Origin of the sequence: Paenibacillus durus, assembly GCF_000756615.1 — a bacterium.
GTDB classification, from domain to species: Bacteria; Bacillota; Bacilli; order Paenibacillales; family Paenibacillaceae; genus Paenibacillus_AQ; species Paenibacillus_AQ durus.
Genome location: NZ_CP009288.1, coordinates 1,384,113 through 1,499,455, shown reverse-complemented (window position 1 = coordinate 1,499,455; position 115,343 = coordinate 1,384,113). Strand labels below are relative to the sequence as shown.

Genomic DNA, 115,343 nt, shown 5'->3' with positions numbered 1-115,343 from the left:
CTGTATTTCAATCCACGCACCCGCGTGGGGTGCGACTTTTGGCGGTCCCAAGTCAACCGCTCATCCAAATATTTCAATCCACGCACCCGCGTGGGGTGCGACTAAGGGGGAGGCTATGGACAAGCTGAACAAAGGAATTTCAATCCACGCACCCGCGTGGGGTGCGACCAGGGACGGCACAAGCGGTCTGACCAAAAAGGCATTTCAATCCACGCACCCGCGTGGGGTGCGACAGGAGCCAATACCACGGACACCGTGGTACTGCTCGATTTCAATCCACGCACCCGCGTGGGGTGCGACTAAATTGTTCTTCATGTGTTACACCTCCTTGGTAAATTTCAATCCACGCACCCGCGTGGGGTGCGACATGTTGAGAATGGATGATCTAATCCAAGAGGTAAAGATTTCAATCCACGCACCCGCGTGGGGTGCGACGTGGAAATTGACACCAAAGCGGTTTACTTATTTGACGATTTCAATCCACGCACCCGCGTGGGGTGCGACGGCAAAAGGATATGGACCGAGTATTGTTAAGTAATTTCAATCCACGCACCCGCGTGGGGTGCGACGTAGTCAGATGCTTCACTTGTTGCCTCCTTTGGAGTATTTCAATCCACGCACCCGCGTGGGGTGCGACGTCATTCTACCAGTAGAGCAGTCACACAAACGAATTTCAATCCACGCACCCGCGTGGGGTGCGACGACGAGAACAGGCCGCCATGCCGGGCAGCCTGAAATTTCAATCCACGCACCCGCGTGGGGTGCGACAGGTGAAAAACTTGCCAGTGTCGCAGGAGTATATATTTCAATCCACGCACCCGCGTGGGGTGCGACATAACGGCGACTTCGTCTTCTTCGAACTTGTTAAAATTTCAATCCACGCACCCGCGTGGGGTGCGACCAAACTACCGGGGAAAAAGGAGAACGTATCACGATTTCAATCCACGCACCCGCGTGGGGTGCGACTCGGCTTAAAGGTCACGGCTTTCTGTACATGCACATTTCAATCCACGCACCCGCGTGGGGTGCGACAATACTGGCCGGACAAGCAATGGGGGGATTAACCGATTTCAATCCACGCACCCGCGTGGGGTGCGACTATATAAACACCGGAATCTGTAACATCGGTTACTGTATTTCAATCCACGCACCCGCGTGGGGTGCGACTGTCCACTTTGCTGACTGCTATGCTGCGTCTGGTGGATTTCAATCCACGCACCCGCGTGGGGTGCGACTTGTTAATTGGGTGTATTCTCCATCAGCGATCCGATTTCAATCCACGCACCCGCGTGGGGTGCGACTTGATGCCTACACTGCCTAAGCGTTCAGACGTGTAGATTTCAATCCACGCACCCGCGTGGGGTGCGACAAATAGTGGAGGGCGATAGGGAGGGAAGATAGAAATTTCAATCCACGCACCCGCGTGGGGTGCGACGGCGAAAATGATTAAGATTGATCTGAGAAAGACATCAGTTCCTTCTATTTCCGCCAAAAACGTTGCAAAAGAAGTATAAATCCAGAATTGACTTTTTTCAACAAACCGATTTTTTTCTGCTTTTCGACAAAATTTGAGGTGCGAAGGACCTGGGGAAATCATGGGAGCTTGGCATTCGCACCTTAAATGATCAGTGGGCTTTCCATGTCATATGAGCTTTTTGCGCCGATGTGTTCGACTTTGGTTTTGTACTTGTCTCCCAGGTTATAGAAACGCAGACTGTCTGTCTCTTCGTCGATCAGTTCTTCCAGTTCAAACTTTAGCCGGCGGAACTGCGTCGTATCCACAATACATTCGAATACGGAGTTTTGGACCCTCTGACCGTAATCCAGACACTTCTTGGCGACTTGCGACAGACGTCTTCTGCCCTCCGCGCTTTTTGTACTTACATCATACGTAATCAAGACCAGCACCTGAAAACACCTACTTCCACAAAAATGGAGGATACTCATCCAGATCTCCCCGAATGTATCTCGCCAGCAACAGCGCTTGTGAATAAGGCACAAGTCCCCAGGAGATTTTTTCGTTTAGATAAGGATGAATGATTTTCTCCTGCTTTCGCTCCTGCCAACCCTTAATCACTTGCTTCCTGGTGTCATCGTCCATAATGACCGCGCCGTTCTCTTTCCGATAAAAGCCCTTCGAATTGATAAGCTTTTTATTGATCAAGGATAGAACAAACCGATCCGCATACACGCCTCTCAGTTCCTCCATCATATCCAGCGCAAGCGATGCCCGCCCCGGGCGGTCCCTGTGGAGAAAACCAACGTAAGCATCAAGACCTACACTCTCCAGCGCCGACCTTACATCATTCGATAGCAGAGTATACGCAAAGGACAGCAGTGCGTTGACATTGTCCAGCGGAGGTCGCTTATTTCGGCCATGGAAGAAGAAATCCTCTTTCTGCTGCAGAATCAAATCATCGAACACGGAATTATATTGAACCGCCGCAGAACCCTCCACTCCTCGCAAAATATCCAGATCTTCCACGCTATGAACCAGATTCATGCTTTCGGAAAGAGCTGCCGACACCTTCTTGATCCGGGGAATATCCAGCCGCAGTGCATAATCCCGCGTGGCACGCTCCAGTATCCATTTGGCGTTATAGATTTTGCCGAGAATAAAATTTCTCGCCACCAGCGCACTTCGGCGCTCAGCGTCGGATATCCGGTACTGCTCCTTGCGGAGCACCACATTGCCTCTGCTCTCACCGGTCACTCTGGCCAAGAAACGCCCGTTTCGGGTCATAAAGGTCAGGCCGATACTGCGCTCAGCGCATGAACCCATCAATGCCGGACTTACCCCCGCGTACCCAAATGTGCAGACAGCTTCCAGATTGTGCAGAGGATAGCGCCCCAGGATATTCTCTTCCCGCCGGATGACAATATTCTCACCGTCCAGTGACAGATAAGTGTCCGGTGTCGTCACAAATAACGTATTCAGCAGTTTTTTCATTCGCTCAACCTGCTTTCAATATAGCTGGCAACGGACCGCTTCTTCAACATCTCCGGCAGGCACACGTTATGCAGGGAGCAGCTTTGACAGTGCGGCCCTGCCTTTGCCTTCGGTGTGTGCTTTTTCGTAAAATAATGATGCATTTCCTGCAAAACCGCCTTGACTTGCTCACGGTCTGACAGAGTAACGGGCACTTCGACCCGGTGCTTGGTTTCATTATAGTAGAGATAGCCGAGTGAAAGATCGCAGGCCAGCATTTCCTCTAGACACATCAGTTGGGCAATCAACTGGGAGCGGTCCGAATCATTCTTCTTGGGCTTGCCCCGTTTATATTCGACCGGATACGGAAAATACAGGCCTTCCTCCCCCGAAAGCGGTATTCCCGCCGGATCTCGTACAAACTCCACCACGTCGCATATCCCTGTAATGCCCAGCGTCCCGGAATGCACGGGCAATGCGCGAACGATCAGTTTGTTCCCTCTTTTTTCACGAAGAAGAGGTTGATCCGCAATTCGATGAACGTATGTACCTTCCAGCGTGCGGACATTCTCTTCCCATTGTTGTTCAACATGTATCAACGCCCACTGTCTGCGGCAGAAGTTGAAATGCTGAATCCCAGAGAGCAGTAAATAATCGTCTTCGTTATAATCCGGCATATTCCCGCACTTCCAGTCCATCCAGCGGCAGAAGGGTGCAGGTGTAATCATTCTCAAAGGATTTGGGCTGAGCAGCGCCTTCATTTAAATGAACTTGAAGAGAACGATGCACCTTGGCAGAAGAATATTGCCCCAGGCCGGACTTATGCTCCCACCAGTAGACTTTATGTACTTCCATGCTGCCGTCAGGACGCGCCGAGGAAGTATCATTTTCAAACAGGGTAACCAGCGCCTCGCGTATCTTCTCTGCATCCTCATAGGTGAACCCGGTTTTCCCGGCCAGCTGCGTATTAATGCTTCCGTAAAAAACATATACACCAAAGTCCACTCTGTGCTTCATTCCCATCGTATCTGGGCTTTTCTTGTTCGGATTATCTTTGGGGGTGGTCGCATTGACGCTCTTGGTGATCTGCATGCTGGTAATATCAATCGGGTCGATGCTCACCGCCGTATGAATCGAAACCGGTCCGCGAACCCCGATGGATACGCCGCTGCCGGAGCCTTCCGCCCCGCCAAAAGCGAACACTTGACCGAAGCTGCGCACATCCAGCCATGCGTTGCAGGCAGCTTGGGCGTACAGGTCATTATTCGCTTTTTTTCCCTTGGCGAATTCCTGCACCTCCGCGTTGGCTTCTACCCGTTCTTTAATGCTGCGACAGGCATCCCCTCGTCTTTCATCGGATTGCACGAGAATCGACTCCCCCATGTCCTGGAGACGATTACGGATTTTCCGCTTGATGCAAACATCGGATACCTCGCCGTATCCATCATAGTTCTGCCGGGGACGATTGCCGTTCAGCGGGTCTCCGTTCGGGTTAGCATTATGAACCGAAAATACAACGGCAAAATCAATTTTATGATCAAGCGTGCTCATTATTCATTCTCTCCTTGTCCATCGTTATTGGCGTTCTCGTCGGTCCGGGCAGTCTGTCCGGCTTCGGCCTCCCTCTGCTCCCTGCTCTTGTACAATTCATTACGCTGGCTGTAAAATCCAAGCAAATATCGTCCACTAAGCCGATCATCATTGTAATCCTCCAGTTTCAGACGGGAGCCCACTTCATCCAGCATTCTATTGCAGTAATTGATAATGACATCCTTCGTGCCCATTTTGGCCTGGTAAGGCTGGATATTCGACTGAATAATCTCCCATGTCCGCCCCGGATGCTGCGCGAAGACGTTCATATATCTCACCGCGTTCGTGGCCCGCTTCTCCTCCTTGCCGAGAGCACGCCGCTCAAGCACATCAGCGATTGCCAGCAATCGTCCAAATAAATAACTGCGGTCCTCGTTCTCTGCATTTAGGCTCACAGTAAAGCCCTCCTTCTCATACGTTTTCTTCACCAGCGCGCAGGCAATGCTAAGCGTCTTCTCCCATTCCCAAGGCTCCATGCCAACCGGATTGGAGGCCCGGTTCACCGCACTGCGAACAATATCCAGCGGAACGGAACGCTTGTCCACGATACAGGGCAGCATCCGTTCAAGCAGCACTTTGACCACTTTATCGCTCGCCTGCGGGCCGTAAGCGGCGAAGGCGATATCCCGCGTAGCTGGCGCGCCGGTGAACGAAAGTGTCTCCTTCTGTTCGTTCTTACGATAACGGTGCAGCCAGCGGCACGTAGCATGCCAATAATCCAGACGATCAAAAAATAGCTTCTTGTTTAAATTCCGGTAGTACACAATGGATAATCGTCCCGGCGTCGCCGCATCCAGTACCATGATGACAACCTCAGAGTTATAGTCGTCGCTATTATAACGATAGCCGTGAATCGCGCGCCGAAACTGTCCGGCAAATTCACGATGCGCGGCGTCGCCCGCTGTATCGTCTTCTTCCTCTTCGCCGTAAAAGTCCAGCCCGTCTTCCCAAGGAGGAGACATATCCGGGTTATCCACTCCCCACACCAGAAACACTCTCCCGTCGATAGTGACGCCCTGGCGGTCAATCAGCCATTTCAAGGCATTATGCCCTTTTTGAGAGACTTCGTAGCTGACCGCCGCCGCTTCCCTTCCGCTACGGAACCGTCCGCGATAGGTAAAGCCTAGCGAATCGTTGGCTGAGATCAGCTTCGTTTTGTCACCGGAATTGCGGATACGTGAAGTATGCTTGTCCGCATACGGCAAATATTCCCCAGTTACATAGCACAGCTCCTGTTCAGCCAGTTCCATCTCGTTATAGCGGATAAAGGCTTCCTGCACAGACCGGTCTCGCCACAACCGATCTTCCGGATCACCGGGGACATGAACGGCAAACCGGATGAAGGCGGCGCTTTGATCGGAGGCGATGACCTTGAAAATTGCTTTTTTCTCTCCGTATCTCTGCTCCATAGCCGGTGTCCATTTCGCTGCCAGCTGTCCCTTCTCGTCAAGCCAAAGCACCTCCCGTTGCACCAAATCCGCAATCAAGGTTCCTCTGTTTAAATAGGTGTATACGCTTTGCACTTTGGGATGAGCTGCGGGAGATTCGCACCAGGCTAACAATTGCTTCATATAGTCCGCATGCGGTGTTCCTTTGACTTCCCCGTAATAACGGGTATAGTCGCCGGCTACATAAACCAGCTTATCGAACAGCGGGTACGGCACCGGCGCGCTGGTACGACTTGCAGATGCCTCCGTACAAGGAATAATTGTGCTTGCTTCCTCTTTTTCCACAACCCTGGCCTGAAGCAGATTGCCCTCCATATCCAGCCGCACCTCGATATGTGAACTTTGTGTGGTGTGCGAGACAGGGATGAGCGCGTACTCCCGACCGTTCTTCTTTCTCTCAAACTGCCCGGTCAAATGCGCGTTATTCTCGTATGTCTTGTATAAATCGGCGAGCCAGGTCATCCCCTCTCCTCCCCTTGGAAATAATCGGCATACAGTTCATCGACAGACTGGATATCTGCTAGCCCGAACGATTTGATGTGTCCCTCCCCGGTCTTACGGAGCAGCGTACACTCTTCAGGCCGGATGTACCGGATGATGCCATGCTCTATCTTCGGACGCCATAGCCGGGTTTCCCGTTCCTTCCGCCCCGTTTCATCAGGATAGTTGATGCCATGAACCATAATGCCGAAGTCAATCTCCGCGATCTCATCATAGAAGCCGGTTCCCTTGCCATATTCGCAAGGCTCTACATAACCCTGACATTCCCGCGCACCCAGAAAAATATCCCGCCGGCCTCCCGCCTGTACCGCCCGCTTCGCGATGTTATGATGCTTGTGCTCGTTGCGGTCCTGAATCAAATCTTCACGGTGAGGGTTAAACTCAAAGTGTGCCCTGACTTGATATCGCGGTTCTTTGAGATACGTATAATAAGAAAGCGTATTGCCTCCTCCGTACTCAATAGGACGGATGCCTTTCGATTCCGTCTGTATCGGATTCATAACCCGCACCTCGTCGATAATCCAAATAAGCGTAGGCTTCCAATATATGGATTCTACTATCCCCTTCAACGCTTGATAGGTCGGAATTTGATAGCTAAACTTCTCCCCGCCAATCTTGGTCAGCGGGTCCGTAAACAATCCGTATTTTCCGTAAACCTCGAACTCGATCTGGTTTCTCATGTATTCACCGCCTTCTTGTGAAATAAAGTTCTTGTGTATTTATTGAAAAAGCAAGAATAGCGTGTTGGCATGACAGATTAGGGGAGCTGCGGCTGTTCTATCTTTGATTTGAAAGGACAGCCGCATCAAAAGAGTTATTAGGAAAACCACCCGGTTTCCCGCCGGATAATAGCAGTTACTCAATTATTTTTTTAAGATTCTTTTCTACTTGTTGCCTTAATACGGATGCATAGAATTTGCTTATGCCTGTTGAACAACGGGAACCTTCTGAGTTCTGCAAGCCGATTCATGATGCCAGGCTGGTCAATCACTACGTTACGTCTAATTTCCACCAGACTAGCGGTGTCCGGTAATAACCCCCGGCTTTCCTCAACAGATTTAAAGCTGATCTTAATCGTTTCACGGTTACTCGTTCTACTCACACGATACTCCTCCCTTTGTCCAAATTGTCTTGCCAACATTAGGTTTCTTGCTTTATTGTTCTGCCTTCTTTGGTTAGGGTGTTATAACATCTTCACCTCCTTATAAAAATCTTCTAGTGTATTATCTTTTACAATAAGAGAACCCGTTATAAAAAATTCTCTTAACTGGGATTATATACTATTTTGGAAACTATTTCAATTAATAAAGATTCTGTTGGCTCCTGCACTTTGATATGTTAAACTCAGGCTGTCGCTATAGAAGCGTGGATTGAAATTTGTGCATTATTTTGTTTCAGTGAAGAGGGACCCGATTAATGAGCGGGTCTTTTCTTATGCCATAGCCAAGTCCCACTCCCCGTCCCCTTCTGTCCCTACGCCAAATCGCTCCGAGTAAGCCGTGTCATGCAGTGCCAGAACATTACCATTCAGCAGTGGAAACAGTTCCCCGCTCTTATCGAGCTTAACAAGATCATGCTTATAAACATTGACCACATACTGCTGCGCCTTCCGAAGCAAATCGCCAAGCTCCCGAATATCCAGTTCCCCGTTCAGATTGGCAATCAACTCTCTCGCCTCTGCATTGTACGGGACAATAATTGAAGTTGCCGCATTGTCAATAACCTCGAAGTATTGCTCCGCTGTCGCCAAGGCTTGCATGCTCCCAAGTCCAAGCTTGTCACTATAGCGGTTCTCGTAAGCACCATAATAGTCCTTGTTGGAACCCAGCAGACTAAACAGCTTCTTCCCTCCGAGCTTAGGAACGGGATAATCCAGTTCATCCTTAATTCGATGATAATAGTATTTAAAATAAGCCTTCGTCGCGGATGGGGATAATAAATCATTTTCATAAAGTTCCGGCTTTCTCCGAAAGTCGTCCAGTACTTTACGTGTCATTTCCGCTCCTATCTTGATTTCTTGCAAATGGTTTAAGTTCTCGTCCGCAGATTGGATGATGTATACCTGACGCAGCGGATCTTTCCCGTGGCGGTTGCATCTGCCCGCTGCCTGCGCAATCGAGTCCAGCCCGGAGAGCGAGCGGATCACGCAATCAAAGCTGATGTTCACTCCGGCCTCAATAAGCTGGGTACTGACACATATCACCCGTTCGTTCGCTTCAGGATCAAGCGCCCCAATCACCTGCGCCAGCCTGTCCTTCCGATGCGCCGCGCACATGTTCGTGCTTAAATGGAACAGCCGCACCTTCCCTTCTTCAACCCATTCGGCCTGTTCCAGCTCAGCGAACAGCTTCCGCACGGCGGTCTTCGTATTGAGAATGACCAGTACGCTGTTCACCTCATTCATTCTCTCGCGAACAAAGGAAGCCAAAGTTTCCGCTCCCCATCCCGAAGCGCCACACTCGGCAGTATAATCGACTAACTCCACCCTTTTAAAATGACGGCCCACATCACTCAAATTCTTGATCATCTCCGACTGCTCGGACAAATGCAGCTTATGTCTGACATCATCAAGTGCCGGTTGCGTCGCCGTGCATAGCACAATACTGGATTTCCCAAAGGTGTGGAGAAAGTTGAGAGCCGCATTGAACAGCGAAAGGCAGCGGTAAGGAACGGCCTGTACTTCATCAAAGATCAGCACCGTATTCGACAGTTGATGCAATCTCCGTGCATTGCGGGTCCCCTTGGCGTAAAAGGTGTTCAGAAACTGTACCATGGTTGTAAAAATAATCGGTCGATCCCAGTGGTCCCTGGCAAGCTTCAGCTTTTCTTTTTCCAACTCATAATCATCGCTGTCAGGATCAAGTTCATCCGCAACATTGGAATGATGCTCCAGAACCATATCATCATTCTGAAGGATTTCTCGTATTTCTCTCGCATTCTGCTCAATGATCGTCGTAAACGGCACAATATAAATAATCCGTTCCTTGCCCGTCTCAAGGGCATGTCGTAGCGCATAACGTAAGCTGGACAGCGTCTTCCCCCCTCCTGTCGGAATAGAGAGCGTGTAAATGCCTGATGGTAAAAGCGCAAACTCTTCACATTGCCGGGACATTTCCCGCCTTAAACAATTAATTGGATGATCCGCATCCTTCGCCTCGTCCAATACGGCAATCTTCGCCAACAGGCGATTATAACTTTCCAGAAAAAAAGGATGATGATCCTTGATCCAATCTGTATGCTCATCCGCTTCAAAATCCCGGGTATTCGTCCGATCGGCGTCTATGAGGCAACTAAAAATGTACTTGATGAGTAAAGCAAGCGTAATGCGCGGCAACTTCGATTCTCGCATGGTGGTCAAGGCATGCTCCAGCTCCACAATAGCCTGCTCGAAATAGCGGTCAAGCTCATCGGCTGGCACTTGCTCGTAAAAGGCGGCGACGGCCCGATCATACTCATCAAGCTCCTTCTGCTCAACCCGTTTCAGATAAGGCGAATCCAATTGCGGACTGAGGAAATCCCGCAAACCTTGATGGTGGGAAATAATACAGTTCCCGATCCATTCCGCCGCCAGGTTGTCAATTAAAGCTCCCTCGCCCTTGTGATAGCGCTGATGCAGCAGCCTGCCACCCGCCGTTGAATGATCGACTGAGCCTTTCCGGGGAGCGGCCTGCGGGTGATAGACTGCATTCACAAGATACATGTTGAACTCGTTCGTATTTTTTCCAATATCATGCAGCATTCCCGCTAACCCGGCCAGATGGGACACCCCTATCTTCGCGCCATAGTGCTCGCAGCCGACTTGCACTTCCTTCTGATGCTCCCCCACCGTCTGAATTTTTTTATCCTTTTGGCGGATATGGGCAATATATTCCATAGTCCCTCCTTGTTTCAACAAAATATCCAATATAACCCTACAATTCACAGATATACTTCTCCAGAACTAGTTCTAATTCCTCTTTTTATGTAAAAATCCAACAAAAAAAATACTCCAGTAGGCACTGGAGTAAAGCATTTAGTAGAAAATCTTATTTGTCAACGTAGGGAATCGTACTGATCGAAATAAGTAGTATGACAATACCACTGCTTTCGGTTGTTAAGGTCGATTTGAACCCCTTATATGAAAATAGAATTAATAAATTTTTAAAAAAAGCTATAAAGCCCCAAGGAGGGATAGTATTAATCCACGCTCCCGCATGGGGAGCGACCGAGCTTTTCAAGCAAATTATATCTGTCCATGATGATTTCAATCCACGCTCCCGCATGGGGAGCGACGGGATCACGCAGCCGACCGTTAAGCAGTCGGTTGACATTTCAATCCACGCTCCCGCATGGGGAGCGACGTTTATCCGAAATCACACGTTTATGTGCGCGGCACATTTCAATCCACGCTCCCGCATGGGGAGCGACCATTTCTTTTCTTTCATGACAGGTAGGGTTCTAGATTTCAATCCACGCTCCCGCATGGGGAGCGACGTTCGTGCTTCGATCACGATTGCACAGGCTATGCTTATTTCAATCCACGCTCCCGCATGGGGAGCGACGCATTCCAGCGCCATTACACCGAACACAACTCATCATTTCAATCCACGCTCCCGCATGGGGAGCGACCCTTCAGGGTTTGGATTTCGACGGTTTCGGTGTCATTTCAATCCACGCTCCCGCATGGGGAGCGACTACGTTAAACGGCTAAGTATTCGTTGATGTCACCATTTCAATCCACGCTCCCGCATGGGGAGCGACCCATGACGACTTTTCCGCGACCGGACTCTTGCCGTTATTTCAATCCACGCTCCCGCATGGGGAGCGACCGACCACACATCCAGAGGTACGCCGCTCTGCCTATTTCAATCCACGCTCCCGCATGGGGAGCGACCAAATACACCAAATTCCCGTTACGTTACGAATATCGAGATTTCAATCCACGCTCCCGCATGGGGAGCGACATTGGGATATACCTAGTCGCCAGCAAGTACACCGATTTCAATCCACGCTCCCGCATGGGGAGCGACGCAGCGCTCCTTTATTTTTCTGATCGCCACAATATTTCAATCCACGCTCCCGCATGGGGAGCGACGATAATGAGGCAGGGATTGAATCCTGAGAGATGGCGATTTCAATCCACGCTCCCGCATGGGGAGCGACGGTCATTAGTACCGACTCTTCTGTTGGATTACTGAGATTTCAATCCACGCTCCCGCATGGGGAGCGACAAGGTCCGGGTCGTAATAGACACCTATGCCAGACGATTTCAATCCACGCTCCCGCATGGGGAGCGACTTACGTCTACGTAAATCATGGACAATGACTGCGAGATTTCAATCCACGCTCCCGCATGGGGAGCGACAGTTTGACGAAGCCGTAGCTGCGGCTACTTTAGTATTTCAATCCACGCTCCCGCATGGGGAGCGACTTCCTTCATACTATTTTCACCTCTTCTTTTTTAGATTTCAATCCACGCTCCCGCATGGGGAGCGACCGCACAAGCCGATTCCCGCCTGGCCAACATCCGATTTCAATCCACGCTCCCGCATGGGGAGCGACCCTACTATGGGGTGGAGGGTATTCCCGCAACATGATTTCAATCCACGCTCCCGCATGGGGAGCGACCCAAAGGAGATATAGGATATGACACCAGAACGGATAATTTCAATCCACGCTCCCGCATGGGGAGCGACTCTAAATTTCGTAAGAGATATAAGCCTGAAAATTTATTTCAATCCACGCTCCCGCATGGGGAGCGACCGCTGACAAGGACGTATACCAGTACCAAGGGCAAATTTCAATCCACGCTCCCGCATGGGGAGCGACGTACGGCCAGATTGTTGGTGTCCTCGGTTTCGCTCATATTTCAATCCACGCTCCCGCATGGGGAGCGACCCTGACAATCCAAATGCACGACAGTATGCAGATATATTTCAATCCACGCTCCCGCATGGGGAGCGACCTTATCTGTCGGAGGAATTGGCTGCGGCTATTGAAATTTCAATCCACGCTCCCGCATGGGGAGCGACTATTCAAAAGATCCAGATGCTTCTCTATATTACATTTCAATCCACGCTCCCGCATGGGGAGCGACAACAGTCATATTTTAGGCCCCTCCAGATTATCAGTATTTCAATCCACGCTCCCGCATGGGGAGCGACGGAAGAGGGAGGTATTTGGTCTTGGATTGATAGGATTTCAATCCACGCTCCCGCATGGGGAGCGACAGGGAGGCAAGCCCTACAAGGTCGGAGCCAAATTCCATTTCAATCCACGCTCCCGCATGGGGAGCGACACATGCTCAAAGATATATCTGATGATTACTACATTAATTTCAATCCACGCTCCCGCATGGGGAGCGACGACCAGTTACATAGTCATTGTCTCGTACATAGCGATTTCAATCCACGCTCCCGCATGGGGAGCGACCGCTCGATCTTCTTATAATTTGCTTGCTCCCGGAATTTCAATCCACGCTCCCGCATGGGGAGCGACTGCTTTAGTTTATAGTTTGATACTTTGGAATCGCATATTTCAATCCACGCTCCCGCATGGGGAGCGACGCTGCTGTTGGATTTGTTAGCGGCATGCCTGCTATTTCAATCCACGCTCCCGCATGGGGAGCGACACATACGATACGCAGCGAGAAACAGCCGGAGTGCTGATTTCAATCCACGCTCCCGCATGGGGAGCGACCTGTGGATAAAATCAAATACCTCCAAGTCGGTATATTTCAATCCACGCTCCCGCATGGGGAGCGACCTTTCTACAATCAATCCTTGATAGATTAGCTCAAGATTTCAATCCACGCTCCCGCATGGGGAGCGACGCGAGTTCGATCATGATTTTCGGCACGATGATGCCATTTCAATCCACGCTCCCGCATGGGGAGCGACTTATCGTAGTCCGGCGCTTTCTTCGTATGGTCGCGATTTCAATCCACGCTCCCGCATGGGGAGCGACGCGGATTTCTTGGTCACATATGCGGACGGTCATAAAATTTCAATCCACGCTCCCGCATGGGGAGCGACTGCACCCGCTGCGCCCCCTTGCTGCGCAAGGGATTGCAAACGTTTTAGTGCGAATCCCTTGAAAATCACCGTTTAAAACGGGGCTCCTTCTATAAAATAACGCGAAAACCCTTGTCCCGCAAGAGGTGCGAATCTCCCGGGGTTTTTATGGGAGCTTGGGGTTCGCACCAAACATTAGAATACACGGTAATATGTCCGTTTTGAAATGGTCTAAAGAGATAGGTCACCGTTGAACAACCATTATGGAATTGATGCATAATACCAATATGGAACAGAAAAATCTCCAGATTTATGAAGGTTTCATATGCGCTTGGAATGCGAACTCAACCGGACAATTTTTCATCTCCCTGCAACCTTTTCGCCGTATTGGGCATCTATGAAGATAAGAGGTGAATAATGATGAACAGACACACATTCAGGCACAATGCCAAAAAAATGACCATAGCATGCGGGATTTTGGCAGCGTCGGTATTATTCGGAGCGTCGGCCTTCGCTTTTTCCGACCTGAAGGGAGATCCGGCTGAGGCCAAGATCAACGCATTGCATGAAGCCGGAGTGATTAACGGGGTGACCAGTCAACTCTTTGCTCCCAAGTCCAAAATGACATACGGCCAGGCTGTCCAGCTTATTGTTAGCGGGCTTGCGCTTGAACAAAATCCGGCGGCGGAAGGAGCGTCTAAGGCAAGCGATTATTTTACCAAGGTGGATGATAAGTCCTGGTATGCTACTTCATTCCTGATCGCCGTGCAGAATGGCCTGCCGCTGGATAAAGCGGTCAATCCGAATGCGGCGGTTTCCCGCGCCAATTTTGCTCAGCTGCTGGATGCAGCCTTGAAGGCCAAGGGCGATTTTCCCGTGACGGAGATGTATTTCAATATCGCTGACGGCGGCAAACTGAGCGCGGAGGCAGGCGCCAGTCTCCAGACGCTCCTCAACATGCGCATTATTTCGCTGGGAACGGAGGGGAAATTCCGTCCGAATGATCCTATTACCCGCTCGGAGGCAGCCGCCTGGGTGCATGATGCGAGAGCCTACGTTCAGCGCATGCTGGGAACGATTGATGATGGAGACGATTCCGCAAGTACGGGCCAACCCGCAGACATCAAAGTGGAAAAAGTGGCGGATGGCGTGAATAAAGTGTCGGTTACCGTCGGCAATTTGCCCAATCCGGGGTACGGCCTGACGATTGCGAAAATCGAGTTTGGCGAGGGGAAAAAGGCCGTCATTTATTATGAAGTCACCAAGCCGGGACCAGGGATGTATCCGCAGGTAATATCCAAAGCGACAGCCGTCGCTTATCTGCCGGAAGGCTATGCGGCTAGCGCCAAGCCAATGCCCGGATCGTATACGCCGCCGGAGCCGGACGCTCCGCAGTTCTGAGGCTCGTACCAAGCTCGCGGGAAGGTAGTGGCGGCATCGTCCCTTCCGGGCCGGGATTTTCCCTGCCGGAACCTCAAAAAACCTCCAGACGTTGTTCCCGGCCCAACCTTCTTTCAGGTTGGACCGGGAACGTTTGGAGGTTTTTTATTCGCGCGGCGGGCGCATGGTCAGGCTGACCCGGCCCTTCTTCAGATCGACGCTGAGAACCCAGACGGTCACATTGTCGCCGACGGACACGACGTCCATCGGATGCTTGACGAAGCTTGAACTAAGCTGGGAAATATGCACCAGCCCGTCATTCTTGATGCCGATATCGACGAAGGCGCCGAAGTCGATGACATTGCGCACCGTACCCTGCAGCTCCATACCCGGCGCCAAATCCTCAATCTTCAGCACATCGGTGCGGAAGATCGGCGGCGGCAGCTCCTCGCGGGGGTCGCGCCCGGGACGCTGAAGGCTCTCCAGAATGTCGCGCAGCGTCGGCACGCCGACGTCCAGCCTGGCCGCCAGCTCCTCGGGATTCTGGGCGGCAAGGACCGGCGCCAGCTCCTTGCTGCCGATCTGCGACAGCGCAAGTCCCAGCTCCTTGAACAATCGGCTGACTACGTCATACGACTCGGGATGAATCGGTGTGTGATCGAGCGTATTCTCGCCTTCCGGAATGCGCAGGAAGCCGATGCACTGCTCATATGACTTCGCGCCGAGACGCGGAACCTTTTGCAGCTGTTTGCGATTCTTGAAGCTGCCGTTCTCTTCACGGTATTTGACGATGTTCTTGGCGATGGTTGAGTTGATTCCCGCCACGTAGGAGAGCAGCGACGGAGATGCGGTATTCACATCGACGCCGACATGGTTAACTGCCGATTCCACCACCGCTTTGAGGCTCTCGTCCAGATGCCTCTGCGACACATCATGCTGATACTGCCCGACGCCGATCGCCTTCGGCTCGATCTTGACCAGCTCCGCGAGCGGGTCCTGCACGCGGCGGGCAATCGATGCGGCGCTGCGCTCGGCCACATCGAGGTCCGGGAACTCCTCCTGCGCCAGCTTGGAGGCGGAGTACACGCTGGCCCCGGCCTCATTGACAATGAGGTAGGCCAGCCCGGGATCGCCGATCTCAGCGATGGTCTCGGCGGTGAACTGCTCCGTCTCCCGCGAGCCGGTGCCGTTGCCGATGACGATGAGCTGGATGCCGTACTTGGCAATCAGCTCCTTGAACTTCTCCGCCGCCTCGCGTTTCTTGTTATGCGGCGGCGTCGGGTAAGTTACCGCCACCTCCAGCAGCTTGCCGGTCTCGTCGACGACCGCCAGCTTGCAGCCGGTGCGGTACGCGGGGTCGACGCCGAGCACCCGGCGTCCTTTGACCGGCGGCTGCAGCAGCAGGCTCCGCAGGTTGCCGGAGAAGATCGAGATGGCCTGATTCTCGCCTTTCTCCGTCATTTCTCCGCGCACCTCGCGCTCCACCGAAGGAGCGATCAGCCGCTTGTAGGCATCCTCGGCCACGGCTTCCAGTAGCTCCTTAACCGGCGATGGGCCTTTGATTAGCTTGCGCGTGATATGCGCATGGATACAGGCCGCATCCACCTCGATGCCAACCTTCAGCACATTCTCCCGCTCCCCGCGGTTAATGGCGAGAATGCGGTGCGGCGGCATTTTGTGGACCGGCTCGCGGTAGCTGTAATAATTCTCGTAGACGGATTCCTGCTCCTTGTCCTTCGCCTCGGAGACAAGAATGCCCTGTGAAGCCGTATACTGGCGCACCCAGGAACGGACCGCCGCATCGTCGGCTATGGACTCGGCAATAATATCCTGTGCTCCTTGCAGGGCCTGTTCCACCGACTCCACGCCTTTGGCCGGATCGGCATATTTGCCGGCCTCCGCTTCCGGGTTCCCGCCGCGCCGCTGCTCCATGATCCAGTCGGCCAGCGGCTCAAGCCCTTTTTCCTTGGCGACGCTCGCCCGGGTCTTGCGCTTCTGGCGGTACGGACGGTACAAATCTTCCACTTCCTGAAGCTTGACCGCTCCAACTATTTGCCCACGCAGCTCATCCGTAAGCTTGCCCTGCTCCTCGATAATGCGGATGACTTCACGTTTGCGCTCGCCAAGGGAACGCAAATAGCTCAGCCGTTCTTCAATATCACGCAGCGAGTTCTCGTCCAGCTCTCCGGTCATCTCCTTGCGATACCGGGCGATGAACGGAATCGTATTGCCCTCGTCCAGCAGCCCAGCCGCCTGTCCGACCTGTCTCTCGGACAAACCGAGCTCCTTGGCGATCTGGCCGATCATCATCTGCCGCTCACGGCGCGCTGCTTCATCCGAAACGTTATTCATATCCTGTTCGATCAATACGTCTCCCTCTTTTCTTACATCCGATACGTCAAATAGTATCATATTTGCCCGAAGGCGTTCCAGCCGGAGAATTTCTTGAATAGCCCGAATAATAGCTCCGGTGCAGAAGCCCAAAAAGGGCTCACCGCAGATTTGCGATGAGCCCTTTTTACATTTTTATGAAATGGCTGTGCCTGTCCTGTTTAAAAATCAATTAGACCCAGACTGATCTGCAGCGAGTCATCCACCTTTTTCATCGTTTCATCGTCAAGATGGGTGATCTTATCCGTCAAGCGCTGCTTGTCGATCGTCCGAACCTGTTCCAGCAAAATGACGGAATCCCGGTCAAAGCCGTGGGATGACGCGTCAATTTCCACATGAGTTGGCAGCTTGGCCTTCTGGATCTGTGCGGTAATTGCCGCAACAATTACCGTTGGACTAAAGCGATTGCCAATATCGTTCTGAATGACGAGAACAGGCCTTACTCCGCCCTGCTCGGAACCAACTACCGGCGAAAGATCGGCAAAGAAAACATCGCCGCGTTTTACGATCAATATCTACACCCCGCTTACTAAGCGGCCAAGAGTACTGTCTGCATCTTCCTCGGCAAGGAACGCTTCACATGCCATGGTCAAGTTGATCTTAGCCATTTCCATGTATCCGCGCTGCATGGACTCCCTTATGGAACGCTTCCTCCGTTCGCTGAGATACAGCTTCATGGCTTGCCGGATCAATTCACTGCGATTGGAATTCTCCATTTGGACAATTCCGTCAACCTCCTGCAAGAGATGATCGGGCAAGCTGATCATGATTCTTTTGGTGTTTTGCAAATTGGCCAACTTCTCTTCCACCCCCACAAACCTTCTGCCCTTGTATATCCAGTGTAGCATTATGCAAGGAATTTTATACAAGGAATATATGCCGTCAGTATATCAAGTATGCTGCATCCCATTATAAACTAGAAACGGCGGTTCGTATAGACCATAAGTCATAGCATCGTCTACGATTGAATATTCCTTGACCATCCTCCGCTTAGCTTACAGGATTGGGGCTTGGGGTTTGAATTAAGGCATTTACCAGACGGGGAGCCGAGCCTTCGCGAATATAAACGCGCGGCACCCGATGGGCCAGCATGCAGGTCACCTCGTAGTGAATCGTTCCAAGAAGGAGTGCCAGCTCGTCTGCCGTAATGGAGACGCCAGCCTGGCGGCCGATGAGTACAACCTCTTCGCCGGCTTTGATTTGTTCCGCCTCATTGGCGAAAGATTTGAGCGATACCATACACTGGTCCATGCAGATGGTTCCGACGACAGGAACGCGGCGGCCGCGTATTAGCACCTCTGCCTTACCGCTCAGCATGCGGGAATATCCGTCCGCGTACCCGATGGGTAGCGTGGCGATATATTCGCCGCTGACTGCGCGGTAGCGGGTTCCGTAGCTGACGCCCCAGCTCTCCGGCAGGCTTTTTACATAGACGGCTTTCGTCTTCAGCGTCATGACCGGGTGCAGCTCGACCTGCTGTCTGTTCACCTCAGTTGACGGGTAGAATCCGTATATGCTGACGCCCACACGCACCATGTTCGGAGATAAATGAGGGGTGTCAATGGCCGTAGCGCTGTTGCCCGTATGTATGATCGGGATATGAATCTGTCTTTCCCGAAGCGCTTCCGTCACGCCCATGAATCGTCGGTACTGCTCCAGTGTATAGCTTTTGTCTGCTTCATCCGCTTTGGCAAAATGTGTGAACATCCCCTCCAATTCGATCTGCCGGACACGCTGCGCCTTGTCGATGAACAGCGGAGCATCATCCGGAAGAAGCCCGAGCCGGCCCATGCCGCTGTCAATCTTGATATGCACCTTCAACTTCCGGCTGTCATTGAAAGGAAGTTTAGATGCCGCTTCCAGCACTTCCGGGGTAAAAAGCGTCACGGTCACATCGTTCTCCCAGGCGGCGGCAATAGCTTCCGGCGGCGTATAGCCAAGCACTAGAATCGGCAGGACAATTCCCGCCTGGCGCAGCTCGATCGCCTCATCCAGAAAAGCCACGCTTACATAGTCCGCACCCAGTCGTTCCAGTTCACGCGTCACTTCCACGGCCCCGTGGCCGTATGCATTGCCTTTGACGCATACCATAAACTTCACTCCCGCCGGCAAATGCCGCCGAAAGCTTTCGTAATTGGCACGCAAGGCATCCAAATCAATCTCGGCCACAGTCGGTCGATAACTTTCTTGCACTTCCAGTCACCTTCTCGTTTGTGATAAGCGTCATCCTGCCGAACATTCACATGAAACACTTTCTTATTCGTTATGGTAATGCTAACGGAAGGCACTGTCAATGTAAGCGAGGGTTTGACGTTCACCAGGCGAAGGGGAAGCGTGCAGCCAGCAAATGAAAGCATAACGGATACCGCATTGTAGAGGAAATCATCCCACAGTTAGCAGTATCCGCCTACAACTTTTTATTTACCCGTTTGATCCTGCATAGAAGCGGCTATTTCCATCATTTCACTACGAGGAAGGTTCGCGCTTGTAATCCGGAACTCCACTCCATCGCCCGACATCCAAGTCAAGGTCAGCTGTTCATCCCCGGTCAGCAGTCCCGCCGTAAAACCAAGATCGACGAGTGTTCCCGGCGCGAGCGACACGGCTTGATCCAGCGGGCGCGATTCCATGATCGTATACTGGTAAGTTCCGTCATACCGCAGAAGGACGGCGTGATTGTCACTGTTCTCGACTTTATTGGAATCCTTGAACGTCACGCCTTCCGGAGTATAACCCGGCTCGATAATGCCGAAATCGCCGAGGTCCGCGTTCGCCTGGGCCTGCGTTCCCTCTTGGGTTTGGGCGGCAGGCAGCGGATTGCCGTTCTCGTCGACCTGTGCCACCGTATTTTCCGACGTTCCCCCCGAAGCCATATTCTTCTGCATATCAAAAGAATCTGCGGAAAACTCCGGATTGAAAGCGAACTTGTTGAACTTCACGTCCACCACAACCTTGGCTTCCGAATCGGATACCTGTACCTGCTTGGGCGCATAGGTCTTTTTGTCTAGCCAGATCTTCTGACGCACCAAGGCGCTGCTCTGATAATTAGCGGCTACTTCGAATACATAGCTGTCTTTGTCATCCACGAACTGGCGGTTGTTGTCGGCGACGATGCCTTTCACCAGCGTCTGATACAGGTAGACCTGCCCTTGGTTGTCCGGCCAGTCGCTTTGGAAGCGGAAGCTCTTGCCGAGGCTCGGTGTCAGCACGAACACGCCTTCATCGTTGCGAAGGACGATCTGCGTAATGTTCTTCTGCACATTGGCCAGACTGATGCGATAGTAGGAAGGGTTTTTATACCATACCTCAACCTTGTATTCCTGAGGCTGCTCGCCGGTATAGAGGGTCATTGTGCCCTCCCCCTGATAGGCTCCCGTCTTGCTCTCCAGCTTGTCGGCAACGTTGTTCAAATCCTTAACCACAGATGCGGAGTCCTTCTTCCCGCAGCCTGTCATGATCAGGGTAACGCTCATAATGATCGCGAGTACCCATGCAATCCGGCGCATGACATCATCCCCTTAACCTGTTTTGAATGCAGTGATTAGTACATGTCTATGAGGGACCCCACCGCAATATGCAGACGGGCTTGACAAGCGGGGGCTTGGGAGGAGCGGAACAATTGCAACTGTATGTTTTTTAAACTCATGCTTATGTATGGGGAGCGAGTTCGCCGTTAACTCTGAGAAACGATAGATGCCGGTTCAATATGTACAAATATTGCAAAATCCTTTACCCGCATCTAGACATCGCCGTTTTAGACAGAAAATAGGCCGCCGCTAAAGTAACCTATTGCTGGAAGTGAATCGGGCAACGGCCGTTTTTTTCGTGTATACGATCCCGCATGCGCTATGAATCCGCTTCCAACTTTTTCGTGCAACTGGAGGCAGCAGCTCTTGTATCGCAATAGCCTGGATCGTTCATAAACGCTCTTACTCTTCCCCGCCTATTATCTCTATCTCCATATCAAACTCTGCTTCCATCCACTTTAGTACCCGTTCGCGGTTGCGTTCATCCACAAACTGATAGTAGCGTTCAAGTTCCTCAGGGTTGCTGCCAAGCGTATCTTTAAAGCGGCGAAAAACCCCGCGTCCCCCTCTAAGGGACGTTATCAACCGCTCTCTCAGTCGTTCGTCCGATACAATATCTACAAAATCCTCCATATCCCGGTACCCGTCGCTGGAAAACCGTTCTGGTAATCGGAACCAGATTTCGCCGAACCCCTCATCAATCTCCTCTTCCAATTCCTCGTCCTCCGGATCAGAAAATTCATTATTGATGAAGACAACCTCCTTGCTCTCCAGATTAAAAAAAGTATCGATCCCCTCATGCTGCATATCGTAGCTGTCGACAATTTCCCTTAGTTGCGCTTCAGTTAGAGTTAGTTTATCCATTCTGTGAATCTCCTTTCACATTCCCGTATAGGGAGGGACCGCCCAAGTTTGGCGGAATGCCGAGTATATCGATATTTCAATCCACGCTCCCGCACGGGGAGCGACAGGCTGCGGTGGAGTCGATCAGCTGGACATGAGTATTTCAATCCACGCTCCCGCACGGGGAGCGACCATACCAATGTCTGTTAATTTGGATATTTTCAAGATTTCAATCCACGCTCCCGCACGGGGAGCGACCTAGCGTCCTTACGCTGCTATCCAAGCTATGCAAATTTCAATCCACGCTCCCGCACGGGGAGCGACGGAAATGAATTTTGCTTGGAGGGAATACGAACATATTTCAATCCACGCTCCCGCACGGGGAGCGACAGGTATGCCTCAGAACCCTTGCGCCGCACGGGTTTGAAGCCCAAAAAGTGCGAACCTCTGTAAAAACAGTCCACTTCATGACCCTTCAACTACAAAATATCGCAAAAACCCTTGTCCCGCAAGGGGTGCGAACCTCCCAGGGTTTTCATGTGCGCTTCAGGTTCGCACTTTTTGATTAGCGAGATACAATCGAGAAGAGCTGACAAGAAAAGCCTGTTTATTGTCTTTGTGCTCTCCCCCCTTGGCTTCTAGCCTATCCAGCTTATCCTTAGAAAGCGGAATACTTGAGGTGGATTATTAGCTCCATTTTTTTCAAAATAAATATTATCAGCAGTCCTGTCTTTCGCGCTCAAATTATCGGAACCGGGAGACTGCTGCATGACGCCGAGCCGCTTATACGGCAACAGCTTTTTATGCGGTCGCTAAAAGAATATGCCATGCTTAATGAGGAAAGACGGGAGATTTTGCAGACATTATCGCAGGAGGACGAGCAATGCTGTATAACAAGGGATTCCTAGACGAGAAGCTGAATCGCCACCTAAAAGCCATGGTAGGGTTCCGGAACATAGCTGTTCACGACTACCAGGCTGTCCAGATCGAGATTGTCAAAACGATTATCGACAAACACCTAACCGACTTTACGGACTTTACAAAAAAATTGAAAGAATACATGAGCCGTTGAGATTTTAATATCATTATCTCAGTGATGGCAGCAGCAATTCCCTTAAGGCAAGGACCATCATGCCGCTCCGGAAGTAAAAAGCTAAACCGTTCCCAGAGCGGCAAAATCGTCATCCACTTAGAGCTCGGACAATTTTTTCAAATGCTTCTCCGATATTTCAACTACTTTATCCACGCGGCGCTTGTATTTCTCAACATCTCCCAGGTGGTCAGTCGTCATCCACACCTTTACGATTTCGAGGGCGATAGCCGAGCCGATAATTTTTCCGCCGATGCATAGTACGTTGGTGTTGGAGTGAGACCGCGCCAATTCCGCACAGAACGGGTCCTGACAAACCGCCGCGTACACCCCATAGATTTTATTAGCAATCATAGCGCTTCCATAGCCTACACCATCAATAAAAATCCCGCGGTCCACCTTCCCTTCCGCCACTGCCAAAGCCGCAGGATAAATATAATCGGGCAAATCGCAAGCTTCCTCACTATGCGTTCCGAAATCCACTACCTCATGCCCTTGGCTGGTTAGTAAAGCCTTTACTTCTTCTTTTAAGGAAAAACCCGCATGATCGCCCGCAACCGCAATTTTCATCGTTAGACGCCCCCAATTCAATGATTTTCCAATTTGATATACAATTCCAGCACTTCTATCTTATCGCTTCGGAACTTCGATTTCCAGTTATTTTCATACTCGCCGGCCTATGAATAATGTTCTTTGTAAAAAAAAGGATGCGACGTTTTGATAGATTAGCCGAGCAAAAATAATGCTCCCACATAGGGAGCGACTTGTTGCCTATCGTTGAATCAGTGCCCAATGCAAAATATCAATCCAGGCTCTCGTATGGGGAGCGACGAGATTGGATTTACTTGGAAGTCCTTACGCACTCATTTCAATCCACGCTCTCGCATGGAGAGCGACATGAAGCCGAATATGCCTACAGTGCCTACACCTTTTATTTCAATCCACGCTCTCGCAAGGAGAGCGACAATCGGAGCCTTCAGTACCGATTTTTCCAATACTATTTCAATCCACGCTCTCGCATGGAGAGCGACTGTTAGTGATAGTTCAATCCCTACCCTGTTCAAAATTTCAATCCACGCTCTCGCATGGAGAGCGACAATGTCGAAGGCGATAGTACTGCTCTCGTCGTGGAATTTCAATCCACGCTCTCGCATGGAGAGCGACCCTTATCATCCCACACGCTGACCTTATTATCCTCATTTCAATCCACGCTCTCGCATGGAGAGCGACACTCGATGGCTGCTGCGCAACCTCCAGAAACTGGTCATTTCAATCCATGCTCTCGCATGGAGAGCGACATCACCGTCCCCGAGTAGTGCAAATATACGCATCACATTTCAATCCACGCTCTCGCATGGAGAGCGACTGCTGCGGTATTTGGGGAGGAGCCGGAGCAGGGCATTTCAATCCACGCTCTCGCATGGAGAGCGACCTCGACTGTCCAGGCGGCCCACGCTTGGTGTCACATTTCAATCCACGCTCTCGCATGGAGAGCGACCTCAAGCTCGACAACTCGGACTACTCAATCTAAATTTCAATCCACGCTCTCGCATGGAGAGCGACCGGGCAGAGTCTCCGCTGCTCGCCAGCTGGGCATTATTTCAATCCACGCTCTCGCATGGAGAGCGACTATCAGCTACCAAGGATACCGGGCCTACATTGATCGATTTCAATCCACGCTCTCGCATGGAGAGCGACCGAGCATATCATCCCTGTCCTCCCTACCGCTCGGCTATTTCAATCCACGCTCTCGCATGGAGAGCGACGTAACGCCCAGCCACTCTTTGGTGGTTTCTGTGAATTTCAATCCACGCTCTCGCATGGAGAGCGACCCCAATGCGCCGACACTGGGGCGTGATTACCGGTATTTCAATCCACGCTCTCGCATGGAGAGCGACCATCGAGCCCGTGAATATCGACTTGCTTTCTTTGCAAATTTCAATCCACGCTCTCGCATGGAGAGCGACTATTTGCAACAAGCCGATTCACTTATTGCATGACAGATTTCAATCCACGCTCTCGCATGGAGAGCGACCTGGATATGTGTGGCAAGCAGCCCGCAAAAAGCAATATTTCAATCCACGCTCTCGCATGGAGAGCGACGTTAACGGGAGTGATAGAAACTGTATGTCTACGCTTGATTTCAATCCACGCTCTCGCATGGAGAGCGACCTTTATAGGATAGAAACCCCGAGTCATATAAATATATTTCAATCCACGCTCTCGCATGGAGAGCGACTTTAGCCGTAGATAAGGGCTTCCCGGTTTTTGAGTATTTCAATCCACGCTCTCGCATGGAGAGCGACCTGATCTTCAGGCTCATCAATAATCACTTCATCATATTTCAATCCACGCTCTCGCATGGAGAGCGACAAACAGGCTAATCTTGATGCCGCTCTACAGGTGGCATTTCAATCCACGCTCTCGCATGGAGAGCGACGGACATGCATTTGCAGTCCATGCTGTTCCGGGAACCATTTCAATCCACGCTCTCGCATGGAGAGCGACAACAGGTGCGCCTGTAGGAGTTATTGCTGGTGTGATATTTCAATCCACGCTCTCGCATGGAGAGCGACGCGATATGTCAAATGGCAACCCGGCGTGCCGCCAATTTCAATCCACGCTCTCGCATGGAGAGCGACGAATATAAGATGCTAGGCAGGCCACCTGATCGCAATTTCAATCCACGCTCTCGCATGGAGAGCGACGTAAATATTTAACTCATATGCTTTATTATTTGAGATTTCAATCCACGCTCTCGCATGGAGAGCGACTTGCTAGCAGCCGGTAACCGTCGTCGTGGTGATGTCGATTTCAATCCACGCTCTCGCATGGAGAGCGACTAATTTTCGGCATTAGTATAATCGGACCGTCTTGATTTCAATCCACGCTCTCGCATGGAGAGCGACTCGCGAATAATCTGAGCCACGTTCTCACCTTCCGATTTCAATCCACGCTCTCGCATGGAGAGCGACTCGCCCCCGTCATGCCCCCTTGCTACACAAGGGATTGCAAACGCTTTAGTGCGAACCTCTTAAAAATGACCGTTTAAAAGGGGGCTCCTACTATAAAATAACGCGAAAACCCTTGTCCCGCAAGAGGTGCGAATCTCCCGGGGTTTTTATGTGAGCTTGGGGTTCGCACTAAACATTAGAATACAGACCCAGGGCGACAGTATGTTTAGGTTACTGTTTTGCCCGGGACCTTTCCGCTTTTTCTATGGCTTCAATCAGGCTGAGGTCTGGATTGGTTTTCCTATAATAAATCGCTAGTTCAGCGGTCCCGCCAGCATGTTTCCATTCCCAATAGTCGAGAGTATCCACATTTTCGAGATAAAAATGAGAAAGTGCCTCAATCGGATTCGCACTGTACATTGATTCAAAAGATGACTGTGGTATTGGTTCATGTAAAAGGTATTCATTTTTCAATTCATATAAGAGCTTAAAGACACTGAAATGATTAACATTAACAATTTTATCTACAAATTGATTGCATCTGGCTGGCGAATTTAATATGATTTGCATGTCGTTTTTTAAATCTCCATCCTTAAAGCGGATATGCAGCATCTGAACAAGTTTTTGAAATGTAAGGTTTGGAGCATAGGGAGCCGATTCTAGAATATATGTCCAAGGTCGATAATCTCCCATTCTAAATACCTTAATAGCGTCCGTAACATGACAACCAATTGTTTGCCATTTACGTCCAAGGGAATCAGTGAGATGATAGTAATGGATTGCTTCCGGCGAGTCGCCCAATTCCGGCCAAACCAAATCTTTTTTGATAATTTCAACTATAGCTTGATAATTAAGCTTGCGGGGGCGACGTTTGGACATATGCATCCTCCACCGAATTTTTAAAAGATATCTATCTGCAAAAAGCAAGCTAACTGCAAATAGATTTACTTTATATAATTGCACCTTTAAAGTTCAATTCTCGCATCCACAATATACCACATGCACGCCTGAAGTGCAACACTTTGATTCGGAGGACGAAATGGAATATAAGAAATATACACTCCATTGCAAATTGGACGAGATTTTAAAAGAACACGGTAATATGTCTGTTTTGAAATTATCAAAAGAGATTGGTCACCGCAGAACTACGATTATGGAATTGATGCATAACAGCAACATGGAGAAGAAAAAAATCTCTGCAGTGCTGATTATGAAGTTATGTTTATACTTCGACATCAGCCCCAATGAATTGTTTGAGGTTCGCCGAAAAGAGTAAGCTCTCCCTTAGGCTAATAAAAAGCACCGAAACTCTGATGTAAAAGCGGAGCTTTCGGTGCTTTTTCGTTGTTGAGCTTTAAATGCACAACCTGCTTTGTGACTGGTTAGTTTGAAGTCAAATTTCAATGGTAGGATGTGGTTTTTAAGTGGCGTAAACTTTGGCTCCTGCACTGGGAGCGACAACATATCGATGTGAGGCAATCTTATTTCCGAGGCATTTCAATCCACGCTCCCTTAATAGGGAGCGACCCATAACGCGGATGACGATGTCAGCCAGTTCGGACGATGTCAATCCACGCTCTCCCATGGAGAGCGACCTTGACCTGAGTGCATACATTAACCGTGCTTTGACAATTTCAATCCACGCTCTCGCATGGAGAGCGACAGCCATATATTGTGGAGTAGGCTCCGATGCAATCATTTCAATCCACGCTCTCGCATGGAGAGCGACTGCTGCATATGCTGCTTCCCGGATTTACCCGCGAATTTCAATCCACGCTCCCGCATGGGGAGCGACGATTTATTTAATGGTAATCGCAATCTTGGTATTGGAATTTCAATCCACGCTCCCGCACGGGGAGCGACAGCGGCGCCCTTCCCGGGCGTCGTTTTTTACTGTCCGATTTCAATCCACGCTCCCGCACGGGAAGCGACAGCTACAAAGCAGTAAGAGCAAATCAGGGTTTCCCAATTTCAATCCACGCTCCCGCGCGGGGAGCGACTCTACGCGCTCTCGAACGATGTAATGACAGACATAATTTCAATCCACGCTCCCGCACGGGGAGCGACCCCTGGCGCAGCTGGTAGGCGTAGTCGTCGTAGACATTTCAATCCACGCTCCCGCACGGAGAGCGACGTGCCGCATGATTGGCTTGGGCAGCAGTTTATCGTCATTTCAATCCACGCTCCCGCACGGAGAGCGACTTCGGGCCCATACCGGGGCGCCCATTGTTTTGAGATTTCAATCCACGCTCCCGCACGGGGAGCGACGGGTCTGAGCAGTCAGGGACGATGCCGGACCGAAATTTCAATCCACGCTCCCGCACGGAGAGCGACGCTGCACGCTGAACGGTGGTATAGTTCAGAATCAGAATTTCAATCCACGCTCCCGCACGGAGAGCGACATTTGTCGCTCTGGACGAGGATGGTAACGTCCTGGTAATTTCAATCCACGCTCCCGCACGGAGAGCGACGGAGCAATGGGGCTGGATCAGCCCTGAGGATGCGGCATTTCAATCCACGCTCCCGCACGGAGAGCGACCTCCCACCCAAATCATCGGATGATGAAGACCAAGACATTTCAATCCACGCTCCCGCACGGAGAGCGACAGGCACACCCTGATTACGAATAAACTCTAACGCCTATTTCAATCCACGCTCCCGCACGGAGAGCGACAGCGCTGGACGTGGAATTGCACGAGGTTATCCGGCATTTCAATCCACGCTCCCGCACGGAGAGCGACCAGCTTCGTGCAGACATTGATTATTATTTGTCTATTTCAATCCACGCTCCCGCACGGAGAGCGACCGTCTTGGCTAATAAACTTGTCCAGGTGCAAATGAAATTTCAATCCACGCTCCCGCACGGAGAGCGACATTTCCGAATTCTTTTTCCATTCCCGGAAGATACGATTTCAATCCACGCTCCCGCACGGAGAGCGACCGGCAGTGCTGACGTTAAGATTGACAGCGTGTCCGTCGATTTCAATCCACGCTCCCGCACGGAGAGCGACAGCAGCGGGTACAGACAAAACTCGCCAAGCAGACAAAATTTCAATCCACGCTCCCGCACGGAGAGCGACTGCACCGCTGTAACCCCTTGCTGCGCAAGGGATTGCAAACGCTTTAGTGCGAACCCCTTAAATGAACGCTTAAAAAGGGGCCGCCTATTTATAAAATAACGCGAAAACCCTTGCCCCGCAAGAGGTGCGAATCTCCCGGGGTTTTTATGTGCGCTTGGGGTTCGCACCTGAGAAGGCTCAGCCACTTGGAACGGATGATCCTGAACAAGAAAAAGCAGCAACAAGACAAGCCTTCACGGTTCGATTGAAAATAATGTGATTGAAATCACTAGCCATCTGTCCGATTCTTATACAATCTAATTAGTTCTGCGAATACGAAATCCGGCTGTAGGGCCTGATTAATCCGAAGCAAGGAGAGTGACTTCAAATGGAGAAGAAAGAACTTATTCAATTTCAGGAATACCAGACGGACCGATTCACAAAGCGCGTTGTATTTAAAGAAGACAAGCATACGGTTTTTGTCTTGAACTTTGGACCGGGGCAGCAATTGCCCGTTCATAAGCATCCCGGAGCCAGCGTGTACATTCTTCTTCTTGAAGGCAGCGGAATAATAACAGCCGATGGACGAGAAATCTCCGTATCGCAAGGAGATGTGGTTCAGATATCGGGAGATGAAGATTTCTCTTACCGAAGCGGCGAAGGCTCCAATTCGAGTTTGTATGTAACGTTGATCAACATCCCGGGCGAGCAATACGCACAGAACATCTGATCATCCGGTCCGGCAGCTTGCAGGCTGTATGCATGGCACCGACCGTTTACTTGATAAAAGCCTCCTGATGCGGAACAGCGAAAGGACTGTCCCCCGGTCATGTTCATGACTTACGGGACAGCCCTTGAAACGCCGGAACCGGCAATAAGATCGATTGAGATTCGTATAAAGACGCCTCATTGCCAGACCGATTATTCGCTCAAGATTACTTTATCGGCTTCAGTTTAATCCCCAGTTGATCTTGGTAGGGTTCCAACTGTCGGATCAGTTCTTTAAGATGCTCGGCCTCTTGAGCCGTAAACGCGCGATCGCTGCCGTCCGGCTTTACCTCTATCTTTTGAATTTCGTCGATAATTCCATTCACTTTGGCAAGATCCTGATTACTGAGGTTCTTCTCCCCGTGGGCCAACGCCTTTTTCCAGAACGCAGCGCTGTCCGCCTGCTGCCCGGTTTCCTTCACACCCCCATTCCCGGTCCCCTCTGCGTTCAGCTTCTCAAAATAAGGCTCCAGCTCCGCGATCAGCTTCTTATAGGCTTCCTGATCTCCGGAGCTTAGCTGCTCAGGATGCAGCACTCCCTTGTCATCGGCCATCTTCAGGTTATAATCGCCCAATTGTTTAAGCAGAGACATCAGCTTTGCGAACTCCTGCGGTTCAAAGCTCTGCTTTGCCGCTTGCAGCTTCTCCTCCAGATGGTCATACTGCTGCTGGGTGCCGCCGAATGGCTCCAGCCGCTCCTGCGAGCCGTATACGGAGTCAGCCAGATAATGGTACCCGGCATACGCTCCAGTAGGAACGAGCAGCACGGCGGCCAGAATGCCTGCCGCAATCCATTTTTTCATTCTTCTTCCCTCCGGTTTCAGTGATTTGTGATTTAATATTCTGTCCTTCAGTTCCGTAGGAGCCGTCCAGCCCCTGCTTTCTTCCCGCAATGCCTCTCGCAGCTCTTGCTCAAGCTTCATGCAAATCCTCCACCTTTCCCCTAAGCAAAATCTCGCTGCTCCGCTTGCTGCGCAGCTTCTTTAAAGCGGCGTGAATACGGGATTTTACCGTTCCAAGAGGGATGCCCAGCGCATCCGCAATTTCCTCCTGGGAGTACTCATTCAAATAGTGCAGAATCACGACCTGCTTCAGCTTGAACGGAAGGCGTTCCACGCTTGTAATCAGGGGACGGTACGATATTTTATCAACCACTTCCCCCGAAAAATCGTAAGCCGCGATGATGCTCTGCTGCGCTTTTTTAATCAGGCGGATATGATTCCACCTCTTTCTCCGGTATGCCCGGATCTGCCGCATAGCCACCCCCATCAGCCACGAACGGAAAGGCCGGGCCGCATCATACTGCCCAAGAGACCGGTAGGCCTGAATATAAATCTCCTGGACGACATCATCCGTATCGGATGACTCGCCAATGAGGAAACGGACGGTTCGATACACCTCGGTTATTGTTCTTTCATACAGCTCGCTGTACGCTTCACGGCTGCCGGCAAGCACAAGCGCTGCGAGCTCCGAATCTTGTTTTGGATGATTCATCCGCCATTCCCCCTTCGGTCTTACACTCTATATTGGAGAGTACCGGATATTTCGTTCGCTTTTTTTAGAAATTTAGACTGGAAAAGCTCCCGTTTATCCTCCCCTCGGGGACGTATTCAGAGTAACAAACGGGAAAAGCTCCATCTTATTTCTGAGAAAAGGGCCTATTCTAAGGAATTGCTTCTATTAAGAGGGAGAAAATCCCTTTTATTCGCGTAGATACGCGGTTTTGGCTCTGATAAGCTCCGCTTTTTCCCGCTCAGCTCTCTAGTTAGCCCACAATCCAAGCACTTCTCCTCACAGGAGTAACGATACATTAAAACCAACGCAAATAAGCCCTCAGCTTGCGGACTTCCCGCTTAACGCTTGAGGGCCAATCGGTATCCCAGGTTTATAATAAAATTGTAGAAGAGATGCGTCCTGGAAACCCGCATCCGTCTGATAAAGGATGGCAGCGAATAGAAACGGCGGCGGAAATCGAGATAGCCCTTAAGCAGCTCTTCCGAAGTCATATTCCGGGGATGGAATACGACGTCCGTCTTGCCGTTGTACAGACTCCAGTCTTCATTCAGCAGCCGCTGCTCCTGCTTCATTCCAGCATACACGGGTGTCCGGGGCAGGGGCGTAAGCAGGCTGACAGTAACCCCGTCGATCCCCAGTTCCTCGCAGGCCGCGAGCGTATCCCGGAAGGTTGCCGGAGTATCCTCGTCAAAGCCGAATACAATGCCCGCCTGAATCATGATCTTGTGCTTGTGCAGCTTTTGGGTGATTTCACGGTACGAATCGACCCGGTTGATCCCTTTGTTGACGCCCCGCAGTGCGGATGGCGAGAAGGACTCCAGCCCAACGAACAGATACAGACAGCCCGCTTCTCCCGCCCGTTTCAGCAGTTCATCGTCATTGCAATCGGCGAGGGTCACCTGTGCGGCCCATTTTTTGCCCAAGGGCTTTAGACTCTCCATCAGTTCGATGGCATGGGCTTTATCCGCAAAGAAATTATCATCCCAGAACACGAAAAACTTCGATTTCATCAGCGAAATTTCGCGGATCACTTCCGGGATTGGACGGACACGGAAACGGTCGTGATAAATTTGCTTCAGATTGCAGTATGCGCAGCGGTAAGGGCACCCTCGTGTCGCGAACACCGCGCCCTTCATCAGTCTGCTTCTATTTAAGAGATCCCATCTCGGCAGCGGGATGCTCTTCAAATTCGGAATACCCTCCGAGCGGTAGACAGCCCGTTCTTTTCCTTTATGAAAATCCTCCAGAAACTCCGGCCAGGTCTCCTCCGCTTCACCGATCAGGATACTGTCGCAGTGCCCGGAAGCCTCCTCTGGCAGCAGCGTAACATGCGGTCCGCCCATGACCACCTTGGCCCCTTGTGCCCGGAACTTCTCCGCAATTTGGTAGCAGTGGTAGGCGTTCGGCGTATTCACGGTAATAGCTACCAGATCAAACGTGCGGCGGAAGGGGATTTTTTGCCGGTACTCATCTACAAGCGTGATCTGATACTTGCTCTCATCAATGAACCCCGCCAAATACGGCATCGTGATCTGGACGAAGTTGTTGAACTGCTTCCTTCTGAACCGGTTGATCTTTTCGTTCTCCGGCTGAATCAGCAGAATCTTTTTTCTCATGCGTCACCTTCCATAAAAGTCCATTTGGATAATTATAACATGGAAGAATAGCACAACAATGCGGGGAACGATACTTCATGAGGTCCAGGCTCAGCAGGCTGCCGCCAAGAACGGAAAGCCAGCAAGGCCGCATCCGAACGCGGAGAGGCTTTTACTTGTCGCAAGCTAAAACCATCCAGTTACCCATCGTCCTTTGACAAGCTTCTGGATAGTGTTAAAACGGCGAGAGTAAAATAACTCCGTCAAAGGAGGTAAAGACCATGCTGCAAAAAAGATTGACAACTGTTCTTCTCGCTTCTCTCCTGACTGTTAATGCTCCGCCCCAAATCTTTGCAATGGAATCAGTTAATGGCCCCCAAGAGAACGTTCAGGCACAGTGCGATGTCCTGAGAGACGCGTTTATCTGGTCTTTATTCGACCCAATCGGCAAAGTCCTTGCTGGGTACGATGACGACAGACAGTTCATGGTCGACAAATTGGTTGAGATCAAAAGATTGGAACAAGGCCAATATTACTGGGAGGCTACTTTAAAAGTAACGACCTTTGAAGGCGCACATAATCCTCCCTATCACAGCTACACTGTTACATTTACAAATCTGTTCTCAAAACAACCTAAAGTGGTGAATGTTCAGCGAACGGAAAGAACCACGTACCTGCAATAGGCATATTATGTGTTAGTTCCAAAGGGAGGTGGTGATAACCATGAGTATTCAAATGGGAGGTCCTCAACAAAAAGTACTGTATCAAGCAGACAGCAATCCAATTCAGAACTTAAAATCCGTTAGAAGCCATTTGCACAATATATGCAGACAACATACGAATCAATATGTCAGGATTGAAACAATCGACGGTCAGGTGGTCACGGGGAGAATCATGAGTTGTGAGAGAGGTTTCTTGCATTTGGCAGTTCCAAGGCATGGGGGAAATCGTGCTTTCTATAATCCGTATGATGAAGCGATTCTGACCCTTGTTCTTTACGAGCTGCTTGTGATCACTTTATTGTACACATAACATGAAGTAAGAGCCTACACGGTGAAGTAGGCTCTTACTTTTTAAGCGTGGTCATCTTAGAATGTCTTCAGAACAATCACCAACAGAATGAAAAGCACTAAGACAACAGTAGTAGAGGTGAACCCTGCATAACCGCTCATCGCTATCCCTCCTTCAATTTTCTACACTAATATATGCCCTATCTATATAAGTGCAAGTGCTTTCGCCTATTGGTTCTGTACTTTTGCCAGGCATAAAAAAACACACCCCCTAGAATTTCATCGAATTAACCAGGGGGTTATCCGATGTCCATTCTAAAGGGTGCACTTTCTAATGAAGTCAGGCTTGTTCTGCATTCATTATTAGCTGTATCGGGAGATTAGTTCATATAACCGGCTCGACACCTCATGTACGCCGCGGCGCAGATCATTACCGGTAAAGGTCACGCGGATAAAGCTCTCATCCGTGCCCATGGCTTCTGACAAGAAACCGCCAAGTCCGCGAGCTCTGCGGTCAATCTGGATGTACAGCTCCAAATTGTCGCCCCGTGGAAAGAACATCACTTCAAGTTCATCCAGCGCACCGCGAAACTCGCGGGTCGGCACATACTCGAACTCCTGTACAAAAGGCAAGCCGGCGCCAAGACGGGGAGCATACTCATTGGAAACTTCACGCAGCCTGAAGCCCAGCTCATCCAGCGCGCCGAACACCACCTGCATGTTATCGCTCGGCAGTACCTCTAGATAATCATGGTCGCTTGGATCAAGCGCCATCTTGATATCCAGCCCAGTCATCAGCCATACCGGTGTATGGCGGTACGATACAGGCGTACGCTCAGGAACGGTAATTTCAAACGGAATTTCCCGAACCTCCCCTGCCTGCAGCAAAAATCCCTCGGTAATGAGGATGCGTGCGATTTCAGTTTCGTGCGTTACCTTTTTATCATTTTCTTCTTTTTCATACTGAGTCTTCACATAAATATAAATCTTGTCAATTTGCTGCTCCACCTGGCCCCCGCGAATGGATACTACTCCGCGCAGCGTACCGCCAGCCACTACCCGCGCCTCCTCCAGCCGAGTGTCAACTTTAGCCGACCCGATGCCGACGCTTGCCAATACCTTTTTGAACATAGACATGTACCGGTTCCACCTCCGCAATATTGAATCCTTGTAATACGTTCATGCTATGCATTACGCAGCATCCGGTTAATTCGTTTCAGCTATATCAAATTGATTATTGAATTAAATACACAACCATGCTAAGATACAACTAAACATAACTAGTTATAACTAAACATAACAAAACATAACAAATCTGCTTTTTACATAAAGGGGGATAGTCCAAAGGATGGCATAACTTTAAGCTGCATACGAGTGATTTAACTAAAACTATGAATTTATAGGGAGTGGAAAAGAATGCTTCATAAACAAAAAAAACTAATTAGTACTTTTGTAATATCACTATTAATGCTCTGCTTTTTTGCAAGTACCGCTCTTGCTGCTGACCCTACTGTAACCTTTTATGATGCCAACCTATGCACAATTAGCGGAGAAACAGCAACGCCCGGTGTATCATTAATTAACAATACGAGTGTACCTTCCGGGTTACAACATATTGAACTTCAATTTAACCATAATGTCGCCGCTAATTTATCTACCAATCAGAATTACATACATCTAAAAAATACAACCACCCAAACCATGGAATCGATAAGTGTATATAGATTGGGAGACGGCTCACCCTTTAGTATTGAAAAACGGAACCTCTTTTTTGATGCAAATCTGGTAAGTGGCAACAGTTATCAAATCATCATTGACCCAGGCTTGGTAGCCTACAATGGCTATACATTAGGTTCCACTCAAACCGTTGATTTTACCGTTCAGTAACAAGTTTATATTTCTTGAAATCGCCCCTTCCGCCAAATCGGCGGAGGGGCGGCTCTTTTTCCGCAAGCAAAAGTCTTCTTAAGGTACCGAGTCATTATCTGAGCCTCATCTTTTACCCCAAGTATCCTTTAACGGTACGACACGGTTAAATACAAGCCGATCACCGGTACTACACTTCTTATCGACGCAAAAATAACCGTGACGGAAGAATTGGAATTTCTGTTCCGGGCGGGCATGTTCAATGGAAGGCTCCATTAAGACGTCCTTTATGGTAACTAACGAGTCAGGGTTGATCATCGTTGTCCAATCCCCGCTGCCCTCCTTCGGAATATCTTGATCAAGCAGCAGCTTCTCATAAAGATTAACATCAACCTTAACCGCATGTTCCGCAGATACCCAATGAATCGTCCCCTTCACCTTACGCCCGGTAAACCCCGTGCCGCTCTTCGTAAACGGGTCGTAAGTGCAGCGCAGTTCCGTAATTTCACCCGTATCGCCGTCTTTGATCACTTCTTCGCATCTAATAAAATACGCCCCCTTCAGCCTCACCTCTCCATTCGGACTAAGCCGATGGAAGCCCTTGGATGGCTGCTCCATAAAATCGTCCCGCTCGATATAAATCGTTTTGGAAAAAGGAACCTCTCTTTTCCCCAGCGCCTCGTTTTCGCTGTTGTTCTCAATCGTTAATCGTTCCGCCTCATCCTCAGGGTAGTTGCTAATGACGACCTTCAAAGGGTGCAAGACACCCATGACGCTAACCGTTTTTGCTTTTAAATCCTGCCTGACGCAATGATCCAAGAGCGAAATATCTACCGTGCTTTGGGTTCGGATGCTGCCGATCTCCTCAATAAAGCGGCGTATGCTTTCCGGCGTGAAGCCTCTTCTTCTTAAGCCTCGAATCGTCGGAAGCCTGGGATCATTCCAGCCGTCGACGAAGCCTCCTTCTACCAGCTGCCTCAAAAATCGTTTGCTTGTGACTACACCCGTTAAGTTCAGCCGGCCGAACTCCCTTTGCCGCGGAGGCTCAGGGGTACCAAGCTCCTTTAAGACCCATTCATACAAGGGACGGTGGTCTTTGAATTCAATTGAGCATAGGGAATAGGTGATGCCCTCAATCGCATCTTGGATAGGATGAGCAAAATCGTACATCGGATAGATGCACCATTCATTTCCAGTCCTGTAATGCTCAGCATAGATAATTCGGTAAATCACAGGATCACGCAGATTCAAATTGGGCGAGTCCATATCAATTTTCGCGCGAACGACCTTTGAAGAAGCGGGGAAGTTGCCGTTTTTCATTTTTGCAAAAAGCTCCAGATTTTCCTCTACGGACCGGTTTCGGTAAGGGCTGTTCTTGCCAGGCTCCGTCAAAGTCCCTCGATACTCCGTCACTTCGCTCGGTGTCAAGTCACAGACGTAGGCCTTCCCGCGTTTGATCAATGTAACTGCGGCGTTATAGATTTCGTCCGAGTAGTCTGAGCCATAATAAATATGTTTTCCCGGATCATAGCCGAGCCACTTGATATCCTCGATAATCGCATTGACATACTGAGTGTCCTCCTTAAGGGGATTCGTATCGTCAAAGCGTAAATTGAACGTTCCGTTAAACCTTTGGGCTGTTGTAAAATTCGTGTTTATGGCGTAGGCGTTTCCGATATGAAGATAACCATTGGGTTCGGGAGGAAATCGCGTGCACATGTCCCTGCCAAATGGACTCTTCTCAAGCTCCTCACTAATCAGCCTTAATAAAAAATTCTCGGTGTAATGCTCCTTGAGGCTACTCAATGTCGACTCCTCCTAATGAACTTGTTAAGTGATCATCCGATACAAAAAAAACTTCACCTCCAAGACTTCATGTCTTGGGGACGAAGTTGTCGCGGTGCCACCCCAGGTTCATTAATATGTCGCCATATTAACCTCTTTAAGTACGGCATTGCAGGCAATGCTTATACTCTAGCTCAATAACGGGAGCTCCCGTCACGCCATCCCCTTTAAAGATTCCGGCATGCTGCTCAGAGGCTTGGTTCGGGAAATCGCTCTTGGCTCCTTTTCACCTGCCGGAGCTCTCTGTGCAAGAACGTGATTTCCGTACTCTTCTCATCATCGCGTTTTCATTTATCGATAGGATATCAATTATTACCATTTGTGTAAACCCTTATTCTTTACGTCCGTAAGATAACTAACTTACTCAAAATAAATAACCGATATGATATAGTAAGAATAATTCTTACATAATAGTTTAAATAAGAAAGGAGAGGTGTTTGTGAGACTCGCAAGGTATTTCTTCATCAGCTTTACGTTTTTGATCCTTATTACAGCTCTTCCTTGGTATGTACGGGCTCAAATAAGCGATGCGGATGCCGATCTGGTGTCTATTTATCAAGGGACCGGCTCATTATCCCCTGCCTTTTCTCCATCCGTGACGGAATATTGGGTAAGAATGCACAGCTCTGGAACTGGTTATTATACAGCGGCAATTCCTGCAAATTCCGGAGCTGCGATGGAGTATTCGATGAATGGAGGTTCTTGGACTGGACTCCCTTCCAATACATCGACCGGGTATCTCCCGACAAACCGGGGAGATAATACGTTTCAATTCAAGGTAACTTCGGCGGATTTAACGGCAACCAAAACGTATACAATTCATGTATATTATCCACTGACCAATGACGCGGATTTGATTGATTTACATTCAGATGATGCAACGTTAAGCCCGGGTTTTCAATCCTCGGTAATGAATTACACAGCACACGTACCTTATACAACGAGCAGCATTTCGTTCACCGGGGTGCTGGATGATCCCGCAGCCTCTTTGACAATCAACGGAACAGCGGCGACCGATGGTGCTGCATCCAGTTCAATTCCTTTAAATGTCGGAAGCAATACGATAGTGATCGTGACCGCATCCTATGATCTTACGGCGAATAAGACGTATACGATAACGGTGACACGAGCCGCACCCAGCACGAATGCCGGCTTGAGCAATCTCAGCGTTCCCGGAAACATGTTAAGTCCGGCTTTTGCAACAGGTACGAACGCTTATACATTGGCAAGTGTGGCTTATGCTGCCGATTCATTAACGGTAATTCCAACGGCAGCCGATCCGGCATCAACGGTAAAGGTTCGGGTTAATGGAGGCAGCTACATGACGGTGACGAATGGACACGGAATAGATGTGCCGCTGACTCCAGGCAGCAATCTCATCACCATAGAAGTGACAGCGGAAGATCCGGGCTACATCAAGCGGTATACGATTTCGGTTACACGGCTGCAGGATAGTACGATCAACCCGGCATCGGGCACTTTTGACAAATATTCGTCCAATACTGCGGAAGGGCACTATCAAGACGTCGTGACGACCCTTACCTTGAACGGCAATACATTGTCGGCCATAAAGCTTGACGACACGATCCTGGAACCTTCCAGCTACACATTATCCGCAAATACAGTAACCATTCATAAGGAATACTTGGCTACATTAAAAACGGGCAATCATGTAATTACTTTTGTGATGAATAAGGGAACGAACGCTCTGTTTACCCTATTTGTGAAGGATACAACTCCACCGGCCCTGAACTCCGCTGTTGCCGGTGACGGACATGTACAACTTGCCTGGAGTCCTGTAGATGGCTCTACGGGATACAAAATCTACCAAAGCTTAACATCCGGCACTTATGGTCCCGAAGCCGCTACCGTTACCGGGTCAACTTACGATTTTGATGTAACAGGCTTGACCAATGGCACTACGAGCTACTTTGTCATTAAAGCGACCAATCCGGGAGGGGACAGCGCGGCTTCCAATGAAGTGAGCGCAACGCCGAGAACCGTTCCGGCCGCTCCAACGGACGTAAGCGCGATTGCGGGAAACAGCCAAGCTACCGTTTCTTTTACTGCTCCATCGAACAATGGCGGAAGCCCGATCATCGGATACGAAGTTATCGCTTCGCCGGGCAATATCATTGCCGAAGGAACAAGCAGCCCAATTACCGTTACGGGCTTATCGAACGGCACTGCTTATACGTTTACGGTAAAAGCGGTCAACAGCGCAGGGAAAAGCGCCGGATCAGCCGTTTCCAACGTGATTATTCCAGGACCATCATCAAATGCCGGAGATGGGAACGGTAACGATAGCGGGACCCGCGGCAACGAGGATAACGATACACCGGCAAATCCCGTTACAACAGGGACTGCTAGTGCAGTTGTGAATATCCTGGTCAATGGAGAAGCCAAAAATTGGGGATTAGCAACAACAACCCGGGTTAACAATCAATCGGTTACCACGATTTCACTAGACCCGGCCAAATTTATGGAGCTTTTTGAAGCGGCAAGTCCGGGTACAATAATTACGTTTCCATTCAGTCCGGGATCGGATGTCGTCATCGGTGAGTTCAACGGTCAGATGATCAAAACTCTGGAGCAAAATCAGGCGGTAGTGAAAATCCAAACCGATCAGGCGACCTATACGCTGCCTGCCCAGCAAATCAATATAGAATCTATCTCTAAACAGTTGGGACAATCGGCACTACTACAGGATTTGGTCGTTCAAATTGAAATCGCGGCTCCTTCGGCAGACATGCTGCAAACGATCGAAAATGCGGCATTCAAAGGCAATTTCAAGCTTGTTGCTCCTCCGCTTAACTTTACAGTACGTGCGGCATATCATGATAGCAGCTTGGAAGTGTCCCGGTTCAACGCATATGTAGAACGCACAATAGCGATTTCCGATAGCGTTCCCAATAGCATTGACGCCAACCAGGTCACAACCGGCATTGTGGTGGAACCGGATGGATCAGTTTACTCAATGCCAACCAAGCTTGCCGTTATGGATGGGAAATATTATGCGAAAATCAAGAGCTTGTCGGGTAGCACGTACGCTATCATTTCACATCCGGTCGAATTTCAAGATGCCGCCAGCCACTGGGCGAAATCTGCAATCAATGATTTGGGCTCGCGCATGATCATTAACGGGTTCGACAATGGGAGGTATGCCCCCAATCAAGACATTACACGTGCAGAGTTTGCGGCCATCCTTGTTCGAGGACTAGGAGTGAAGCTCGTGAATGGAGGAACCGCATTCCCGGATGTAAAAGCTTCCGATTGGTATAGCGATGCCATTCAAACTGCATACGCCAACCAATTGCTTAGCGGTTTTGAAGATGGCAGCTTTCATCCAACGGACAAAGTCACAAGGGAACAGGCAATGACGATGATATCAAAAGCAATGACACTGACCGGTTTGAAAACCAAGCTCCTTACCCAGGAGATAAATGCAGCGCTTGCTCCATTTAAAGATGCAGCGAATGCTTCCAATTGGGCCAAGGAGAGTATTGCCGACTGTCTGCAATCGGGAATGGTTACAGGCAGAAATGAGATGGAGCTCGCTCCAAAAGCATTCATTACGAGAGCCGAAGTTGCAGTTATTATTCAGAGGTTCCTTCAGAAGTCCGAACTCATTTAGGAAGGCGTTCTTTCGCGGCTGAATTGTATCCTCTAGATAGAGAATAGTGCTGAATGTCTTCGGACTAAACCTAAGGGAGTCGGATGTGTCCGGCTCCCTTTTTCATTTGATTTTGTGAAAATATCCTATTTGAGATACGGTTAACCGTGCTGCCTTTAATGGCAAGTTTTCACTCAATAGTAGAAAACGTTTCTTGCTATCTTTCCAACTTGAACTTGAATCCAGTTACTCACTCTCACTAGTCTCCAATTGATGATGACTTTCATTCACCCGCACTTCATATTTGTCTCCCCATTCTTTCATTAAGAGAATGATGGGCTCCAGCGTTCTCCCAAACTCCGTTAACGAATACTCCACCTTGGGCGGCACCTGACTATACGTCTTTCTTGCAATAATCCCTTCGCGTTCTAGGTCTCTCAACTGAAGGGTCAGGGTATGATGAGTAACTTGGGGGTAGATCTTGCGAAGCTCATTGAATCGCTTGGTCCCGCTCAACAAATAATAAATAATAACTCCCTTCCATTTGCCGCCGATGACACCCATGGTTGTTTCCACTGGACACTTTCTTTCTGAAGGATTTGTCATTACGAAGCACCCCTTCTAGGTATCTTTATTGATACTTAATATGATATATTTGCGTACTTTTTGTATATTACTTATTAAACTATAATGAGGTGGCTGAGAGCAAATCATAAAAAAAGGATGATGAATATGAGTAAAAAGCCAGAAATGATGCGGGCGGTAGGTTATTATAAGTTTCTTTCAATCGAGCATCCTGAAAGTCTGTTAGATATAGAAGTGCCTAAACCCGCCCCGCATGGCCGCGATATCCTCGTTGAAGTAAAAGCCATTTCCGCCAACCCAGCCGATCCCATCGTACGTGCATACGATCAAGCTGGTGAGGGTCCCTATATACTCGGTTGGGATGTGGCCGGCGTTATCGAGCAAGTCGGCCCTGAATGTACGCTTTTCCAGCCGGGTGATGAAGTCTTTTATGCGGGAAGCCTTATTCGGCCAGGATGCAATAGCGAGTTTCACTTGGTGGATGAACGGATCGTTGGACGAAAGCCGTCAACACTAGATTTTGCAAATGCCGCATCGCTGCCGTTAACAACGATCACGGCTTGGGAGAGTCTTTTTGATCGGCTAGGCATTTCTCAAGCTCCGGAATCCAACAAGAACAAATCGATCTTGATCATCGGTGCCGCAGGGGGCGTTGGATCCATCGCGCTGCAGCTTGCCCGTCTGGCGGGACTCACCGTAATCGGAACGGCGTCCAGACCAGAATCGATTCAATGGGTTGAAGAGCTGGGCGCCCAGTATGTGATCAATCATTACGAGGAATTCCTTCCTCAATTGCAGAAACTCGGCTTCGACCATGTCGACTATATCTTTTGCTTGAACCATACGGATCAGCATTGGCACAACATGACGCAGGTTATCGCTCCACAAGGAAAGATCTGTCTCATCGTGGAGAACGAAGCGCCTGTTGCACTAAACTTATTGAAGAGCAAGAGCGTTACGGTTGTTTGGGAGACCATGTTTACACGGTCCACTTTCAATACAGAGGACATCTTAGAACAGCATCGTCTGCTGAATCTACTGGCCGAACTTGTAGACGCAGGGAAAATCCGCACCGCTGTTACCGAGAGACTTTCTCCGATTAATGCCGCTAACTTGAAACTTGCCCATGCAAAAATCGAGTCGGGAAAAACCATCGGGAAGATTGTATTGGAGCATTTTAGTTGAGCGGGTTGAAAATAATAATGGTGTAACGGCAAGTTCAAACATTACAAAAAAATGGCTCCCTTATCATTAAAAAGCTGATGCAAGAGGAAACTGTTCAACGTCTGGCGGCCAGACTCAGGCCGTAGTGGTCTCTACAAATTCGTCCAAACAGCTCTCTTGCCTTCTGTCCTTTAGAATTCAGGCGCTGTCTCTTGACCGGAAGCGATTTTCTCTATTTCCTCAGAGAGCGGCTTTTCTTTCATGACCAGCGCCAGGATGAAGGAGACAAGCATGAAGGGAATGACCCACATGAAGGTATGGCCAAAAGCGCGGGCTATCGCATCCGGCGCGACACTTGATCCTCGCTCGTGTGTCAAGATTGCGGCAAATATGGCTGCTCCGAAAGCCCCGCCCAAACTCTTGAAAAAGTTCAACGCACCGGTTGCGGCACCGATATTCTTGTAGGGTACGGCATTTTGCCCAGCAAGCAAGGCCACTTGGATCATGGCGCCTTGTCCAAGGCCCGCAATGAACATAGCGATAATAATGACCCAATCCGAGGTATGAACCGTAATCCCGCCAAGTAACCACAGCCCGCCAATAATGAGTACAGCTCCAAAGGCAGGCCAGTACTTATAGCGTCCGGTTTTGGCTATGAGTACTCCAGACATTGCGGAAGTAATCATGATGCCGATCATCAAGCAGCGCTGTCGTGGAGACAGCTGCGAAAATCCCTCCCAGCCAATCGATACTGCTATTGTTGCTGCCTTTGGGAAGCTGCATGCGCATGACAATCAGTAGCTGGGCAATGACGCCAATCGGCAGGTTGATGAAAAATACCCAGCGCCATGAAGTGTAATCCGAAATAAATCCCCCAAGAAAAGGCCCGGCGATTAGCGCAATAGCTGGTACCAAACCGGTTAATCCCTGATAGCGTGAACGCTCACGGGGCGGAACCAAATCCCCGATGATGACGATCGGAGCACCGATGAGCATGATCACAATGTAGCTCTTCGTAAGTGTGATAAGGGTTTTAGTATTGTGTACGACCCTTCTTACAAGAAGTAAACCTAGCAATTAACACAATCGTTTTATTCTGCTGATATAGCTACTATCAAGTACTATTTCTTTTTCTAATCGGGTGGAAACTTTATCTGTTGACATTTTATGGAGGATACTGTATAAATTCAAAGCCAATACGAAAGACAGAAAAGGAGGATCTGCATGCACAGAGTGATCAAAATCAGATTTACGCTCTTTTACGGTGAAGCGCCTGAAGCAAAATGTTACGGGTACATGGAGTTGAATCAGGATGGCAATATGATCGCGCTCTACAATAGGTACGGTGAGGAAATAGACATGTATGGCGGACATGAATATGTTAGGGTACGGACACTTGGCAAATTTGATGACGAAGACCGTGATAATTTTTATTCCTTGTTAGAAAGTGATGGTGTAGGATAATTTGCACGATAGGCTGACGATTCCGGTGCCAAGGCACTACGAAAAGTCAGCCTTTTTGATTTTATTTTACCTTGTAGAGTTGACCGGCACGTTATCATAATCCCCAAATCTCATCTTGTCAAGAAATAATGTGCGAATGAGCAACATAGTGGGGGAGCCCCCCTTATGTTCTCGAAATATGAATGAATTTCCGAGTATGATGAGCAATTTCGCTTTTTCCAATTCAGCCCGCTTCACGTAAAATTTCCTTCAGGCGATGTGGGTATAAGGGATATACAAAATGGACAGAACGCAATGAGCATTCGGGGAGGAAAGAAGATGAATGAACGGGTTCAAGATGTAAGCGGAATAAAGAGAGGGGTGATGTTATCCGCTCTACTCATCGGTGCCTTTGTTGCGTTTCTTAACGAAAATTTACTAACCAATGCGCTTCCTGGACTGATGCGGGAATTCGGGCGTGCGGCTGCGACCATCCAATGGCTATCGACGGGTTATATGCTCGTGATCGGCGTACTGGTGCCGGTGACCGCATTATTGCAGCAATGGTTCACGACTCGCCAGATGTTTCTGTCTGCGATGGCGTTATTTTTGGCTGGTACCTGCTTGTGCGCAGTATCCCCGGGATTCGGAATCTTGCTGATGGGCAGGGTTGTTCAAGCTGGCGGGACGGGATTACTCATTCCGTTGATGATGAATACGATTCTCGCCCTCTATCCTCCCGAACGCAGGGGTGCGGCCATGGGTCTCATGGGGCTGGTCATCATGGTCGCCCCTGTCATCGGGCCGGCTTTGTCGGGTTTGGTCATCGATACCCTTAACTGGCGATGGCTATTCTACCTGGTGATTCCTGTCGCACTATTTTCGATTGTTTATGCATTCATGTACTTGAAGAATGTGACAGAACGGACCAAGCCAAGGGTCGACCTTCTATCCATTGTGATGTCAACCGTCGGCTTCGGTTGCGTCACCTACGGCTTCAGCCAAACAAATGTCTGGACCCAGCCTGAGGGTTACGGATCGATTGTCATAGGCAGCCTCTTCTTGATCTTACTTGTATGGCGACAGCTCACGATCCAAGAGCCATTGATCGATCTTTCCGTATTCCGGTACCCCACTTTTTCTCTGGTTGCGGTATTGGTTGTCATCCTGATGATGGTTCTATTCGCTACAACGACATTGCTGCCAATCTATATGCAGGATGTGATGCAGTTGACCGCATTCGCGACAGGCTTACTTCTGGTGCCGGGCTGCCTTTTGAACGGGATGATGATGCCGGTGACGGGGAAATTACTCGATAAATTCGGGCCGAGATTCGTCATTGTACCTGGACTGTTCTTGATCGCCCTATCGTTGTGGCTGTTTACCGGCATCGACAGCTATACAACGCGAGGTTCCGTTCTGTTGAGTCATGTCCTCTTATTCTTAGGCATGTCATTCGTCGTCATGCCGGCCCAGACGACAGGACTGAATCAACTCCCGAGTCACTTGGTCCCCTATGGCACAGCCATATACAACACACTCCAACAGATTGCAGGGGGAATTGGCATCGCATTGTTCGTCGGCATCATGTCGTCTGGAGCCAATCGTTATCTTCACCATGCGCTCGATCCCACTGCGATGCATGAGAAGACACAAAGCATGGTTTCCGGTCTACAAACGGTTTTTTGGATTGAATTTATTCTTGCAATACTTATTTTGGTGCTGGGTTGGTTTATAAAAAAGTCACCTGAACATAATTGATTCATTACTAGGCACAGAAGTTATACCGTTAATAAAAATCTACCTTTGCATTAACCTGCTTATGAAGAGATTATCCAATATTAATTCTTGCCTAACCCTGTTTACCATTACTTGTGGTACGGTTCTCCGCGCTGTCTATAACGGCAAGTTTAAGGGCCATCCTTTGCTGGGTGGCCCCTTCTTTGATCTCACATTGTTCAACTATCGTTCCCAGTAATTTGAATGTTCACCTATCGGAATGAATCAAGGCACTTTTTATGGATGTTTTTAGTTCATCCAACTTTTCTTGAGGGATCTTCTTTCTTATACGCAGGACTGTATCTTGGCCAGTTATGAAATGCTTATTGCGACGTTACTGCGCAAAAATCTCGAACTTCGTGCCGGCATCCCCGGCGAAAACAATGGATCCTCCCGCGGGCAGCGCGACCTGATCCTTGCTTCCGATGACACTGAAGTAGATGCATGTTCCCTTTGCATTATAAACGGCGAAGGAGGCGTTCGAGGACATGCTCACCTTAACGGTCTTGCCCCCGTCTTTGTCGCTTATCTTATACCATTTGGCGTAGCCGCTCGACGGAATAGTAACGATTGACTTCTTAGCGACGCTGATAGGCTTCACGGCGTCCTCGTTCACTAAGATCCTTCCACCAAAATTCAGGTACTCAACGCCGTCCTGTTTAAAGAACATATACCCTGAGAGATCCCGCCCGCTCATTCCCGGAATTTGCAATTCGGAGACTGCTGTATTCGGGCCCGTTATTCGCTTATCCAACACGTACCCCGGCAATTGTTTCGACACATTCAATTGGGTGGGCGGCAACACCAAATAAACGAGCGACGTATACTTCTCATTCAGCCGATAATACTTCTTGCCGTCGCGCTGAATCCATGCTTCTTTGGTCTCTGCCGGAAGATCTTGGGGCTGGAGCTTCTCGGCGTTGTACACTGATATAGACATTTGCCCAAGACCCGGCAATGAAGCGTATTGACGTATCCATAAGTAGGTGCGGCCGTTCTCTTCCGTCACGAAGCTAATCATCGTATTCCCATCCGCACTCCGGAACGTGCCGTCCGCCGAATACCCGAAGATCTGGGCTGGATTATCGGGCGACTGCTCCGAAGTGATGGACATGACGCCTTCTTCGGTAATATCGATTTTTATGCTTGTACTGGTCGCGCCATAGATTCCCGAATACTGCAGCACGGACTCCGGCATATCAGCCTTTACCGGCGCGCCGTATGACTTCTCAGGCTTGAATTCGGCAATTGTCCCTTTCTCCTTCAGCGCCTGAAGCAGGATTTCGTTCGCCAGAAGCCGGTCGATCGTACTGCTCCCGCCGGAAGTGACAACAGCTGCCGCCATGTCCTGTTCGGGAAGCACAACGAGCGATGAGTGATAGAGAAGCGTGTCCCCGCCTTTGGTCAGCGCCTTCATCCCGTATTCGCTGAAGGGATACAGATTGACGTTGTCCCAGCCGAGACCGTATCCGTAATCGAATGAGCTGTCCTCATCGTCAGGCCACAAAGGCGTCTTGTACTCGTCTTGCGCCATGGCCGCAGCCGATTTACCGGACAAAACTTCTTCCGCTTCCCCCGTGAAAATTTGCGAGAATCGAGCCATGTCTTCCGCCGTGGAATATATGCCTCCCGCTCCGATCACGTTGCTTGTCTCGTTGGGGAGTTGTCCTGTGTAGGTAGGATAATAGAGTCCCGCCATCTTCGCTGTGTTCGGAGAATCGAGCGGCGTCTTCGTATTGGCCATACCCAGAGGTTCCGTAATATATCTATGGATATAAGATGTAAAGTCCATGCCGCTGACTCGCTCGATTAGAATCTGGGCTAGCGTAAATCCGTCATTGCAGTAAACCGAATAAGCGCCCGGGTCCGCCTTTAAGGTCTGACCGGCCAATTGCTTGAGCAGTGTGTCGTGGGCGTAAGTATCGTTATCTTCGAATAAAAAGGCGTTCGTCAGCGATGATCCGTTCAGTCCTGAAGAATGATTCAGTAGCATGCGCGGCGTAATCTGCTTGTAACGTTCATCCTTCATCGTAAACTCGGAGATATACTGGACGACTGGCGTATCGAGATCGATTTTCCCTTGGTCGACCAACTGCATGACGGCAACCGTGGTAAACATTTTACTCGTCGAGCCGATCCCGTACATCGTGTCTTTCGTGAGCGGCTTCTGTCCCTGCTCATCATTCTTGCCGGATTGGCCGGATACGACGATGTTGCCATGATCGATAATGGCGTACTGCACGCTGTTCGTACCGTAAGCTTTCGTGAGGAGGTCGGCTTTCTCCTGTGCAGCTTTCCGGGTTGCTTCGTAGGGAATCACAGCCTCGTTCGAAGGCGTGTCCATTGCTGCCGTTAGCACGGTTAACGGTACAGAGCTTGACTCGATTACCTCAGATGTATTCAGTGCCGCTTCTATGTTCTGCATCTCTGCCAGTGCTGTGTTGTCGTCCCAGGAGCTTAGCAGCAGACACAAAGCTAGCAGAGCTCCCATTATCCATCGGCTTTTCATCATTTGAACTCTCCTTCCGAGATTGCTTTATTTATCGAAAATTGAAAATGACTACGAGTATGGCGATTACCGGAACGACTATCGCCGTGGCGGCTATGATCTTACCGAGCGGATTAGCCATATTGATCGTCCATAAGAATCCGTATCTATCCGGAACGAACAACGCCGGGTCTTCGGGGTTCGTGTAAATGCTGCCGAGCCACTTCCAGTGCATTTCCTCCAGCGACGGAACGTCCCTTAGCTGATCCAAACCTTTGATTCGCAGGTAAAGCATGACGCCGATCAGCGTCAAGAAGAACACCGCTATGAACGAGATGTTGTAGCGCAAGAACAGATTGAGATTCCAGCCGTACAGCATTACGGCCTGCAACAACCCCAAGTTTGCAATCCCCAGCAGCGAAATGCCCCAAGCCGTAACCGAATGGATTTTCTTGAGCTTCAGCTGTTTCTGTAACGAACCTTCCCGGTCCTGGGGATCCAGCGATGTCCTGGAACGGCTGATCATCAGATTATAGCCGGCGAATAACGCGATCATCAGCGCTTGCACGATGTTCATCATGAACACGGTCCGTACGGATTTGTGAATGTAATGATCCGGAAAGCCGTCCGGCCCCATATGCGTCGCGATCTGCTGCGGAATCGCGTTCCATCTCGCAACGGCAAAGAAGATGCATATCGCCATCACGGTGATGTGCGCCGAATACCACCAAGAGCCCAGCACCGAACCATGTGTCCGGCCGGCCGCGAGGCTTGCTGCGCGCTTCGTCTGCACGGCAACCTGCCAGCCTCTGGCCGCCTTCAAGCGCTGCACGGACATCCGGCTGATCCGGATGGCGAAGACCGACACAATCATTAAAAGCAAGATGCCTGCCGCCCAATACAGGATACTCCGACTCGTCGTTTGACTGCGCGTCATTAAAAAGCAAGCTACTCCGATGACGATCGCAAAACCGCCGGTGAGCCAAACGTAATTCCGGCGAATGCCTCGGACGGCCGTATCCTGCAGGGCCTCCGCCGGCAGCGTGATGCCGAACAGCAGGGTCCGCAAGCCGATATAGGCCTGTATACTGATCATCAACGCGATAAACAAATAAAAGCTGGATATTAAGATTGTCTCCAGTACAGTCAACGTTGTTCCCCTCCGCGATTCGTAATTGTATCCCGGTACACCGACCTGCTCTCCTGCGCGAATGCCTCTTCCGACATGCCTCGTACCGCAGCTGCCGCCGCAAGAGACCGCAGCTGCTGCCGGAGCTTCTCTTCGAAGGCCTCCGTCACGCCGGGCATCCCGTCGGGCTGAACGATAACGCCCTTTTTCCGGTGTACTTGAAGAAAGCCCTCTTGCTTGAGCAAATTGTAGGACTTGTTGACGGTATGGAGATTGATCCCCAAGTCCTCCGCCAAGCGTCGGACCGACGGAAGCGGGTCCCCCGGCTGCAAGGCACCGGAGGCGATCCCTTCGACGATTTGGTTAACCAGTTGTGCGTAAATCGGGGTTTCCGATTGCAGATCGAGCTCTATGAACATGAATATCTCTCCTTATGGCTGCTGCGCGTCTTCAGGAAGCGAGGGGGCTGATTATGCCATGCAGAAGCAAGTCGGCCGCCATATGCGCGACGATCGCGTATTCTAAGCCTTGCCGCCGGAATAGGTAGCCGCACCAAATGCCGTACAACGCGTTCGGCACGATCGTGGCCGCGACGACGGCAGGCGTCAGTCCCCCGAATATCGCGCTCGCCTGAGGCAGATGCGCCATTCCGAACAGAACGGCCGCAAGCACGTTTGCCGTCATGTATACGAGCGAGGGAATCGGAGCACTTTTGAGGCGGATCAGCTTTGCGAGCAGCCACGTGAACAGCGACATCGCGAACAATCGAAGCACTTTTTCCTAGAAGATCCCTCCGGAGAAAATCGCCAGCATCCCTTTCCACCAAGTTTGATGGGGAGTATCCACGTGCGGCAGATGGGATTGAACCAAGGCGATCAGAGGGATAATCAACAGCGTGATGACGAACGCACCCGCAATACCGATCAGAAACCATTTCCGCGATGCTGCGGGACGGCCGACGCCGTAGATCCAATAACGGAGTAACGGCGCATCCAATCCGACGCGGCTCGCAAGCGCCAACCCGCCCCATGCGGCGAAGAAGCCAAGGATGCCGTTCTGGAAAACCTGAGCCGACGTTAGCACGATCACATACTGCTGATGCGACATCGCCGGATTCTCGGCCTTCGGAAGCACTTCGAGCGAATAGGGCATCAGCAGCGCGCCGGCAATGGCGCAGGCAATCATTAACCATGCGCGATTTTGACATGTCGAAACCGTTCCATATCAAACCAACCTCCTCGTTTGTTTGTTATATTACATATATAACACATATGATAATACCACGCAATATCCAGTTGAAAATTCTTCCATCTTGCTTAGTATGGTTATTAATGTTCTTAAAGGTTTGAACTAAAGTGTCATATGAGTTTGCGTAGGCTATAGCATTAAACAAACCTGCCCTTAGCTTAATGAAAACGGCAGCTGATTTTCTGATCAGCTGCCGTGGTATCCTTATTAAACTATCCTGCCCACTAGCTTAAAACCGGATCAAACCATTTTGAAACATTCAGGAGGTTCTCGTTTGGAAGCTAGACAGGATCAGCCGCAAAATGTCCGACTTGCTCCAAATCGTCGAACACCTGAACCGCAATAACGTCAAGTTCCGCAGCTACCTGAGAAGGACTTCGACACTGAGACGGCCTCGGGTAAGCTGAACATCCAAATGCTCGGGGTAATCGCTGAATTCCAGCGAAACGCCAGAGTAGAGAACGTCAAGTTGGGCATGAAGCAGAGCTCGTAAGGAAAATCTTCAGGATGTACGGGAGCGGACAAGGCTTGCGAAGCATCGCTGGGGAAAAAGTCGTCCGAAGATACTACTTTTGTAGTAACTTCCGAAACAAGGGAAGCCGCGTCTGTAACTCCAACTCGGTCAGAGCGGACTTCGCCGAAAGATACGTCATCGAACGAATCGCGGCGGTAGTACAGACGCCAAAACTGTTAGACGACATTGTCGTGAGCCTCAACAAATCTCGAAGCAAAAGCGTTGCTCCGCTTCAAAAAGAGCTCGCCGCAATCGAACGCGAGTTGAAAACTCTGGATATGCAGAAGCAAAGGTACTTTGCCCTTTACGAAAGCGACACGATCGGTCGTCGCAACCCCCTTCACCATCGTGATCTAGGGGCGTCTTCTCTTCTCCTCAAGCGAAAGTACCGACAGAAACGTATACGCTGCCGGCATCGACACTTCTGACACTTTTCTTTCCCGGCCTTGGGGAGCCTCCCCCGGTTCACGGTGCCCGTTTACTTCCGTGGGTTGTGACGAGGATGTTTCACTCAAAAAACGATAGCCCTATGTACCTTTCCAGCGCTTCCTTAGCTTAAAACCTACACACATGTATACAATTCCATGTCCCGCAAGGAATTCCGCGAAACAACTTGCCCTTATTTAGGGTACGATTCACCGTATCACAAGGTAAACTATCCTGCTCCCTAGTTCAATGCCAATCGCCATTCTAGTATTTTCTTTTCCTGCAGCACAGCCAGCAGGTGATTACACCGCTTGCTCCCAACCGGCAACCAGAATCTCAAGCTTCCGCCGTTTTCCGGCCATCTTTCCCCTCCGGCCACAGCAAGCGCCTAAGAAGCATTCCCGCCGCGCCAATCAGCGCGATCACGAGGCCGAATCCGGCGAAGATCCGCCTCGGCCCCGCCAGATCGACCAATGCGCCGCCCAGCAGCGGAGCGGCAATCATCACGGTGCTCAGCACCATGTTCTGAATGCCGAATACCCTGCCTGTCATATGGGGCGGCGTTTCTTTTTGCAGGCAGTAATTGAAGGCGATCATGAACATCCCGTTTCCGGCGCCCATCAGCAGACCCAGCAGCAGCACTGGAAGGGGGGAAACGCCGGGCGGCAGCAGGCCCAGCCCACCGATGGCTGCGCCGATCAGCGCATAGCCTCCGCCCAGTCTTATGCCGTAGCCTGTACCGCGCTCCACCTTATTTATGGCGGCGATCGTCAGTACCGCTCCCGCCCCCGCCGCCGACACCAGCCAGCCGAGCAAATATTCCTTATCCGGGGCAAGATTGCGGAACAGACTGGCGAACTGAAAATCAACCATCTGGATCGACAGGGCGCCCAGCAGGCCGAACAGCATCGTATTGCGCAGCAGCCTACTGCGGAAAATAAAGCTCCAGCCTTCCTTCCACATTGTCCGTGCCGAGAACGGCTTCCCGCTGGCAGCCTGATCCCCGGCGTTCATGGCAGCTTGTTCCCCTGCTTTTTCCTTTACATCCGTGTTTGCACCTATGCTCCCATTGACATCAGCATTCTTTATGGACAGCAGCAGCACATATGAAAACAGCCGCATGCAGGCATTCAGCGCTATGCACCAGGCGGGCGAAAGGGCTGCCAGAGCCAGTCCGCCCAGCAGGGGACCGGCGATTTTGGAGCCCTGCGTGACGAAGCCGTTAAGGGAAGCGGCTTGCAGCAGCTGGTCCTCCCGGACAATGCTCCGGGTGAGCGACTGCTGGGCCGGTACATTCAGCGCGGAGACGGCCGACCGCAGCGCAAGCAGCGGCAGCAGCCACAGCACGCCGGGAGCGAGCAGCACCGCTGCGGTCAGCACGGCGGTAAGCAGGTCGCACAGGCGCATCAGCTTCAGCTTGTTCAGACGGTCGGCGGCCAATCCCGCAACGGAGCCCAGCACAATGCCCGGCAGCGCCAGACTGACGGGAATCAGCGCCAGCATCAGCGGTCCGGCCTGCCAGCGGTAGCCGACCAGCACCTGGATTGCCAGGCTGTCGAACCAGTTTCCAAATTCTGCCGAAGCATAAGCGGTATATACACGCATGTAGATTTTGTTACTCAGCAGGCCGCGGCGTAAGCGCGCCTTCTGTTCAGTCAAAGGGGCTTCCATTCTCACTCTTGTATTCCTCCATCCGGCTCTATCGTCCTTTCATTACGCCGAGTATATCGCCGGATTGTCAGAGAAATATCAGAGAGTGGGCCGATCCACCTGCGTGATTGCACAGCATTGCAGCCCGCACTTTCAGCCTTGGCGCTCCCTCTTCAGACAGTCATTCAGCGCCGCTTCGATCCGGTCCATGAGTCCGGGCAGTCCGCAGCGCGCCTGCTCTTCCGCGAATAACGCCTCGTATTTGCGCCGCACCCCTTCCTCGCCTTTGAACGCAAACTGCCGACAAAAATGAGCAATATGGTAAAGTCCAAACAACCGTATAGGCACGAATCCGGATAGCTCCAGCACGCCAAGCCCCTCGTCCAGCAGCACTTCGCCCGTCCGTCTTTCATTCTTCCTCAGCATCCAGAGCCCTTTTATGATGTTATAGCATCCGATTTCCCGCAAAAAAGGCTTCGTCTTAAGCAGGCCTTCAATCGCTTCCGCCATTCGTTGCAATATGATCGTCTACCGTGCGTTCCACCGGATATTCGAGCGGCCATACGCTGTTCAGAAGCTGCTCCCTGCTGAACGCCCGCCCCCGGTTGCGGTACAGGAACCGCAGCAGGGCGAACTCTTTGGCGAACAATTCAACCGTGATTCCCCCGGCGGATACCGTATGTCCATTTTCACTAAATTCCAGAACCATGCCGATCCTCCCACTCCCTTGCGGGACTCTTCACGCTATTATAACAGGCCCTTTCCAGGGGACTCCAGCAAGAAGAAACGGCTGCGCTGTCCTAAGGACGCAAGTAACTTATATTTTGAACAAAAAGATGGCTCCTGACGAATTCAGGAGCCACCTTTTGACTGCATGACGTTATTCATTTCGGCTGCCCACATTGAAGCACAGTCCAAATCTGGCAGTGAGAAGGAGACATATTAGCGCAGCGTCTTCAGCGCGCCGCTCCAGCCGACCACTTGATCCAGCATGCCGTTTACGTTCGTGAGGTGAAGATCGGCCGGCTTGAATACCTGCCCGTTCTCGAAATCAGTGAAGAGGGATAACGCCGGATGAATACGAACATCCGCTACGGACAGTTCACCCAGAATGCCGCGCAGATGCTCAGCTGCACGGGCGCCGCCTACAGCGCCGTAGCTTACAATCCCCGCCGCTTTATTGTTCCATGCCTCGCGTGCATAATCGAGGGCGTTCTTGAGCGCGCCTGTAATGCTGTGATTGTACTCCTGAACAATAAAGACGAAGCCGTCCAACGAAGCCAGCTTTTCATTCCAGGCCGCCGCCTGCGCGGCAGCATCGGCTTCTCCAAGCAACGGAAGTTTGTAATCGGCGATATCCACAATTTCATAATTGGCGTCGCCGCGCTGGTCGGCGATATGCTTTATCCATTCGCCTACTTGCGGACTTAAGCGGCCTTGACGCGTACTTCCGAGAATAATTCCAATATTTAATTTAGACATGTGAGTTCCTCCTCAGGAAATGAATGTATTTTTAAACTCTCAATTAAAGATTCAACAACGCATCCAGCGAATATTCACCTGCACCCGCCAAAGCCATAAGGATGGCAACCGCGATCAAGACAGCGTTATATTCATATCCGTTGGCCGTTACCCATAGTCCATTCTTGGCATGCACTTTAACGATGGCGCCGAGCATGGTCAGCGTAATGAACAAGGCGGCAACCGGAGTAAATAGTCCGACAGCAAGCAGAGTGCCTCCGATCAGTTCCAGCAGCCCCGCCAGCACAGCCATGAACACACCCGGCTTAATGCCGATTGAATCCATCCAGCCCCCGGTCCCTTTCGGGCCATAACCGCCGAACCAGCCAAACAGCTTTTGAGCGCCATGCCCGATGAACAACAGCCCCACTACCAAACGAACCACCAATAATCCCAATGCTAACATCACAATCATCTCCTATTGTTTTGGATTTAATAATCTTTATTTAAAGATATTTGACAAAAATCGATGGACACGCTTATCTTTTAGGGTAAAGCGGATAACTCACTTTTGATGGAACCTTGATGATAATCAGGCGCAGCGCGTCTTGATCCGATGAATTCGTGATTTCCAGCTCCGTATCGGCTTCCACCGCTTTGATGATGAAATCTTTGTGCCGGAAGGGTACGGGCTCTTTCGATGCTCCCGGCTCTGCCAATGCTCCCTCCCCGCGAATGACTAAAGCCGTTAAAGTATAACCGGCAGGTACTTTTTGCACATACCTTGCACCACCGCTTATTTCAACATCCCACATTTCGCTGTCTGTGACCAATTGAACGGGAGCGCCGGGACCAATAACTGTCTTTACGGTAATTCCGTCTGTGCTCGTTTCTTGCGGAAAATCTTTATGCGCATACTGCCGGTAAGTCGGCTTTCTCCGAATCGCTTCCGTCAATTCCGGCTCGAACCAGATTTGAAAAAGCTCCGAACCCGCACTCAGTCTTTCTTGATGGCTTACGCCCGAGCCTGTCTGCATGACCTGCGCCCCGCCCGCGCCGACTGTGCTGTCAGTTCCCAAAGTATCCCCGTGAAAGGCATTGCCCTCTACCACATAAGTCAAAATTTCAAAGCCTTGATGGGGGTGCAGACCGATTCCGGCTTCGGTGCTTGAAGTGGCCCATGCCCAGTAAAATAAAGGGCCCACCCGTTTGATAACCGATCCTTCGCCCGAAAAACCAATCGGCTTTTGTTCCTTTATTTTCCCGCCGTCAAACTCGCCTCTTCCCTGCGTAGCGGGTGTATATACCATCGTTTGCATAATGAACAACCTCCCTAATTGGATTTTAAACTTTAGCAGCTACCGGTTTAACTCTCTTTCGCCTGTTTCCCCAACTTCTTAAGCAGTACAATCGCTTCCTGCTGCTCATCTTGGGAGACAGCTTTCATTAATGAGTGGATTTTAGCAGCATGTTCGGGAAAGATCCGATTAAATAATTCATTTCCAGCCTCAGTAATTTCAGCATAGATCACTCTCCGGTCTTCATTGGATGGCACACGTCTTAACAGATTTTTCTTCTCCAGCTTGTCGATATTGTAGGTTATGCTTCCGCTTGTAATTAATATCTTCTCTCCAATTTGCTGCATCGGAATTTTCCCCTTCGTGTACAAAACCTCGAGAATCATAAACTCAGAAGGCGACAATCCGTACTCCCTTACATCCTTTACCGCCTGATCCGTAATCGCTTTGTTCGCCTTGGAAAGAACAACAAGCAGCTTGAGAGAAGTCGCTTGAGCATCGTCTAATTGCATGGGCATTGACTCACCTCCCATATATATCTTTGACTTAAGTATCTTCATGTATAATATCTTTATTTAAAATGTCTTTGATTTAAGATAAATATACAGCGTAAATCCGTTATTGTCAACAACAAAAAAATCATAACGCGTGTCTGCATTTCAACTCGGCTATCTTAGCTTCGCAGCTTACTCCAAATCCTTGTTCATGCCCCCGAAAAAAAGCAGCCAGGCGGGAAGTCCCTCCTGACTGCTCTTGAGCGCCTGAACCTGCGGCCTTGCCACCTTACTTACTAACCGGCCATATTGTTGATGGAATCCTGCTCGGAGAAGACCGAAATGTGATCGACTTTACCGGTAGACTTCGGAATCACGAATTTCAACTGATACTGCGCGCCCGCATTGTAAATATAGATGCTGTCGTTCCCGCTGGTCTTCACGTCATTCGGCTTGCCAAGCGTGTCCTCAATCTGCTCCAGCGTCAGCTGCTGTAAATCGGCGGCGCTGGACCGGACATCAAAAATCAGGCTGCCCTTGTTGAATCCGATCACCGCATGCTTGGCGCTGTAGGTGGCGTAGATGCCTTTGCCCGCCCCCTCTTCCTTGTCCGGCTCGCCCCAGGCTTGCTTCACATCGTCGATGAGACCTGTATGCGCGGCGAACGGAATGTCCGGCGCTTTGCCCTGCTTGGCTAGCTCAAGCAGTTCTTTGAGCTGAGCCGCCGTATTCTGCCCCATGCCGCCGCCGGGGGCAGGCGATGCAGCGGCCGAAGGCGCGGCGGAACCGCCCGGACTGCCCGATGCGGCAGCATCACTGGCCGCCGGAGAAGCTGCGGAAGTCGCCGGGACTAACGATGCGGCAGCCGAAGGCGGCACAGACGGAGAAGCGGTCGCAGATGGAGACGGGGATGATTCTCCGCCACCTCCGGAACTGCATGCGGCAAGAGTCAACATTCCCGTGAGCATAACGCCTGCCGTCATCATTTTTATATACTTGTTCATATGTGTCATCTCCCTGCTGATTGGACAGTCTTGGATCTATTCCTCTCCTTAACAGACGGCACACATACGGAAAGGTTGCAGTAAGGGAACCCCACCAAACCTCGGGAGACCTAATTTGCATTTGATCCGCCCATCAGCACCGGCACTTATTTTAAATGCCTCGCGGCCATCTCCAAAATGATTTCTTTTAAAGCCGTTCGAAACTCCGCCGTATCCATGCCTAGATAATCCTTGCCGATTTCGGTATATGTCAGCAGCTCCTGCTTGCTCAGATACTCGGCCGGATTAAGATCCAGTTCTTTCAAATAACTCGTCAGCGCCGTAAAAATGATAAATTCCTCTCGGTTCATATCCGTATTACCTCCATCTCAAAATTAGAATTGCCAGCGGCATAAAGGAAAAATCACCATGAATGTAGAATGATGTAGAATTAATAAACACAGTTTATTCTTAAAATTCAGGAGGAATTTGAAATGGCGAATCTATTTAGCGGACTGCTAGGCAATTATTCCGAGGTTTCCATTCCCGAGCTGAACAGCCAGTACGGGATGTACCTCATGCCGGATGAAAAGATCCAGATGGGATTTCGTCTTGTGCGGGATACGTTTATCATTACGGACGAACGGCTGATTTTTATCGACCACCAAGGCGTGACCGGCAAAAAGACCCGAGTTGCTTCCATCTCCCTCGAATCGATTTACGAAGTTACGATGGAAACGGGCGGCACCGGCTTCGATGACAGCGAAATCACCATCCACTATATTCAGTCACCGTATTTCAAGACCAATAACCCGCAAATCGGGTTGTACAAATTCGAGTTCGGCAAAAAATTCAACGTCCAGCCGATCTACGTCGCGCTGCTCACGCTGGCGCATCAGAACCATAAGCGTCTGAACGCATAAATCCGGATTTTTCCTCGAAAAAGAAGTGCTGCTGAACGCCGTCCCTGATGGGGCGGCTTTTACACTGTGTCAGGCTCCGGTTCCCATAACCTTTCCACCTTCACCAGCTTCTGGCCCGCAAACTCCAACTTATAAATATCCGGCTTGGTCGTTGACAATAAGAAATCGAATCCGTACGCTTCATCGTAATAGTGCATGATGATTGACATGATGTTACCGTGAGTTCCAATTGCAATTTTGCTTCCCGCATGTTCCCGCAGCAGCCGCTCAATAACCGGTATGGCGCGTTCTTCGGCTTCCTTGTTGCTTTCTCCCTCTTCAAGCTTATAATCTTCGTCTTCAAAAGAACGGCGGATCGCAGCAAGCAATTCTTCATCCCCAAATTCCCTGCCTATAGTTCTTTCCCGCAGCCCTTCATATAAAATAATCTCCTTGCCAGCAAGTTCCGCCAAAGGCTGCATGGTTAGAACCGCCCGCGCGTAGGGGCTGGATACAAAATGCGCAATGTCCTCGTTCTTCAAAATCTCCTTCACTCTGCGCGCATCGGATGCTCCTTGCAGCGAAAGGCCGCGGTGTCGCTCCTGTCCGTGAACATACGGTGAAACGGCATGTCTGATCATGTACAGACTCGTATTCATCCTCTTGAACTCCCCTTTGTTATTCATCGCTTTTTCCAAAGTATTCCGTTTACTACATTCGTCGGTGCGGCCTGATTTCCTGCGAATAGCCTGCTTGCCCATTCCTTCGCTTTCGGACTATCTCCTTCACTATTCAGACACTCACCCTTCCCCCATGAACCGGAAAATCTCCCGCTAATTCTCCCATAACAGCACCTGCCATCCGATAAAGCGGAATTTCTCCAGCTAATTTTGCCGTTTTGGCCCAAAGAAGTGAAATTAGAGTAAATAAGACGGAGAAATTCCCGTTAATCTCTCAAAACAGCTGTAAAACAAGAAATAAGGCGGAGCAATTCCCGTTCGTCGGATAACTATATCTTTGGTCCCCACCGTAAGGGCATCTCCCTCTACCCGCTCCTGTCAAAACGGAGGTGAAATGTAAATTGAAAACGATGTGAAATGTAAAGCGAAAATTAAATGTGAAAAAATGGATTTACACCTTGAAAAAAAGATGATACCATTCAAGTAGACTAATAGTTTACTTTTAGAACTGGAGGTTTAACACTGTTGGACCGTACAAAGCGCAAAGAGGCTATTGCAAGCCTGCATCAAGAGAATATTCTCCGTGCGGCGGAGGAACTATTCGCGGAAAAAGGCTTTGCGGCGACGACGATGGATGATATCGCCAAGAGCGCCGAATACAGCAAACGCACAGTATACATTCAGTTTCCAAGCAAGGAGGAGATTCATGGCCGGATCGTACTGAAGGGATTTATGCAGCTTAAGGAGCATATCCTGCATAGTCTAGATGGCCAGGGGGATTTTTTTTCCAAATATCACGCTCTATGCGACAGTCTGATTACGTTCTATGAGTCCTCTCCCTACCTTTTCGCCGGCATTGTCGATTTCCAGACCCAACCGATGGACAGCCGGGATTTGCCAGAGGTGAAGAGAGATATTTTCAATGTCGGGGAAGAGATTAACGCTATTCTAGAGGTTATAATCCGTCAGGGAATCGCGGAAGGAGCCGTTAACCCGGACTCGCGGATCAAGGAAACCATTCTGATCTATTGGAGCAGCCTGTCCTCGCTCATAATGGTGGCGCACCGCAAAAGCAGCTATATCTCCGAAACGATGGGCGCAACAACGATTGGGCTGCTGGAATACGGCTGCAATCTGCTGCTGCGCATGATCGCAAAGGAGGTTCAAGATGCCGACGAAACGGCTGCTGGCCATTAAAGGCGGCCCCAGGCCGGACGGATTAACGTCGAAGATGCTGCAAATTGCCGTACAGGCGGCTGCGAAAGCGGGCTGGGACACAGACATCTGCGATTTATATAAGATGGACATATCCGCCTGCAAAGGCTGTCCGGATTGCCGGGCAAACGGAGTATGCCCTCCCAGCGGCGAGCTTGCCGATTTATGGGTAAAGCTGGCTTTCAGCGACCTCGTTATTCTGTCCGCGCCTACGTATTACGCCAATGTGCCGGGCCAAGTCAAGCTCCTATTCGACAGGCTGGCAAGCAAGGCGATGGACCGCAGCGGCGCTGGGCTTGCTCCGAAACCGACGCTGTCCAACAGCCAGCAGTACCTGCTGATGACCGCGTGCAATACGCCGTTTCCGCTGAACCAGCTGCTGGGCCAAAGCTCGTCCTGTCTCGCCGCCATGAGCGAGTTCTTCCGTATTTCGGGCATGACCTGCAGGGGCAAGATCGTCTGTCCGGGCGCCAAGAAGCTGACGGAAGTTCCAGCCAGGCTGGCTTCGCGAATCGAAAGCTTTTTCTAATACCATACAGTCATTTCATTCAGGGAGGTTAAGTTGTGAAGAAGAAACTACTGATAGTAGCTGCTCTTATTTTGCTCGTGGGGGCCGGCTGGGGGCTTACTTATCTGTATCAGGTCAACAGCTATCAAGACAAGATTAAGAATCTCACCATATCCAATATCCCCTTCTCTACTCTCGCCGATGGCACCTACGTGGGAGAATACGATGTGCGCTTTATCGACGCCAAAGTTCAGGTTAGCGTGCAGAACGGTAAAGTGACCAAGATCGACCTGCTGAAGCATAAGAACGGGCATGGCGTTCCCGCCGAAGTCATTCTTAAAGAAATCGTTGATAAACAAACGCTTGATGTGGATGCCGTCAGCGGTGCGAGTAATTCCAGCAAGGTCTTGAAAAAGGCGGTGGAGATAGCGCTGGTTCAAGGCGAGAAATAATCCTTTCAACATACCTTCCGCCAAGCAGACCTGCCGGGCTCCGAACAACACGAAGCTGCCTTCAGCCTAATAACGGCGAGGCAGCTTCTTGTATTAACAGCAGCTCATTTTATCCCTTCTTCTCCAGCTCCCCAATCCGCCGGCGGAGCCGCTTAATCTCCTCCAGCAGCGCCATGTTCTCGTCGTCGCTCTCCGGTGTTTCCGCCTGAATGAGCTGCGTCAGCCGCAGCTTCAGCACGCCAAGCTCATCTTCTGCGGCCCGTTCCCGTTCCGTCATTGTGTGTTCCCGGTCTTTGGACAGATACTCCTCATAGGTGCCGGGGAACTGCCTCGGGAAGCGTCCGCGCTCAAGCACGATCAGCCGGTTCGCGATACTCGACAGCAAATACCGGTCATGCGTGACGAGCAGCAGCGCGCCGGGATAAGATTTTAGAGCTTCCTCTATAACTTCTCTAGTATCGATATCGAGGTAATTGGTCGGTTCGTCCAGCACCAGCAGATTCGCCCTGCCGAAGTAGAGCCGCAGGAAGGCGACGCGGCATTTCTCGCCGAGGCTTAAGCTGCCGATAAGCTTGAAGGCATCGTCCCGCGTAAATAAAAAGCAGCCCAAAATCGTCCTTGCTTCCGTCACCGTCATTTCCGGAAGCTGAAGCAGACTGTCCAAAATGGTAGAGGAGAGATCGAGCTGCTCCAGCTCCTGGGCAAAATATCCGACCGTTGTCTGCGGATGCAGAGCGACCGTCCCGCCAGTTGGCGCATAAATTCCCGCCAGCAGCTTCAGCAGCGTCGACTTGCCGGACCCGTTCGGCCCGATCACGCCGATCCGGTCGCACCGGCGGACCGAAAGGCTGAAGTTCTCAAGCAGTGGACTCCCGCCCGGGTACGCAAACTCCGCGTGCTCCGTCCTAAGCAAGGTCCCGGCTGAGAATTCCCCTCCCGTAAGCCGCATGTTCAGCTTGGCGCTCTCCCGGGGCTCCGCCGTGCGGTCCCGGTTCAGCCGATCCAGCGCTGATTCCTTTGCATGCAGCCGAGAGACGTTCTTCTTCGATTTCGACCGCAGGAAATCGTTCTGCCCGGCGGCGCGGTGCGCCTGCTGGAACCATTCCGCGTAACGCCGGATGGCTTCCTCCAGCTTCTTCTTTTCCAGCTCCTGTCTTCTGTACCGCGCCTCCAGCTCCCTGGCTTCCACAGCCTTCTGCTCGCGGTACTGCGTGTACCCTCCGGGATATCGTCTGCAGCCGTCCGGCCTAAGCTCCAGCACGGAAGTCGCCGTGCGATCGATAAATCGACGGTCGTGCGAGACGTACAGCACAGTGCCGGAATAGCCGGACACCCACTCCTCCAGCCATTCCATCGTGTCGGCGTCAAGATGGTTGGTCGGCTCATCCAGCAGCAGCAATCGCGGCTGCCGGGCAAGCAGCCGGGCGAGCTGCGCCCGCGTCTTCTGCCCGCCGCTCAAAGACCGGTAAGGCAGATCCCATACCTCCTGCGGAAGATTCAGCTGCCGCAGCGCTTTTTCCGCCTTCGCCTCCCAGCCGTAGCCGTCCAGCCGAAGATAGTGCTCATAGGCTTCGCCGTATTCGTCCAGTACGGTCTTATCCGCTCTGCCGCCGCTTTGGAGTCTGCTGCCCAGACGTTCCAGCCGGACCTTAAGCTGCGCCGCCTCGGCGTTCCCGTCCAGCACCAGCCGGCGGGCGGTCATTCCTTCCCCTGGGTCAAGCTGCTGATCCAGCAGCCCCCATTCTTTGACGGGCAGGCCGCGGAATACCGCCCCCGACTCAAAAGTCACAGCTCCCAGCAGCCCCTTCAGCAGCGTCGTCTTGCCCGCTCCATTGCGTCCGAAGAGCGCCATCCGCTCTCCCTCGGCCAGTTCAAACGATATATTCCGGAACAAGGTGTTCCCGTTCCATTCCTTGGATATCTCTTTCACATGCAATACCGGCATTGTCCATCCCTCCGAATTCATACCAAAATAAAAACCGCAGCTGCCGCTGCGGTCAAAAATATCGTATGAAAGGAAGACGGATGGCACGGTTCGCTATAGCCGATGGCAGGCCTCCCGCAAAGCGGCGACCAGCCATGAACAAGTTCATTGCCGGGCGGAATGCAGCCATTAACAGAGTTAATCACGGCAGATCCCATTTAAGCCCGGGTCAGGGTTTACCCGTATAATCCATACATCCGGGCTATCCCTGGCAAGCTGTTCTTTGGCCTTTTTGAACGAAACGTTTACCGATCCTTGGATCTTCCCGAAGACATACGTATCCCTGACCGTCCGCCCAATGATGGGCGCACTGCGGCTTGTGCATATCGCTAATCACAAGTTGGCTGGTCTTATAAGGAGACGTATTATTTCTTCATCGTAGGGAAGATCCTCCATCAATTGTCCGAATTTGAAATCTAAAGCTATTATAGGGCAGCGAAGACCCGGCTGGCAAGACCGGGGGGCTTCGGGCAGGAGAGCTTACAGCTCCAGGTCTTTAAGGACGGCCCGCTTCTCCGCCGCTTCAAAAATCGTCTCGATCAACCGCAGTACACGGTGGACCTCCTCGTTCTTGACCAAAGGCTCGCTCTTGCCTTCAATCACCGAGACAAAGTTATCATAGAAGCTCTGCTTCGTGCTCTGAGCCTTCTCGATCGGCAGGCGCAGCGTAGATTCCTCCGAGGGCGGAGCCATCGTCTTCGTAAGCCCTTGTCCCGCCTGAATCGGCTTCGGCTCGACCTTGGCGACATCCGGATTGTTCACCACAATCTCCCCGCTGAGATCCCAATCGCGGATAATAGCGGTTCCTTCCGTGCCCTTTACGTACCACCGGGGCAGCTTAATGAAGTTGGTCGTTCCGACCTCGATCACAGCGGTCAGGCCGTCTTTGAACCGGATAAAGCTGGTAAATCCGTCATCCACCTCGGTGCCGAGAATCGTGCTTAATTCGGCGGTGACGCTGTCGATCTTGCTGCCGGTGAGCAGCAGGAGCTGATCAAGCAAATGGACGCCCCAATCCAGCAGCATGCCGCCGCCATACGCCTTGAGCTGGCGCCAGTCGCCGGGAATACCGTTGGCCCCCTGCACGCGGGACTCCAGATGGAACACCTCACCGATCTTTTTCTTCTCGATCAGGTCCTGGATAATAAGGAAATCTTCGTCCCAGCGGCGGTTCTGGTGCACCATAAAGACGCGGTCGGTTTCTTTTGCCACTTCCAAAATATCACTAAGGTCCGCGCTGTCTACGGTTACCGGCTTCTCGCAGATCACATGCTTGCCGGCCGTAAGCGCCCGGATCGCAATATCCTTATGTACATCGTTGGGCGTCGCAATCAACACAACATCTACCGTTTCATCGGATAACACCGCTTCCAGACTGTCATAAGTCTTAAAGCCCTTGGCTGCACCGAGTTCCAGCCGATAGTCGACCACATCATACACACCGGTTACCGCCAGCCGCTCGCACGGTTCGATCAACTGCACATGATAGCTGCCCATTCCCCCGAAACCGACGATGACAAGGCTATATTTGTTCTGTTCCATAGTTTATCCTTCCCTTTCCGCGTGTGCTGCTGCAAATAGCCGCAGGTTCGATTTTCATCCCCCTACATTCTACACCGTTTTCATTCATACAGGAATAGCGCTCGTCAGCAAAAAATTACGGATAGCGTTTAGTCTTCCCGTCCTTTTACATTATAATGAACGATACCGGATTACATAGTGGAAGGGCGCAGGCGCAAATGAAAACTATATTATTTGTCACCGATCTATATTACCCCGCCAAAGGACGAAATTATTATGAAGAGGATTTGTTTCTGACTTCACAGCTTAGAGAATCCTTCGCGCTCACGATCTGTCACCCGCAGGACATCCATGCTTTTGAGAAGCATTATGATCTCATCGTGATTCGAAACGCCGGACCCGTTGCAAATTTCAAGGACGAGTATCTGGCTTTTCGGGAAAGAGCTGCTGCGAACCGATACAAAACCTATAATTCATTTGACGGCAAGGGCGATATGAACGGAAAAGACTATCTATTGGAGCTTACGAAGGCGGGATATCCCGTCATACCGACCATAGATGATGTGAAGTGGATAGAGAAACTGCCGGATGCCGGGACTTATATTTCCAAACCGAAGGACGGAGCCGACTCCATCGGTCTAGAGCGTATATCCTCAAATGAGCTGACATCCAAACTTAGTGCCGGTGAAGACCGGAATATCCTGATTCAGCCGTTCATCGATTTCGAATATGAAGTATCTTTTTATTTCATCGATCATGAGTTTCAATACGCGCTGTATGCGCCGGACAAGCAGAAGAGATGGATGCTAACGGAGTATGTCCCGACTGCAGAGGATTTGAAATTCGCGAATCGGTTCATCGAGTGGAATAACCTGGCTTGGGGAATCCAGCGCGTGGATGCGTGTCGGACGAAACAAGGAGAGCTTCTGCTGGTCGAACTTGAAGATTTGAATCCCTATCTCTCCCTGCTGGAATTACAACCGGACATTCGTCAAAAGTTCGTTGAAAATTTCAAGCACTCGCTGCAAAAAGCTCTTCAGGCCTGATTCTCTATTGCCCAAGGATCGTCATACACAACTTCCGTTCCGGCAGCGAAATCGTGAATCGCCCTCCGGTCCTTTCGGACAACTATCATCACAATGCTGATCAAAATGGCAATCCCGTAAGTATAGCTGTACAGCAGCGAGCACAGCCCGTTCCGTATAATCATCGTTCCAATTCCGGGAGAAGTTCCGTCCAGCTTTTGGATGCGGATTTTGCATATTCTTTTGCCGATCGTGCGGCCATTCCAGAGCACCGGCACCAACACAGTATAGCCAATGGTCAGAATGTTTCTTACAACATCCCGCTCCGATACACTCCCTCTCTCTCCTCCCGTTATGAGAAAGTAGATAATCGCTGCCGGAAGCGCCAAAATGAGACCGTCCAACAATAGGGCACCAAGTCTAATCCAAAAGCCTGCGTTCCTTTGGTTCAATCTAAAACTCCTTTCTAAATGCGTAAATAGAATCAATTTTCTGGAAATAATAGTAGCACAGAACCATCCTTGGCGGCAGTTACACATGTTACGAATCACCTGAAAAAAAGCCGGTCCGTCATTCGGGCCAGCTTTTTTAAATCAGCTTATGGAAGTGTATGCTTATAAAATCGTAACAGTGCTGCTCGACCCGGTCCACTTGATCTGAACGCCGAACAACAGCGGAACGCTGCTCAGCGGGATCATTAGGGTCCCGTTCTCATTGCGCGACGCCAGAATGGCAACCTTCGCCCCGTTCACAGTGGCGTAGTCAGCCAGCGGCTTATGCGATGCTGCGCGGCTGCCCATCGTGATCGTCAGCGCTCCTTCGGAATCCAGCCCCAGCTTTGCTCCGAGCACGGATGCGGTCTCTCTCAGCGGAACATACACGCGGGAATTCTCCAGGATGAAGGGCTGGCTCAGCTTCGTTGCCCCGCCGTTAACAACTATGGTTCCGGCAAATGTATTCGTCCCCAGAACATAACCGTATTTCCGCGCAATGCTTTCCATGTCAAGCGCCGAGGAGGTGATGACCACCGTCGTATTTTTCATGACCCGAGGGAACAGCCAATGGATGTCATCGTTATGCATCCTGATGCATCCGGCGCTTACATACTTGCCGATTGAAGACTCTCTGTTGTTGCCGTGAATCGCGTAAGTCGTTCCCCTTGTGCCTAAGGCATCCAGCCCAAGCCAGCGGTCGCCGAGCGGATTGGCGGGATCGCCGCCGGGAATATGATCTTTGTAGTAAGGCCGGTTTTTGATTTTATTGACAATCTTGAAGCTGCCTTCCGGAGTCAGACTCTGCTCCCTGCCGGTAGCCACCGGGAATACCTTAACCAGCTTGCCGCCGTCGAAGAAGGCCAGCTTGTTGACCTTTTTGTTAATCACGAGCATTTGTGTGCCAGCCGCATCCGCCTCTCCCGCAAAAATGCCGGTACACAGCAGAATAAGCGCAAGCATCAGACTGAGCGTTGTCCGCCAGCCCCTTCCCCTATGAACCTCTCCCATGTTATTTTTCATTCATGTTCCCCTCCAGCCTATGACTGCTAAATTTGCATCTCTTTATTTTATTAACGGATTCCGGAGGAAAATGTTTCCACCTTCGCGCAAAAAAAATTCCGGCCTCCTCACCGGAGACCGGATTGCCCGTTATCTATGCGTCAGCCCTTGATAATTCTCAGCATGCGGCCCGTACCTTTTTGAAACTCGTAAGGGACCTGTACTTCCTCGGCCGTGCAGCCTTCTTCCCGAATTTGCTTCAGCAGATCGTCCATCTGCGCGTACCGTTCACCCGACAGACCGACCAGCGGATAAATGCGAAGTTCGTTTCGGGTCACACGCAACAGCTCACGCAGCGACTTCAGATGAAAGTCATAATCAAGCCGGTCGCCGTACATGAACAAAAAATGCGCGGACAGCGTCAGATCGAACCGGCCGTCTTCAAACGGCAGTACCGGCAGTACTGCCGGAACATAACGGTCAGGGTAACGCTTAAGGTCGGCGATACATTCCTCTAGAGCTCGGCTTCTATGGGCCCTTAGCTCCTCGGCAGAGGAGAAATAGTCCCATTTGAATCCAGCCTGCGCTTTTTCCAATTGGTTCATCACATGCTTGATATCCTCCAGCCCTTTCTCCTCAAGGGGGAGTGGCGGGAAATAATAGGCAATATCAGCCGACACTGCCTCTGCTCCAAGGACATTCGCCCGCGCCGTGAACGCGCATGCGCCTCCCGGACAATCCAGAACGGTCCGTCCTTTCAGTTCCTCTTCGGACAGGCCGAACATCGCCATATACTCCTCAAAGGTTCTTCCGATAAACACAATGCGGCTTAAATCCAGTCTGTTCTCTTCTAGGCTCAATCTCATCTCTTCCTTTCTCAGCTCGTCTCGTCTATAGCGGCTTACGGCCGCTTCCTCAACTTTACCATATGAGGGCTACAATGGCAGCCGGATTCTTACTAATTCTGCGAAATATTCAGCCCAATTTTCAAAATATTGTCATTGACATCATAGGCCGCTTCGCCGCATTGGAAACGGACGGAATTACAAACGTTCTTCTGGAAGATGAATGAATAATTTACATGTAGCCAAAGCATAATAATTTTCGGTTATCAATTAATTCCACAAGGAGGATACAACATTGAATACGAACCTTTCCAATCAAATCAATCAAGGTGAGCAGCTTGTTCAACGGCTGATCAACGAAACACAGCAATCCAGCCAAATGTATCAACAACTTCTGCAGCAAGAAGAACAAAACGCAAGACAGCTCGAGGAACTGGCCAACCGTGAGCGTAGAGCGGCTCAAACGATTCAGACCGTTCTGCAAGGCCACCAAACAGCCATTCAGCAATTGCAGCAAATCTCCCAAGTATTCCGTCAAGTGGAGCAGCAACCGGCTCAAATCGGCACATTTGGTTCGGCATACAACCAACCTGGGTTCCAAAACCCTGCGACCCGCTCTTTCGGTTCTCCAATAGGATCTTCTTCGATCGGATCTGCGCCTATCGGGACATCATTCACCGGATCTGCGCCTATCGGATCGTCGTTCACCGGGGCATCTTCCTTTGGCACTGGCATTCAAGCACCGGGACAATTCTCCGCCAACCAAAACCGGAACTTCCAGTAATAGAATCGCGGCCGGCCTGAAGACCCGGCATCTGACAGGGACTGTCCTCTCGGCTACAAGGCCGGGGCGGTCCCTGTTTTTTTCACTTTATCAGCTTATCCGACTGACCGCCCCCTGCCGCAGCCCTGGCAATTAGGTTTGGTAACTTCTTCATCCCCCGGTATAATGGGTAGCGTATACAATCATTTCCGATTAGACCGACTGGCGAGAGAGGAGACAGCGCTAATGACAACCGAGATTCGGATAGAACAAATCGGCGCAATAGACGAAGGATTGGAACGGGAGCTGGCCAGGCTGCTGACCGGGGTGGTAGAAGACGGAGCATCCGTCGGTTTTTTGCCGCCGCTTTCCGAAGCGGAAGCTGTAGAGTATTGGCGGGGCGTACCCGGTGAGGGCGTTATATTATGGGCCGCTTGGGATGAAGGCGGAATTGCCGGAAGCGTGCAGCTCCATCTAGCCCTGAAACCGAACGGACTGCACCGCGCGGAGATTGCCAAGCTGATGGTACATCCGGAGCGCCGCCGCCGGGGCATTGCCCGCCTATTGATGGAAACGGCCGAAGCGTACGCGTCAGCGGAGGGCCGAACGCTGCTTGTGCTTGATACCCGCGCAGGCGATCCGTCCAACCTGCTGTATCAATCGCTCAGGTATGTGGAAGCCGGCAGAATTCCGGATTATGCCCGGTCGGCAGATGGGGAACTGCATGAGACGATGTTTTATTACAAGAAGCTCTGAATGGGCGATTACCATGCTGTACCAAGACATATTACCGCTGTCTTTAGGCTGTAACAACGATTGCTTTAATTTTGAAACATGTTACAATCTAAGGTACAATTACGGTTGATTAGCAACTATATTTAGGAAGGTGTGATACCATGTCCATTCAACAACTCCACTCCGCCGAGGAACTGGAGCAGTATATTGCAAAGTCCGGAAAGAAGCTGCTGTTCAAGCATAGCACTACCTGTCCGATCAGCGCAAAAGCGTATGAAGAGTTCCAGTCCTATCTGAAAGACAATGATACCGACGCCGCCGTCGTGCTCGTGATCGAGGACCGTCCGGTGTCTAACAAAATCGCCGAAGATTTCGGCATCAAGCATGAGTCTCCGCAAATCTTCCTGCTTGAGGATGGCGCTGTGCGCTGGAATACCTCCCACTGGAAAATTACGCAATCGAGCATTAAAGAAGCTGTAAGCCAATGAGTTCCCAAGTGATCGTCTACTCCACCGAGGGCTGCGGCGATTGCAGCCGGGTGAAACAAATGCTTCAGGGTGAGGGCGTCCCGTTCGAGGTCAGGGATATTATGGCAAGCGAGGCTTATCAGCAGGAAGTGGAACGTCTCGGCTTCATGGGCATTCCGGTTACCGTAGCGGGCGGCAGAGCGGTCAAAGGCTTTAACCACGGCGAACTGAAGGAACTGATTGCCGAGGCAGGATTGAAGAAATAAGTTTGAGCGTTCTTCCAAATAATCAAGAGGCTGTCCCAAAAGAGGATATTCCTAGAGACAAGAGCGCCTTCTCTATTCAGAATGGGAAAGAAAAGTTAAGAAGCTGGCAGGTCTTTCGGTTATCGAAAGGCTTGCCGGCTTTCGTTGTAGGAATTAGGACAATTTCTCCAGCATTAGGTTGGGGAACGAGATCGGGTTGAGTGTGACTGTAGTTCAGCATTCTTGCAAAACAGCTAAAATGCAGCTTTTTTTAATCCAAAGCGTTTATTCACCGGGAAATCCTGCAATTATACAGGGATTTGAGGCTGTTCTGACTGAATTTGAAGCGGAACGGGAAAAAGAGTGTATTTTTGCAGGCACGTTATAGAACAGGTCTTCTCAGGCGACCCAAAGATGCACTATTTCAGGTTTTTGCACTGTCCCGCTTCAACTCGGGTGGGAATGCATCGGGATGTTCTCCGTCCATCATTTCGTAAGCGATTTCCCCGGGTCAGCCTAAATAAAAGGGCGCCCCAGCAGCCATTTCTATGGCTTATGGAACGCCCCTTCGTTTGCCGTCTTTAGGGATGGTTTCGCCCTTTATTTTGAAGAGTCCCAAATGGATTTCAAGCCATATACGCGCAAAGAGATGATTTCAATGCTTCCCTCTTGAACGTACAGCTCCAGCTCCTGATGCTCCGGGTCCGGAAAAACCTGGTCCGTCAGCGCAACACGCCCGTCGCCCGCGAACACTTCAACAGAGGAATGGTCGGCAAATATCCGAAGCTTGATCATATCGCCGGAGGGCTTCAGGTCCGCTCCGTGCTCGCAGGAGAAATCAGGATGAAAGTCCGATATACCGGCATTTCTGCGGTCAATGAACAGATAGCTGCGGCTCGCATCATAACCGATAACCGTTCCCTCCGCGCTGGAGCTATGAATCCGAAAGCCGAACAAGGGCGCGCCCGTAAGCTTGATTTCCGCTTCAATTTCCAGCACACTTCCATGAATATCTTGCAAAACATTACCGTCCCCGGCATTGATCACCGCAGGTTCAATCCGAAATTCCTTTTCTCTCAGCGCCTCAAGCTCCTGTACTGGCATCTGGCGCAGACGAACGCCGTCTTCGCTCGCCGCAAGCCCAAGCTCCCTTGGCAGCGTCATCGCGCCTCTCCACGTGTCCGTCGGCAGCAGATTAGCGTACTTCCAGTTGTTCATCCAGCCGATTAACAGCCTTCTCCCATCCTGCGGAGGAACGTCAGACCAGGTTACCCCGGCATAATTGTCTCTGCCGTGATCCATCCACAGCACGGTATCCGGCTGGTTGTCGTTCACAAAGGAGACGCCGTCGTATTCACCAACAAAATACTGAGTACGGGAACCTTCCGCCAGTTCATCATTCGGTCCAATGCTGACGATAAGCACCCACTTGGATTCACCGCCGCCACCATCGACCGGGAGTCTGAACAGATCAGGACATTCCCAAACCCCGTCATGCGAGCCTTCCGACGCGCCGAATTCGCTGCCGAAGGACCAATGAATCAGATCAGGCGAATGGTAGAACAAAATGCGCTGCCCTACGGCGAGCACCATCGCCCACCGTTCACGTTCACCGTCCCAGAACACTTTCGGATCGCGGTAATCCACATGCCGCTCATCCTCCAGAACCGGATTGCCTTCATACACCGTCCAGGTTCTTCCCTTGTCCGTGCTGTAAGCGAGGCTCTGACTCTGGCGCGGCACTCCGCTTGGAGTCTGCGTATCATGATGAGTGAATACCGCCACCAGGCCGGAGCCTCCATTAAAAAAGCCTGTGGTATCATGCCAGTCCACAACCGCGCTTCCCGAGAAGATCGCCCCGTTATGATCGGGCAAGAGCGCAATAGGGAGCTCTTCCCAGTAGACCAGGTCCTTGCTTACCGCATGACCCCAGTGCATGGGGCCCCACACCGCGCTATGGGGATGATGCTGATAGAACAGATGATATTCTCCCTCATACCATACCAATCCGTTGGGATCATTCAGCCAATTCGCCTCCGGCGAATAATGAAATTGCGGGCGGAACGTTTCACTGTATGATTTTGTAGACACTCCTGCATCTCCTTTTTCTCTGTATTAATGGGTTGGATAAGCCGGGCCCATCTCCCATACGTCCATATCGATTTGTTCCGCCGGGCCGTCGGCCCACAGCAGCAGGCCCAGGGCATCCAGCCGCGACGGATAAGCTCTGGTGGTCAGGCTCTTCAGCCCGCCTGCGTAGCATTCAATCAGCGAGCGGTCGACAAAAATATGCAGCCGTAAGGTTTCCTCACCAATCGGAAGATCGCCTCCCTGAATTCCCCGTGTCCGCTCCCTCTCGTCCAGCGTCGTGTTTGTCCGGTCAACCTCAAGCCGCTGCTCCGGGCGGTTAAACCGGATGATCGTCTCTTCCGCTCCGTCCGGCGAGCGGCGAAGCGAAATGCCGACCTGTTCTGCCTGGCAGGAATTAAAGCTCAGTATAATTTCCAGCATGTCTCCGCTGACCCCGGCCAATTGCCGGTTGATCTCCTCCAGACTGCTCCCGGCCGCAGATAACAGCCGTCTTCCCCGGAGCAGCGCGGTTTCCTCAACCGGCTCTACGCCAAGCCGCCCGTCAGTCCGCAGATACAGTGATACCGGCATTCCCGCGCCGTGCGCCCAGCCGCAATCATAATCGATTTCCGGCGTCCGTTCGCCTTGGGCAATCGTAAATACGAGCGAGCGTCCGGTCCGCGGATCAACCATGCCGCTGGGTCCCGTGAAATGAAAATCGCCGACGTCAATCAATCCCGGCTCCTCATGATCCGGATGAAATCTGCAGGTTTCAGGGTCCCAAGCTCCAATCCAGTAGTTGACCTCAACCTTAGCGCCTTCTCCCCAGGGACTGATGAGCAGGACATGCTTGCCCGAGCCGGCTCCTTCTTTCCCTTCAAGCGGGAGCGGAAGCAGGACCGGAAGCTCCCAGGCTTTCCCGAGATATGGATATTTGTCATAGTCGCTAATATACAGAGGTCCCCGGTATTCCCAGTCCAGCATATCGGAGGAGGTATACACCAGAGCCGTCCCGCCCTCCTCCTGCCCGCCCGCCCCCGTTCCGACAAGCATATAATAGATTCCGTCTTCTTTCCAGACAAAAGGATCGCGGAATTCTCCGAACAAGCCCGTTCCCCGCTCCTGTCTAACAATTGGGATGGGATGCTTGATCCAGCTTGTCAAATCGATATCGCCGTCTTCGGAAAATGAGCTTCTCGCAAGGCCGATCGACTGATTGGGCGTCTCCCCGTTATTTCCAATGGTATAGAACAGCACGGGCAGCCCCACAGGATCATATGAGGCGCTTCCCGACCAGATTCCGTCCGGGTCAAGCCCGGCCTCAGGACTGAGCGCAGTCGGCAAGTCCCGCCAGTGAACGAGATCGGGGCTAACCGCATGACCCCAGTGAATATAATGGTAGAACGGGCCCTGGGGATTTTGCTGGTAGAACAAGTGATACTGGCCCCCAAAATAAAGCGGCGCGTGGGGCTCATTCATCCAGTGTCCGGGCGGATTCATATGATACTGCGGCCGGTGGCGGTCAGCGGCGAAATACTGCCTGGGAATTTCCATAGCCTTGCGGTCGATAGGCGGAATAACGCCGCCATGGCCCCGGAGATCCTGCTCATACCGCTGATGAATTTCGGCTTCCGTCAGCGCCCGGTCATAAATGGCCAACTCGTCCATCCAGCCGTCAAAGTTGTTCATAATGAAAGCTTCGGCCAAAATCACTCCGTCATTGTTGCGCCCGATGAGCAAATCGGCGCTGCTGGGTGTGATCTTTAAGGGTTGACCGGCAGCGGTCTCCGCCGTTAGCCGCCCGTTGAGATACAGCGATACCCGCCCTTCGCTCCCCGCGAAGACAGCGCTCACAAAAGACCACCTGTGCAGTGGAAGCGACTCGGAAGACCATGTCTCCAGCCATTCGCCGTCCGCTCCCGCTTGAAACGACCAGGCCCCGTGCTTGAACAGGCCCAAAATATAGCCTTCCTTCCTCTCCCGGTTATGCTGGTTCACAATGGCTGAAAGCCGGTTCTCTGCCCCGTAATCATACGTCCTCGGAGCAACCCACGCCGTTATGGTAAGATTCTCCGAAGGCTGAGCGGCTAGAGGGGCAGGACGGTGGATGAACGTGGAGTAACCGTCAAAAGACAAGGCTTTCCCCTTTACCCCCGCAGCCCAGACCGGATCTCTCGGAGCCTGGAAACGTCCCTTGCTGAGTGCGAATTGTATCGTATCGACTTTACCGGATACGGAGTCTGTCGCTTGATTTCCGCGGCCTTCGTCAAAAGTCCAGTACGCGATCGGCTCGTTCAACATGTTCTCTCCATTCTTTCCGCGTTATTAGCAGGAGACAAGCCAGAGCGTTCTGACGTTCCGGCTTGCCCTAAGGTGCGGATTGCTGTAATAAACTGTTATTTCTGAGCTTTCAAATAGCGATCGTAGCCGTCCTGATAGACCTTCATCAGATCCTCGATGCCCATTTTTTTCAGATCGGCGGTGTATTTATCCCAGCCTTCATCCACGCCGCCGTCCATCAGCCACTGGGCGCGCATTTTGTTCGTGTAGGTCTGGATTTCCGGTTTCAGGCGGTCAATCGTCTGCAATTCTTGATCCGTGAAGAAAATAAGCGGGAAATGCTCTTTTTCCATTTGCGGCACGAAAATATTCTTGATGTCATCCATCCGCTGTTTCGCGCGCGGTTCCGGAGCGACTATCTTCTCGAAATCTTCTCCTGTAATAACGCCCGCTCCTCCCAAAGAGACCGTCCGCCGGAATTCGCCCGGGTTCTCGATATCTTTCTTCTGAACGAGCAGTCCATTCGCGTCTTTCTCAAACCATGTGCCGATCGGTCCCCAATGGACTTCCGCCGCCGTGACCGGTTCGTACAGCTTGTCGAGCCATTCGGCGGTCACTTCCGGATTCTTGTTCGCTTCCGTAATGACACTGCCGCTTCTATTGATTGCCGAACCGTTATTCCATTTCACTACCAGGTCTTTAAATGGCGGCACGATCGGATAGTGATCATCCCGCTCCCCGCCGACAACGTCGGTGCGGTCCCACCAAAGGAAGGAGCCCAGCGTTTCATCTTGCGTCTTGCCTTTTGCCAAATACTGCGCATCGTTATGAGTGAAGGCTTCGATATCGACAAGACCTTCTTCAAACCAGGTGTGAAAATATTTTACCGCCTCTTTGTATCCCGGCTGCAGAGCGGCGTAGTATACCTTTCCGTCCTTGACGTTCAGATGCTCGGAGTAAGTGTTATTCCCCGGCTGATAAGTTTTGTCGGGTTCGCCGAACGCGCCGAACAGATAGCCGATATCCCCGGTCCAATAGGCGTTGATGAAGGAGAGCGGAATTTCGTCTTTCTTGCCGTTCTTGTTCGGGTCTTTATCTTTAAACGCTTTCAATACATTGTGGTATTCCTCCAAAGTCTTCGGCATTTCAAGGCCCAGATTCTTCAACCAGTCCGAGTTAACATACAGAAAGTCCGGATTGGCGCCGATATCCTCCTGCCCGCTGCCCAGCTCCTCGCCTACCGGGAGAGAGTAAATGTTGCCGTCAGGAGCCGTAACGAGCGCCTTGATGTCCGGCCGCTTATCAAAGAGCGCTTTCAGGTTAGGCATATGCTTGTCGATCAGATCGTTAAGCGGAATAATGGTGCCGTCCTGGCCGTAATGCAGCAGTTCAGTGTCCGTAAAGGCGGCTCCGTAGAACATATCTGGCAAATCGCCGCTTGCCAGCAGCAGGTTTTTCTTCTGGTCATAATCCGTATCGACGATGGTGGTCCATTCCACATGGACATTCGTCTCCGACTCCATCCGCTTCGCCATTTCAAAATCGTTGAAATCGCTCGGCGCCAGCGCCGGACGCTTCGCCACCGCCTTCAGCGTCAGCTTCTCCTTAAGCGGGAAACCTGTGGTGTCACCGCTGCTTGCATCACCCGATGCGGCACTCGATGCCGCCGGAGTATTGTTTGAAGCGTTGTTGCCGCTGCATGCCGTAAGTACGGTGGAAGCACACAATACCGCCACGATTAACATGGACATTTTTCTATTCATTGCAAATCAAACCTCCCTTATGATGACTTGCCCTATGCAGACGCTTGCCACCCTTACAATGTCCTGGCCCCACCTCCTTTCAGCGCGTTGGCATGACAGCCTCCGGCTTCATCTCATCCCTTGACTGAACCGATCATGACGCCTTTGACAAAATAGCGTTGGAGCAGCGGATACAGCGTGAGCAATGGGAGCGCCGCTACGATAATGACTCCGAATTTAATCAGCTCGGTCACCTTCTGCTGGGCTACGAGCGTCGTAATGTCCGTCAGCATATCCCCGGAAGGCTGGTTCTGGATCAGGATGTTCCTCAAAATGAGCTGCAGCGGATACAGCGACGAATCGTTCACATAAATCAGGGCGTCAAAGAAACCGTTCCACTGGCGGACCACAGCGAGCAGCACAAGCACGGCGATGATCGGTTTCGACAACGGCACGACAACGCTCCAGATGTAGCGCAGATTGGTGCACCCGTCGATGGCAGCCGCCTCCCGGAGTTCATCGGGCAAGCTCTGGAAGAACGTCCGTGCGATAATGATGGCGAACGCGTCCACCGCTCCAGGAAGCACAACCGCCCAAATGGTATTGATCATGTGAAGATTTTTGACAAGCAGATAGGTCGGGATAATTCCGCCGTTAAAAAAGAGGGTGACGACAAAAATCATCATGAAGACGTTCCGGCCGTAAAGATCTTTGCGCGACAGCGGATAAGCCGCCATAACGGTCAGAACCGAACTGATGACAGCCGCGAGTGCGGCGTATAACAAGGAGTTCCGGTAACCGATCCAAATGGTGTTATCGCTGAAAATCCGCCGGTAGCCGTCAAAGGTAATCTCCTTGGGCCACAGCCATACGTTGCCCACATAAATCTGGTTCGGGTCGCTTATAGAAGCGATTACGATAAAATAAAGCGGATATAGAATCATCAGCGTAAATCCGCCCAGTACGATGAAATTCACCACATCGAAAGCAATATCGCTTTTCAGCTTGCGTTTCATTGTAAACATACTCTATCTCCCCCTTTCTAAAACAATCCGTTCCCGCTTATTTTTTTGGCTGCCCGGTTTACGATAAGCAGGAGCACCAGATTGATGGCCGCGTTAAACAGCCCGATTGCCGCCGAGAAGCTGTACTGCGCGCGCTGGATGCCGATTTTGTACACATAGGTGGAGATGATCTCCGACGCGTCGATATTGAGGTCGGTTTGCAGCAGAAAGGCCTTCTCAAATCCTACGTTCATCAAGTTGCCTACGGCCAGAATAAACAGCACGGTAATGGTGGGAAGAATCCCGGTCAGGTCGATATGACGGATGCGCTGCCATTTGTTCGCCCCGTCTACTACGGCGGCTTCATGAAGATGGGGGTCGATACCGGCCAGTGCGGCCAAATAAATAATGGTGGCGAACCCGGTCTCCTGCCAAACCGTACTCATGATATAAATCGGGCGGAACCAGCCGGCTTCGGACATGAACAGCACCGGCTCCCCGCCGAACGCTCCGATGATATGATTGATCAGCCCGCTGTTCGGCGACAGAAACACAATGATCATGCCGGCAAGCACAACGGTGGAGATGAAATAAGGGGCATAGATTACAGTTTGAACGAACTTCTTCAACTTCTCCCGGGCCAATTGATTCAGCAGAATGGCGATGATCACGGGAATGGGAAAGGAAATCAGCAGGTTCAAGAGGCTAAGCAGAATCGTGTTCTTGATGATCGTCCAGAAGTTATACGATTCAAAAAACTCCCGGAAATACTGAAATCCCACCCAGGGGCTCCCCCAAATTCCGGCGCGCGGCGTAAAGTCTTTAAAAGCGATCTGCACGCCGTACATCGGGACATACCGAAAAATAATGAAGTAGGCTACAGGCAGAATAAGCAGCAAATACAGTTCCCAATTCTTTCGGGCAGCTTTCAGTTTTCTCATATTGACTCCCCCTGGCAATTCGATGGTACGCAGGCAGCGGCGCGTGAGGAACTTGCCGCTGCCCGCAAGCTTACTGCACCGGCACGTTCACGTCGTCCACGTTGATATGGCCCCAGCCGCCCGTTGCGTTATCTACAATCTTGATATAGCATGCCGTACCGATATAATCGGAAGCATCCCAATAGACGCGGTTGTAGGATTCCTGGTCAAGACCGGTGGCTTTGAACAACTCCTTGCCGTCCGAGGAACGGACCAGTGCGATATAGAGGTCATAATAGTTGTTGCCGCCCCCGACTAGCAGATTGATCTGTCCATTACCGCCGAGCGTAAAGGTCTGGGATTTCAAAACTCCCGTCTGGGCATCATTTCCATCCTTTACGCCCCAAAGATGGTTGCCGCCGCTTTGGTTAAACGGTCCGCCCCAGCCCCAATTGTCGTCCGACGTGACGTCCTGGCTGGAGAACGCATCGCCGGATACAACCGTCCAGCCGGTCAACTGATTGTCGAACTCGTGGTTCGTCAGTTCGCCATGCGCCGGTTCCGCCGTGACGGTAACCGCTGTCGTTGCGGTATAATTGCCCACCCGGGTCTTCGCGGTGATTGTGGCATTGCCGGCGGTCTTCGCCGTGATCTTCCCGTTCACCACGGTCGCGACTGCCGGATTGCTGGATGTCCAGATAACATCCTTGTTCGTGGCGTTCGCGGGGCTGACGGTGGCAAGCACAAGCTGGCTGTCGCCCTGGATAATGGTCTTGCTCGCAGGCAGCGTGACTCCCGTTGGATTCACGGCGCCGTATGCCGAGTTCATCGCCCAAATCCTCAATGATTTCACGACGACGGTATTCGAATTGGCATTGGCCCAGAGCCGGATTCCTTTGGCGTCGGCGCGGGTCGGATATGCACGGGTTGTAAGCGACTTCAATCCATTCAAGTACGATTCCACCATGGAGCGGTCAACGAAGATGCGCAGCTTGATGTTCTCCGATCCAATATCTACGACTCCTCCCTGGTACCACTTCTCCACATCGGGATTCAGACTGGATTTGGTCCGGTTCACAAAGAATTCCTTCGAGCTCTTCTTGTAATACACAATCGTCTCTTCTTCCGCGCCGGGCGAGCGGCGGAGGCTGAAGCCCACTTCGTTGGCGCTTCCCGGATCGATTTCCGCTTCGATCTCGTACATATCCGAGTTGATGGCGGAGAGCTCTGTGTTCGCCGCGGAGAAGCCCGTGTCGGTAGTAATATTGACTAGCTGCGTGCCGCGAAGCGACTCCAGTTCCGCAATCGGCTCTTCTCCGAGTCTGCCGTCCGGACGGAGGTAGACATTCAGCGGCAGCCCGAAATTATGCGCATAGCCCGCGTTATAGTCCATGGTCGCCGTTCTTCGCCCCTGGGCGATGGAATAAATAACGGTGCGGCCATCCGGTGTCAAGCCGGCTGCCGGTCCGGTGAAATGCTCCCCGACGTCAAGCAGCTGCGGCGCCGGATCATCCGGAACGAATTTGGCCGTGGCCGGGTTCCATGTACCGATCCAGTAATAGGTGTATCGGGACTGATATTCGCCTCGCGCCATTTTCGCCGGGTTGATCATGAATATATATTTGCCGCTGCTGCCAAGCGGCCGCAGATTCGGAAGCTCCCACACGCGCCCCGTCTCCGGATAGGCGCCGTAATCGCCGACATATAGGTCTCCTCTGAACGTCCAGCCGCTCTCCAGCGTCGGATCGGTCGTAGAATAGACCAGCGCCGTGCCGCCGATATCGTTCCCGGAACCGTCTTTCTTGCCGGAGGTTACAAGCATGAACCATGTGTCCCCGTCCTTGAAGACAAACGGATCGCGGAACTCGCCCATAATGCCTTCGCCGGGCTGCTGGTCGACGACAACTGTCGGGCTTTTGATCCAATGGTTCAGATCATTATCCTGATCCACCCCGAAATTGCTGCGGGCGATATTGATCCGCTGGTTAGGCGTTCGGCGGTCGTCGCCCGCCGTATAGAAGATTACGGGAATATTATTTCCGTCAAGCACTGAACCGCCGGCCCATGCCCCGTCGGGATCGACGGCGTTTTTCTCCGGAATCACGGCGTCTTTAGCATCGCGCCAATGCACCATATCGCTGCTGACCAAGTGCCCCCAGCGGATGTGGTTCCAGAACGGCCCGCGCGGGTTGCTCTGGTAAAATACGTGGTATTGCCCATTGAAGTAAATCGGTCCGCCCGGTTCATTCTGCCAGCCTGACGGCGGCTCCGCATGATATTGCGGCCTTTGAACGTCATCCTGATAGATGCTGCGGTCCATCCGGTTATTCGCCGTCGGCAGATTGCCGCCAAGCGCGCTGCTGTATGCGTTATACGCGCTCTGCACATCGGCCGCGCTGAGCGCCTGATTGTAAATTTTCACTTCATCGATAAGTCCGCTAAAGGCATTCAGATTGAAGCCGTACAGCCAGAATCCCTGATTATTTTTGCCGATAAAGAGATCCGTATCGCTTGGAACGATGGCTTCGCCGGGAGTGAAATCCGCCGTGGTTACCAGACTTCCGTTAAGGTAAAGCGCAGCCTTACCCGTTGAGCTCTCGTAAGTCGCGACAACGTAGGACCACTCATCAAGCGGCAGCTCACTGTCAGTCTTGATTTCTCGCCAGTTGCTGCCCGTGCCGAACTGAAAGCCCCAGGTGCCATGACGGCAATTGCCGAGAATAAAGCCTTCTTTCGCTTCCCGGTTATGCTGGTTCACAATCGCGGACAAGCGTCCCTCGTCTCCATGCTCGAAATTTCGCGGCGCCACCCAAGCTCCTACCGTGATCGCTTTGCTTGGTGTCGGGATATTGTTCGCGGTCCGTGTAACCCAGGTGGAATACCCGTCGAATAGAAGCGCCCCGCCGCTGATGCCGTCGCTCCGCCAGAGCGGGTCCTGAGCCGCTTGATATACTCCGGTGTTCAGATGATACGATACCGGGTCCGCTATGCCCGACACCGTCTCCATTGTCGTCTTGCCGGAAGCTTCGTTCAATTTCCAATAGCCAACCAGCCCGCCGGCGTACTGCGAATTGTAGACATGGAAGTCGTCTGCGCCGATATGCCCGAAGCCGCCTGTCGCCTGATCGACGATGCGGATATAGACATCCTGACCGATGTAGGCGGAAGCATCCCAGAACACCCGCTGAAACGCTTCGGAATTCCGTCCGGTTTCCTTGAACAGGATTTGACCATCGGATGCCTTGACCAGCGCGACGTAGAGGTTGGCGATGTCCCTTCCTCCGTTTATGAGAAAATCAATCCCGCCATTGCCTCCCAGCGTGAACGTTTCGGATTTAATGGACCCGGTCTGGGCGTCGCCGCCGTCTTTAAATCCCCACAGATGGTAACTGCCCTCCTGATTGAATTTTCCTCCTGGGCTATAATTATTCTCATGGACCAGGCTGCTTGGGGCGAACGCGTCGCCGCTGACATTAATCCAGCCCCTAATTTCGCCAGGGTTCAGATCCGACTGCTCGAAATCGTGATTATACAGAGCCGGCTCAACATGATCGTTCAAAGAGGCGCTTGGGGGAACGTTGATGTCATCGATATTGAGGTGCCCCGCTGCCGAGTTATCGACAAGCTTGATGTACACAACCTTTCCCACATAAGCCGAAGCATCCCAGCTTTGTAGGGAATAGGTGTCTGTATTGTTGCCCGTGGCCTTTAACAGCTCTGTATTGGTAGCGCTATCAACCAAGGCCGCATAAAGATTGTTGATGTCGCTGTCCCCTCCGACAAGGAAGTCGATGTGCCCGTCGCCCGCCAAGGTGAACGTTTCGGATTTGAGTACGCCCACTTTCGCATTGTCGCCGTGTCCGCCCCAAATATGCCAAAAATTATGCTGGTTGAATTTCTGCCGGTTCCAATAATCGGTGTCGCTCGTCACATCGCCCGAGCTGAACGCATCCCCGCTCTCAATCGTCCAGCCTGAAAGCGTCCCCGTCTCAAACCCGGGATTTGTGATCGAATTCGAATAGGCTTTGGCGGCAGGTGTATGAACCGGGATCAAATAAAGAAATGCAAGAATGGCAAGCAGACGGCACATGGACTGGCGCCTCGGTTTGGAGTGCATGAATCCTTTTTCCCCCTTCGTTTTGTGTTTGTCCTCTTCACCCATTATTCTTTTTACCTTGTTGATGTTCTGACGGGCCGTCATCTCCTTCTCAGCTATTACATCATCTATGAGGTTAATCATTTGCTGCCTTCATTTTTGTTTTTGAAACGTTTCCAATTTTTGCTGGAAGAAACGGCCTTACCGGCCTTACCCAGCCTGTGCTCCCGCAACCGGCAATGCAGATCCTCGCTTTCATGCGTTCGTTTCCAATAATACTTTTGTTCGATTTTTAAAATTCAGGTCGTCTCTCCCGCTCTATAGGTTACAGGGATACGGAAGACTTCACGGTCCAAGCTTTTCCCTTCCACTTTCTTAAGCAGCAGCCTTACTGCCGTTCTCGCCATCTCTTCCACAGGCTGACGGATCGTGGATAGCAGAGGATGGAAAAAGGGATGGTCCTGGATGCCATCGTAGCCGATTACCTTCACATCCTCCGGAACGCGAATCCCAGCCTGCTTGGCTTTCTCGATATATTTGGCCGCAGTCATATCCGTGATGGCGAATACGCCGTCAATATCTTGATGCTGCCGCAGGAACGTGCTGTAATATTTATCCTCATCCCGAAGCGGATCGGGTTCTTCGTATACGGCGTAGGGAACGCCAAGGGCCTCCGCTTCATGCACGAAGCCTTCCCTTCGAAGTACGGTCTCGCTGTATACGGAAGGCACATTGCCAAGGAATGCGGGCTTCTTCACACCGGCCTTGACCAGCTCTCTGAGCGCGATTCTTCCTCCCTCGAAATTGTCTGAGGTCACGCAGGTAATCTGCTTGTTGAAATGCCGGTCGATGCTGATGATCGGGATATCCGTGCTTACGATGTTCTCAATATCGTTGTAGGTAATCCCGACAATTCCCGCCACCTTGTTCTGCTTCAGCATATCGAAGTAATACAATTCCTTCTCGGGCTTGCCCCCGCTGTTGCACAGCATCAGCTTGAATCCGCCCTGGTCGAGCTCATCTTCAATATAGTAGGCAAGCTCGGAAAAAAACGGATGCCAAATACTTGGCAGCATCAGGGCTACCATCTTGGACTTCTGCATCTTAAAATTCCGCGCGACCTCATCCGGCACATAATTCAATTGCTTGATAGCCGCCATGACTTTGTCCCGGGTTGCCGGCTTTACCGCCGGGGCGTTGTTAATGACTCTGGAGACCGTACCGACGGCGACACCTGCCAAATTCGCGACATCTTTAATACTAGCCATGAGCTTCCTCCACTAAAAACATCTTTGATAGCGCTATCATAACACTAAATTGGAAACGTTTCAATATCGAATATGAAGCGTTTTTATATTTTTTCATTAAATATCCTCATGAGTTTTTTTTCAATTTTATTGACAGGTCGGCAGTTCAGGTTTATATTTTAGTTAAGCGTTTACGTTATCTGTAAAAAGTCATTAAACTTGATAGAAAGCGCTTAACTACAGCTGTTAGCCGTATTGGGGGGAACCCGCATGAATCCCACAATTAAAGATGTCGCTAAAATGGCGAACGTTTCCATCGCTACGGTTTCCCGTGTGCTGAACAATTTGGGCGGATATTCCGACAAAACGAAACAAAGGGTTAATGAGGCCATTCGAGAGCTCGGCTACCAGCCTAACGCGATTGCACGCGGCTTAATCAATAAGCGTACGCAGACGCTCGGTGTCCTGTTTCCCAATGTGTCAAGCTCGTTTTCCTCGGATATTCTTCAGGGGGTTGAGGATTTCGCCCACAGCCGAAATTACAGTGTTCTGGTCTGCAACACGGACGGCGAGGAAAAGCGAACGATGAAATACTTGCAGCTTCTGCGGGAAAAGCAGGTTGACGGCATTATTTTTTCCAGCAGCATGCTGAAGGATGAGTACTATGAGACTATCAAAAGCATGAAGATTCCGGTCGTTCTCATCTCTTCGCAGAGCAACTATCCGGCAATTCCTTATGTGACGATCAATGATCGTTTGGCCGCCTGCGATGCGGTGGAGTATCTCATTAACAGAGGGCATCGCAAGATTGCCATGATCGCCGGCACCGAAAACGATGTATTAACCGGGGCTCCTCGCATGGACGGTTATTTGAGAGCGCTTCGGAAACATCGGATCCCTATCGATGAACGGTATCTCGTACACGGTGATTTCAGATTTGAAAGCGGATGCAAAGCTTTGGAAACTTTGCTGCGAACCGCCCCCGATATCACCGCCATATTCGCGGCCAGCGACGAAATGGCGATTGGCGTTCTATCCGCCGCTTCGAGGCACGGGCTTAAGGTTCCCGATGATCTTTCCGTCATTGGATTTGACGGCCTTCAACTGTCTAACATGGTAGTTCCTCCATTGACAACGGTTAGCCAACCGCTTCAAGAGATGGGCAAAATCGCCGCCGAAACACTGATCCGTAGTATCGAAACAGGCGAAACGGCGGAAGGAATCATTGTCTCTCATTCGATTGTAGAAAGACAGACGGTAAGAACGCTTACCTAAGTCTTTTTATCAATATAACGTAAACGTTTAACTGGAAATGCAAACGTTTGCCTTTCGTGGATTGTGACATTAGAAGTGGAACAGCCGGGATTGCGCAGGTTAGAAGGTTAAACGTTTACGTCACCGCACTCTACAATAAAATTTCAGTTTAGGGGGATTTGACATGAAAAAAGGAATTACAACCGTACTTGCAGGTATGCTCGCTATGTCATTGCTGGGCGCCTGCGGCAACAGTTCCTCGGACAACAGCGCAAACGGCGGCAGCTCCTCGGGCAAAGTTAAAATTGAGTTCTTCCAGAACAAAGCGGAAGCGAAAACCTCCTTCGATAAACTGGTCGCCAAGTTTAATGAAGCCAATCCCAATATCGTCGTTACGCAGGTAAATCCGCCTGACGCAGAAACCGTTCTCAAGACACGCGCCGCGAAGAAGAATATTCCGGATGTTGTCGGCATCGGTGCAACGGATACGTTCAAGAGCCTTGCAACCGGCGGTTTGTTCGAAGATCTCTCCAGTGATCCCGTTGTCAAAAATATTCAGCCGGCCTATGCCGACATGCTGAAGAACTATACCGCCAACAATCAATTGAACGGCGTTCCGTTCGCCGCCAATGCCAACGGTGTTATCTACAACAAAGCCATGTTCGCCGAAGTGGGCGCAGAGGTTCCAAAGACCTGGGATGAGTTCATCGCGGTTGCCGAGAAATTCAAAGCGGCCGGCAAGAACGCATTTTATATAACGCTTAAGGATTCCTGGACGACCCTGCCTGCATTTAATGCGCTGAGCAGCAGCATTGTAGGCATCGACTTCTATGGACAGCGCCAAGCCGGCTCCGCCAAATTCGCGGGCACCATTAATGAAGTCGCACAGAAGCAGCTTCAATTGACCGAATATGCGCAGAAGGATATTTTTGGAAAAACCTACAATGACGGCAACGTGGCTTTCGCCAAGGGTGAAGCGGCTATGTATCTGCAGGGCGTATGGGCAATTCCTGAAATTCAAAAGGCCAACCCTTCGATCGATCTGGGCGTATTCGTGCTTCCCGCAACCAATGATCCGTCCAAGAACAAGCTCGTTACCGGTGTAGATACGCTGCTGGCCGTTTCCAAAACGTCCAAACATCCAGCGGAAGCGAAGAAATTCATCGAGTTCATGCTGCAGCCGGAAAGTGTCACCCAATACATCACCGAGCAAAAAGCGTTCCCGACTATTACGGGTGTAACTCAAGATGACAAAGCCGTTGAAGGCTTGAAAGAGGCCTTTACTCAAGGCAATCTCGTTGACTTCTCCGACCACTACATTCCGGCTGCCATGAAGATCGATACGCTTCTCCAAGAATTCCTGCAAAAGAAAGACGTTGACGCTTTTACAAGCAAGCTGGATACGGAATGGGATAAAGTTGCCAACCGCAAATAAAGTTACAAGCTTAAGACTGCTGGAGGAGAAGACCTCTCTTCTCTCTCCGGCACTTCTTTGAGGAGGACGGAACAATGGCTAAACGCCGGATCGCATATTATTTGATGACCATACCCGCGCTGTTCCTGTTTTTTGCTTTTCATACCTTCCCCGCTCTTCAAGGTATTTTCTACTCCTTTACCAACTGGGACGGATTCAGTGACGGGTATAGCTTTGTCGGCTTGAAGAACTTCATCAATGTGTTCAAGGATGAGAACGTGTACAATGCTTACTTCTTCACCTTTAAATACGCCATTGCGGCTACCATTCTTATCAATGTCATCAGTCTCCTGATCGCACTGGGACTGAATGCCAAGATTAAAGCCAAGAATTTCTTCCGCAGTGTGTACTTTCTGCCGAATGTGCTCGGCGTCCTGATTGTCGGCTACATTTTTAACTACTTATTCTCCAATGCCTTTACTATATGGGGCGCAAAGCTTGGAAGCGATTTCCTGTCGCAAAATATTCTCGGCAACCCTGACTGGGCATGGGTGGGTATCGTTATCGTCGGCGTCTGGCAGGGCATCGCTTATAACACTATCCTCTATCTTGCCGGCCTGCAGACGATTCCCGCGGATCTGTATGAAGCCTCCAGTCTGGATGGAGCCAGCAAATGGAGAGAGTTCTGGAGCATTACCTTCCCGATGCTTGCCTCCTTCTTCACCATCAACATGGTTCTGGCCATGAAGGGCGGACTTATGATCTTTGACCAGATCGTCGCTTTGACCGGAGGCGGACCGGGGCGCTCCACCCAGTCGATCGCCCACCTGATCTATACTGGCGGATTTACTGGCGGGGAATTTGCATATCAATCCGCGAATGCCGTCATCTATTTTATCGTTATCGTAGCGATTTCTCTCTTTCAGATTAAAGTACTACAAAGACGGGAGATGGACCTGTAATGAGAAAAAATACAAACTGGTTGGCGACCGCCCTCATTGCGCTCGGTTCGATCCTCATTCTGTTCCCGCTGTACATGACGGTCGGCATCGCGCTCAAGAATCCCGAAGAAATGGCACAGTCTATTTTCTCGCTGCCGACCGGGCTGCATTTTGAGAATTTCAGCAACGCCATAAAAGCGACTGATTTCTTCCATGCCCTTCAGAACAGCGCAGTCATCACCATTGTTTCGGTTGGATTTATCCTGCTGACCAATTCGCTCGTCTCCTATGCCATAGCAAGAAATATGAACCGGAGATTCTTCAAGCTTCTGTATCTGTATTTTGTCAGCGCCATGTTCATTCCCTTTCAGATCATCATGCTGCCTGTGGTCAAGGTAACAACCGATCTCGGCATGAACAATATTCCCGGTCTCATTCTCCTGTACATCGTATACGGTCTTCCGTTCAACGTGTTCGTCTATGTCGGATATATCCGTTCCATTCCGCTTGAGCTGGAAGAAGCCGCCACGGTGGACGGCACATCGACCTGGGGAACCTTCTGGAAGATTATTTTCCCGCTGCTCGGACCGATCAGCGCAACGATCATTATTCTGTCCAGCTTGTCGACCTGGAACGACTTCCTGCTCCCGCTCATTCTGCTGGCCGATCCGAGCCAATACACGCTGCCGCTTGTGCAGTACGTGTTCCAAGGGCAATTCAGCACTGACTTCAATCTGGCTTTCGCCTCTTACCTGCTGGCGCTGCTGCCGATGGTTGTTGTCTATCTGTCCGCGCAAAAATGGATCATCAGCGGTATTACGCAGGGTGCAATCAAATAAGCAAATACGCTATGGCCATTCATGCAATGGACGGTCCAAGCTTACGATAAAACCCTCCCGTTACTATCGTTCAGGGAGGGTTTTATGCTGATTGTTAACCAGTTGCTTCATTCAATCATTGGACTGACTTGTTCAACAGATTGGCGATAGCCTGGGCCGCTTCCGCGCGGGTAGCCGTCTGTACCGGAGCAAAGTGTCCGTCCGCCTGTCCGGCCATGAGTCCAGTACCGATAACGGATTGCACGGCCGGGAGCGCCCATGCCGCAATATGCCCGCGATCCCGGAACGTCAGGCTCTGGCCGTTCGCCGTATCGCCGCCGCCCGCCCGCTCGAATGCTTTGGCCAGCATGACCGCCATTTCCTGCCGTGTAATGGCTTCGCTTGGCGCGAACTTGCCGGCGCCGCGTCCGGTAATAATTCCGGCTTCATAAGCTGCAGCAACGCCGGATGAATACCAGGCCCCCGCCTTTACATCTTGGAATGGGGCTTGGCCCGTACTCTGCAAATGGAGCGCTCTAGCCAGCAGCGCGGCGAACTGGGCGCGTGTAACCTTAGCCGACGGAACAAATGTGGTATCCGTCATTCCGTTAATTACATGCTTCTCCGATAAGGAACGGATCGCTTGGTAAGCCCAGTGGTTGGGGGCGACATCCGAATAGGACTTATCGTAAGCGAGTACGGTAAAACTGCTCAAATGGCTTGGTTCTGCGCTCACCGTACCGCCCCCGCTGTCTGCTTTGTCGATATAAATCATGGTCCAATATTTTAATGATGGCAGATCAATTATGAGACGGGTTCCATTCCATGTGTACTTCAGCTCCTCCGGCATGCCATGATTGGTATCCGGGCTGGCGGCATATACCTTTAGGTTCGGCGCAGCCTCTTTCGTTATTCCGATTTCATAAGTCACTTTAAGATTATTCTGCAGAATCGGCTCATTGGCGGCGTTTCTCCAGTTATCATCATTGTTCAGCAGATTGATAAGGTGCAGTACATCGTAGCGTTTAAACCCGGTATTCGAATGATTCTTCCGCACGGTGGTCCAAATGGTATCCTGAGCTCCGCTGCTGCTGGTTGCAAGCCTGCCGCCGCTAGCTTCCACGCCTACCGATGCGGCAGGATCCGCCTTGCTGTCAAACAGCAGATTCTCATAAGCCGCGTTGAACTTGTAATACTCCTTCATGGATTCCTTCGTCGACTCCAGCATCTTCTTGCTTCGGTTCGGATAGTATTCATGGGCAAGCATATTCGGGCCTTCCTCGAAATTCTCGGCGGTGCCGATCTCGATATGCGTGGCTCCCAGAGCCGCGAGTCCGGCGTCCATCAGGCGCAGTGACGGTTCATTGAAGTAACCTAATGTCAGGCTTCTGATGTTGATGCTGCCGTTGCCGCTCTCCTCGTCCATTTTGAGTGTTACCCTGTGCTTCCCTGCGTCAAGATGCGGAACGATAAAATATCCGTCCTGGCTGTAGGAGCTGCTGTTATCCGTTGGAGAGAAATAGATTCGGGCAGGCCCTCCGTTCAAATCAGCCGCCCTTGCCCCGTCAATATACACGGCCCGGCTTGTCCCCGTTCCTCCATTGGAATAGGTGTAGATCAAGGAAGTTTCCCCTGATTGCGGCACGTCCACATCGAATGATACGGTGTCATTGGGCTGTCCGAAGTTCAATATTGTATCTTTATCCAGGGCCAAAGGCGGCACAGATTTCGCCTCGGAACCGTCATAATGAACGCCGGTCGCCTGCTTGTAATTCATATAGCCTGCGATAACCATCGCCTTGCCGCCGTCGGCTTCGCGGGTCTCACCGACGACCTGCTGAAGATCCTTATACTTGTCCTGATCCTGCCAGATTTCGCTATAATCGAAGTCGGTCTTCGTGTTCGGATTCGGCACCGCGCTGTAGCCTTTATTGCCTCCGACCATATTGAAGGTAACATTACTTTTGTTCGCATTGTTCGCCTTAAGAGCGTCTTTGGCCGCATTGATGATTTTATCAAAATCTTTCGCGTAGTAACGGTTGGTTCCGTCGTAGCCAAGCAAATAATCATTGTCGTTTGCGCCCCACTGATCCAAATGAATACCGTCAAAGCCGTAATCGTTGATGGCCCGGACATACTGCTGCGTGATGTAAGACTGCCACTGCGGATTGCCGGGGTCCTGCAGATAAAGCGCCGTCGGATGCGGCTTTACTCCGTCGAAATTAAAGCCGACCTGATCCTTTTGCGGCGTTCTGGATTCGGTCGCTGTTTTGTTATACAGTCCCCACTCCGGCTTGACGCCAAAGTCCTGATAATTCTCGCGCGCGGCATAGTTCATTTCGTAAGCCATAGCCGCGGAGCCGTACTTCTGAGCGGCCGATACGGATTGCTTGATGGTCAGCGGATACAGGAGCCGCCCGAGCAGGTCGGTATAGCTCGAATTCTCATCGACCGGTGATGTAATGAAGCGTCCGTTCGCATCAAGCAGCGGCTTTCCGTTCTTGTCGGTCTTCGAGTATACGGATACGTCATGCCGCCACATCCAGTCATAGAACTGGTAGGCATTAAGATAATACTCCTGGGAAAGCTCTTTGAGTTTCGCATCGCTTTCGGCTGCCGTCTCCTTCGGAAAATCGGCCACATAGCCGTATCTCGGAAAATGGGTCCAATCACTGGAAACGTCGATCGCCGCGGTCACATAATCATCAGCCGCCGCCCCTTCGATCCAAGCCTTGGCCATATAGCCTTTAAAATCTCCGGTTGGCGGAGTCCAATCCACTTTGAGCCCGGCGCTTCCGTCCTTCTGAACCGTCAATTCCTTTACGCCTTCGGCCACCAAGGTGTTCAATTGATAAATTTGCAGATGAAGCTTGCCGCTCCAGCCGGCAGATTGACCCAGCGTCAGAATGAGTTCGGCGGATTCACCCGGAGCAAATCGGGCCTTAGAAGGAATCATCTTCGTGATTCTATGTTCTGGCGGAGTGTCCGCAGCTGCAGCCGAAGCCGTTCCGACTCGGCCATAGCCGATTGTAGAGGTCTGAACCAGCATGAGCAGCACACCGAAATACGCTATTGCCTTTTTCGTTCTCATAAGCCATCTCCCTCGTAAGCAGTTTACTATGTAAAACAAATATCTATTCAGAATATAGCGTTTTACCTTCTTCTGTAAATGAATCTCTAAACCTATTTTGTTCTTTTTCGTTGTTCATCCAAACTGCCCACTCAAGATCTTTGGAGTGTCAAGATCTTTGGAGTTGACAAAAATAGTCATGCGGCATACACTTTGAGTAAGCGTTTACTTTTATAGCCGACGCCATTTCTCTCCCTTTATGCAAGCGTTTAAGGATATACGGGAATTTGGGATTTATTTTTTGAATAGTTTAACGTAAACGTTTACTCATTCAGGAAAAGGAGAATGATAATGGAACGCAAATGGTGGAAAGAAAGCGTAGTCTATCAAATATATCCCCGCAGCTTTAAAGACAGCAACGGCGATGGGATCGGCGATCTGCAGGGAATTATCTCCAAGCTGGATTATCTGAAAACGCTCGGCGTGGATGTCGTATGGCTCTGCCCGGTGTACAAATCGCCCAATGACGACAACGGATACGATATCAGCAATTATCAGGACATTATGGATGAATTCGGCACGATTGCCGATTGGGAAATTCTCCTTCAGGGCCTGCATGACCGGGGCATGAAGCTGATTATGGACCTCGTGGTGAACCATTCCTCCGACGAGCATGCCTGGTTCGCAGAATCCCGTAAATCGAAGGATAATCCGTACCGCGATTACTATATTTGGCGTCCGGGTGAAGACGGTCATGAACCGAACGACTGGGGCTCCTTCTTCAGCGGCTCGGCCTGGAAATACGACGAAGGGACAGACGAATACTTCCTGCATCTGTTCTCCACGAAGCAGCCCGATCTGAACTGGGAGAATGAGAAGGTGCGCCGGGAAGTGTACGACATGATGACCTGGTGGCTGGATAAAGGCATCGACGGTTTCCGTATGGATGTCATCAATCTGATCTCCAAAGTGCCCGGACTGCCCAGCGTGTCGGAAGAAGTCGGGGAGGGCCGCTCCTTCCGCTTCGGCGGCGAATATTTCGTCAACGGTCCGCGCGTACACGAATATCTGCAGGAAATGAACCGTGAAGTCTTGTCCAAGTACGACATTATGACCGTTGGCGAAGCGGTTGAAGTTACACCTGGGGATGCCGCTTTATATGTAGGTGAAGACCGGGGCGAGCTGAATATGGTATTCCATTTCGAGCTGATGGGCGTCGATTCGGGCCCCGGCGGCAAATGGGATTGCAAACCCTGGAGCCTGAAAGACATTAAAGATATTATCTCCAAATGGCAGATTCACCTTAACGGCAAGGGATGGAACAGTCTGTATTTGAACAATCACGATCAGCCGCGGATGCTCTCCAGATTTGGCAACGACACGGCTTACCATAGAGAGTCGGGCAAAATGCTGGCGACCCTGCTGCATACGCTCCAGGGAACGCCCTATATTTATCAGGGTGAAGAAATTGGCATGACCAACGTAAAATTCGCTTCGATCAGCGATTACAAGGATATTGAAATTATCAATATGCATGAGGAATATCTGGCGGCGGGACATGCGGAAGAAGCCATAATGAACTCGGTTTACATCAAGGGCCGCGACAACGGCCGTACGCCGATGCAGTGGAGCAGCGAGCCGCAGGCCGGATTCACGACCGGGACGCCTTGGCTGGCGGTAAATCCGAACTATACGGAAATCAATGTGGAGAACGCCTTGGCCGATCCGGACTCCATCTTCCATTATTACAAGCGGCTCATCGAGCTGCGCAAAGAGCATGACATTATCGTGTACGGAGACTACAAGATTTTGGCAGGAGAGCATGAGCAGGTGTTCGCCTACCAGCGCGCGCTCGGCAGCGAAAGACTGCTCGTGATTCTGAATTTCTTCGGCGAACCCGCAAGCTTCGAAGTTCCGGCTGAGGCCCTAGCTCATGAACCTGAACTGCTCATCACCAACTACGAAGCGGAAAAGGACACGGATCTCCGCAGCCTGAAACTTCACCCTTACGAAGCCAGAGTATATAAGTTTACGGTTTAAGCCTAACAATAGACATGGGGCTGTCCTGCGAAGTCATCGAAAATGGCCGGAGGGACAGCCCTGCTCATTATTCAACCCTCTGCCTTCCCGCCCTTGTTTAATCCACTTTCGAGTCGCATATTCAGCGGTTCCCCATTGGCAGCGTAATGGAAATTTTTACTCCCCGTTAATTTTCCGGAATCAATATAGAGCTATACTCATAGGGTTTACGGCATGGATGTGGAATAACTATATTAAGCAGGAATAAGAAGACGGAGGAATGGGAGACGTGGCTAAAATATTGAATTTCGCGCACCGTGGCGCTTCGGCGGTATGCCCGGAAAATACAATGGCGGCTTTCCGCCACAGCCTTACGCTTGGAGCGACCGGTATTGAGACTGACGTGCAAATGACCCGGGACGGAGAGCTTGTTCTCATTCACGACGAGGAGCTTAGCCGCACAACGAACGGCAGCGGTTATGTGAAGGACAAGACGCTGGAAGAGCTGCAGGCGCTCGACGCGGGCGCCTGGTTCGGAGACGGCAGCTTCAAAGGCGAGCAGATTCCCCGGCTGGAGGATTTGCTCGAGCTGCTGCTGGATCGAGACACGGTCCTCAATATCGAGCTTAAGAACGGAGTCTTCCTCTATCCCGGAATGGAGGAGAAAGTAATCGCCGCCGTTAGGGCTTACGGCATGAGCAGCCGGGTTGTCATCTCCAGCTTCAATCATTATTCACTCGCTTACTTCAAGCAGTTGGCCCCGGATCTTGCGACCGGCATTCTCTACATGGAAGGCCTGTACCGCCCGTGGGAATATGCCGCCACCGTGGGGGCAAAGGCGCTGCATGCTTATCATTTGGCGGTGCTGCCGGAATTCGTGCGGGACGCGGCGCAGTGCGGAGTTGTCTATCATCCGTTTACGGTGAACGATCCGCAGCGGATGGAGTTCCTGATTGACGCGGGCGTTGCCGGCATTATTACGGATGTGCCCGATGTTCTCTCAGGTGTGCTGGCGCGCAAAGGCCTGTAAATCGAAAACCCGGTCCTTCCACCGCTGGCGGACCGGGTTTTCCGTTTTTCATGGCATATCCCTCATTCCACATCAATCCCCTCCTTTATCAATCCCCGCCATGCCAGACTCACAGCCGCAGTTCTCTTAACAAGCGCAGCGGTGCTGAATATTTCTAGCCGAAAATCCGATGTTAAATTAACGGCGCATCTGCATGCACCGACTAAACACGCGGCTTTCGCGAAGGCGTTCCGCCGCAGACGGCAAAGGAGAATTCCATTTCAATGACAGCAACAAACAAACCGGCTTTCCTGCTACTCCTCATTCTGATTATGGCTGTATCCTGCATTCTTCCCCTCCCCGCAGCGCATTCGGCTGCCGCTTCACCCAAAAATGTCGTTCTGGTGGACAAGAACGGCAGCTCGTTCATCCCGCTTCGTGTTCTGAATGAATTGAGCGGCACGAGCACATCCTGGGACGCTTCCCTGAAACGGATTGACATTTCGCAAGGGAATGTATCCCTGACCCTATTCGCAGGCCAAGACGGGGCTTATGTAAATGAGAACCCGGTTCATCTCGCCGCACTCCCCTTCAGCGACAGCGGAACCGTCTATGTACCCCTGGCCGCTGTGAGCGATGCGCTTAAGCTGAAGCTTCAGTGGGACAAGGAGACCGCCTCGGTCAGATTTACGGATGCGCAGGGCAAATCCTTTCGGCTGCCTGTATTGACCGGGGCCTTGATCCGTCCGGAATCATCCGCCGCGGCGTCTTCACGCCAAACGTTCAAAGTGGGCGGCAGGTCCTTCACCGTTCAGATCGTAACCGTCCCTCTGCTGCATCCGAAGGTCCGGCTGGATGTCGTGCTCGCGGGCGGAAGCGTAGGCAAGGTGGAAGAGCTTCGAAGCATAGCGAAGCGCAGCCATGCCATCGCCGCCGTTAACGGCACGTTCTTCAACGCTTATACGTCAGGGAGCTATAAAGCTCCCTATGGCTATATTGCTGCCGGCGGCAAGCTGCTGAAGAACAGCCCCGGCGACCGCCGCGCGGTGTTCGCCTACGACAGCAACCACTTGGCTGAGCTGGTTCCGGGCGGAAATTTCATGCCCCGTTTTCAGGCGGGCGAATTTGAAGGCGGACTGCAGGCCGGTCCACGGCTGGTCACGGACGGAAAAGTATCCCTTAATGTTGCGGCTGAAGGCTTCCGCGATCCCAAAATTTTAACAGGCGGCGGCGCGCGCAGCGCTCTGGGCCTTACACGCGACCACAAGCTGCTGCTGGTGACCTCCGGCGGCGCAACGATCCCCCAATTGGCTCAGATTATGAAACAGGCGGGCGCCTGGCAGGCGATGAACCTGGATGGCGGCGCTTCAAGCGGTCTTTATTTTAACGGCGGCTATCTGACCACTCCCGGACGGCTGATCAGCAATGCGATCGTCGTCAAATCCCAATGATCGCAAGAATCGGATTTGAACATGCAAGCGCCCTTCATCCTGCTGCTGTAGGATGAAGGGCGCTTTTTCATCAGAATAAGGAATAGATTCCCGGGAATAATACACCAGTCAAAAGCTGTGCCTTGGAGGGAGCATCCATGAAGCTGAAGTTTCTGTCCAACCGTAAACCCCATTTCAATCCGGTCCAAAACAGCACGCTTCCCTTCTATCCGCTGGAGGCCTCTTTGGCTGCCAATCTAGCGGAAATCAAGCGGCGCATCGGGCACAGCGCCGATGTCGTATTCCGTTCATTATCCAACCCGTCCTCCGATTCTCCCTCTATGAGTTTCATTTATATTGACGGACTGGTGAATTCGGACTTGGTTTCCCAAGCCGTGATCCAGCCTCTGACGGATAATCCGCTGTTAAAGGAAAAGCGGCCGGAGGAAGCTTTTCTTCTGATCAAGGAGCAGATTCTGCCAGTGGGCGGACTCCAAGAATGTAAGACGGTGGAAAGTCTGCTCGGTATGCTGTTCGAAGGAAATGCGATTATCCTGCTCGACGGATCCAAGGTCGCTCTGTCCGCCAGTACTTCCTTCTGGGAGAAGCGGAGCGTCACTGAACCGACCTCGCAGGGAGTGATACGAGGTCCCAAGGAAGGTTTTACCGAAAGCCTGCGGACATGCACCTCCATGCTGCGCCGGAGACTGAAGACCGCCGATCTTCGGGTCGAACAATTTAAAATCGGAAGACGTACCCAAACGAGTGTCGCCCTTGTCTATCTCCAAGGCATCGCAAGCGAGCAGGTGCTTGCCGAGATTCGTAAACGGCTGGATGCCATCGACACAGACGGCATTTTGGAGAGCAATTACATCGAAGAGCTGATTCAGGACGGCGGTCTGACGCCTTTTCCGACAATATTGGATACAGAGCGGCCCGACGCCATGGCTGGCGGCATTCTGGAAGGACAGGTTGGCATCATTATTGACGGAACGCCGTTTGCCCTTCTGGCTCCTGCTACGTTCTTCAGCTTTTTTCAATCCAGTGAGGATTATTACCAGCGGTTTGACATTTCTTCATTTCTGCGCCTGATTCGCTATTCCGCCTTTTTCGTGTCCATGCTTCTGCCTGCGCTGTATATCGCTATTACGACGTTCCATCAGGAGATGCTGCCGACCACACTGCTGATCAGCTTGGCCGCCCAGCGCGAAGGCGTACCGTTTCCGGCGTTTATCGAAGCGCTGCTCATGGAACTGACTTTCGACGTACTGCGCGAAGCCGGGATACGCATGCCGCGCGCCATCGGACCCGCAGTTTCCATTGTGGGCGCACTCGTGCTGGGGCAGGCCGCCGTTCAAGCGGGCCTTGTATCCGCCGCCATGGTTATTGTCGTGTCCTTCACGGCGATTTCAAATTTTGTCATCCCGTCAATGGCGATCTCTAACGCCATCCGGCTCATCCGCTTCCTGATGATGCTGTTTGCCGGTACCTTGGGCCTGCTCGGGATCATGTCTTTTTTGATGGTGCTTCTAATCCATATGGTCAGTCTTCAATCATTCGGGGTTCCGTATTTATCCCCCATTGCTCCGATGAATCCGGGTTATCTGAAAGATATTATTATCCGTACACCGCTGCGGAACATGAAGATGCGGCCAAGCACATACGGAAGCAAAGAAGCGCCAAGGCAGAACTTGCCGCTGAAAGAGCCGCAAACATCCGGCAGCCAATCCGAAGGGCAGGGGAGTAAGAATTCTTGAAGCGGACTTCTGCTAAGGAGGCGGATGAAGAGGCCGCCGGTTGGCATAAGAAAGGAGTGCGGACATGAGCGAAAACAGACAAACTGGCGATCATATGCGTCATCAAGCGGGACGGAGGTTTCTGCTCATCGTCTCCCTCCTGTCGCTCCTGATCAGCGGCTGCTGGGATGACAGAGAGCTGAACGAACTTGGCATCGTATCGGGTTCCTCATACGACTGGAAGGATAATCAATGGTGCACCACCTACCAGGTTATCAATCCCTCATCCGGTTCGAACAACACGGGAGGGAGTAGCGGAGGGAGTACAAGTTCGCCTCCCTTTCTGATCTATTCGGCAAAGGGGAATACGATTATGCAAGCCGTCGAACGCACCAATCTGACCAGCACGCGCCAGTTGTTCTTCTCCCAAAACCGAATCACGGTGCTGGGCGAGGCGCTCGCGAAAAGAGGAATTGGCCAGCTGATCGATTTCTTCCTGCGCAAACCCGATGCCCGCCAAACCGTGTACGTGTTCATTACCGAAGAAGAGGCGGGACTCATACTGAGCCAGTTAATGCAGCTCAACAGAAATCAGAGCGCCGGCATTCAGCTCATGATCGAACAGGAGGCAAGATTGACTTCCTATTATCCCGGAATACAGATGGTTGAGCTGGCCAGGCAATTGGACTCCGAATCGGCTAGCGCGGCGGTTCCGGAAATTACGCTCTCCGGCAATAAGGTAATGGATCGAACGAGTGACATAACCCAGACCGATCTTCCAACCCGAATCACATTTGGCAGATTAGCCGTTCTGAAAGAAGACTGTTTCGTCGGATGGCTGTCACAGGCCGAAGCGTACGGATTATCCTTCATGACGGACAAGATCAAAATGTCGAACATCTCTTTTCCCTCGAAGCCCCAAAAGAGCGACAAGGACGATGCCTCGATTTCACTGCTGCATTCATCCACCGCTGTCCGTCCGATCTGGGAGAATGATCATTACGTTATGGATATCGATATTAAAGCTGACGGTACATTGACAGAAGTCGGCAGCAATCTGAAGCTGGAAAATGAAGCCGCCATCCGCCAACTGGAGCGTTACATTGAGAGAAATATTATTGAAATCGTGGAAGCCTCCTGGCGTTCGGTCAAAAAATTGAATGCCGACGTGACCGGCTTTGCCGTATCCATCCATCGCCATCACCCAAAGCAATGGAAGCGGATTAAACATGAGAACAATTGGGACACCGTATTTCAAAACATTCAAATCCGTCCTCATGTCAAGGTCAAAATCAAACAAATCGGCCTTAACAGCAACTCCTATAAATCATTGGAGAAGCAATAAGGCCGCCTACATTGACATTTCGGTCATTAGCCATGTTTCCAGCCTGCCGGCGGAGCGATTATCAGATGGTCAGGAGGTTAGATCTTTGTCACAGTCCAAAAAGTGTGCTACGAGCCTGGAAATGACGTTTATGGTCATTTTGTTTGAAATCGGCAGTACCCCAATGTTTGTGCTCGGGAGTAAGGCCAAGCAGGATGCCTGGCTGGCAATGATCGTCGGAGCCGCGGCCGGTTTCGCTCTCCTTCTCCTCTTCCTGTGGATTCAGCGCCGCCTGCCGGAAATGGAATTGAAGGGAATGCTCCGTTTCGGCTTCGGACGCATCATAGGCGGCTTAATCAGTGCAATATACTGCTGCTATTTTGCTTACGAGTCCATGCGGAACCTGCGGGATTTTGGCGAGCTTACCGCGATAATCCTTCTGCCGGCGACTCCCATGTCCATTACGATGCTGATGTTTCTGATGATTGGGGGCTATGCAATCTGGAAAGGTGCGAAGACGATCTTTCGGCTTCCGGAGATTCTGCTTCCGGGTTTGATCTTCTGTTACTTCGTGCTGATCATTATGTTTCTTCTAATGAAGATCGCCGATTTCAGGCGGCTGATGCCTGTGGCGGAGAACGGGCTGCGGCCCATTCTGAATATGGCGCTGCCCGACATCGTCTCCTTTCCGTTCGGTCAAATCATAGTCTTTCTGCTTCTGTGGTCACTTTGGAAACAGCCTGGTGTTCCCGTAAAGCAAACGATTTGGGCTTATATCGGAGTTAGTCTGTTTCTGATATTCATGGTAGCATTAAATATAGCCGTTCTTGGCCCGGACTTGACACACAGCTCCGTCCTTCCTTTGCTTAAAGCGGTCCGAACGCTGACCGGTTTGAAGTTTATCGAACGGCTGGATATCCTGGTCACTTTTATGATTTTTATCGGGCTCATGATCAAAATGCTCATATTCTTCTATTGCTCTGTAAGAATGGCTTCGCTCCTGACGAACCAATCTGAAAAGATATGGGCGATTGCCATTGGAGCGGTTATCTATGCGGCGTCCTTCATCGAGAGGGATTATACGCAGCATATTGCCATCGGCCTCGGACCTTCCCTCAAGATCGATGTCATATTCCAGGTCGCTATCCCGCTGGTGCTGGCGCTGGCACTCGCGCTGCGTGGACGTAAAAGCTTCAATCCTCCGGGTTGATAGTAAAGATCAACGGCAGCAACCCTTTTCTCATGAACAAAAAGGAGCTGGCCCTGTTCCGGCGCAGACAGCTCGGCTTCGTCTTTCAGGATTTCAATCTGCTCGAAACGCTCACCGTCGGCGAGAATATCGTGCTTCCGCTGACACTGGACAAGCGCAGGCTCTCCGAGATGAAGACGCTGCTGAAGCAGGCTGCTGACCGTCTTGGAATCACGGATATTCTGGACAAGCGAATCTATGAAATCTCCGGCGGACAGCGTCAGCGGACGGCGATTGCGCGGGCGATTATCTCATCGCCTTCCCTTATTCTGGCTGACGAGCCGACAGGTTCATTGGATTCGAACTCCTCCCGGCTCGTGATGGAATCGCTGGAGAATATCAACCGCAGCACGGGAGCCACACTTATGCTCGTCACGCATGATCCGCTCGCCGCCAGCTACTGCAGCCGGATCATCTTTATCAAGGATGGCAAGCTCGCGGCGGAGATTCGCCGGGGCGAGAGCCGCCAAGCTTTTTTTCAAAAAATCATCGACACGCTGTCGTTCTGGGGAGGGAACAGCCATGAGCTTTCCTCAGTTCGCGTTTAATAACATCCGCCGGAACGCCCGGTCTTATATCGCTTTTTTTCTAAGCAGCGCCTTTATGGTCATGGTCTTCTTCGCTTACGCCGTATTCATGTTCCATCCGGACGTGACCTCGATTGAGCTGGGGAAGAACTCGGCCGCAGGCATGAAGATTGCCTCATATATCGTGTTCATCTTCGCCTTCTTCTTCGTGCTGTACTCCATAAGCGCTTTTCTGAAATCCCGCAATCTTGAGTTCGGCATCCTGACGATTCTGGGGGCGCGGCCTGGACAGATCAATAAGCTCATTTTCATGGAAAATATGCTGATCGGGCTGTTCTCCATCCTGACAGGTATGGCAGGCGGCCTGCTGCAGTCCAAGATGTTCCTGCTGCTCAGCACCAAGATGATCGGCATTCCCGATCTGCCCTTTTATTGGCCTGCAAAAGCAATTATGGTAACGGCAGCCGCTTTCCTCGCCCTGTTCATCGTCATCTCGGCGTTCACCCTGCTGTTCATCCGGAAGAACCGGGTGCTGGAGCTGCTGAAAGGCACGAGCAAGCCGAAGAAGGAACCCAAGGCCTCCCTGCTGCTGTCTGTGCTATGCATTGCGCTGCTTGCCGCAGGCTACTGGGCCATCCGCCAGCCTCTGGCTCCCAAATGGCTGCTGATCGCGGCGGTAACGGGCATTGCCGGCACTTACTTTTTCTACACCCAGTTGTCCGTGCTTACGGTCCGCCTCCTTAAGCTCAGCCGTAGACGGCTGTGGCGCGGAACCAACCTGCTCTGGATTTCGGAGATGGCTTACAAGCTGAAGGACAATGCCCGCATGCTGTTTCTTGTGACCGTGGTGACGTCGCTCGCCTGTATGGCTTCAAGCTTCCTGCTCTCGATTTACAATGCCAACAAAGATGCCTATTTGAGCAGTCCGTTCGCGCTGAACTACACTTCTTACCATTCGGCAAATGAGAAAGAGGATACTCAAATGATCCGCGGCCGTCTTCAGGCGAAAGGAATGAAGTTTACGGAGAATAAAGTAGATCAGCTGCGCGGTTCCGTTCTGGACGACGGCAAATATCAGATGATTGAACTCCTTCCTTTGAGCCGGTACAACGAACTGACGCCGCAGATGGGAAGCGAGACCGAATCCGCGCTGCGTGGCAGAGAAGCTGTTCTGGTCATTTCAGGCCAGCTTGACAGTGAGAAATACGTAAAGGATAACCGTTTGACTATTTCGGATTTCCCGGACCGGACATTTACCGTAAGAAAAACGTTGAAGCCTGTAATTCTTCCCTTCGGACATTACGCCTCCCCTCTTCTGGTTGTCGGAGACGATACCTTTAATCTTCTATCCAAGACTTCCGAAGAGCGAAACCGATCGGCCCATTTTACAAGATATTTGTACAAAATACCCGCATGGGATAGCCGGCTCCCGGCCGCAAACAGCCTGAATGTTGCCTTGACATCCGAACTGGTTGATTCGATCAATGAACGGAACAAGCAGTCGGACAACTGGAATTCCTTGCTGGACGCGAGATCCAAAAATTATATAACGACAAAACAGGGAGCTTCGATGCTCGGCTTTATCGGCATCTTCATCGCCCTGATCTTCTCCATCTCGTCAGCGAGCTTTCTCTACTTCCGCCTGCACTCCGAGCTGGCCGCCGACCAAAGAATGTACCGGGCACTGTCCAAGATCGGACTCAGTCCCAGCGAGATGTCCGGCTCGGCTACCAAGCAGATCGCGCTGCTCTTTTACATCCCGATTCTGGTCGCCTGGGTTCAGACCGTGGTTGTCATCCGGCCCGTTCTGAACCAGATTCAGGTCTATGAAATCACGGTTCCGGTTCTTATGACCATCGGCGCATTCCTGGCGGTGCAGACGCTGTATTTCGCCGTTGTCAGAGCCCGCTATATTCACAGTCTGAAGAGAACGATGGTTTAAAACCAGGGTACCCTCGCGAAGAAGAAGCTTTTCTTTATCGCGGGGGATTTTGTTAAAATTTAAGTTTCCTTAGGGAAACTTTTTTGTTGCTAGGACAAAGTTGTTCCCGTATACTAATATCATGGAATAGGCCAATAACTCGTCTATATGGCAAAAAAGAAAGGGTGATCGTTATGGCTGCAACCGGCATACCGTTATCCGAAGCCGCTAAAGGAAGCTTCCTTCAGATCAGCGGGATGAGCGTGCAAGGCGTAATGCGAAGAAGACTGCTGGATCTCGGCTTTGTCCCCGGCAATACGGTTGAAGTGGTGCGCCGCAGTCCTTTGGGCGACCCTACCGCATTTCGAATTAGTAATACGACGATTGCACTGCGCAGAGAAGAAAGTTCACTCATTTACGGAGAACCGATTGGAGGGGAAACGGAATGAAAGCTTATACTGTAGCCTTTGCCGGCAACCCGAATACGGGAAAAAGCACACTCTTCAATCTGCTGACCGGAATGCGGCAGCACACCGGGAACTGGGCCGGCAAGACTGTCATTACCGCCGAGGGAACGTTCACGCATAACGGCAGGGAATACCGGGCCGTCGATCTCCCGGGCACCTACTCTCTATACTCCAACTCGGCCGATGAAGAGGCGGCCCGCGATTATATCATTTTTGAGAAGCCGGACGTGACGCTTGTCGTGCTGGACGCTACTTCGCTGGAGCGGAACCTGAATCTTGCCCTGCAGGTACTGGAAATTACCGGCCGCGCCGTGATCTGCATCAACCTGATCGACGAGGCGCGCAGACTTGGCATCGACATTAATCTGAAGGCTATATCGGAGCGGCTTGGCGTACCGGTCATCGCCATTTCGGCCAGAAACCGAACCGGAATCAAGGAACTGCTGGATCAGGTGGAACGGGTTGCGGACGGAACCTTCGCCGTAGAACCCTTGCGGATTCAGTACAGTGAGGAGATTGAACGCGGCATCGCCGAGCTCCTGCCGCTCGTGGAGCAGGCCGTAGGCGGCGATTACCCCGCCCGGTGGATTGCGCTGCGGCTGCTGGATGGAGATGAGAGCCTGCTGGCCTCCCTCCGCAAGGCAAGCTTGGGAATAAGGGTTAGCTTCCCTAAGGAGGTGTCCGGCCATGGAGCAACAGCATGCCATTAATGGAAGCAGCGCGCTGGATTCCCTGATTGCTTCCGCCGAAAAGCTGACCAGCGGCGGCATCCGCGACGATATTGTCGGCGGCATCTACGGCGTCTCCGCAAGCATCTGCCGGGAGGCGGTCACCTACCGCGACCGCAGCAAATTGAAGAGCACGCATAAGCTTGATCAGATCGTAACCTCCAAAATCTGGGGCTTCCCGATCATGCTCGCCATCCTCGGCGCCGTATTCTGGATTACGATTGCCGGAGCCAACTACCCCTCCGGCTGGCTGGCTTCCCTGTTCGGCTTCTTCGAAGGCTATCTGACCGCCGGATTCCAGGCGGTGGGCGCCCCGGCCTGGCTGCATGGCGTGCTCGTGCTTGGCTTATACCGGGGAACGTCCTGGGTCATCAGCGTGATGCTGCCGCCGATGGCGATCTTCTTCCCCGTCTTCGCCCTGCTCGAGAACTTCGGCTATCTGCCGCGCGTCGCCTTCAACATGGACCGCCTGTTCAAGAAGTCGGGCGGGCACGGCAAGCAGGCCCTGACCATGTCGATGGGCTTCGGCTGCAACGCCGCCGCCATCCTCTCTACACGGATCATCGAGTCGCCGCGCGAGCGGATGCTGGCGATTCTGACCAATAATTTCGTGCCCTGCAACGGGCGGTGGCCGACGCTGATCCTGCTGGCTTCCCTGTTCATGGCGGGAGCGGCTACGACCGGAGTGCTGAAATCGCTGACCACCGCCGGCATCCTGATGGGCCTCGTGCTGCTGGGGATCGTCGTCACACTGACCGTCTCCTGGGTCATGTCCAAGACGGCGCTGCGCGGCGTGCCGACGCACTACACGCTGGAGCTGCCTCCGTACCGGAAGCCGCAGGTCTGGAAGACGATCCTCGTTTCTTCCAAGGATAAGTCCCTGAACGTGCTGACGCGGGCTATCGTCATCGCCGCCCCGGCCGGGATCGCCACCTGGATACTCGGCAATATCGTCGTCGGCGGGGACAGCGTTCTGAACCATATGGCGTCCTTCTTCGATCCTTTCGCGCATCTCATCGGACTGGACGGCTACATCATCATGGCGTTCATCCTCGGACTGCCCGCGAACGAGATTGTGCTGCCGATCCTGATGATGGGCTACATGTCGTCAGGAGCCATGGTCGATGTCGACAGCCTTGCGAATATCAAGGATATTTTTCTCCAGCACGGCTGGACGTGGCTGACCGCACTTAACATGATGCTGTTCTCGCTGCTGCATTATCCATGCGCCACGACGCTGGTTAACATCTACAAAGAAACGAAAAGCGTGAAATGGGCCGTGCTGTCGGCCGTCATCCCGCTCGGCATCGCCATCGCCGTTACCTTCCTGGTGGCGCAGGCGGCATATGCCTTCGGGTGGGTGTAGGCGTAGGGCGGCAGGAATCCTCTTTTCCAGAAAGCACAGCCTCAAGACACGCCAAGGGCCGTCTCCCCTGCGCATCATCCGCAGCCGGGAAACGGCCCTTGGTCCGTTGTTATTCGTTGCTATTGGATACAGTCGATAATCAGACCCGCCGTCTCCTCGATGGATTTACCGGACACGTCGATCACCCTGCAGCCGATCCGCCTCATCAATTCCTCGGCGTAAGTGAACTCCTCCACAACGCGGTGGGCCGCCGCGTAGTCCGCGTCCGCGTGCAGCCCAAGCGATCGCAGCCGTTCGGTGCGGATCTTGAGAATGGCCGCAAGCTCCATCGTCAGCCCGAAAATGCGGCGGCTCGGAATCTGAAACAGCTCCTGAGGAGCCTGAGCCTCCGGCGTTAAAGGATAGTTCGCGACCTTATAGCCCTTATGGGCCAAGTAAATGCTAAGCGGGGTCTTCGAGGTCCGGGAGACGCCGATCAGCACGATTTCGGCCAGGCCAATCCCCCGCGAATCCCGGCCGTCATCATATTTGACCGCAAATTCCATGGCCTCGACCCGGCGAAAATACGCTTCATTCATTCTGCCTTCCAGCCCGGGCCGCGCAAGGGGCGGGTTGTGGAAGGTTCCCGAGATCGCCGAAATGACGGGACCCATGATATCCACGGCCCTTACGCCGTGAGCGGCGGCTTCGCCGATCATCATTTCGGTTAGCTCCGGCTGCGCAAAGGTATAGGCGACAAACGTCTGCCGCTCAGCGGCTTCCCGCACCGCCTCACGGATTTCCCTCACGCCGGCAATATGGCTGAAGCGTTTGATCCGGGCGGTCCGGGCCTCGAACTGGCGCAGGGCCGCGCTTACAACGGCTTCGGCCGTCTCCCCTACGGCGTCCGAGCAGATGACAATCCAGCGGCCTTGTTCCGTCTCCTGCCATTCGGTATCTATCAACCTCCGGCTGCTTTGATTTTCCATTTCGATCCCCTCTTCCAGAAGCCCCTGCGCTCCGCTTAGACGACCTGCTTCTCGGCCGGGCTCTGCGCTTTCTCCCCTTTGTCAAGGAGAGCGGCCTGCGCCGCCGCTATGCGAGCGAACGGAATGCGGTACGGGGAGCAGCTGACATATTCAAGCCCCGTGCGGTGGCAGAAAGAAATCGATTCCCGGTCGCCGCCATGCTCGCCGCATATTCCCGTCTTCAGGAACGACTTCACCGCCTTGCCACGGGTAACGGCCCACTGGATCAGCTGGCCGACGCCGTCCTGGTCCAGAACCTGGAACGGATTGGCCTTAAGGATATTCCCGTCCAGATAGGAATTGAGAAATTTCCCTTCCGCATCGTCGCGGCTGTATCCGAAGGTCATCTGGGTCAAATCGTTCGTGCCGAAGGAGAAGAAATCGGCATGCTGCGCAATGGTATCCGCCAGCAGTGCGGCTCGGGGCACTTCAATCATCGTCCCCACCCGGTATATGAGCCCTCTGAACTCCTCGCTGAGCGCCTGGCCCCCGATGTCGTCGACCAGCGCTCTCATGCGTTTCAGCTCATCCGGATGCCCGACAAGCGGAATCATAATTTCCGGACGCACATCCACTCCCCGGCGGAGCGCCGATTGAGCGGCCTTAAAGATCGCCTCGATCTGCATTTCGTAAATTTCCGGAAACAAAATGCCCAGTCTGACGCCCCTGAGGCCGAGCATCGGATTGACCTCCCGCAGTTCATTCACTTTGGAGATCATAGCTTTCAGCTTCCGGGCTTCTTCACCGTTCTCCCCGGTCTCCTCAAGCTTGCGGCACTGCTCCCGAAGCTGATCCGGGTTCGGCAAAAATTCATGCAGCGGCGGGTCCAGCAGCCGGATTGTCACCGGAAGGCCGTCCATCGCCCCGAACATCTCTTCAAAGTCGGCCTGCTGCATCGGCAGCAGCCGGTCCAGATAGAACATCCGCTCCTCTCTGCCGCCCGCGAGAATCATTGACTGGACGATCGGAAGGCGGCTGCCCGAGAAAAACATATGCTCCGTCCGGCACAGCCCGATCCCCTCCGCGCCGAATTCACGCGCCTTCTGGGCATCATGCGGTGTATCGGCATTCGCATAGATACGAAGCTTGCGGATCTCGTCCGCATAGTCCAGCAGCGTAAGCAGCTCCGGTGTAATTTCCGGATCGCTGAGCGACAGCCCTCCCCGGAACACCCGCCCGCCGGAAGCGTCCAGCGAAATTCCCTCTCCTTCCGCCAGTGTAAGCTCTCCAATGCGTACGCTCCGGTCCTCATGGTCGATGCTCAGCGCTTCGCAACCGCACACGCACGGCTTGCCCATGCCTCTCGCCACAACCGCGGCATGGCTGGTCATGCCGCCCCGGCTCGTCAGCACGCCTTCCGCCGCCAAAATGCCGTGAATATCGTCCGGGGAGGTCTCCGTACTGACCAGCACAACCTTGCGGCCGTCCTTGGCCCACCGCTCGGCGGTATCCGCATCCAGCGCAATCAAGCCGACAGCCGCTCCCGGGGAGGCAGGCAGACCTTTGGCAATCGGCGCAAGCTCTGCCGGGATGGCAAGGGAGCGGTGCAGAAGCTGATCCAGATGTCCCGGCTCGATCCGGCTGACGGCTTCCTCTTTCGAGAGGATGCCCTCCTTCGTCAAATCCACGGCGATCTTAATGGAGGCCTGGGCCGTCCGTTTGCCGCTGCGGGTCTGCAGCAGGTACAGGCTGCCGTTCTCGACGGTGAACTCGATATCCTGCATATCCCGGTAATGAATTTCCAGAAGCCCGGCGGCTGCCGACAGCTGTTCATAGACAAGCGGCAGCTCGCTGAACAGCTCGCTTACGGCCTTGGGCGTGCGTACTCCGGCTACAACGTCTTCGCCCTGGGCGTCCGCCAAATATTCACCGTACAGTTCCCGTTCCCCTGTTGAGGGATTGCGGGTAAACAATACGCCGGTTCCGCTGCCGGTACCGAGATTGCCGAATACCATCGCCTGGATATTGACCGCCGTTCCCTGCTCGTCCGGAATCCCGTACGCTTTCCGGTATACCTTGGCTCTCATGTTGTTCCAGCTGCGGAAGACGGCTTCCACCGCCAGCTTCAATTGAACGTGCACATCCTGCGGAAACGGCTGACCGGTCCGGTCCTCCACAATCGATTTGTATTTGGCGATAAGCTCCTTCCATTCGCTGGCGCTGATCTCCTGATCGCAGGATCGCCCATTTTCCTTTCTGCACATTTCGATCAGCCGTTCAAAATAAATCGAGTGAATGCCAAGTACGACATCTCCGAACATCTGGATAAATCTCCGGTAGCAATCATAGGCGAATCTTTCGTTGCCCGTCTGCTCCGCAAGCCCCTTAACCGTATCGTCATTGAGGCCGAGGTTCAGAATCGTGTCCATCATGCCCGGCATGGAAGTTACCGATCCCGAACGCACGGATACAAGCAGCGGCCGGCTGACACCTCCGAATTCCGCAGATTTTGCCGCCTCCAGACCGCGCAGCGCGTGATGAATCTCCTGCATAAGCCCTTCCGGCATCTTTCCTCCAGCCGCGTAATATGCCTGGCAAGCCTCCGTAGTTACCGTAAATCCCGGGGGAATCGGAAGGCCGAGAGCCGTCATTTCCGCGAGATTCGCTCCTTTTCCGCCCAGCAGATTCTTCATCTCCGCATTTCCTTCTTTAAACCGGTACACGCGTTTCAGCATTTGAACAATCCCTCCGTAATTGAAAGTAGGGTACAAAACTGTCCGCCAGACTGTGAAATAGGAGTAGCGTTTACTTAAGGTTGTATCATGAATACCGCTATTTGGCAATATATATGACGTACTATTTAATGATTTTATTTATATATGTCATATTTATTCTGCACGAATACAACAAAACAGGCATCCCGCGAGATAAACACCTCAGGATGCCTGCCGTATGCGAGGGCATATATGACCTACGCCGTTCAAAGATTCCGCATCAACTCCGCAAGCTTGCCCATCCCCTCTCGCAGGACATCTTCCGGGGTAAACGAATAGCTAAGACGAATCCACGACTTCATTTCTCCCAGCGGATCGCAGATTTCACCGGGCACGAAGGCAATCGACCGCTCCATGCTTTTGCGGAACAGAGTTTCGGGCGGAATATGCTCCGGCAGGTTCACCCAGAGGTTCAGACCGCCTTGAGGAGCCGTCCACCTGCACCCGGTCCCCGCAAGCTCACGCTCGGCTATCTCCTTGTGCACCTGCAGCGCGATGCGGAGCTTGGCCAAATGCCCCTGAAGCCGCGGCGAAGTAAAGTAGTGCAGAAAGATTTTCTGGTTCAGCAGCGGCGTCCCGTTATCCGCCATGAACTTCGCCGCGATCAGCTTGTCCATCAAAGGAAACCTGCAGATGACGGCGCAAATGCGCAGGCCCGGCGCCACATATTTACTGAAGCTGCCAAGGTACACGACCCAGCCTTCCGTATCATAAGAAAAAATCGGCGGCGGCGGTTCGGCGGCGAAATACATATCGCGGAAAGGATCGTCCTCGACGATCAGGCAGCGGTAACGCTCGGCCAGCTCGACAAGCCGTTTGCGCTGCCATACAGGGACGGTATATCCGGTCGGATTATGCTGCGTGGGGTTGATGTAGAAGAGCCGGGGTCTGTATTGCTCCATCAGCTTTTCGATTTCTTCCAGATCATAGCCTCCCGGCGTAATATCGACAGTAAGCAGCCGCGCCCCCCGCTGGCGGAAAATATCCAGCGCCACGCCGTAGGTCGGCCGCTCCACCAGTACGCAATCCATCGGCATAAGCATGATGCTGGCAATCAGATTGATCGCCTGTTGGGCTCCTGAAGTAATCAGCAGTTCTTCCGGCTCAGCCTGAAGCAATCTGCTCACGCGGAAATGTCCGCTTAAGAACTCGCGCAGCTCGTTATCGCCCTCCACGCCGGAATAGGTGCCCATCACCTTCGGGTAACGGTCGAACACCTCTTTAACATAATCGGACAAATACAGATTCGGCAGCAGATTGGGATCAATCAGCGCTTGGGAGAACTGGTATTTGACCGGCATGCGCTGAATGTCCGAGAGCCGGTTGCACATCCGGTAGCCCAAGGCCGTCTCTTCTTCGCCGCATCCATTTGGCGCCGCCGCAGGCGACACATAGTAGCCCGACTTGTCTTTGACATAGACCTTGCCGTCCTCTTTCAGCCGCTGGTACGCCTTGAAGACGGTCAGCCGGTGAATCCGGAGCTCCTCCGCCAGCAGCCGGACCGACGGCAGCTTGTCATGCACTCTCCACTCGCCCCGGTCGATCCGGGCAGTCATATATTCACAGACCTGCCGGAACAGCGGATGCTGCTCGTTGCCGGATATCTTGTTCATTCTTCCATCCCTTCCCGTATAATCCCTGTGCCATTCATTGTACCTCATTTCCCGCCCATCTGTTCTGTCCTGTTTCATCTGTTCTGTCTCCGCCCCGCTATGATGGGATGAAAATACATAAGTGATAAAGGAGCAATTGAACATGATTATTTTGGCTTACAGCCTCGTCTGTCTGATCTTCGGCACTACCTTTCTGGCGATTAAAATTGGCGTTGACGCCGGAGCCCCTCCCTTTTTCACCGCCGGACTCCGGTTTTTTGCCGCGGGAGCGCTGCTGCTGCTGTGGATGTCGTGGAAACGCAAAGCTTCCCTGTCCCTGCTGCTGCGCAAAGAGACGGCGCTAACCGGACTCGGGCTAACCTTCGGGACATTCGCCGCGCTGTATTGGGCCGAGCAGTATGTCTCCTCCGGCCTTGCCGCCGTACTATCCGCAACCGGACCGATCATGATTCTGCTGCTGCAATCCGTGATCCTGCGGAAAAAAGCTTCCGATCTGTCTCTCCTCGGCTGCCTGGTCGGATTCGCGGGCGTCCCGCTTCTCGTACTCCCCAGTCTGTCGGTTAATGTCTCCCCGCTCTGGCTTGCCGGCTGCGCCGTCATTCTGATCGGGGAATGGGCTTACGCATCGGGCACCCTGTATACCCGGACCGTCACCGCCCGCCTTCCGGATGTCCATCCCATCGCGCTGAATGCGGCGCAAATGATTTACGGCGGTGCGCTGATGCTCCTGCTCTCCCTCTTCGCGGAACGGCCAAGCATCAGCTACCTACTCTCCTTGAAGGCTGCCGGATCCTTTCTTTATCTGACGGTCATCGGTTCCATGGTCGGCCACAGCCTGTACTACTGGCTCGTTGCCAAGACGAACCCCGTCTTCCCGTCCACTTGGCTCTATATCTCTCCGCCGATCGCGGTCGGTGTGGGCATCCTTTTTTATGACGAGACGGTTTCATGGATGACCCTGCTGGGTGTAATAACTATCATAAGCGGAACGATGCTTGTCAACGCGAAGGCCTTGAAGCAGCTGCTCGCCAGATTCATCCCCGGTCCGTCTGTTAACAGACGTTCTGCCGGGACAGTTGCTTTAGGACAGAACTTCCGTATGCATAAAAAGATCAATAATGAGGATTAATCACAGTTATATAGCTCATTTTTCATATAAAATCTAAAATAGTACGTATTATATATTGCAATAAGGATTAATATTATGTATTATATAAGCAACGAAAGGGATTATTCTTCCAAACATGACGCGTTGGGGAAAGGGGGCGTCCACTCCGCGGCCCTTTCCTACAGAAGGATCGCTTTCTTGCATCAAGAAAGTGGAGGGATTTGCAATCGAACTAACTTCCCGGCAACTACAAATTATCGACATTGTTAAAAAGAACGCTCCAATCACCGGCGAGCAGATTGCCGAAGCTTTGCGGCTCAGCCGCCCGACCATCCGCGCGGATCTATCGCTGCTGGTCATGCTCGACTACATCGACGCCAAACCGAAGGTTGGCTATTTCCCGGGAGGGAAATCTTCCCGGGGTCTTGGCAGCGGCTATCTGCTGCAGGAAACGAAGGTTAAGGATATTCAAAGCGTGCCCATTATTATCCGGGAGACGACAACGGTGCACGACGCGGTCGTTACACTATTCCTCCAGGATGTCGGCACACTCATCATTTGCGACGAAGATGGCAAGCTGGCCGGGGTCGCCTCCCGCAAGGATTTCCTGAAGGTCACTCTTGGCAATCCAGGAGCCGCAACCATTCCGGTCAGCATGGTTATGACACGCCAGCCCAAGCTCATTACGGTCGAACCCGACGACACGGTGCTGGACGCCGCGCATAAAATGATTTTTCACGAGGTAGACAGTTTGCCGGTAGTGGTGCCCTGCGAGGGAGAAGAAGCCATTGGAAAGCTGGAAGTGGTAGGGCGGCTGACCAAGACTTCCATCGTAAAGCTTCTCCTCGATACCGAAGCTAAAGGATAACGGAGGAATCAAAAGAGCATGGATGAGCCTTCACATTTCATTACGATATGCTCGGATTCTTTAGGGGATACGGCGGAAGCTGTCGTTCAGGCCGTCTTACACCAATTCGAGAATCAGCGTGTCACGATCAAACGGTACGGAAATGTAAGACATGAGGATGAGCTGCGAAAGCTGCTTGAAGAAGCCGCCAAGCATAACGGCTTTGTCGCCTATACCCTGGTGCAGCCGGAGCTGCGGGAGACGATCCGCGAGGAAGCGGTCCGGCTGGACCTGCGCATCGTGGACATCATGGGGCCGATGATGCAGGCGTTCATTGACACTTTCAATGATGAGCCCCGCCAAAGGCCGGGCCTCTTGCATCAGCTCGATGAGAACTATTTCCGGCGGATCGAGGCGATTGAATTCACCGTCGCCAGTGACGACGGCCGGGATCTTGGCGCCATGCTGAAGGCGGATATCGTACTGCTCGGCATGTCGCGCACCTCGAAGACGCCGCTTGGCATCTTTCTTGCCCACCGCGGCAAGAAAGTGGTCAATTATCCGATCGTGCCGGAGATCAGCCCGCCGGGCCAGCTGTTCAAGCTTCCGCCCCAGCGGATGATCGGACTGACGATGGAACCGGAACATATGCTGAAGATCCGGTCGGAGCGTCTTAAGGTACTGGGACTTCCGGTCGACTCCCAGTATGCGAGTCTGAAACGGATCAAGGAAGAGATCAAGTACGCCGAAGCGCTGTTCGAGCGGCTCGGCTGCCCGGTCATTGATATTACCGACAAGGCAATTGAAGAAACTGCCGGACTTATTATGGGTTACATTTAAAAATCACCCCATAAAGTGAAGCTTCCAATAGAAATACAAAATATGGATGGAGGGAATTAACTATGGAACGCGAATTGGCTCTTGAGATTGTACGGGTGACGGAATTGGGTGCTTTGGCTTCGGCAAGCTGGATTGGCCGCGGGGATAAGGATGCCGCCGATGATGCGGCGACAACGGCCATTCGTTCCATGTTCGATTCCGTCTCCATCGACGGGACCGTAGTCATTGGCGAAGGCGAAATGGACGACGCCCCCATGCTGTATATCGGCGAGAAAGTCGGCAACAAGCGCGGACCGCTGGTCGATGTGGCTGTCGATCCGCTGGAAGGCACGGAGGTCGTCGCCGCCGGGCTGCAGAACGCCCAATCGGTCATCGCCATTGCCGACAAGGGTAGTCTGCTGCACGCTCCGGACATCTACATGGAGAAGCTGGCCTGCGGTCCCGAGCTGGTGGGCAAGCTCAGCCTTGAGGACCCGGTGGAAATTACGCTGACCAAAGCCGCCCATCATCTTGGCAAATCGCTGTCCGAGATGACCGTCATGGTGCTCGACCGCGAGCGGCACGCAGGGCTGATTAACTCCCTCCGCCAGGCAGGGGTGCGTATCAAGCTGCTCAGCCACGGCGATGTGGCGGGAGCGATCGCAGCCGCTCTGCCGGAAAGCGGCGTCGACCTGTACCTCGGCTCCGGCGGCGCTCCGGAAGGCGTGCTTGCCGCGGCGGCGCTGAAATGCCTTGGCGGCGAAATGCAGGGCCAGCTGCTGCCGCAAGGTCCGTTCGAGCTGCAGCGCTGCATGCGGATGGGCATTGCCAATCCGACGCGCGTGCTGTACATGGACGATATGGTCGGAACGGGCGACGTGATTTTTGCCGCGACCGGGGTAACCTCCGGCGAATTCCTGAATGGCGTCCGCTTCATCGGCAAGGATCGCGCTGAGACGCATTCCGTCATCATGCGGGCGCAAAGCCGGACGATCCGCTACATCCGCAGCATCCATTTCCTTCCCGGCAAGGAAATCCCGCAAGGAACTGCGGGTAAGAAGGTTGCTTCCCTGTAAAATCACTCCATATTGTAACAAGCGAAGACCGTGCCCGCTCTGACTGAGGGGCACGGTCTTCTTCATGCGCTACCGCCTGCTTGCTTACCGAAAATGAACGCTAAGCAGCTCAAATTTATAGCATATCGCGGATTCGACTTGTTCGAAGCCTTCCTGAAGATACAATGCCTTCGCCCGTTCATTTTCCGCGTTGACGCACAGAATCGTTCCCGTATAGCCCTTTTCCTTGGCAAATTGCAGGACAGCCCGCAGCAGAATTCTTCCCAGCCCTTTCCCCTGGTATTCCGGAAGGAGAGCAAGCGGTCCGATATTCATAATTGGCGAACCTTCATACTGGTCTGCGCTTCCTCTGACAATGCCCACAGGCTTGTCCCCGTCATACAGGATCATCATTCCGCCGTCAATAGAATCCTCCCCTGCAGCCATCTTCAGCACCATCTCGGGCGTAACGGGCGTTTCGCTGCCCTGAAGCTTGGCGAATCCCGTATTTCGGATTCCGCTCCAAATTTCCGCATCGCTTCCCGGACGGAAAGGTCGGACTGCATACCCTTTCGGCAGGCTAAATGCCGCCGTCTCCCGGCAGCCGTTTACCAGCAGGCAGGAATATCGCTCCACTACAAAATCCAGCTCCTCCATCGCCCGCATCAGCTCCGGGTTGACAGACGGCACAAAAATATTTAACTTGTCCAGTCCCTCCGTATGTTTAAGCACAGCCGCTAACAGCATTTCATATACGTTCATGTCTTCCGTTTCCGAATGAAATATTCTGAAGCGGGCCTTTCGTCCTCTCCGATTGTAATCATCCACAATAAGCGAAACGGCCGCCACCAGCTCACCCTCCCGGTTAATTCCGATGTAGGTGGGATTGTCCGATCCGGGCTGAAAGCCATTCAAATCTTCGTCGTACAGAAACGACTCATCGATTTCACTTCTGTGTTTCTTGCAGTAGGCTATGAACTCCGCCAGCCGGTCAGGCTGCAATGCTTCAATTCTCAACTTCATCTTCCCCTTATGTATCATTCGCAGACAAGAGCGGCCCTCCTTGCCCTTTTGGGCTTGAGAGACCGCTCTTCGCTTTTTGGGCTTTTCTCCACTTTTTTCTCTGATAAGGCCT

96 protein-coding genes, 3 pseudogenes, 5 CRISPR repeat arrays and 1 other annotated feature (1 of these 105 only partly in view) are annotated in these 115,343 nt (G+C 51.9%); of the genes and pseudogenes, 43 read left to right on the top strand and 56 right to left on the bottom strand.

Translation table 11 applies throughout. The features are described from left to right. A CRISPR array of direct repeats spans positions 1-1,435; the repeat unit is 32 nt; unit sequence ATTTCAATCCACGCACCCGCGTGGGGTGCGAC (it extends 660 nt beyond the left edge of the window). Positions 1,436-1,617: 182 nt separating this feature from the next. The 7 genes from cas2 to PDUR_RS06710 form a co-directional block, all read right to left on the bottom strand. Then, positions 1,618-1,908, bottom strand: coding sequence for a CRISPR-associated endonuclease Cas2 (gene cas2, locus PDUR_RS06745; RefSeq protein ID WP_042205605.1), 291 nt, complete (start codon positions 1,906-1,908; stop codon positions 1,618-1,620). 10 nt (positions 1,909-1,918) lie between these two features. Further along, positions 1,919-2,950: a type I-C CRISPR-associated endonuclease Cas1c gene (cas1c, locus tag PDUR_RS06740; protein ID WP_042205604.1), complete on the bottom strand. Its 1,032-nt coding sequence runs from the start codon at positions 2,948-2,950 to the stop codon at positions 1,919-1,921. Further along, entirely contained in the window at positions 2,947-3,606 is a 660-nt protein-coding gene (cas4, locus tag PDUR_RS06735; protein WP_042205602.1) for a CRISPR-associated protein Cas4, read from the bottom strand. The genes cas1c and cas4 overlap by 4 nt, the downstream gene beginning before the upstream one ends. Then, on the bottom strand, positions 3,593-4,480 hold the full coding sequence (gene cas7c, locus PDUR_RS06730) for a type I-C CRISPR-associated protein Cas7/Csd2 (protein WP_042205601.1): 888 nt from the start codon (positions 4,478-4,480) through the stop codon (positions 3,593-3,595). Before cas7c ends, cas4 begins: the two co-directional genes overlap by 14 nt. Then, the gene (cas8c, locus tag PDUR_RS06725; protein WP_042205600.1) at positions 4,480-6,429 is read right to left on the bottom strand and encodes a type I-C CRISPR-associated protein Cas8c/Csd1; all 1,950 of its coding nucleotides are present in this window, start codon (positions 6,427-6,429) and stop codon (positions 4,480-4,482) included. The genes cas7c and cas8c overlap by 1 nt, the downstream gene beginning before the upstream one ends. Beyond that, a complete protein-coding gene (gene cas5c / locus PDUR_RS06720; protein ID WP_042205599.1) occupies positions 6,426-7,148 on the bottom strand; it encodes a type I-C CRISPR-associated protein Cas5c in 723 nt (240 codons plus the stop codon). The genes cas8c and cas5c overlap by 4 nt, the downstream gene beginning before the upstream one ends. Positions 7,149-7,900: 752 nt before the next feature. Next, complete coding sequence (locus PDUR_RS06710; protein WP_042205597.1) at positions 7,901-10,342, bottom strand: CRISPR-associated helicase/endonuclease Cas3; 2,442 nt, start codon at positions 10,340-10,342, stop codon at positions 7,901-7,903. A 299-nt stretch (positions 10,343-10,641) separates the two neighbouring features. After that, positions 10,642-13,481: a CRISPR direct-repeat array (repeat unit 32 nt; unit sequence ATTTCAATCCACGCTCCCGCATGGGGAGCGAC). 396 nt (positions 13,482-13,877) lie between these two features. Here PDUR_RS06710 and PDUR_RS06705 point away from each other — a divergent pair. Further along, positions 13,878-14,861 carry an S-layer homology domain-containing protein gene (locus tag PDUR_RS06705; protein WP_042205596.1) on the top strand — a complete coding sequence of 328 codons (984 nt, stop codon included), beginning with the start codon at positions 13,878-13,880 and terminating at the stop codon, positions 14,859-14,861. A gap of 144 nt (positions 14,862-15,005) precedes the next feature. On the opposite strand, the gene PDUR_RS06700 is transcribed toward PDUR_RS06705, so the two are convergent. The 6 genes from PDUR_RS06700 to PDUR_RS06675 form a co-directional block, all read right to left on the bottom strand. Beyond that, on the bottom strand, positions 15,006-17,192 hold the full coding sequence (locus PDUR_RS06700; RefSeq protein ID WP_179945198.1) for a Tex family protein: 2,187 nt from the start codon (positions 17,190-17,192) through the stop codon (positions 15,006-15,008). A 200-nt stretch (positions 17,193-17,392) separates the two neighbouring features. Next, a complete protein-coding gene (locus PDUR_RS06695) occupies positions 17,393-17,743 on the bottom strand; it encodes a type II toxin-antitoxin system PemK/MazF family toxin (protein WP_025691534.1) in 351 nt (116 codons plus the stop codon). Positions 17,744-17,746: 3 nt separating this feature from the next. Next, positions 17,747-18,028, bottom strand: coding sequence for a CopG family ribbon-helix-helix protein (locus PDUR_RS06690; protein WP_025333624.1), 282 nt, complete (start codon positions 18,026-18,028; stop codon positions 17,747-17,749). Positions 18,029-18,221: 193 nt separating this feature from the next. Further along, positions 18,222-19,424: an alanine racemase gene (gene alr, locus PDUR_RS06685; protein ID WP_042205595.1), complete on the bottom strand. Its 1,203-nt coding sequence runs from the start codon at positions 19,422-19,424 to the stop codon at positions 18,222-18,224. Between the two features lie 224 nt (positions 19,425-19,648). Beyond that, positions 19,649-20,737 carry an outer membrane lipoprotein-sorting protein gene (locus PDUR_RS06680; protein ID WP_042205594.1) on the bottom strand — a complete coding sequence of 363 codons (1,089 nt, stop codon included), beginning with the start codon at positions 20,735-20,737 and terminating at the stop codon, positions 19,649-19,651. Positions 20,738-21,160: 423 nt separating this feature from the next. Next, a complete protein-coding gene (locus PDUR_RS06675; RefSeq protein WP_042205593.1) occupies positions 21,161-21,622 on the bottom strand; it encodes a UPF0158 family protein in 462 nt (153 codons plus the stop codon). A 73-nt stretch (positions 21,623-21,695) separates the two neighbouring features. After that, a CRISPR array of direct repeats spans positions 21,696-21,991; the repeat unit is 32 nt; unit sequence ATTTCAATCCACGCTCCCGCACGGGGAGCGAC. A gap of 493 nt (positions 21,992-22,484) precedes the next feature. On the opposite strand from PDUR_RS06675, the gene hepT reads away from it, so the two are divergent. Beyond that, positions 22,485-22,673: a type VII toxin-antitoxin system HepT family RNase toxin gene (gene hepT, locus PDUR_RS06665; RefSeq protein ID WP_042205592.1), complete on the top strand. Its 189-nt coding sequence runs from the start codon at positions 22,485-22,487 to the stop codon at positions 22,671-22,673. Between the two features lie 117 nt (positions 22,674-22,790). On the opposite strand, the gene rpiB is transcribed toward hepT, so the two are convergent. After that, entirely contained in the window at positions 22,791-23,261 is a 471-nt protein-coding gene (gene rpiB, locus PDUR_RS06660; RefSeq protein ID WP_042205591.1) for a ribose 5-phosphate isomerase B, read from the bottom strand. Between the two features lie 229 nt (positions 23,262-23,490). After that, positions 23,491-25,666: a CRISPR direct-repeat array (repeat unit 32 nt; unit sequence ATTTCAATCCACGCTCTCGCATGGAGAGCGAC). Positions 25,667-25,876: 210 nt separating this feature from the next. After that, positions 25,877-26,524, bottom strand: coding sequence for a hypothetical protein (locus tag PDUR_RS29710; protein WP_233277493.1), 648 nt, complete (start codon positions 26,522-26,524; stop codon positions 25,877-25,879). A gap of 160 nt (positions 26,525-26,684) precedes the next feature. Between PDUR_RS29710 and PDUR_RS06650 the strand changes: the two genes are divergently transcribed. Together PDUR_RS06650 and PDUR_RS06645 are read left to right on the top strand one after the other, a co-directional pair. Continuing rightward, entirely contained in the window at positions 26,685-26,921 is a 237-nt protein-coding gene (locus PDUR_RS06650) for a helix-turn-helix domain-containing protein (protein WP_042205590.1), read from the top strand. Between the two features lie 287 nt (positions 26,922-27,208). After that, a CRISPR array of direct repeats spans positions 27,209-28,725; the repeat unit is 32 nt; unit sequence ATTTCAATCCACGCTCTCGCATGGAGAGCGAC. A gap of 367 nt (positions 28,726-29,092) precedes the next feature. Beyond that, a complete protein-coding gene (locus tag PDUR_RS06645; protein WP_042205589.1) occupies positions 29,093-29,434 on the top strand; it encodes a cupin domain-containing protein in 342 nt (113 codons plus the stop codon). Positions 29,435-29,639: 205 nt separating this feature from the next. Here PDUR_RS06645 and PDUR_RS06640 read toward each other — a convergent pair whose 3' ends face one another. The 3 genes from PDUR_RS06640 to PDUR_RS06630 form a co-directional block, all read right to left on the bottom strand. Beyond that, positions 29,640-30,395 (bottom strand): DUF3600 domain-containing protein, encoded by a 756-nt coding sequence (locus tag PDUR_RS06640; RefSeq protein ID WP_042205588.1) that lies wholly within the window; start codon positions 30,393-30,395, stop codon positions 29,640-29,642. Beyond that, positions 30,385-30,966 carry a sigma-70 family RNA polymerase sigma factor gene (locus PDUR_RS06635; protein WP_042205587.1) on the bottom strand — a complete coding sequence of 194 codons (582 nt, stop codon included), beginning with the start codon at positions 30,964-30,966 and terminating at the stop codon, positions 30,385-30,387. The genes PDUR_RS06640 and PDUR_RS06635 overlap by 11 nt, the downstream gene beginning before the upstream one ends. Before the next feature lie 359 nt (positions 30,967-31,325). Next, positions 31,326-32,603, bottom strand: coding sequence for a B12-binding domain-containing radical SAM protein (locus PDUR_RS06630; RefSeq protein WP_042205586.1), 1,278 nt, complete (start codon positions 32,601-32,603; stop codon positions 31,326-31,328). A 260-nt stretch (positions 32,604-32,863) separates the two neighbouring features. Here PDUR_RS06630 and PDUR_RS06625 point away from each other — a divergent pair, with 260 nt between their 5' ends. Together PDUR_RS06625 and PDUR_RS06620 are read left to right on the top strand one after the other, a co-directional pair. Next, positions 32,864-33,265, top strand: a complete 402-nt coding sequence (locus PDUR_RS06625; RefSeq protein ID WP_042205585.1) for a DUF3888 domain-containing protein — start codon at positions 32,864-32,866, stop codon at positions 33,263-33,265. Positions 33,266-33,305: 40 nt separating this feature from the next. Beyond that, a complete protein-coding gene (locus PDUR_RS06620; protein WP_042205584.1) occupies positions 33,306-33,614 on the top strand; it encodes a hypothetical protein in 309 nt (102 codons plus the stop codon). Positions 33,615-33,670: 56 nt separating this feature from the next. Here PDUR_RS06620 and PDUR_RS29705 read toward each other — a convergent pair whose 3' ends face one another. Both PDUR_RS29705 and PDUR_RS06615 read right to left on the bottom strand, forming a co-directional pair. Further along, positions 33,671-33,754 (bottom strand): YjcZ family sporulation protein, encoded by an 84-nt coding sequence (locus PDUR_RS29705; RefSeq protein WP_233277549.1) that lies wholly within the window; start codon positions 33,752-33,754, stop codon positions 33,671-33,673. A gap of 201 nt (positions 33,755-33,955) precedes the next feature. Beyond that, a complete protein-coding gene (locus PDUR_RS06615; RefSeq protein ID WP_042205583.1) occupies positions 33,956-34,729 on the bottom strand; it encodes a sporulation protein in 774 nt (257 codons plus the stop codon). A 279-nt stretch (positions 34,730-35,008) separates the two neighbouring features. Here PDUR_RS06615 and PDUR_RS06610 point away from each other — a divergent pair, with 279 nt between their 5' ends. Further along, on the top strand, positions 35,009-35,479 hold the full coding sequence (locus PDUR_RS06610) for a hypothetical protein (protein WP_042205582.1): 471 nt from the start codon (positions 35,009-35,011) through the stop codon (positions 35,477-35,479). Between the two features lie 105 nt (positions 35,480-35,584). Here PDUR_RS06610 and PDUR_RS06605 read toward each other — a convergent pair whose 3' ends face one another. Continuing rightward, complete coding sequence (locus PDUR_RS06605; RefSeq protein ID WP_042205581.1) at positions 35,585-37,264, bottom strand: glutamine--tRNA ligase/YqeY domain fusion protein; 1,680 nt, start codon at positions 37,262-37,264, stop codon at positions 35,585-35,587. Positions 37,265-37,337: 73 nt separating this feature from the next. After that, positions 37,338-37,592: a binding site (T-box leader), on the bottom strand. Between the two features lie 150 nt (positions 37,593-37,742). Between PDUR_RS06605 and PDUR_RS27170 the strand changes: the two genes are divergently transcribed. Beyond that, positions 37,743-40,937: a cadherin-like beta sandwich domain-containing protein gene (locus tag PDUR_RS27170; RefSeq protein ID WP_052410097.1), complete on the top strand. Its 3,195-nt coding sequence runs from the start codon at positions 37,743-37,745 to the stop codon at positions 40,935-40,937. A 225-nt stretch (positions 40,938-41,162) separates the two neighbouring features. Here PDUR_RS27170 and PDUR_RS06595 read toward each other — a convergent pair whose 3' ends face one another. Further along, positions 41,163-41,522: a winged helix-turn-helix transcriptional regulator gene (locus tag PDUR_RS06595; protein ID WP_042205580.1), complete on the bottom strand. Its 360-nt coding sequence runs from the start codon at positions 41,520-41,522 to the stop codon at positions 41,163-41,165. A gap of 126 nt (positions 41,523-41,648) precedes the next feature. On the opposite strand from PDUR_RS06595, the gene PDUR_RS06590 reads away from it, so the two are divergent. After that, entirely contained in the window at positions 41,649-42,686 is a 1,038-nt protein-coding gene (locus tag PDUR_RS06590) for a zinc-binding alcohol dehydrogenase family protein (protein WP_042205579.1), read from the top strand. Positions 42,687-42,856: 170 nt separating this feature from the next. Here PDUR_RS06590 and PDUR_RS06585 read toward each other — a convergent pair whose 3' ends face one another. Both PDUR_RS06585 and PDUR_RS06580 read right to left on the bottom strand, forming a co-directional pair. After that, a complete protein-coding gene (locus tag PDUR_RS06585; protein WP_042205578.1) occupies positions 42,857-43,336 on the bottom strand; it encodes an MFS transporter in 480 nt (159 codons plus the stop codon). Next, positions 43,299-43,661 (bottom strand): MFS transporter, encoded by a 363-nt coding sequence (locus PDUR_RS06580; protein WP_233277548.1) that lies wholly within the window; start codon positions 43,659-43,661, stop codon positions 43,299-43,301. Before PDUR_RS06580 ends, PDUR_RS06585 begins: the two co-directional genes overlap by 38 nt. Positions 43,662-43,889: 228 nt before the next feature. Here PDUR_RS06580 and PDUR_RS06575 point away from each other — a divergent pair, with 228 nt between their 5' ends. Next, positions 43,890-44,129, top strand: coding sequence for a hypothetical protein (locus PDUR_RS06575; protein WP_042205576.1), 240 nt, complete (start codon positions 43,890-43,892; stop codon positions 44,127-44,129). A 318-nt stretch (positions 44,130-44,447) separates the two neighbouring features. Further along, a complete protein-coding gene (locus tag PDUR_RS06570) occupies positions 44,448-45,869 on the top strand; it encodes an MDR family MFS transporter (protein ID WP_042205575.1) in 1,422 nt (473 codons plus the stop codon). A 352-nt stretch (positions 45,870-46,221) separates the two neighbouring features. On the opposite strand, the gene PDUR_RS06565 is transcribed toward PDUR_RS06570, so the two are convergent. Genes PDUR_RS06565 through PDUR_RS27160 form a run of 5 tightly spaced genes read right to left on the bottom strand, consistent with a single transcriptional unit; the run spans position 46,222 to position 50,656 of the window. Continuing rightward, positions 46,222-48,378, bottom strand: coding sequence for a serine hydrolase domain-containing protein (locus tag PDUR_RS06565; RefSeq protein WP_407944313.1), 2,157 nt, complete (start codon positions 48,376-48,378; stop codon positions 46,222-46,224). 49 nt (positions 48,379-48,427) lie between these two features. Then, entirely contained in the window at positions 48,428-49,525 is a 1,098-nt protein-coding gene (locus PDUR_RS06560; RefSeq protein WP_042205574.1) for a DUF5808 domain-containing protein, read from the bottom strand. After that, positions 49,522-49,923: a GntR family transcriptional regulator gene (locus PDUR_RS06555; RefSeq protein ID WP_042205573.1), complete on the bottom strand. Its 402-nt coding sequence runs from the start codon at positions 49,921-49,923 to the stop codon at positions 49,522-49,524. Before PDUR_RS06555 ends, PDUR_RS06560 begins: the two co-directional genes overlap by 4 nt. 31 nt (positions 49,924-49,954) lie before the next feature. Next, positions 49,955-50,278 carry a CPBP family glutamic-type intramembrane protease gene (locus PDUR_RS27165; RefSeq protein ID WP_156130339.1) on the bottom strand — a complete coding sequence of 108 codons (324 nt, stop codon included), beginning with the start codon at positions 50,276-50,278 and terminating at the stop codon, positions 49,955-49,957. Between the two features lie 6 nt (positions 50,279-50,284). Continuing rightward, positions 50,285-50,656, bottom strand: a complete 372-nt coding sequence (locus tag PDUR_RS27160; RefSeq protein WP_156130337.1) for a hypothetical protein — start codon at positions 50,654-50,656, stop codon at positions 50,285-50,287. Positions 50,657-51,009: 353 nt separating this feature from the next. On the opposite strand from PDUR_RS27160, the gene PDUR_RS30310 reads away from it, so the two are divergent. The 3 genes and pseudogenes from PDUR_RS30310 to PDUR_RS30300 all read left to right on the top strand — a co-directional run bounded on the left by PDUR_RS30310 (position 51,010) and on the right by PDUR_RS30300 (position 51,694). Further along, positions 51,010-51,159 carry a recombinase family protein gene (locus PDUR_RS30310; RefSeq protein WP_156130669.1) on the top strand — a complete coding sequence of 50 codons (150 nt, stop codon included), beginning with the start codon at positions 51,010-51,012 and terminating at the stop codon, positions 51,157-51,159. Then, positions 51,138-51,245, top strand: a pseudogene (locus tag PDUR_RS30305) (hypothetical protein); the annotation flags it as partial. The gene PDUR_RS30310 and the pseudogene PDUR_RS30305, both read left to right, overlap by 22 nt. Before the next feature lie 14 nt (positions 51,246-51,259). Beyond that, on the top strand, positions 51,260-51,694 hold the full coding sequence (locus tag PDUR_RS30300) for a recombinase zinc beta ribbon domain-containing protein (protein ID WP_042205572.1): 435 nt from the start codon (positions 51,260-51,262) through the stop codon (positions 51,692-51,694). A 334-nt stretch (positions 51,695-52,028) separates the two neighbouring features. Here the strand turns inward: PDUR_RS30300 and PDUR_RS06540 are convergent, their stop codons facing one another. The 9 genes and pseudogenes from PDUR_RS06540 to PDUR_RS06500 all read right to left on the bottom strand — a co-directional run bounded on the left by PDUR_RS06540 (position 52,029) and on the right by PDUR_RS06500 (position 57,949). After that, entirely contained in the window at positions 52,029-53,363 is a 1,335-nt protein-coding gene (locus PDUR_RS06540; RefSeq protein ID WP_052410441.1) for an MFS transporter, read from the bottom strand. A 132-nt stretch (positions 53,364-53,495) separates the two neighbouring features. After that, complete coding sequence (locus tag PDUR_RS06535; protein WP_156130335.1) at positions 53,496-53,861, bottom strand: hypothetical protein; 366 nt, start codon at positions 53,859-53,861, stop codon at positions 53,496-53,498. Continuing rightward, positions 53,860-54,051, bottom strand: a pseudogene (locus tag PDUR_RS06530) (winged helix-turn-helix domain-containing protein); the annotation flags it as partial. The gene PDUR_RS06535 and the pseudogene PDUR_RS06530, both read right to left, overlap by 2 nt. A 233-nt stretch (positions 54,052-54,284) precedes the next feature. Next, positions 54,285-54,824: an NADPH-dependent FMN reductase gene (locus tag PDUR_RS06525; protein ID WP_042205569.1), complete on the bottom strand. Its 540-nt coding sequence runs from the start codon at positions 54,822-54,824 to the stop codon at positions 54,285-54,287. A 43-nt stretch (positions 54,825-54,867) separates the two neighbouring features. After that, positions 54,868-55,269 carry a DoxX family protein gene (locus PDUR_RS06520; protein WP_042205568.1) on the bottom strand — a complete coding sequence of 134 codons (402 nt, stop codon included), beginning with the start codon at positions 55,267-55,269 and terminating at the stop codon, positions 54,868-54,870. 73 nt (positions 55,270-55,342) lie between these two features. Continuing rightward, a complete protein-coding gene (locus tag PDUR_RS06515) occupies positions 55,343-56,122 on the bottom strand; it encodes a pirin family protein (protein WP_042205566.1) in 780 nt (259 codons plus the stop codon). 47 nt (positions 56,123-56,169) lie between these two features. Further along, a complete protein-coding gene (locus tag PDUR_RS06510; protein WP_042205565.1) occupies positions 56,170-56,619 on the bottom strand; it encodes a MarR family winged helix-turn-helix transcriptional regulator in 450 nt (149 codons plus the stop codon). 272 nt (positions 56,620-56,891) lie between these two features. Further along, positions 56,892-57,599 (bottom strand): YjgB family protein, encoded by a 708-nt coding sequence (locus PDUR_RS27830; RefSeq protein WP_042205564.1) that lies wholly within the window; start codon positions 57,597-57,599, stop codon positions 56,892-56,894. Positions 57,600-57,745: 146 nt separating this feature from the next. Beyond that, positions 57,746-57,949, bottom strand: coding sequence for a hypothetical protein (locus PDUR_RS06500; RefSeq protein WP_042205563.1), 204 nt, complete (start codon positions 57,947-57,949; stop codon positions 57,746-57,748). 123 nt (positions 57,950-58,072) lie between these two features. Between PDUR_RS06500 and PDUR_RS06495 the strand changes: the two genes are divergently transcribed. Continuing rightward, complete coding sequence (locus tag PDUR_RS06495) at positions 58,073-58,501, top strand: PH domain-containing protein (RefSeq protein ID WP_042205562.1); 429 nt, start codon at positions 58,073-58,075, stop codon at positions 58,499-58,501. A 59-nt stretch (positions 58,502-58,560) separates the two neighbouring features. Here the strand turns inward: PDUR_RS06495 and PDUR_RS06490 are convergent, their stop codons facing one another. Further along, entirely contained in the window at positions 58,561-59,139 is a 579-nt protein-coding gene (locus PDUR_RS06490) for a histidine phosphatase family protein (protein ID WP_042209138.1), read from the bottom strand. Between the two features lie 546 nt (positions 59,140-59,685). Between PDUR_RS06490 and PDUR_RS06485 the strand changes: the two genes are divergently transcribed. From PDUR_RS06485 to PDUR_RS06475, 3 genes are read left to right on the top strand one after another with little or no spacing between them, the layout of a single operon-like run. Then, on the top strand, positions 59,686-60,357 hold the full coding sequence (locus tag PDUR_RS06485) for a TetR/AcrR family transcriptional regulator (RefSeq protein ID WP_042205561.1): 672 nt from the start codon (positions 59,686-59,688) through the stop codon (positions 60,355-60,357). Further along, a complete protein-coding gene (locus PDUR_RS06480) occupies positions 60,329-60,904 on the top strand; it encodes a flavodoxin family protein (RefSeq protein ID WP_042205560.1) in 576 nt (191 codons plus the stop codon). The genes PDUR_RS06485 and PDUR_RS06480 overlap by 29 nt, the downstream gene beginning before the upstream one ends. 35 nt (positions 60,905-60,939) lie before the next feature. Further along, positions 60,940-61,335: an FMN-binding protein gene (locus PDUR_RS06475; RefSeq protein ID WP_042205559.1), complete on the top strand. Its 396-nt coding sequence runs from the start codon at positions 60,940-60,942 to the stop codon at positions 61,333-61,335. 109 nt (positions 61,336-61,444) lie between these two features. Here PDUR_RS06475 and abc-f read toward each other — a convergent pair whose 3' ends face one another. After that, positions 61,445-63,280 (bottom strand): ribosomal protection-like ABC-F family protein, encoded by a 1,836-nt coding sequence (gene abc-f, locus PDUR_RS06470; RefSeq protein WP_042205557.1) that lies wholly within the window; start codon positions 63,278-63,280, stop codon positions 61,445-61,447. A 519-nt stretch (positions 63,281-63,799) separates the two neighbouring features. Continuing rightward, positions 63,800-64,861 (bottom strand): Gfo/Idh/MocA family protein, encoded by a 1,062-nt coding sequence (locus PDUR_RS06465; protein ID WP_042205556.1) that lies wholly within the window; start codon positions 64,859-64,861, stop codon positions 63,800-63,802. 197 nt (positions 64,862-65,058) lie between these two features. Here PDUR_RS06465 and PDUR_RS06460 point away from each other — a divergent pair, with 197 nt between their 5' ends. After that, positions 65,059-65,886, top strand: a complete 828-nt coding sequence (locus tag PDUR_RS06460; protein ID WP_042205555.1) for an ATP-grasp domain-containing protein — start codon at positions 65,059-65,061, stop codon at positions 65,884-65,886. Here PDUR_RS06460 and PDUR_RS06455 read toward each other — a convergent pair. The 3 genes from PDUR_RS06455 to PDUR_RS06445 form a co-directional block, all read right to left on the bottom strand. Further along, positions 65,877-66,317 (bottom strand): RDD family protein, encoded by a 441-nt coding sequence (locus PDUR_RS06455; protein WP_042205554.1) that lies wholly within the window; start codon positions 66,315-66,317, stop codon positions 65,877-65,879. The genes PDUR_RS06460 and PDUR_RS06455 overlap by 10 nt on opposite strands. 162 nt (positions 66,318-66,479) lie before the next feature. After that, positions 66,480-67,379 (bottom strand): L,D-transpeptidase family protein, encoded by a 900-nt coding sequence (locus PDUR_RS06450; RefSeq protein WP_052410092.1) that lies wholly within the window; start codon positions 67,377-67,379, stop codon positions 66,480-66,482. Between the two features lie 140 nt (positions 67,380-67,519). Continuing rightward, entirely contained in the window at positions 67,520-68,224 is a 705-nt protein-coding gene (locus PDUR_RS06445) for an SAM-dependent methyltransferase (RefSeq protein ID WP_042205553.1), read from the bottom strand. Between the two features lie 74 nt (positions 68,225-68,298). Between PDUR_RS06445 and PDUR_RS30045 the strand changes: the two genes are divergently transcribed. The 5 genes from PDUR_RS30045 (at position 68,299) to PDUR_RS06425 (ending at position 70,434) form a co-directional block, all read left to right on the top strand. Then, positions 68,299-68,430: a hypothetical protein gene (locus PDUR_RS30045; protein ID WP_269079202.1), complete on the top strand. Its 132-nt coding sequence runs from the start codon at positions 68,299-68,301 to the stop codon at positions 68,428-68,430. Between the two features lie 68 nt (positions 68,431-68,498). Further along, positions 68,499-68,987, top strand: a complete 489-nt coding sequence (locus PDUR_RS30195) for a hypothetical protein (RefSeq protein WP_179945183.1) — start codon at positions 68,499-68,501, stop codon at positions 68,985-68,987. Positions 68,988-69,212: 225 nt separating this feature from the next. Continuing rightward, complete coding sequence (locus PDUR_RS06435) at positions 69,213-69,722, top strand: GNAT family N-acetyltransferase (RefSeq protein WP_042205552.1); 510 nt, start codon at positions 69,213-69,215, stop codon at positions 69,720-69,722. 140 nt (positions 69,723-69,862) lie between these two features. Continuing rightward, entirely contained in the window at positions 69,863-70,189 is a 327-nt protein-coding gene (ytxJ, locus tag PDUR_RS06430; RefSeq protein WP_042205551.1) for a bacillithiol system redox-active protein YtxJ, read from the top strand. After that, on the top strand, positions 70,186-70,434 hold the full coding sequence (locus PDUR_RS06425) for a glutaredoxin family protein (protein ID WP_042205550.1): 249 nt from the start codon (positions 70,186-70,188) through the stop codon (positions 70,432-70,434). Before ytxJ ends, PDUR_RS06425 begins: the two co-directional genes overlap by 4 nt. A gap of 579 nt (positions 70,435-71,013) precedes the next feature. On the opposite strand, the gene PDUR_RS06420 is transcribed toward PDUR_RS06425, so the two are convergent. The 7 genes from PDUR_RS06420 to PDUR_RS06390 all read right to left on the bottom strand — a co-directional run bounded on the left by PDUR_RS06420 (position 71,014) and on the right by PDUR_RS06390 (position 83,793). Continuing rightward, positions 71,014-72,504: a glycoside hydrolase family 32 protein gene (locus PDUR_RS06420; protein ID WP_042205549.1), complete on the bottom strand. Its 1,491-nt coding sequence runs from the start codon at positions 72,502-72,504 to the stop codon at positions 71,014-71,016. A 24-nt stretch (positions 72,505-72,528) separates the two neighbouring features. Beyond that, positions 72,529-74,784, bottom strand: coding sequence for a GH32 C-terminal domain-containing protein (locus PDUR_RS06415; protein ID WP_042205548.1), 2,256 nt, complete (start codon positions 74,782-74,784; stop codon positions 72,529-72,531). A gap of 95 nt (positions 74,785-74,879) precedes the next feature. Beyond that, entirely contained in the window at positions 74,880-76,526 is a 1,647-nt protein-coding gene (locus PDUR_RS06410) for an extracellular solute-binding protein (RefSeq protein ID WP_042205547.1), read from the bottom strand. A gap of 113 nt (positions 76,527-76,639) precedes the next feature. Beyond that, positions 76,640-77,530, bottom strand: a complete 891-nt coding sequence (locus PDUR_RS06405; RefSeq protein WP_042205546.1) for a carbohydrate ABC transporter permease — start codon at positions 77,528-77,530, stop codon at positions 76,640-76,642. Between the two features lie 17 nt (positions 77,531-77,547). Continuing rightward, on the bottom strand, positions 77,548-78,450 hold the full coding sequence (locus PDUR_RS06400; RefSeq protein ID WP_052410091.1) for an ABC transporter permease: 903 nt from the start codon (positions 78,448-78,450) through the stop codon (positions 77,548-77,550). A 70-nt stretch (positions 78,451-78,520) separates the two neighbouring features. Next, a complete protein-coding gene (locus tag PDUR_RS06395) occupies positions 78,521-82,669 on the bottom strand; it encodes a GH32 C-terminal domain-containing protein (RefSeq protein ID WP_233277492.1) in 4,149 nt (1,382 codons plus the stop codon). Positions 82,670-82,824: 155 nt separating this feature from the next. Continuing rightward, complete coding sequence (locus PDUR_RS06390) at positions 82,825-83,793, bottom strand: LacI family DNA-binding transcriptional regulator (RefSeq protein ID WP_042205544.1); 969 nt, start codon at positions 83,791-83,793, stop codon at positions 82,825-82,827. Between the two features lie 249 nt (positions 83,794-84,042). Here PDUR_RS06390 and PDUR_RS06385 point away from each other — a divergent pair, with 249 nt between their 5' ends. From PDUR_RS06385 to PDUR_RS06370, 4 genes are all read left to right on the top strand, one after another. Next, positions 84,043-85,047 carry a LacI family DNA-binding transcriptional regulator gene (locus tag PDUR_RS06385; RefSeq protein WP_042205543.1) on the top strand — a complete coding sequence of 335 codons (1,005 nt, stop codon included), beginning with the start codon at positions 84,043-84,045 and terminating at the stop codon, positions 85,045-85,047. A 163-nt stretch (positions 85,048-85,210) separates the two neighbouring features. Beyond that, positions 85,211-86,461 carry an ABC transporter substrate-binding protein gene (locus PDUR_RS06380; RefSeq protein WP_042205542.1) on the top strand — a complete coding sequence of 417 codons (1,251 nt, stop codon included), beginning with the start codon at positions 85,211-85,213 and terminating at the stop codon, positions 86,459-86,461. Between the two features lie 74 nt (positions 86,462-86,535). Further along, positions 86,536-87,402 (top strand): carbohydrate ABC transporter permease, encoded by an 867-nt coding sequence (locus PDUR_RS06375; protein ID WP_042205541.1) that lies wholly within the window; start codon positions 86,536-86,538, stop codon positions 87,400-87,402. After that, the gene (locus PDUR_RS06370; protein WP_025689229.1) at positions 87,402-88,220 is read left to right on the top strand and encodes a carbohydrate ABC transporter permease; all 819 of its coding nucleotides are present in this window, start codon (positions 87,402-87,404) and stop codon (positions 88,218-88,220) included. Before PDUR_RS06375 ends, PDUR_RS06370 begins: the two co-directional genes overlap by 1 nt. Positions 88,221-88,335: 115 nt before the next feature. On the opposite strand, the gene PDUR_RS06365 is transcribed toward PDUR_RS06370, so the two are convergent. Beyond that, the gene (locus PDUR_RS06365) at positions 88,336-91,290 is read right to left on the bottom strand and encodes a glycoside hydrolase family 66 protein (protein WP_042205540.1); all 2,955 of its coding nucleotides are present in this window, start codon (positions 91,288-91,290) and stop codon (positions 88,336-88,338) included. 330 nt (positions 91,291-91,620) lie between these two features. On the opposite strand from PDUR_RS06365, the gene PDUR_RS06360 reads away from it, so the two are divergent. The 11 genes and pseudogenes from PDUR_RS06360 (at position 91,621) to PDUR_RS06310 (ending at position 105,045) form a co-directional block, all read left to right on the top strand. Continuing rightward, positions 91,621-93,309 carry a glycoside hydrolase family 13 protein gene (locus tag PDUR_RS06360; protein ID WP_042205539.1) on the top strand — a complete coding sequence of 563 codons (1,689 nt, stop codon included), beginning with the start codon at positions 91,621-91,623 and terminating at the stop codon, positions 93,307-93,309. Between the two features lie 259 nt (positions 93,310-93,568). After that, positions 93,569-94,318 (top strand): glycerophosphodiester phosphodiesterase, encoded by a 750-nt coding sequence (locus PDUR_RS06355; protein WP_042205538.1) that lies wholly within the window; start codon positions 93,569-93,571, stop codon positions 94,316-94,318. A gap of 263 nt (positions 94,319-94,581) precedes the next feature. Then, the gene (locus tag PDUR_RS06350; RefSeq protein ID WP_042205537.1) at positions 94,582-95,748 is read left to right on the top strand and encodes a phosphodiester glycosidase family protein; all 1,167 of its coding nucleotides are present in this window, start codon (positions 94,582-94,584) and stop codon (positions 95,746-95,748) included. 137 nt (positions 95,749-95,885) lie between these two features. Further along, positions 95,886-97,484: a spore germination protein gene (locus PDUR_RS06345; protein WP_081949418.1), complete on the top strand. Its 1,599-nt coding sequence runs from the start codon at positions 95,886-95,888 to the stop codon at positions 97,482-97,484. Between the two features lie 64 nt (positions 97,485-97,548). Next, positions 97,549-98,808, top strand: a complete 1,260-nt coding sequence (locus tag PDUR_RS06340; RefSeq protein WP_233277491.1) for a Ger(x)C family spore germination protein — start codon at positions 97,549-97,551, stop codon at positions 98,806-98,808. An 85-nt stretch (positions 98,809-98,893) separates the two neighbouring features. After that, the gene (locus PDUR_RS06335; protein ID WP_233277490.1) at positions 98,894-99,997 is read left to right on the top strand and encodes a GerAB/ArcD/ProY family transporter; all 1,104 of its coding nucleotides are present in this window, start codon (positions 98,894-98,896) and stop codon (positions 99,995-99,997) included. A gap of 2 nt (positions 99,998-99,999) precedes the next feature. Continuing rightward, positions 100,000-100,584: pseudogene (locus PDUR_RS06330) on the top strand (ABC transporter ATP-binding protein); the annotation flags it as partial. Then, complete coding sequence (locus tag PDUR_RS06325; protein WP_042205536.1) at positions 100,559-102,505, top strand: FtsX-like permease family protein; 1,947 nt, start codon at positions 100,559-100,561, stop codon at positions 102,503-102,505. The pseudogene PDUR_RS06330 and the gene PDUR_RS06325, both read left to right, overlap by 26 nt. A 173-nt stretch (positions 102,506-102,678) precedes the next feature. Continuing rightward, positions 102,679-102,933: a FeoA family protein gene (locus tag PDUR_RS06320; RefSeq protein ID WP_042205535.1), complete on the top strand. Its 255-nt coding sequence runs from the start codon at positions 102,679-102,681 to the stop codon at positions 102,931-102,933. Then, positions 102,930-103,661 carry a FeoB small GTPase domain-containing protein gene (locus PDUR_RS06315; protein ID WP_042205534.1) on the top strand — a complete coding sequence of 244 codons (732 nt, stop codon included), beginning with the start codon at positions 102,930-102,932 and terminating at the stop codon, positions 103,659-103,661. Before PDUR_RS06320 ends, PDUR_RS06315 begins: the two co-directional genes overlap by 4 nt. Continuing rightward, a complete protein-coding gene (locus tag PDUR_RS06310; protein WP_042205533.1) occupies positions 103,639-105,045 on the top strand; it encodes a nucleoside recognition domain-containing protein in 1,407 nt (468 codons plus the stop codon). Before PDUR_RS06315 ends, PDUR_RS06310 begins: the two co-directional genes overlap by 23 nt. Positions 105,046-105,164: 119 nt before the next feature. Here PDUR_RS06310 and PDUR_RS06305 read toward each other — a convergent pair whose 3' ends face one another. The 3 genes from PDUR_RS06305 to PDUR_RS06295 form a co-directional block, all read right to left on the bottom strand. Then, positions 105,165-106,013: a pyruvate, water dikinase regulatory protein gene (locus PDUR_RS06305; protein ID WP_042205532.1), complete on the bottom strand. Its 849-nt coding sequence runs from the start codon at positions 106,011-106,013 to the stop codon at positions 105,165-105,167. Between the two features lie 35 nt (positions 106,014-106,048). Continuing rightward, positions 106,049-108,727: a pyruvate, phosphate dikinase gene (gene ppdK, locus PDUR_RS06300; protein WP_042205531.1), complete on the bottom strand. Its 2,679-nt coding sequence runs from the start codon at positions 108,725-108,727 to the stop codon at positions 106,049-106,051. Between the two features lie 245 nt (positions 108,728-108,972). Beyond that, positions 108,973-110,379: an aminotransferase-like domain-containing protein gene (locus PDUR_RS06295; RefSeq protein ID WP_042209130.1), complete on the bottom strand. Its 1,407-nt coding sequence runs from the start codon at positions 110,377-110,379 to the stop codon at positions 108,973-108,975. Between the two features lie 142 nt (positions 110,380-110,521). Between PDUR_RS06295 and PDUR_RS06290 the strand changes: the two genes are divergently transcribed. From PDUR_RS06290 to glpX, 4 genes are all read left to right on the top strand, one after another. Continuing rightward, the gene (locus PDUR_RS06290) at positions 110,522-111,508 is read left to right on the top strand and encodes a DMT family transporter (protein ID WP_081949416.1); all 987 of its coding nucleotides are present in this window, start codon (positions 110,522-110,524) and stop codon (positions 111,506-111,508) included. Between the two features lie 115 nt (positions 111,509-111,623). Beyond that, positions 111,624-112,355, top strand: coding sequence for a helix-turn-helix transcriptional regulator (locus PDUR_RS06285; RefSeq protein WP_081949415.1), 732 nt, complete (start codon positions 111,624-111,626; stop codon positions 112,353-112,355). 18 nt (positions 112,356-112,373) lie between these two features. Beyond that, the gene (locus PDUR_RS06280; RefSeq protein ID WP_042205530.1) at positions 112,374-113,174 is read left to right on the top strand and encodes a pyruvate, water dikinase regulatory protein; all 801 of its coding nucleotides are present in this window, start codon (positions 112,374-112,376) and stop codon (positions 113,172-113,174) included. Between the two features lie 62 nt (positions 113,175-113,236). Further along, entirely contained in the window at positions 113,237-114,229 is a 993-nt protein-coding gene (gene glpX, locus PDUR_RS06275) for a class II fructose-bisphosphatase (protein ID WP_042205529.1), read from the top strand. An 84-nt stretch (positions 114,230-114,313) separates the two neighbouring features. Here glpX and PDUR_RS27145 read toward each other — a convergent pair whose 3' ends face one another. Then, positions 114,314-115,225: a GNAT family N-acetyltransferase gene (locus PDUR_RS27145; RefSeq protein WP_169744892.1), complete on the bottom strand. Its 912-nt coding sequence runs from the start codon at positions 115,223-115,225 to the stop codon at positions 114,314-114,316. Positions 115,226-115,343 lie beyond the last annotated feature (118 nt).

Coding starts and splice junctions, on each gene's coding strand:
- cas1c (WP_042205604.1), bottom strand. CDS start 2,950: ATGAAAAAACTGCTGAATACGTTATTTGTGACGACACCGGACACTTAT.
- cas4 (WP_042205602.1), bottom strand. CDS start 3,606: ATGCCGGATTATAACGAAGACGATTATTTACTGCTCTCTGGGATTCAG.
- cas7c (WP_042205601.1), bottom strand. CDS start 4,480: ATGAGCACGCTTGATCATAAAATTGATTTTGCCGTTGTATTTTCGGTT.
- cas8c (WP_042205600.1), bottom strand. CDS start 6,429: ATGACCTGGCTCGCCGATTTATACAAGACATACGAGAATAACGCGCAT.
- cas5c (WP_042205599.1), bottom strand. CDS start 7,148: ATGAGAAACCAGATCGAGTTCGAGGTTTACGGAAAATACGGATTGTTT.
- PDUR_RS06710 (WP_042205597.1), bottom strand. CDS start 10,342: ATGGAATATATTGCCCATATCCGCCAAAAGGATAAAAAAATTCAGACG.
- PDUR_RS06705 (WP_042205596.1), top strand. CDS start 13,878: ATGATGAACAGACACACATTCAGGCACAATGCCAAAAAAATGACCATA.
- PDUR_RS06700 (WP_179945198.1), bottom strand. CDS start 17,192: ATGAATAACGTTTCGGATGAAGCAGCGCGCCGTGAGCGGCAGATGATG.
- PDUR_RS06680 (WP_042205594.1), bottom strand. CDS start 20,737: ATGCGCCGGATTGCATGGGTACTCGCGATCATTATGAGCGTTACCCTG.
- PDUR_RS06675 (WP_042205593.1), bottom strand. CDS start 21,622: ATGGATAAACTAACTCTAACTGAAGCGCAACTAAGGGAAATTGTCGAC.
- hepT (WP_042205592.1), top strand. CDS start 22,485: ATGCTGTATAACAAGGGATTCCTAGACGAGAAGCTGAATCGCCACCTA.
- rpiB (WP_042205591.1), bottom strand. CDS start 23,261: ATGAAAATTGCGGTTGCGGGCGATCATGCGGGTTTTTCCTTAAAAGAA.
- PDUR_RS29710 (WP_233277493.1), bottom strand. CDS start 26,524: ATGTCCAAACGTCGCCCCCGCAAGCTTAATTATCAAGCTATAGTTGAA.
- PDUR_RS06650 (WP_042205590.1), top strand. CDS start 26,685: ATGGAATATAAGAAATATACACTCCATTGCAAATTGGACGAGATTTTA.
- PDUR_RS06645 (WP_042205589.1), top strand. CDS start 29,093: ATGGAGAAGAAAGAACTTATTCAATTTCAGGAATACCAGACGGACCGA.
- PDUR_RS06640 (WP_042205588.1), bottom strand. CDS start 30,395: ATGAAGCTTGAGCAAGAGCTGCGAGAGGCATTGCGGGAAGAAAGCAGG.
- PDUR_RS06635 (WP_042205587.1), bottom strand. CDS start 30,966: ATGAATCATCCAAAACAAGATTCGGAGCTCGCAGCGCTTGTGCTTGCC.
- PDUR_RS06630 (WP_042205586.1), bottom strand. CDS start 32,603: ATGAGAAAAAAGATTCTGCTGATTCAGCCGGAGAACGAAAAGATCAAC.
- PDUR_RS06625 (WP_042205585.1), top strand. CDS start 32,864: ATGCTGCAAAAAAGATTGACAACTGTTCTTCTCGCTTCTCTCCTGACT.
- PDUR_RS06620 (WP_042205584.1), top strand. CDS start 33,306: ATGAGTATTCAAATGGGAGGTCCTCAACAAAAAGTACTGTATCAAGCA.
- PDUR_RS29705 (WP_233277549.1), bottom strand. CDS start 33,754: ATGAGCGGTTATGCAGGGTTCACCTCTACTACTGTTGTCTTAGTGCTT.
- PDUR_RS06615 (WP_042205583.1), bottom strand. CDS start 34,729: ATGTCTATGTTCAAAAAGGTATTGGCAAGCGTCGGCATCGGGTCGGCT.
- PDUR_RS06610 (WP_042205582.1), top strand. CDS start 35,009: ATGCTTCATAAACAAAAAAAACTAATTAGTACTTTTGTAATATCACTA.
- PDUR_RS06595 (WP_042205580.1), bottom strand. CDS start 41,522: ATGACAAATCCTTCAGAAAGAAAGTGTCCAGTGGAAACAACCATGGGT.
- PDUR_RS06590 (WP_042205579.1), top strand. CDS start 41,649: ATGAGTAAAAAGCCAGAAATGATGCGGGCGGTAGGTTATTATAAGTTT.
- PDUR_RS06585 (WP_042205578.1), bottom strand. CDS start 43,336: ATGTCTGGAGTACTCATAGCCAAAACCGGACGCTATAAGTACTGGCCT.
- PDUR_RS06580 (WP_233277548.1), bottom strand. CDS start 43,661: ATGCTCATCGGTGCTCCGATCGTCATCATCGGGGATTTGGTTCCGCCC.
- PDUR_RS06575 (WP_042205576.1), top strand. CDS start 43,890: ATGCACAGAGTGATCAAAATCAGATTTACGCTCTTTTACGGTGAAGCG.
- PDUR_RS06570 (WP_042205575.1), top strand. CDS start 44,448: ATGAATGAACGGGTTCAAGATGTAAGCGGAATAAAGAGAGGGGTGATG.
- PDUR_RS06565 (WP_407944313.1), bottom strand. CDS start 48,378: ATGGGAGCTCTGCTAGCTTTGTGTCTGCTGCTAAGCTCCTGGGACGAC.
- PDUR_RS06555 (WP_042205573.1), bottom strand. CDS start 49,923: ATGTTCATAGAGCTCGATCTGCAATCGGAAACCCCGATTTACGCACAA.
- PDUR_RS27160 (WP_156130337.1), bottom strand. CDS start 50,656: ATGCCCTATTCGCTCGAAGTGCTTCCGAAGGCCGAGAATCCGGCGATG.
- PDUR_RS30300 (WP_042205572.1), top strand. CDS start 51,260: ATGTACGGGAGCGGACAAGGCTTGCGAAGCATCGCTGGGGAAAAAGTC.
- PDUR_RS06540 (WP_052410441.1), bottom strand. CDS start 53,363: ATGGAAGCCCCTTTGACTGAACAGAAGGCGCGCTTACGCCGCGGCCTG.
- PDUR_RS06525 (WP_042205569.1), bottom strand. CDS start 54,824: ATGTCTAAATTAAATATTGGAATTATTCTCGGAAGTACGCGTCAAGGC.
- PDUR_RS06520 (WP_042205568.1), bottom strand. CDS start 55,269: ATGTTAGCATTGGGATTATTGGTGGTTCGTTTGGTAGTGGGGCTGTTG.
- PDUR_RS06515 (WP_042205566.1), bottom strand. CDS start 56,122: ATGCAAACGATGGTATATACACCCGCTACGCAGGGAAGAGGCGAGTTT.
- PDUR_RS06510 (WP_042205565.1), bottom strand. CDS start 56,619: ATGCCCATGCAATTAGACGATGCTCAAGCGACTTCTCTCAAGCTGCTT.
- PDUR_RS27830 (WP_042205564.1), bottom strand. CDS start 57,599: ATGAACAAGTATATAAAAATGATGACGGCAGGCGTTATGCTCACGGGA.
- PDUR_RS06500 (WP_042205563.1), bottom strand. CDS start 57,949: ATGAACCGAGAGGAATTTATCATTTTTACGGCGCTGACGAGTTATTTG.
- PDUR_RS06495 (WP_042205562.1), top strand. CDS start 58,073: ATGGCGAATCTATTTAGCGGACTGCTAGGCAATTATTCCGAGGTTTCC.
- PDUR_RS06490 (WP_042209138.1), bottom strand. CDS start 59,139: ATGAATACGAGTCTGTACATGATCAGACATGCCGTTTCACCGTATGTT.
- PDUR_RS06480 (WP_042205560.1), top strand. CDS start 60,329: ATGCCGACGAAACGGCTGCTGGCCATTAAAGGCGGCCCCAGGCCGGAC.
- abc-f (WP_042205557.1), bottom strand. CDS start 63,280: ATGCCGGTATTGCATGTGAAAGAGATATCCAAGGAATGGAACGGGAAC.
- PDUR_RS06465 (WP_042205556.1), bottom strand. CDS start 64,861: ATGGAACAGAACAAATATAGCCTTGTCATCGTCGGTTTCGGGGGAATG.
- PDUR_RS06460 (WP_042205555.1), top strand. CDS start 65,059: ATGAAAACTATATTATTTGTCACCGATCTATATTACCCCGCCAAAGGA.
- PDUR_RS06450 (WP_052410092.1), bottom strand. CDS start 67,379: ATGAAAAATAACATGGGAGAGGTTCATAGGGGAAGGGGCTGGCGGACA.
- PDUR_RS06445 (WP_042205553.1), bottom strand. CDS start 68,224: ATGAGATTGAGCCTAGAAGAGAACAGACTGGATTTAAGCCGCATTGTG.
- PDUR_RS30045 (WP_269079202.1), top strand. CDS start 68,299: ATGGCAGCCGGATTCTTACTAATTCTGCGAAATATTCAGCCCAATTTT.
- PDUR_RS06435 (WP_042205552.1), top strand. CDS start 69,213: ATGACAACCGAGATTCGGATAGAACAAATCGGCGCAATAGACGAAGGA.
- ytxJ (WP_042205551.1), top strand. CDS start 69,863: ATGTCCATTCAACAACTCCACTCCGCCGAGGAACTGGAGCAGTATATT.
- PDUR_RS06425 (WP_042205550.1), top strand. CDS start 70,186: ATGAGTTCCCAAGTGATCGTCTACTCCACCGAGGGCTGCGGCGATTGC.
- PDUR_RS06415 (WP_042205548.1), bottom strand. CDS start 74,784: ATGTTGAACGAGCCGATCGCGTACTGGACTTTTGACGAAGGCCGCGGA.
- PDUR_RS06410 (WP_042205547.1), bottom strand. CDS start 76,526: ATGAATAGAAAAATGTCCATGTTAATCGTGGCGGTATTGTGTGCTTCC.
- PDUR_RS06405 (WP_042205546.1), bottom strand. CDS start 77,530: ATGTTTACAATGAAACGCAAGCTGAAAAGCGATATTGCTTTCGATGTG.
- PDUR_RS06400 (WP_052410091.1), bottom strand. CDS start 78,450: ATGAGAAAACTGAAAGCTGCCCGAAAGAATTGGGAACTGTATTTGCTG.
- PDUR_RS06395 (WP_233277492.1), bottom strand. CDS start 82,669: ATGATTAACCTCATAGATGATGTAATAGCTGAGAAGGAGATGACGGCC.
- PDUR_RS06390 (WP_042205544.1), bottom strand. CDS start 83,793: ATGGCTAGTATTAAAGATGTCGCGAATTTGGCAGGTGTCGCCGTCGGT.
- PDUR_RS06385 (WP_042205543.1), top strand. CDS start 84,043: ATGAATCCCACAATTAAAGATGTCGCTAAAATGGCGAACGTTTCCATC.
- PDUR_RS06380 (WP_042205542.1), top strand. CDS start 85,211: ATGAAAAAAGGAATTACAACCGTACTTGCAGGTATGCTCGCTATGTCA.
- PDUR_RS06375 (WP_042205541.1), top strand. CDS start 86,536: ATGGCTAAACGCCGGATCGCATATTATTTGATGACCATACCCGCGCTG.
- PDUR_RS06370 (WP_025689229.1), top strand. CDS start 87,402: ATGAGAAAAAATACAAACTGGTTGGCGACCGCCCTCATTGCGCTCGGT.
- PDUR_RS06365 (WP_042205540.1), bottom strand. CDS start 91,290: ATGAGAACGAAAAAGGCAATAGCGTATTTCGGTGTGCTGCTCATGCTG.
- PDUR_RS06360 (WP_042205539.1), top strand. CDS start 91,621: ATGGAACGCAAATGGTGGAAAGAAAGCGTAGTCTATCAAATATATCCC.
- PDUR_RS06355 (WP_042205538.1), top strand. CDS start 93,569: ATGGGAGACGTGGCTAAAATATTGAATTTCGCGCACCGTGGCGCTTCG.
- PDUR_RS06350 (WP_042205537.1), top strand. CDS start 94,582: ATGACAGCAACAAACAAACCGGCTTTCCTGCTACTCCTCATTCTGATT.
- PDUR_RS06345 (WP_081949418.1), top strand. CDS start 95,886: ATGAAGCTGAAGTTTCTGTCCAACCGTAAACCCCATTTCAATCCGGTC.
- PDUR_RS06340 (WP_233277491.1), top strand. CDS start 97,549: ATGAGCGAAAACAGACAAACTGGCGATCATATGCGTCATCAAGCGGGA.
- PDUR_RS06325 (WP_042205536.1), top strand. CDS start 100,559: ATGAGCTTTCCTCAGTTCGCGTTTAATAACATCCGCCGGAACGCCCGG.
- PDUR_RS06320 (WP_042205535.1), top strand. CDS start 102,679: ATGGCTGCAACCGGCATACCGTTATCCGAAGCCGCTAAAGGAAGCTTC.
- PDUR_RS06315 (WP_042205534.1), top strand. CDS start 102,930: ATGAAAGCTTATACTGTAGCCTTTGCCGGCAACCCGAATACGGGAAAA.
- PDUR_RS06310 (WP_042205533.1), top strand. CDS start 103,639: ATGGAGCAACAGCATGCCATTAATGGAAGCAGCGCGCTGGATTCCCTG.
- PDUR_RS06305 (WP_042205532.1), bottom strand. CDS start 106,013: ATGGAAAATCAAAGCAGCCGGAGGTTGATAGATACCGAATGGCAGGAG.
- ppdK (WP_042205531.1), bottom strand. CDS start 108,727: ATGCTGAAACGCGTGTACCGGTTTAAAGAAGGAAATGCGGAGATGAAG.
- PDUR_RS06295 (WP_042209130.1), bottom strand. CDS start 110,379: ATGAACAAGATATCCGGCAACGAGCAGCATCCGCTGTTCCGGCAGGTC.
- PDUR_RS06290 (WP_081949416.1), top strand. CDS start 110,522: ATGATTATTTTGGCTTACAGCCTCGTCTGTCTGATCTTCGGCACTACC.
- PDUR_RS06285 (WP_081949415.1), top strand. CDS start 111,624: ATGACGCGTTGGGGAAAGGGGGCGTCCACTCCGCGGCCCTTTCCTACA.
- PDUR_RS06280 (WP_042205530.1), top strand. CDS start 112,374: ATGGATGAGCCTTCACATTTCATTACGATATGCTCGGATTCTTTAGGG.
- glpX (WP_042205529.1), top strand. CDS start 113,237: ATGGAACGCGAATTGGCTCTTGAGATTGTACGGGTGACGGAATTGGGT.